This is a genomic window from Elusimicrobiota bacterium (genome assembly GCA_016722575.1).
GTDB lineage: Bacteria > Elusimicrobiota > Elusimicrobia > FEN-1173 > FEN-1173 > JADKIY01.
This window is the reverse complement of record JADKIY010000006.1, coordinates 1-115,343: the sequence shown is the minus strand read 5'-3', so window position 1 is coordinate 115,343 and position 115,343 is coordinate 1. Positions and strand designations below refer to the sequence as shown.

The window sequence follows — 115,343 nt, the reverse complement described above, 5'->3', positions numbered from 1 at the left end:
ATTGAATTGGTACGGGGAGGATTTTGAGCCCCTGGGCGGGGCGGCGGCGTATTTGTCCGGTTTGTTGGAGAAGGTTCCCCGCCCCGACGCGGCGGCGATTCGTTCCAAGCTGAAGGGGGGGTTTGACGGGGCCGCGTTTCGTTACGACTGGTCGGTGAACGACGAGAAACCGCGTTAGTCGGGCTTCGCCCGGGCCGACCATCGATCGATGGCCGCGGGCCGGCCGTCGGCGTCCAATCGGCCGAAGGACAACACGCCGGTGGGGCAGTCGGCCACGCAGGCCGAGCACCGGACGCATTCCGGGTCGGCCATGGGCAGGCCTTTGTTGGCGAAGTTCATGACGTCGATGCCTTGGTGGCACACCGAGGTGCACACGTTGCAGGAAATGCACTTCTTTTTATCGGCCAGGATGCGGAATCGCCCGAACCGGGCGTACACGTGCATGAGGGCCGCCAGGGGACAGGCGAAACGGCACCAGACCCGGCCGGAATATTTGAAGTAAAGCCCCACCCCGATCACCCCCCCCGCCAGAATGTCCACCGTCCACTTGTAACTGAAGGGGTTCACCAGCCGGTGGGCGGCGTTTTTCCCCTCGAAGAACAAACCGAAGATATGTTCCAGGGCCCCGCCGGGCCAAACCCAGCCAAAAACACGCAGGACCAACAACGCGCCCGCCCCCGCCAAAAACACCTGGCCGACCATGTTCCACTTGTTGGCGGCCGGCCCGTGTGGCATTTTCGTCCGCTGGGCGTCGCCCAGGGTCTCGGCCAGCCCGCCGCAGGAGCACACCCAGCCGCAGTACCCTCCCTTCCCGAAATAATAAATCGCCCAGGGGATCAGCACGAAGGTCTGAAGGAAGCAAATCCCGAGCCACACCGCGTTGGGGTGCTCGGTGAACACGTTGTAGACGTTGAGCGGGAAGGCGAGGATGAAACCGTAGGCCCGCCAATAGGCCCGGGGGTGGCCCCAGGCGGGCCAGAGCCCCGCGGCGTAGTCGGCGGAGGAGATGTATTTCTCGAACAGCCGGTCCCCCAGGGCTTCCCGCCAGCCGCCGGTGAAAAACCCGTTGTAGCCCAGCCACGGAAGAATGATTTCCGGGAGAAGAAAAAGCGGGATCAATTGAACGAGGAAGAGCGTGAGGGTTTGGCGTTGAACATACGGCGAGGGACGGCGACGAACCCGCCGCCAACCGAAAAAACCCACCAGGGCCGTGTAGACCAGCGTGTAATAGAACGACCGGCTTTTCATGGAAACGGCCACCGTTCCGAAAAGGGTTCGCCGATCCGCGACCCAGGCCGCGACAGCGCCCCCGGCCCGCGACAAGGCCTCCGGCACGCCGCCCGGATAGGTCCAACGGGCCCAGAGAAACTCCAAAAATCCCCCGGCCTTCCAGTCGTAGAGACCCGCCAGGAAAACCATGAACAGCGCCGCGGCCGCCCACCCGGCGGCGCGATGATCCCCGATCAGCGGAAGACCGGATCGCCGGAAAAATTCCACCGGCGCTTCCCGCCCGATGAGGACGAACACCGCGTCGTTGGGCACTTTTTCCCGAAGGCCGCCGTCGCTTTCGAGCGTCACGTCCGCTTCGCCGATGTCCACCACGCGGGTGCCCAGGGCCAGGCGCAGGGTTCCACGGGACGGATCGTCTTCTCCGCGCGGCGGATTCTTTTCCAAAAAGTCGTTCAGTCGGTCGAGGTTGTCGGACTTTGGCCGGGACCACTCTTTTTTTCGGTAACTTAAGAGAACGCGCGCCCCGCCTTCCGCCAGGGCGACGGCGGCCTCCAGGGCCGAATCGCCCCCGCCCACCACCAGGACTCGGCGGCCCGCGTGGTCCCGGGGATCGTGGAGGCGGTTCGTCACCCGGTCCCGATCCTCCCCCGGGACGCCCAACCGGCGGGAATTCCCGCTGCGACCCAAGGCGACGACCGCCCGCCGCGCCGATAGAATTCGGCCATCGGTCAAAAGAACGTCCCAACCGGCCCCCCCGCGTCCAAGACGCTCCGCCCGGCCCGCCACGGGGACGATGCCGGAGGCGGCCCACCGGGATCGAAGATCCTCCAGGAGCGCCTCCTTCACGTTGGCGGTCAGTGGAAGGTCCCCGGCCGGAGTCATTTCCGTGGGGTAGGTGAAGATGGGTTTGGCTTTGGGGAAATTGGCGATGGTGAAGAAGGGTTCGGCGGCTTCGATCACGGCGAATCGAAGCCCGGCTTTTTGGGCCTCGAGGGCCGCGGCGGCGCCGGCCACGCCGACCCCGAGGATCAAAAGGTCGAGGCCCTCCTCCGGCGTCCGCGGGGGAGCCCCCCGACGCTCCGCCGCGATTCGCTGAACCGCCCGGGCGCCGGAATCCGCCGCGAATTTCAGGAGGGGAACGCCCTTCAAATCGCCCACGACGTACACCCCGGAAAGAGCGGTCTCCCCCTGGGCGTCCGTCGACGGCAACGGCTCCACCCGCCCCGCCGGCCAACGGCCGTGAAGCCAGCGGTAATAACGGGCGACGACGTTCAGAGGATTTTTTCGGGCCGGGCCACCAGGTTGGCCACGCCGTTGATCATGAGACTGATGAGGACGATGAACCCCACCCGGGCGAGCGTTTCGGCCCAGAGGACGAACCGGTGGTCCCCCCGCAGAACGTGGACGGTGAGGAGAATCGCCACCGAGGTGGCGGCGGCCACGCCCGTTTTGCGCCGGGATCCGTAAATGGCCGTGGCGAAGGGCGACAAGGCGAGGATGAGCCAGATGGACGGGAAATCCACACCCAAGAGATAGACCAACAGGGCGTTGACCAGCACGTTCAAGGACATCCGGACCCGGACGTTGGGGCCTTTTTTATCCGCGCTCTGGCTTTCCAGAAATTTCGGGAAAACCAGATTCAGAAATCCGCTGAACCCGAGCAGCCCCAGGCACAACGCGCGGACGGTGTCGCCCGCGCCCGAAACGACGATCCCCAACCCCCCGACGATCAGCGCAAAAGGCGTCGCGAAATACCCCACCAGTTTGACCAGACGTTGGCTGTCGGCAATGCTCACGTTTTCATTCATGATGTTCCCCTTGTCAGCGATTTTGTTGGGACGCCTGGCTCGCTTGGCGGGCCGCGTCGATGGCCTGCTGCGTTTGGCGTTGCGTCTGAATCATGTTTTGAATGGCCTGTTGGTTCGCCCGCTCGTTTTGAAGCTGTTGCAGAATCATTTGATTTTGGCGGATGGAATCCTGGAGGCTCCGGTTCATCTGCTCCTGGATCTGCCGCTGCTGTTCCGCCAATTTCTTGTCCTGTTCCTTCTGCTTATCGGTTTTGGCCGCGGCCGCTTCTTTCGACGGCGTGGTGGCCGCCGGGTCCTTGGACGAGGCCGCGGACGATTCCGCCCCCGGGTTTCCCGCTGCCTTCCCCGCGTCGGGTTTGCCGGCGCCGGATTTCCCGCTTTCCCCCGCTTCCGACGACCCGCCGCCCGTTCCCGTGCCGCCGCCGGCGGACGCCGAGCCGCCGGGGCCCCCGCCTTTGCCCGTACCGCCGTCGCCTTCCCCGCCGCCGATTCCCGGGCCGCCTTTTCCGCCGCCGGTCGACGCGCCGCTTCCCGCGGCGCCCGCCCCGGGGCCACCCGGGGCGCCTTTCTTTTTGCACGCCCCGAGAACCACCGCCAACACCGTCAACATCAAAAATATTTTTTTCATGGCTCACCCCATGCGCGCTTCAAGTTGGCCCCGCCAATCCCCTTCGGTCGGCGACGATCGAACGTATTGATCGACGGCGTCCCGAAAATCCGCGGCGTAATCCCAAAACGCCGACACCGGCTGGTGGTCGTCCACCGGCAAACCGATGGTTTCTTTTTCGATGAGCGCGGCGTTGGGGCACGCCCGTTCCGACCCGAAAACAGGCGAAATGTCGGGATAGGCCACGCGGCGAAAGGACCACCCGTGTTCTTCGGCGAACTTCAAAAACCCTTCGGCGGCGAAGCCCGGCAGCCGCACCGGAAAAGCGAACAGGCTGGACCCGCTCCGGTCCATCAAGACCAGGGCCGGATGATTTAACGACGTCTCATACACTTCGGCCCGGGTCCGGCGGGCCCGCACCCCGTCGTCCAATTTATCCAACTCGTCCAAAACGATGGAATCGGTCCAATCGCCCTCGGGCACCGACGCCAGGAGGAGCCGGCGGAATTCTTCGGCGAAAGGGGCGAGCAAGTCCCGGCGGGTCCAGCCGCCGGCCGCCACGAAAGCCGTGAGGGCGTGAAAGGCTTTCATGGCCGCGCTCACTTCCCCCCGGCGTTTTTTGTTTTCCGGGGGGAGGGCGGCCACGAAGGCCCGCGCCCGGGCGGCCAAGACCGGCTCGTCGGTCACCACCGCGCCGCCCATCTCCAGGGGCAGCATTTTCCGAACGAAACTCAAGGTCGCGAGGCGCCCGAATCCCCCCGCGGGGGTTTCGCCCCGTCGCGCCCCGAGCGACAGGGCCGCGTCCTCCACCAGGTCCGCCCCGTGGGCGCGGCACAGGTCGCGCAGCGCGTGGACGTCGTCCATTTTTCCGAACATGTGAATCGGGACCACGGCGCCGACCCGGCCTTTGGATTCGACCAAGGCCCGCTCCACGTCGGACAAATCAAAATTGGCGTCGGACAAATTGACATCGGCGAAGGCCGGCGCCCAACCGGCGTATCCGGCGGCGAAAACGGGGATCGAGCACATGGCCGCCGGAAAGAGCGCCCGCGTTCCCGGGGCCCGGTCCAGGGCGTGGAACGCCGCGGCCAGGGCGGTGGTGCCCCGGTTGGTCAACACGCAGTGGCGGCGGCCCAAACGCCGGGCCAGCGTCTCTTCGATTTCGGCGACCGAAGTCTTGGCCGGGGACACGGCGGTCATCGATCGGGGAACAAACGGTCCAGGTCGAATCCGGCGTCCGTCAAAGCGCTGCGTTCCGTCCGGGAAAATCCGTAGCCGTGGCGTATTTTCTGCAGCACCCGAACGAGGTCGTCGGGCGTCAGGCGGATTTTTTCGTGCACGCGCAGGGGTTCGTTCCGGCGGGAAAATCCGATCAAGGTCGACATCAACTCTTCCCGTTGGGCGGCGTACACGTCGACCGGGGATTCGGTGTCGCGGTTCATGGACGCCATTGTACGATAATCCTCCCGGGCCTCACGGTACCACCTTTTTCAGAAGAAAAACGCATCCCGCCCCGGCCGTCAAAAATCCCAAGGCCCCCGCCACGCTCCACCACCGGTAAAGCGAAACCGCGCCGTCCTCGCCTTTGCCGGAAACGATGAACGGCAAGGAACCGTCAAAGGGCAACATCATGGTGTGCACGGCGGGCTCCACGGGACGGCGGGCGTTGGCCTCGAGCAGTTCGCCCCGCAGTTTGGCCCGCAGGAAGTCCCATTCCTCGATGCTGATTTGCCCGTCCCCGTCGCGGTCGGCCAGGGCCCGCAATTTCGCGGGATCGGCTTTGAGGGACCGAAGTTTTTCGTTCAATTCTTTTTCCGTGTCCCGGGAGGGTTGAATGGTTTCAAACCAGCCCGCCACGTGGACCGGAAAGCTTTCGGCCAACAGTTCCTCGTGGTACCGGTAATGGCCGAACCCGGAAAAAAACGTCGACCCCGTCGGCACGAACTCCGAAGCCGGGTTCGGTGTGTTCCCGGACCAGGACCGATTGACCGCCGGGGTGATGTCGGCCCCGGCGGGAAGCACCAAGGCCTCCCCGGTGCCGTCTTTGACCAGGAAACTGGTGGCGCTTTCGCCGGAATCGATGGTCACCCACCGCTGATTTTTGCCGCTTCCCCGTTTTTCTTCAACCGAATAACGGAACCACACGCAGGGCTGAAGGGACAAGGGGGATTTCAAGGACTTGCCGGGGAGGTTTTCGGCCAGGCCGTCGATTTCGACGTATCCCTGGGGGGCCGAGGCGATTTTGGCGGTCGGCGTGTCTTCCAACAAGCGGTACCGGCGGAAACTTTCCAAAAACCACAGGAAGGAAAAAACGCCCAGGGCGGCCAGGAACGTCCCCCAGCCCCAACAGGCGGCCCCGCCCGACAGCTCCGCCTTGAGGAGCAAATACCCCCAAATCGGGAATACCGCCGCGGCCGCGGCGGCGAGTTTTTTCATGCCGAGAAGAGATTTTTAACGTTGACGTCTTGGGTTTCGGCGGCGTCGAATTTCAGGAATTCAAACGCCTTGAAGGACCCGAACCGGGCCACGAGGGAGTCCGGAAATTGCTCGAGCCGCGTGTTGTTCAAGTTGACGCTTTCGTTGTAGAGTTCGCGACGGTCGGAGATCGTGTTTTCCAGGGAGGAGACCCGGGACTGAAGGCCCATAAAGGTTTGGTTCGTTTTCAGGTCGGGATAGTTCTCGGCCACGGCGAACAGTCCGCCCAACCCCCCCCGCAATTGCCCCTCGGCCTGGCCGAGAGCGGCCACGTTGCCCGCCTCCCGGGCGGAAAACACGGCGGCGCGGGCTTTCATGACTTTTTCCAGGGTGTCCTGCTCGAATTTCATGTATTGCTTGCAGGTTTCAATGAGCTTGGGCAGTTCGTCGTGGCGCTGCTTGAGCACGATGTCGATGTTGGACCACGCCTTGCCGACGTTGTTTTTCAGGCGGACCAACCCGTTGTAAATGCCGACGCAAAACACCATCACCAACACCAACCCCGCCAACGCCACGAACGCCACGATCATAGGTCTTCCTCCTGAACGAATGACCCCCTAAGGGTAATGGAAGTTCTCCCCGCGCGCAACGGGAAAAGTCAATGCACCAAGGAGTGAAAAAAAGCGGCGGACCCGGTGAAAAACAACGCCGCGGCGAGGCCGAGGGCGAAGACCAGCGTGCCCACGGCCAGGGCCGGAAGAAGCATCAACATCAAAGCGCCCACCCGGGACCAACCGTAAACGCGCTGAAGCCCCCACCACCAGAGCGCGTAGGCCGCGCAACGAAAAAGCAATCGGGGCGGCGACGCCAACAGCGCGACGTCCGGCGCGGCGGCCGCCAGGAGTCGAAAGGGCAGTTCGCCCCAAAGCGCCAACCCCGCCCAGCCGGCCACGGCGAGGAAGGAATCAAACCGGCCTTTTTTTCCCGCCAGGCGCGACAACCCGTGTCCGAGAGAAGCCAGGAGGAACCACAGGACCAAACTTCCGGCCACCGTGGACCCGAACCGTCGCAGAAGGACCACGGGGCCGTCGTCCCAGGGAAGGGGATCGGCCAGGGCCCGACCGGCCACGGCCAGGGCCATCACGATCAGACCCGACCCGACGCGGGGGTGGGCGGCCACCTCTTCGAAGGCGCCCGCCGGATCGGCCGTCATTCGACCCAGCAAATCCAGTGCATCGCCGGCGGACCGCCCCGTCGTGTCGTTACTCCCAGACATAAAGGAGAGACCCGCGCACGCCCAGGAGCCGCCGCCACTCGCCCAGAGGCCCTTCGAACACGCTCCCGAAGGCGTCCAACCACCGGTCCCAGGACCGGGAGGGGCCGATGATTTTGGGGTGGGCCGATTTGATTCCCGCCAGGGCCGCGGCTTCTTTGACCGCGTCGTCGTAACTTCCCAGAACGTCCACCAAGCCCGCCGCCCGGGCCTGCTCCCCGGTGAACACCCGCCCGTCGGCCAGGGGGCGCAGCTTGTCCAGGGGCATTTTGCGGCCCCGGGCCACGGCGTCCAAAAATTGCCCGTAGGCGCTGGCGACCAGCCCCTCAAACACGCGCCGTTCCTCGGGATTTAAAGGGCGGTAGGGCGACCCCATGTCTTTCATCGCCCCCGATTTAATGACCGTGGCCTGCACGCCGATTTTTTTGGTGAGCTCTTCAAAATTCATCAGGTGAAAGACCACCCCGATGGATCCCACGAGGGATCCGGGGTTGGCCACCACCCGGTCGGCGGCCGCCGCGACGTAATAGCCGCCGGAGGCGGCAATGTCGCCCAGGGACGCCACCACTTTTTTACCTTCCCCTTTCAGGGCCAGCACGGCCCCGTGGATTTCCTGAACGGCGGCCACGGAGCCGCCGGGCGTGTTGATTCGCAAAACGACGGCCTTGACCTCCGATTGGTCCCGCAATTCCCGAAGGCGGCGAAGAACGCCGTCGGCCGTTCCGTCCCGCAGGCCGCCGCCCATGCCCAGGGCGATGGGGCCCCGGAGGTCGACCACGGCGATGGCGCCGTCCGCCGCGAAGGCGGGCGTGGCCGCGGACTTGCCGGCCCGGACCGCCGTCGACGAACGCGACGGCTTTTGGCCCGAGCGCGCCAACGCCAACGCCAAACAAACGGCGTAAAGCCCCACCACCAACCAACCCCGAACACGCCAGGAACGCCAATTCATGCGACCTCCCAAAAACCCGGACCCCGGTTAAATCCGGCGGCCCGCCGAATCCCCTTCGGCGGGCGACAACGGATCGCCGGAAATCGCGAAGAGCCCGCCCCCCCCGCGAATCGAAAGCGCCCGGCCGCGATGGATCAAGAAATCGGCCATCAGCCGATCGGCGCGGTCGTAATAGGAGCGATCGCCCCGGGTGGGCTCGATGAACGGATTGTACACAATGTGGGTGAAACCCAACCTTTTCAGCTCCCGGCCCAAAGCCTCCGGGGAATTCAAGACGCGGAAGTCCAACACCCCCGGGTTCAACGGGTCGCCCCAGGCGTAGGAACGGTCCAGGAAATAGCCTCGAACGTCTTTGTACATTAAGACGCGCGCTCCCGACGGGAGTTGGGCGTTGGCCTCCCGCGCCAAGGCGAAGGGATCGCCCAGGGTCAGCTCGCAATAGCGGTCCCGGGAGGAAAGGTCCGGCGCGGCCAGGGAGCGCAGGCCCCAAAAAGGGAAAGACTCCGCGTTCACCGAAAGACTTTTCAAAGGGATCAACGGGAAAACGGCCACGGGAACCCAAGCCCACCGGGCCCGAGACCGATCGATCGATTCCTCAAAAAAACCCGCGGTGAAGACCGCCAGGCCGGCGGCCACGGGAAGGGCGTAGCGCCAGGCCGGATAGACGGCCAGCCAGACCAGGGCGAAGAGCCCCAGGGCTCCCAAGAACGCTTTGGGCGCGGCGGACAGGGAGGGACGACGCAACAACCGAAGGAAAAACAGGAAAAAGAAAGGCGTCGTCAAGAAATACGGCTGGTATTTAAAGAGGTCGGCGGCGGACCAGAATTTCCAGGGCAACGACACCAGCGTGCCCAGGGTGAACGGCACGCGCTCCGTGACCGAGGCGGCGATGCGGGCCCAGGCGGCCGCGGCGGCCGGGCCGCCGCCCAGGATCGACGCGGCGTAGGGCCAGAGAGGGTTGCCGGTCGTCCAAAGGTTTCGAAGATACCAGGGGAACCCCGCCCCGGCCGCGCCCAGCAGGAACGCCCCCGCTTCTCCCGCCAAGCGGCGGGCCGCGCCCGGACGATGGGGACCGCCCAAAAGTGCCCGGGCCGAAAGAAGTCCCAGGAGCGCCGGGACCATCCACAAACCGGTCAATTTAACCGAAGCCGCGAGACCGGTCAGGACGCCCGCCATCCCCCAGTTTCGGCGGGCGTCCGCGACGGAAGGGCCGGCCTCCGCGGCCCGGGCCGCCGCAAGAACCAGAGGGAGCGCCGCGGCCAAGTCGGTGGAAGCGTTTCCGATCACCCGTTGAAACACGGGCTGAAGAACCAACACCGCCGCGGCGGCCCCTCCCGCCCGCCGGGAAAAATAACGCGCCCCCAGGGCGGCCACGACCGCGGCCAGGGCGATACCGTGGGCGAAATTGAGCCAATGACAAAAGACATCGCCTTGAACCGCCAGGCCGAGGGTGTAAAGCATTTCGGCGTTCAACGGGTAATGCGAGTTGATGGACCAGGGCAGGCGAAGCAAACGCCCTTCGGTCAGAAAGATCTTCGGAAAAGCCAAGTGGTATGCCAACGAATCCCAGTCCGTGGGCGGCGCGGCGGTGGCGATCAACGCCCGCCAAAATCCGAGGAGAAGGAGGAAGAGGAAGAAAAACTCGACGGGTCGAAGCGGCCGGGCCGCGGCGGACCACAGGGCGGAAAAGCCGTGGGCCTTTTTCCGAAACCGCCAAAGCCCCCCGGCGGAAATCAGGACAAAAACGCCGATCAACAGCGGCCGGGAAAACCCACCGCCCCACCCCAGGGCCATCAGGAAGAAGGCGACGATCCCCTCCCCCAGAACCAACGAAGCGGCCACGCGCTCGATCCTGGAGCCGGAACGCCAGAACCGAGTCAACACCGACTTGCCCAAAGCCACGGCTCCCAATAAAAAAAGACCGGTGAGGATTCCCACTCCCGCAAACCGAAGGGGTTCCAGGACGGCGGCCCCGGACAAAGACCCGGGATGGGCAAAGAGGTATTTCAAAAAAAGAGGGGACTGGATTTGGAGAAAGAGGAACGACAGGGGAAGGGCGACGACGGGACGAAAGAAGCGGGAAGCGGTGGTGGAACTCAAGCCCCCCCCGCGCTCATCGGGGACCGGCCCCCGGGAGGAGGAGGGCGTCCTCGATCCGGCGCCGACTTTCCCGGGCCGCGCGGAAAGCCGCCAGGTAATCCGCGCCGCATTGGCGGGACAAGGTTTCAAGCGTCGCGCCCCCGTCCCGGGCCGCGCCCAAAGCGTCGAAGGTCCACGTGGACCGGCGAACCATCTCGCCAAGGATCAGCACTTCGGTTTTTCCAAAACCTTTTGCCCGCCAGCGGCCGATCGTGGTCGTGCTCACGCCGATGGCCTCGGCCGCGGCGAGGTCAAAAGCGTCTCCGGGAAGGACGGTCGGCGCCTCCCGCTTTTGAGGGAAGTCGGGATCGGCGGCCGACCGGGCTCCAACGGAGACCGACAAAATCAAGGCCGCGGCGCAGAACCCGGTTCTCACTTTTTCTCGACCGATGAAACGGGCGGGACCCCGGGCACGGGATTCGGCTCCGGGGGACCGGCGGGACCGGAATTCGAAGCGCCTTGAATGTACTTCATATGGATTTGGGCGCGTTCGAACTTAAACGCCGGGCGAACCGCCCGGGCCGCCAGGAACGTGCGTCGTCCCCGGGCCGCGGAATGATCGTTGGGACGCCAGCGAAGGACCAGGGCCGCCGACGATTTCTGGGGCGAAAGGTCCACGACCCCGGGCGAGACTTCCAGGTCCGGACCCGACAACAGCTCCACCCGGACCGGGGCGGTCGATGGACGTTCGCCGAAGGCGATCACCGCCGAAAGCGTCCCGCCCGCGCGGGCTTCGTCGGGGGCGGTCAACGTCAAATCGTAGGGCAACGCCTTGTTCAATTCCCGCACCCGGGTCATGGCGGCCCCGCCGGCCAGGAACCATTCCTTGGACGAATAGGGGCCGAGCTGCCGGGGCCCGCTCAAAGCCCGGTTCAAATCGTGGGTGAAGATTCCCCGCACGGGCTTGTCTTTATGAAACCCCGTCACGGCCAGGATCATCCGGTTGTAAAAATCCTCCGGGCCCGCGGGGTTCGTGGTTTTTTGATGCAATCGCCAATCGTAGGTATCGCCCACCACGAGATTCAACTGATCGCGAAGGGCGTAATTCCCCCAGTGTCCGACGAGATTACGGAATTGCTCCCCGGTCGCTTCGTAGAGCATGATGGCGTCGATGTCCAACCCGGCGTCGCGGAACATGACGGGGTCCTGGGCGTGTTCCCAGCCCTTTTGCCAGGAGAGGGTGAAGCCCCAGAGCGGCGTTTTGCCGCCGTATTCCTGGGCGATCTGCCGCAGCACCCGGGCGGAACAGTGGGCTCGGTACCAAAACCATTGATCCGCCAGTTTCCAGCGGGCCGGGTCTTTGGTCTTGAGCAAGGGGGCGACGTAGCGGCCAGGCGCGATCCACTTCATCCGCTCCACTTTCGTCATCTTCGCGTACCGGGCCGGAGGCGTCACGCCGGGCATTTCCCGGACGAAATCCTCCACCAATTCGTTGCCGCCGAAAACGGGGCGGATGTAGTCCAAACCGACGAAATCAACCCCGGGAACGTCCGCCCAGCGGTTCAACATCTTGACGATGTCGTGGGGGCGGCGCGGGTCCAAAATCGAAATGCCCCGGCGGGTCGGGCGATCCAATCCGTAGACGGGACGGCCGTTTTCGTAGTACCAGCCGTATTGGTAATCGGGTGAAAACTGCGGCGGGCCCCCCACCATAAAGGACAGCAGGTAGACCCCCAACTTAAGGCCCCGTTCCCGGCAGGCTTTGCCCAGTTCGATGACGCCTTTCTCGTTGCGCGTCAGCCAGGGGGACGACGTGGAGAGTTTGACGGTGAACCCGCTGGTCTCCGCCCCCTGAACGACCAGGGCGTCGGCGCCCATGAATTCGGCCCATTCGGCCATGGCGGAGGCGCGCTTTTGCCCATCGGGCGCCCGAAACACGTGGAACGACGCGTGGCCCTCGAGGGTCAAGACGCCGAAACCCTTGGGCACGGGTTTGAATTCCCGGGATTGAATTTTAAACGCGGGGGAGGCGGGCGTTTTTTCCCCGGCGGGCCAGGCCCGGGTGTCCAAACGAACGCTGTAAGAACCGTCCGGGGCGTTCCAGGGAACCGGCCAACGGGCCGACCAAGAACGGGTGGCCGTGCTGAATACAAGCGGGGCCTCCCGCAACATGCCGATGGTCGTGACCGGCGTCCCGTCTTTTTCCACCCAGGTGACCCACGGCGAGGTGGACGCGGACAGCTTGTCGAAGAGATTGGAACCGGTGGGAACGCTGAGGGACCATTCCACAAAGGCGTCGTGGAAATAGGCGTCCTGGGTCGTTTTTAGGGTAGGGCCGTCGGATTCGGCGGCGGGGGACAATAGATCGGGGAGACGGGGCATCTTGCCCTGGGCGCAACCGAGCCAGGGCAGGAAGAGGAGAAAGAGAACGAAAAAGACGTTCATCAACCAAAGACCTCAAAACACGGGTTGTTTTTCAAAGGAATTAAATCAACATCCGAACCATTCATCAAAAAAAGCGTGCCCGGGGGGAGTTGAACCCTCAGCCTTTGGCTCCGGAGGCCAACGCTCTATCCAATTGAGCTACGGGCACAAAATTAAAAAGCTCGTCTTTTCGATCCGCTTAATTCGGGAACGAATTTTTATTTTAGGTCATTCCGGCGGAGGCCGTATTCCAGGATCTGGAGCCGATTTTGGAGGATGCGTTAAACCCTGGACCCCGGCTTTCGCCGGGGAGACAAAAAAATAACCCCATGAAAAACCGGGGAAAGCGATTTTACTACTTGCGAAGCAATTCGGGGAGGTCGCCGAAAAGCTGGTCCAGGGCCAAGGACGCTTTGCCGCCGCCCTGGGCGAAATCGGGGCGGCCGCCGCCTTTGCCGCCGATCTTGGCGGCCACCGCCTGGGCGATTTTCCCCGCGTGCCAGCCGGCCTGGGTCAAGGTCGCGGGCAGAGCCACGACGAATGAAATTTTTTCTTCGTTCCCCGTGGCCACCAGCACCCCGGCCCCGTCGGCCTTTTCCTTCAGGCGGTCGGAGAGGGAGCGCAGGGATTTTTCGTCCAGGCCCGGCGCGGCCTGAACGAGCCACCGGGCTCCGCCGACTTCCCGGGCTTCGACGGCCGCCGCGCCCCCGCCCCCCTGGGCGGCCTTCACGCGGAGCTCCTCCATCTCCCGCTCCAGCTGACGTTGCCGTTGAAGAGAGCGGTCGATCCGTTGAACCAGTTCCGACGGCGAGGCCTTCAGCTTCTCCGCGGCCTCCGCCACGGTGCTTTCCATTTGCTGTAAATATTCCAGGGCTTTGATGCCCGCCACGGCCTCCATGCGCCGGACGCCCGCCCCGATGGAGGATTCGGCGACGATTTTGATCAAACCGATTTCCCCCGTGCGCAGAACGTGGATGCCGCCGCACACTTCCGTCGTGGCCTCGCCGAACTTCACGACCCGGACTTTGTCGCCGTATTTGTCCCCGAAAAAAGCCATGGCGCCGACCTTCTGGGCTTCGGCCAGGGACATCTCCGGCGTCGTCTCCGGCCGGGCGATGTCCCGAAGGACGTTGCGGTTGGCGTCGTCCTCAATGCGCCGGAGTTCCGCCAAACTCGGTGTGGCGGTGTGGGTGTAGTCGAACCGGAGCTTGTCCGGGGTGACGATGGACCCGGCCTGGGTGACGTGCGTGCCCAGGACCCGGCGGAGCGCCGCGTGGAGCAAATGGGTGGCCGTGTGGTGCCGGCGAATGGCTTCCCGGCGATCGCCGTCCACGGTGGCCGTCACGGCGTCTCCTTTTGAAATTTTTCCCGAAAGGATCTTAACGCGGTGGACGATGAATCCGTCCACGGGGCGCTGGGTGTCCAACACCTGGGCCTTGCCGGCGGAGCCGGTCACCAAGCCGATGTCGCCCACGGGACCGCCGCCTTCGGGATAGAAGGGCGTTTCCTTCAAAGCGATTTCCCCCTCCTCCCCCTCGGACAGGGTCGAAACGGGTTTGCCCTCTTTCAGGAGAGCCGTGACGGAAACATTCTTCACTTCCGAAACCTCGTAGCCCCGGAACAGGACGTCGCCCAAATCCCGGTGCAACTGGGCGTACAATCCGGTGTCTTCCTGGCCCGAACCTTTCCAGGCGCCCCGGGCGGTGTCCTGGGCTTCCCGGCGGGCGGCTTCCAACTCCTTTTCGTCGAAGGAAAGGCCCCGCTCCGCCAGGATTTCCCGGGTCATGTCCGGCGGGAATCCGTAGGTGTCGTAAAGTTTGAACACCTCGACGCCCCCGAGGGTTTTCCGCCCCTGGGATTTGGCCGAGGAAACCAATTCTTCCAGGCGGGCCGTGCCGCTTTCCAGGGTTTCCAAGAAACGTTCTTCCTCCTGCTTGATCATGGAAACGATGCTTTCCCGCTTCGCCGTCAAGTCGGGGTAAGCGCCGCCCATTTGGTCCACGACGGATTGGGCCAACTGGAACAAAAAGGGTTTTTCCCGCCCGACCAGTCGGCCGTGGCGCACGGCCCGGCGGATCAGCCGGCGCAAAACGTAACCCCGCCCTTCGTTGGAGGGAAGGATGCCGTCGGCGATCATGAAGGTGGAGGCCCGGGCGTGGTCCGGGATGAGCCGGAAGGGAGCGATGGCCGCCCCCGTCAGCCCTTTGGAAGTTTTTCCAGGATCTCCTCGGTTTGGCGGATCAACGGGACGAAGAGGTCCGTTTCGAAATTGGTGAAAACCCCCTGGACCACGGCGGTCAGTCGCTCTAGGCCCATGCCCGTGTCGATGTTCTTTTTGGGGAGGGGCTTGAGCGAACCGTCGGCCTGGCGGTCGAATTGGGTGAAGACGTTGTTCCACACTTCCATCCAGCGGTCGCAGTCGTTTTCCGGGCGGCAGGCCGCGCCCGCGCCGCAGGTGCAGAGGGCCGGGCCCTTGTCGAAGAGGATTTCCGAGCAGGGGCCGCAGGGGCCCGTGGGGCCCATGTTCCAGAAATTGGTGTCCGCGCCCATGCGGACGATGCGGCTTTCCGGCTGAAACTTCTTCCAGAGATCGAAGGCCTCGTCGTCCTCGTTGTAGACCGTGGAGTAAAGGCGGTTTTTGTCGAGGCCCATTTCCTTGGTCAGGAATTCCCAGGCCCAGGCCACGGCTTCGGTTTTGAAGTAATCGCCGAAAGAGAAGTTTCCCAACATTTCGAAAAACGTCAAATGCCGGGCGGTGTAACCCACCCGCTCGATGTCGGTGGTGCGGAGGCATTTCTGGGAGGAGCAGGCCCGGCCGCCCTTCAGCACCTTCTGCCCGAGGAAGTAGGGCTTGAACTGCACCATGCCGGCGGAGGTGAACAGGAGCGTCGGGTCCGAGGACGGGATCAGGCTGTCCGACGGCACGCGGGCGTGCCGTCGTTCGCCCGACTCGAAGTAGCGGAGAAACTTTTCCCGAATCTCGTTGCCGGTGGGCATGGGTTTAATGCTTGAAGTGGCGGACCGAGGTGAAGAGCATGGCGATGCCGTGCTCGTTGGCGGCGGCGATGCTTTCCTCGTCCCGGACGCTGCCGCCCGGCTGGATGATGGCCGCCACGCCCATCTTGGCCGCTTCGTCCACGGTGTCCCGGAAGGGGAAGAAACCGTCGGAGGCCATGACCAGGGGCAGGGGCTTTTTCACGTCGATGCCGGGGGCCGCCATTTTCATGTGGGCCACCTTCATGGAATCGATGCGGCTCATCTGGCCGGCGCCGATGCCGCAGGTCGTGCGGCCCCGCACCAACACGATGGCGTTGGACTTGACCTGCTTGACCACCTGCCAGGCGAAGGCCAGGGACATCTGCTCTTCCGGCGAGGGGGCCCGGCGGGCCACCGACTTGGTTTCCACCGGCCGGGGCAGGTCCTGTTCCTGCATGAGGAACCCGCCGGAAATTTTGCGGATGTCCCACTCGTAGGGGTCGGAGAGAAGCGTGGCCTGCTCCAAAAGGCGGAGGTTGGCTTTCTTGGCGAGGATTTCCCGGGCTTCGGGGTGATACCCGGGGCGATCACGCATTCCAAAAAGAGTTTCGACAGTTCTTGGGCGGTCTCGCCGTCCACGGCGCGGTTGAAACCCACGATGCCGCCGAAGGCGGACACGGAATCCGCCGCCAAAGCCCGACGGAAGGCGTCGACCTGGACCTCGGCTTCGGACACGCCGCAGGGGTTGTTGTGCTTGATCACCACGCTGGCGGGATTGGCGAAGGAGCAGACCAACCGCCAGGCGGCGTCGCAGTCCAAATAGTTGTTGTAGGAGACCTGCTTGCCCTGAAGGACTTTGGCCCCCACGACGCCCCAGGCTTTGTTGCCCGATTCCATGTAGAGGGCGGCTTTCTGGTGGGGGTTCTCGCCGTAGCGGAGGTCCTGCTTTTTCCGAAGGCCCGCCGCGATTTCCACCGGGAAATTCGTGGATTGGGTTTTGTGGCGGAAGTAGTTGGCGATGACGGCGTCGTAATGGGCCGTGTGGCTGAAGGCCTTGGCGGCCAGGCGCTGGCGCGTCTCCGGGGAGAGCTTGCCCCGCTCGTTCAACTCCTCCAGCACCAGGGCGTAATCGTCGGGGTCGCAGAGGGGCGCCACGTGACTGTAGTTCTTGGCCGCGGCGCGGATCAGGGCCGAGCCGCCGATGTCGATGTACTCCAGCATTTCGTCGGGCGGAATGTTGGTGTCGTTGCAGACGGTTTCAAAGGGGTAGAGGTTCACGACCACCAGGTCGATGGGCGGAATGCCGTGTTTTTCCATGTCCTGGCTGTGGGCCGCCTTGTCCCGCAGGGCCAACAAACCGCCGAAGACCTTGGGGTGCAGGGTTTTGACCCGGCCGTCCAGGATTTCGGGAAAGCCCGTGAGGTCCGACACTTCCCGGACGTTGATCTCGGCCTGGCGGAGGGACTTGGCGGTGCCCCCCGTGGACAGGATTTCCACCCCCAGGTTGGACAACCCGTGGGCCAGTTCCACGATCTGATTTTTGCTGGAAACGGAAATAAGCGCTCGCCGAATTTCGACGGTTTTCATTCGTCTTCTCCTTGGTTCGAAAAAAATCGTCGGAGGGCCGAACGGACGTCGTCCGCGTCGAACCCCTGACGGAAAAGGTAGCCTTCCAATCGTCGCCGCGCGACCCGGGGGTCGAGGGCTTTCATCCGGCCCGCCCGGCGTTGCAACGCCGCCCAGGCCCGGTCCGCGTCGGACCCCTTGGCCGTTTCTTCCACGGCCAGGGCGTTTTCCACAGCGTCCGACCCCAGGCCGCGTTTGCGGAGTTCGCGCCGAATGCGGTGATCCCCCTGGTTGGCCCGGCGGCGGCTTCCCACCGCTTGACGGGCCAATTCGGCGTCGTCCACCAATTTCAATTCGGTCAAACGGTCCAAAACGCGGACGACCAGCGCGGCTTCCACGTCTTTGCGTTTCAGGCGATCGGCCAATTCCGACCGGCTCCGGGCCCGGAACTTCAAAAGCCGGAGGGCCAAATCCATGGCGTGGCGAAAGTCGTCGTCGGCCGTCAAGGGAGATGGAGGGGTCGGGGCGGATTCATTTTAACAAATTCGTCAAAGACCGGCCCGGCGGCGAAATTCCGCTTCGTCGATCACCTCGACCCCGAGCTTCTGGGCCTGGCGGAGCTTGGACCCGGCCTCGGCCCCCGCCACGACGAAGGAGGTGGCGGTGGAGACGGACCCCGTCGCCTTCCCCCCCTGGGACCGGACGACCCCTTCGGCCTCCGCCCGGGTGGATTGAGTGAGCGTCCCCGTGAAAACCACGGTTTTCCCCGCCAGGGGCCCGCCGGCCACCGCCGCTTCTTCCCCGGGCTCCAGGCCCAACCGTTTAAACTTGTCCAACAACCGCCGGACGGAAGTCTGGACGAAAAAGGACGTCACGGACTCGGCCATGACCGGCCCCACGTCCGGAAGGGCCTGCAGATCCTCCGCCGTGGCGGCGCGCAGGCGGTCCAGGGTTCGAAAATGACGGGCCAGGGTGAGGGCGCCCTTTTCCCCCACGTCGCGAATGCCCAAACCGTTCAAAAACCGCCCGAGGGAACCCCGTCGGGATTTTTCAATGGCCGCCAACAGATTGTCGGCTTTCTTGTCCTTAAATCCCTCTAGTTCCAACAGATGGTCCTTGGTCAGGGTGTAGATGTCGGCCAGGTCCTTCACCCGGCCCCGGGCCAGGAGCGCCTGAACCACCGCTTCCCCCATCCCCTGAATGTCCATGGCGTCCCGGCTCGCGAAATGGAGCAGGTTTTTCTCGACCTGGGCCGGGCAGGCCGGGTTCGCGCAACGGAAAATCACCTCGCCCTCCTTGGTCTTGACGACGGGCCCCCCGCAGGCCGGGCACGCCTTGGGAATCGGGATGGCTTTTTCCTCCCCCGTCCGGCGGCCCGGGATCACCGATAAAACCTTGGGAATCACTTCCCCCGCCCGCTCGACCAACACCCAGTCGCCGATCCGAAGGCCCAGGCGCTCGATCTCGTCGAAATTGTGAAGGGAAGCGTTGGAGAGGGTCACGCCGCCGCATTCCACCGGCTCCAATTTGGCCACGGGCGTGACGGCCCCGGTCCGGCCCACGGAAAACTCCACGTCCCGCACCCGGGTCGTGGCCTGGGCGGCGGGAAACTTGTAGGCCACCGCCCACCGGGGCGATTTGAAGGTCATCCCGAGGCGGCGTTGAAAAGGGATGCGGTCCACCTTGACCACCGCCCCGTCGGCTTCAAAGGGCAGGTCGGCCCGGGAGTCCCGAAAGCGGGAACAGGCCGCGAGAACCTCTTCAAAGGTCCCGCATCGCGTCGTGTGCGCGTCCACGGGTAGGCCCCAGGCCCGGCAATCTTTTAAGAAATCGTGGTGGTATTCGTGGTCCACGCCGTCGACCACGCCGTAGGAGTGGACGTAATACCGGAGGGGCCGATCGGCGGTGATTCGGGCGTCTTTCTGGCGGAGGCTGCCGGCGGCGAAATTCCGGGGATTGGCGAAACCGGCGGCGGGGTCCTCCGCGGCGATCCGGCGGTTGTAGGTTTCAAAATCCTTTTTGGTCACGAACACTTCGCCCCGCACTTCCAGTCGGGCCGGGGCGCGGCCTTCCAGGCGGAGCGGAATGGCCCGGATGGAGCGGGCGTTGGCGGTGACGTCCTCCCCCGTTTCCCCGTCGCCCCGGGTGGCGGCGCGCACCAAGCGGCCTTTCTCATACAGCAGGGCGAGGCCCAAGCCGTCCACCTTCAGTTCCACCACGTAGCCCGGTTTCTCCTCGGCGCCCAGCAATTTCGCGACCCGGTCCCGCCACTCGATCAACTCCTCCGGGTTGTAGGTGTTGTCCAGGGACAGCATGGGCACCGCGTGGCGCACGGGCTTGAAATCGGTCGTGGCGGCTCCGGACACCCGCTGGGTCGGGGAATCGGCGGTTCGAAGGGCGGGGTGGGCGTCCTCCAGGTCCCGGAGGCGGCGCATCAAACGGTCGTATTCCACGTCCGAAATCTCGGGACGGGCGTCCAGGTAGTAAAGGCGGTCGTGGCGCCGGAGGTCCCGGCGGAGGTCCTCGATTTCTTTTTTAACGGCGGCGGAGGTCATCGGCGCGCGGGGGCGGCGGAGGAATTAAAAAAGTTCGCGCTGTCCTTCGGGGGTTTCCCGCTCCGGGGGCGGGGCGGGGCGTTCGGTTTTGATCTTGTCCAAAATGCCGTTGACGAATTTCCCGGAATCCTGGGTGGAATAGGTTTTGGCGATCTCCACGGCTTCGTCGATCACGACGGACACCGGGGTTTCCAGGCTGTGCATCAGTTCGAAGGCCGCCAGGCGGAGGATGTTCCGGTCGATGGCGGCCATGCGGCTGATTTCCCAATTCTCGGCCACCTTGGCGATGACGGCGTCCAGGGCCGGACGGTGGGCCAGGGCGCCCCGGGCCAATTCGTCGGCGAAATTCTTGGATTTGGGCGGCGCTTCGGAGCCCGCCCAAATAATTTTGGCGGCCTTGTCGCCGGGCAGATTGGCGATGTCCGCCAGATACAAAATTTGAAGGGCGGCCTCCCGGGCCTGTCGGCGCAAACCCATCAGAGGGCTCCCCGGAGGGCCGCGAGGTCCAAGGCGGCGCGCGCCACTTCGGCGCCTTTGTTGCCGGGACCCCGGCCCGAACGGGCCCGGGCCTGCCGGAGGTTCAAAGGGGTCAGCACGCCGAAGAGCACGGGCACGCCGGTGTCCAGGGACACGCGCATCAACCCCTGGGCCGTGGCCTGGGCGATGTAACGGTCGTGGGGCGTTTCGCCCCGGATGACGCACCCCAGGGCGATCACGGCGTCGAATTTTTTGGTTCGGGCGAGGCGCTGGCAGGCCCAGGGAAGTTCAAAGGTCCCCGGGACGTAAAGCTCGACGATGTTCCCGCCCGTCACGCCGCCCGCCCGGAGCGTCGCCCCGCAGGCGGTCCGCAGGGATTCGGTGATGTCGGCGTTGAACCGGGCGGTGACCACGGCGAAACGGCGGCCTCGGCCCGAGGCGGTCGCTGAAGGGAAGGCGGCGCGTCGTCGACTCACGTCAAAGACCCTTCAGCCAATGGCCGAGTTTTTCCGCTTGGCGGCCAAATAGCGGGCGTTGTGGCGGTTGGACGGAATTTCCAGGGAACCCGCTGGGTCACCGTCAATCCGTAGCCCTCGATGCCGACGATTTTTTTGGGGTTGTTGGTGAGGAGCCGCACGCTGGAAAGTCCCAAGTCGGAAAGGATCTGGGCGCCGATGCCGTATTCCCGAAGGTCCGGCGCGAACCCCAATTTCTTGTTGGCCTGCACGGTGTCCAGGCCGGCTTCCTGAAGCGCGTAGGCGTGCAGTTTGTTCGCCAAACCGATGCCGCGCCCCTCCTGGTGCATGTACAGCAGAACGCCCCGGCCCTCTTTCTCGATCCGCTCCAGGGCGCGCTCCAACTGCTCGCCGCAATCGCACCGGTAGGAATGGAGGACGTCTCCGGTGAAACAGGAGGAATGCACGCGCACGAGGACTTTCTTGTGGCCCGACACGTCGCCTTTGACCATGGCCACGTGGTGCTCCCCGGTGGGAATGTCTTCGTAAAGGTGGAGTTTGAAATCCCCGTGCCGGGTGGGAAGCGCCACCGACGCCAGGCGGCGGATGAGCTTCTCGTGCCGCCGGCGGTAGGCGATCAAGTCTTCGATGGTGACCATGGCCAGGCGATGGCGGCGGGAAAATTTCTGGAGGGCGGGCAGGCGGCTCATGGTGCCGTCCTCGTTCATGATCTCGCAGATCACGGCCGCGGGGTACAGCCCGGCCAGCCGCGCCAAATCCACCGCCGCCTCGGTGTGGCCGGAGCGGACCAGGACGCCGCCTTCTTTGTAGCGGAGCGGGAAAATGTGGCCGGGGCGGGACAGGTCCTCGGGGCCGGTGGAGGGATGGATCAACGCCGCCACGGTCCGGGCCCGGTCGTGGGCGGAGATGCCCGTGGTCACGTTTTTCTTGGCGTCGACCGACACGGTGAAGGCGGCTTCCCGGGGAGCCCCGTGCTCCACCATGGCGTTCAGTTTCAGCGCGTCCAGCCGGTCCCCCAGCATGGGAACACAGATCAGGCCCCGGGCTTCCCGGGCCATGAAATTGATGACGGCCGGGGTGGCCTTGGAAGCGGCGACCACCACGTCGCCTTCGTTTTCCCGGCTGGGGTCGTCGACCACCACCAGGGGTTTTCCCCGGCGGTAATCCCGCAGGGCTTCGGCCACGGTCGCGAAGGTCACGGCCGCCGCCAGGCCGAGGTCAATTGGGCCATGTGTTTGGCCATCATGTCCGCCTCGATGTTCACGGGATCTCCGATTTTGAGGGAGCCCAAATTGGTGACGCGTTCGGTGTGCGGGATCACCGCCACGTCGAAACGGCCCTTCCGCGGGCGGACGACCGTCAAGCTGATGCCGTCGACGGCCACCGACCCCTTTGAAACCAAGTAACGGGCCAAGGCCTTCGGCGCTTGGAATCCATAGACCGCCCCTCCCTTGTTGGGGCGGCGGGACACCAGCGTTCCGACGCCGTCCACGTGGCCTTGAACGAAGTGCCCGCCCAGGGGATCCCCCGCCCGGAGGGCGGTTTCCAAATTCACGATTCGCCCCGCCTTCCAATCGCCGAGACTGGTGCGTTGAAGGGTTTCCGGCGATAAATCAAAAACCATTCGGCGTCGACGGGCGGAGCCCACGGATTGGACGACCGTGAGGCACACGCCGTTGACCGCCACGGAATCCCCCAGACGGATTTTGGCCAGGGGGCCTTCGACTTCCAACTTCAACCCGCCCAAACGAAGCACCCGCCCCCGGGCCGCGATGATTCCGGTGAACATCAGAAATACCCGTGGATCAAAACGTCGTCGCCCAGCCGGGTGACCCCGACGTCTTTTAAACGGGGACCCGCGGAGGGACGGGGCCATCCCCGGCCGGCCACGCCCGTGGGCGAACCGCCGCCGCCCAAAAAGGACGGCGCCACAAACACGTAGGCCTCGTCGGCCAGTTTTTCTTCCAAAACGGCCGCCGCCGTGCGACCGCCGCCTTCCACCAGAATCCGGGAAACGCCCCGCCGGGCCAGGGCCCGAAAGGCGTCTTTGAGACGGATCCGGCCGCCGGGGAACGGAAAGACAGAATCTGGGCGCCCCGCCGCTCCAGGGATTTTTTGGAAGCGGCCGGGGACGATTCTCCCGTCAACACCCAGGTGGGGGCGCCTTCGGAGAACACCGCGGCCCGGGGCGAAAGCTTAAGGGAGGACGACAACACCACGCGCAAAGGGTTGGGGCCCCGGCCGTGGCTCGAGAGACCGGGGTTGTCCCGCCGGACGGTCTCGCCGCCGACCAACACCGCGTCCGATTGGGCCCGCAGGCGGTGGCCCAGGGAACGGGCCCTGGGGCCCGAAATCCACCGGGAGGCCCCGGTGCGGGTGGCGGTTTTCCCATCCAGCGTCTGGGCCATTTTGACCACGACGTAGGGCAAGCCGGTCGTCGTCTTCTTAAAGAAAGCGGCGTTTTGTCGACGGACATCGCGTTGAAAAAGCCCGGCGTCCACCCGGATCCCGGCGCGTTTCAGAACGGCCACCCCGCCGCCCCGAAGGCTCGGGTCCCGGGCGCCGATCACGACCCGTCGAACTCCCGCGGCTTTCACGGCGTCCGTGCAGGGCGGGGTTTTGCCCCAGCGAGAGCAGGGTTCCAACGTGACATACAGGGTGGCTCCCCGGGCGCGGGGACCCGCCCGGCGGAGAGCGGCCACCTCGGCGTGGTCGCCGCCGAAGCGGTCGTGCCAGCCTTCGCCCAAAACGCGCGGGCCCCGGGCGACGACGCAACCGACCAGGGGGTTGGGGTGGGCGTTCAATCGGCCGCGTTCGGCCAAATTGAGCGCGCGAATCATGTGGGAGGAATCTTCGGGACGAAACACGGCCGGGGTCTAACGGGAAAGCGAAAAAGAAAGGATCGACGTCGCATAAAACACCCGGCCTCCGGCGAGGGAGGGGTTTTTATTGGAATTCGCGTATATTAGCTTTTCCGAGGGAAGGAAATCAACAAACCAGCGCAAACATTGCTAGGGGCGGACACCGATGGAGACGTTCCTGGCTTGCCCCGCCGAGGACGACCGGATGGTGCGATGGAGACCATTTAAAAATAATCTTTCCATAGGCGAACCTCCAATAACCCCTCAATATCGGCCCACCCAATTACTACGTCCTTTTTTGTATCCACAAATACGAATAGCGCCTCCACATATATCGGATTGGCGAATCTCCGCTCCTCTTTAATTAAATAGGAGTAAGCTTTCACACTTCCATCAATTGGCAATTGAGTTTCAATGAGACTTTTAGGTTCAACGGAATTCGTTCTCATTAAACTCCTCAAATAAGCTCGCGTTTCCTCCGCCGTGCACCCTGGCCAAGGCTTAACTATCTGTTCTTTTATAAACTTCTCGCCATGAAAAACATTATCCATTTCTGCTTTATTCATCCCAACCCGAAGTTAGGCTGTCACGGAACCAACGTTCATGCGATGACAACCCACCACCGCCGTTATTGCAATAGCAAAAAGAATTCTATTTGCTTCCATTCTCATTGCTTTTCCCCGATCACTGCTAAAACCTTTTTCATTGCCATGGCATGCCTACTTTTCGAACCATCTGAGTGTCCAACTTTAGAGCCTTTTGCTCCTCAACATTAACCCGGGGGTTCCCTTTCCCTAGGGGTATCCGGAATTCTGTGAATTCTTTGTTGCGAACAGAATCAGAATATTTCGTCCCAAAGACGAACTTCGGCTAAATTTCCGATATCCGCCCATCCAATCACTTCGCCCTTCTTGGCATCGACAAATACAAATATAGCTTCGACATAAATCGGGTTGGCGAATGGCCGTCTCTCTTTGATCAAATATGAATATGCTCTTACGCTTCCGTTAAAAGGCATTTGTTCTCTAATAAGATTCGGTGGATTGACAAACAAATACTTCCGATGGTTCACAACCACTGCGCGTTCCTCAGCCTCGCTACTGCCTGGACGTGCTTTTACAACTTGTTCTTTTAAAAACTTTTCACCCTTCATCACTTGGTCTAGTTCTGCTTTATTCATTCCTAAACGCAACTTGGCCATCACCGCGCCAACATCCATACGGTGACAACCAAACAACCCAAACAAAATTACAACAAAAAGATTTCCGCTAATTATTCTTCTCATTGCTTTTCCCCCGAACCCAACTGTTGAATCAGCATTTCCACCGTTGCCGACCCATAGATATCGCCATGCTTTTTAATCTGCATGCGATATGGGTTTCGCCAGGCATCCGTAGCGTCTATCGCCCTGAAATCGGGATGACGAACTGGACCTGACGGGCCTACCGATCCCAAAGCCTGGTTAAATTCAGTGCAACGATATAACAATCCAAAAACTAATTCCTGCCTCCTAGAATACACGACGGTTAGGTGGTCAATATTTTGAATGGCCTTCTCGTATTTCCCCCCAACTGAGAGATCCTCGTTGTTAACGGCAGGGACGATCAATACAACGTTGTGGAATTTCACTCCATTTGCAGCGGCGTCCAAAAGCAGGCGAGCTCCCAAACTGTGTGTCACAGCATTTATTTTAATATCTGCCCGAATATTTTTTACGAACCTATCCAATTTCTGAAGGCCTTGCCAAGACATATCGGCTGACTGTTTAGCCCGATCGAAAAAAGCTAATTTTGAAAGCTTATTATCTCCCAAATCGCCAGACCAAGAAACCGTCAAATTGATGTTTTGATACCCCTTTTTGTGCAACTCAGTTGAAAACAAATCTCCGATATTGGGCGAATCCTCACTTGGCACATTGTAACCATGAATGAAGAGATCAATTGCTTTGCTTGTCTTTAGAACAGCCACATAGTCTTTTGGGGCTCTATTGAACTTGACTCCTATTTCCGCCCCCCTTACGTCATTCTCCATTTTAATCTGCGGGGAAATGGGCGTCATTCCGAAACCAGGAATCACTCGATAGCTGTGGCGCATTTCAAACACACCAGATGGCGAAAAATTCGGATCTTCCGGTTCAAGTGCTTTATAGAACTCCAGCCCTTCTTGCCGGCCTTCAAACTCACTATCGGTTTTTTCATAACCCGGAATAGGTTCTTCCTTTACCCGGGCACCATATTTCATAATCACCGCGTCGTAGAGGTTGGATGTTTTTTCATTTAAAAAGTCATCCACGGTTTTGGCTGATTCGGGATAGTTGTGCATGTAGTCGGCCGTGTTTTGACCGGCGCTGCGAGTCACATTCGCCGTCCAGGATCCTGCTTCGTTAGCGGTCTCGGTAACGACCGCTCTTGCCACGTCGGCCGCGCCCGCGGTCTTAGCCGCCGCGCTTTGGGTCACCGTCATTGTCCAGGCCGCCGTTTCATTCGCGGCGTCGGCAACCAGCGCCTTTGCGGCGGTGGCCGCTACGGCGGCTTTTGCGGCTGTTTCTTGGCAACGATTGGCGACACCTGTCTTTAGATCGCTGGCCTTCTGCAACATTCGGTCAAAGAAACCCTGCTTTTCGTGGGCCGCTGTCTCCTCGGGCTTTATCGTGGCGGACGGTGCGACGCCTCTCACTTGGTTCCGCAGGGCGGTGATTTGGCTTCCCAATTGGGCGCCTTGGTCGGGGGTTATGGCGCCTTGGCCCACCAACACCTTGGCGGCGGCGATGGCTATTTGGGCGGAGGCTTCAATGTTTTCGCTCTCCTGGGCAGCCACTTGGCCTTCGGCTTTTTGGGACAACGCCTTGGCCCCAAGCTCCATTCCTCGATAGCCCTTTTGCAATTCCTTTATCGCCGCGGCCTGGCCGGCCAGGGCCTCGGTTTTTATCGTTAGGGCCTCCTGGCGGTGGGCCAGGTCTTTGGTCGCTGTGTCCAGCCCGGCGTAGTCGCCGGCCTTTAGGGCCTGGCCTATTCGGTTGGCTTCTGCCCGCACCGCCAGGGCTTCTTTTTCCAAATCAGTTGGGCGGTCATTCATGTTGATCGTGACCGCGCCGCCCTGCCCTGTCCTTTCCGCTAGGGCCTTGGCGGACGCCCCCAGGGCCTCCGTCCGGTGGGCCATGTCCTGCTTTGTGGTTTCAATGGCGCGCAGGCTCGCTTCGCTTCCCTTGTCCAACTCCCCGGCGGTTTTTTCCAACCGACTTATGTCCACGGGGCTTTCCTCTTGGCTCACAAAATATTTGCCCGCACCCTTCTCCACCACCGCGCTGTTTAGCCTCATCAGCCCCGCCTGCAGGGCAAAGGTCGCTTGGCGGAGCGCCACGGGGTTGTTCATGTCCATCCCCTGGGCCAGGTCTTTGTTCAGGTCCAAGAGCGTGTTTTCAAATTTGAAGCGCCCCCCCGTCGTCTGCCCGTCCGGGGATTTCCATGCCCCCTGGTAGGTCATCTCCCCCGCCTTGAGCTCCCCAAACCCCTCAATGGTCATGGGCGACTTGATCGCAAAAGCCGTGTTGGGGGCCAGGCGGTCAAAGTCCAGGCCCGTTGGTTGAATGACACCGTTCACTTCCGCCATCTTGAGCGGCATCAGCCCGCCGTCTTTCCGCTCCATCCCGCTGAAGGCCTTTTCAAAGCTGGTGCCCTGGATCAACCGCAGTTGATCCCCCTCCACCTTAAAAGTCGCCCCCTCCTCCCAGGTCCGCCCAAAAGCCACGGTCTGCCCCGCCGCCTTAAAGGTCCCGTCCCCGGCGGGCTGTATGTTGCGATAGGCGCTCAAGGTCACCCGTTGGCTGTCGGTCAGGGTCGTCGCCCGGTTGCCAGATCCAAAGGCCCGCTGTATCAAGCCCGCAATCCCCTGCCCAATCTTTTGGAAAGGGTAGGCCATGGCGTGCCCCACCGCTTTTAAGGCATTGCCGATGGTGTTTAAGAGGCCCGGCTTGATAGGCGCCGTCAATGCCTCCGGCTGGGGCGTCGCCCGCAGGGCGTTGGGAACTTTGGGGGCGTTGTTCCCCAGGAAGTCGAATTTGATCGTGGGGGTTTGAAACGTGGGCTTTGGCGCATCCATCCGCCCCAGGGACGTCGCCGTCGGCGCCTGGAACCGCAACGCCAGGGCCGTGTTCTGCATTCTGATTTGCCGGTCCAGTTGGGAGGAGGCGGAGTAGTTCTTCTCCGGCTTGTATTGGTTTTGGTAATCCTGGTAGCGGTTGTTGGCGAGGTAGGAAGTGCGCTCATCCTCCCGGGCAAAGGCCATGGCCATGGGAAGAACCCCGAGAGCGACGCTCAGGGACAGGGAGAGGCTTTTTCGGACGAGGTGCGCGGACAAGGTGTCAAAACCACATACCCGGCGCATAGAAACCTTTTGGTGCGGAATTTGCAATGGAAGTATTTATATTTTAACAGGTTTCAGAGGGAAGTCAATGGACGACCCGGGCAGGAGTGAAATCAACGACCGGCGAAAGGAAACTTCAGCGGGGCGCGGCGAGGACGGTTCGGAGGGTGGTCTGGAAGGAGGTCATGTCGATGGGCTTGTGGAGGATGTGCACGCCTTTTTCTCCATTTCCTGGGCCAAGGAGGTGTTGACCACGTCGCCCGTCATGAAAACGAAGGCGGGGCGGGGTTTGCCCGACCACAAAGTCCAATTCTCGTAAAGCGACAGGCCGGTGCCTTCCCCCAGGCGTATGTCGGTCACCACCAAATCGAAGGGGCCCTGGGAGGCCCGGGCGATGGCGTCTTTGAGGGTGCCCGCGAATTCCACTTTGTTGCCTTCGGATTGAACCACCTTGGCGAGGAACCCCAGGACGTCCGGCTCGTCGTCGACGATCAACACCCGTTTGTTTTTCACGGGCGGCAGGCGCGGCGCGGTGGCCGGCGCCAGGGCGGCCTCCTCGGTCGCGGCGGGAATTTGGAAGTGAAAGACCGTCCCGTGGCCCAGTTCCGTGGTGAAATGAATCCGTCCGCCGTGGTCTTCCACGATCTGGCGGCAAACCGGGAGCCCCAGGCCCGTCCCGCGGCCTTCGGCTTTGGTGGTGAAAAACGGCTCGAACAGCCGGTCCCGCACGGCGTCGGGAACCCCGGGGCCGGTGTCGGCCACATCCACGCACACGGCGCCGCCCTCGGCCCGGGCGGTGATCCGAATGTGCTTTTCCCCCTCCGTGGTCGACATGGCGTCGCAGGCGTTGTTGATCAAATTGACGAAGACTTGTTGCAATTGCTGGAAGTTGCCTTTAACCCGGGGCAGGTCGGCCGGCAATTCGGCCTCCACCCGGACGTTGGCGGCCTTTTTTAGTTTGTACTGGAGAAGGTCCCGGGAGGCCTGGACCACGCGGGTGAGCTCCACCGGTTTCTTTTCGATTTCGCCCTGGCGGACGAAGAGGAGGAGGTTTTCGATGATTTTTTGACAGCGCATGGCGTTTTCCGTGATGATCCGCAGGTCGTCCACGATTTCCTGGGGCTGGACGGCCACGGGCTTGCCGGAGGCTTCGTCGATTTTTTGGCGCATGTCGTCGGTCAAGATGTCGGAATACCCGACCACGGCCTGCAGGGGGTTGTTCAGTTCGTGGGCGATACCGGAAATGAGCTGGCCAACGGCGGACAATTTTTCGGAGCGGATCAACTGCTGCTGCAAACGGCGCGCTTCGGTGATGTCGCGGATCACGAGGGTCCATTCTTTGTTCATCCAGAAATCGGCGTGGGCACCGCCCCAGGACACGGAGAGGTCGAGCAGGCGTCCGTCTTTGGTTTGACCGGGCATGAGGAAGTCCTTCACCGCGCCCCGTTCCATGACCTGGTTGAGCAGGTTTTTGAATTCAGCGCCCCCGCCCTTGGGGAAGAGCACGGTCATGGGCTTGCCCAGCACCTCCGCCGAAGACAAGCCGAATATTTTTTCCGCGCCGCGGTTCCAGGTGTTGATCCAATGCTCCCGGGACAACCCGATGATGGCTTCGGGCGAGTTCTCGAGCACGGTGCGCAGGCGGGATTCCGACTCCGCCAGGTTCTGGAAGAGCATGGCGTTTTCGAGCGCCAGCCCCACGGCGTTCGCGTAGAGCATCAGGCCTTCCCGGTCGGCGTCGGTCAAGGGGCGGCCCGTGAAGAAATTGTCGGCGTTCAGAATGCCCAGCACGCGGTCCTTGCCGCAGATCGGCGCCAGGACGAATTCCCGGGTTTTGGCTTCGGAAACGAAGGAGGGGTTCGTGCGCGCGTCCCGGACCGGGTTTTTGACCACGATGGCCGAGCGGCTCCGGACCACTTCGTTCAAAATGTCCGCGCCGCCCAGGGGCACCCGGCGCTTCCGGAAGGCCGCTTCGGAAAAACCGGCGGCGTCGGAACCGAACAAATACCGGCCCACGATTTCCTTGTGGGCGTGGTCCACCCAGTACATGCCCGTCCGGTCGAAACCAAACCCCCGGGCCACGGCTTCCAGGCAGGTCCGCAAAACGGTTTCCTCGTCCTGACGTTGAATGACGGACTCTTCCATGTCCCGCAAGGCGGTCAATTGGCGGAGGCGGCTCTCCAATTCCTTGTTCCGGATTTCGAGGGTCTCGGCCATCTTGTTGAAGGAAGCGGCCAGGGTGGACAATTCCTCGCTGTTCAAGGTCGGGAACCGAAACGTCAAATCGCCGGAGGCGAACCGGCGGGTGCCTTCGACCATGCTTTGAATGGGGTTCATGAGATCCGACACGCGGAAGACGATCATGGCCATGAGCAACAGGCAGATGCCGACGGAAAAGAGGATCGTCAAATAGGAAATCTGCTTCAAGGGCTGGTCCAAGAATTCGCTGGCGGGGGCGGTGACCGCGACTTTCCAGCGCCAGTTGGTTTCGGACTCCAAAATCGGAGCTTCGCCGCGCAGGGGGTGGGTGAAGCGGGCGTTGGGCACGTCCAACACCGCTTTGCCGTCCGCGTCCTCCAGAAACGCACTGCCCAATTTGCCCACGCGGATGACCCGCAGAATGTCCTCCACGGCCTTCATGTCGCAGTCCGTGACGATGGCGCCCAGGAAGGTGCCGTTGTCGTCAAAGATGGGTTTGGCGTAGCGCTTGACCAGGGGGCCGTATTCCACGATGCGCTGAAGGGGCGGGTCGTAGCGTTTCCCCCGGCGGAGAAAGTCCAGGAACCCAATGGGGAAAGACGCCTGGTAGGTATCGGCCGAAATACCCTGACGGAGGGAGCACACCCGCCGGCCTTCGGGGCTCACGTAGGAGATGTCGTAATAGACTTTGGAGCGTTCGGAAAAGTTCGCGAAGTATTTCTCCAGCTCCCGCCGGTAGACCTCGGCCTCTTGGACGAGGCCGAACCCCCGGTTTTTGTTGTAGTCGGCGATCAACGGCGTTTCGGAGAGGGATTCGAGGTCGCTCAGCCGTTGCTGGAAAAAGGCTTCCAAGGTTCGGGCGGCGTTCAAGGCGTCGCTGTTCATGGTCTGCCGGACGCTGTCGACGATCTGCCTCTTCACGAGGTGGTAGTTGAACACCCCCATGCAGCCGATCAAAAACAACACCGCCGGCAAAACGGGCAGCAAAATGCGGCGACTGAGGCTCCGCCCGCGAAAAAGGCCGACCCAACGCCCCAGGATGGGGAGGAAACGCTTTACATTCCACTTCGCCATAAAAGACTTATTCCCCATTCGCGTTCCGCGGGTTTCCGGAAATAATCTCATTTATCAATACGAAACGATCGAATGGAGGCACCTTGCAAATATAGTGCCGCAAACCGAGAAGCACAATAACGGCGATCATATAAAAGGAAAATTGTTACAACTCATTTATTTACATCAAAATCATATTTTTTATCGAACAAATTCAACACCGGGACAGAGCGGTCGGGAAATTCCCCTCCACCCCTAAAATTGGAATTCGATGGATATTTACTTGGAACCGATGGAAGGGGCTTCTTCGAGCGTGGTGTCGACGAAATGCGCCATGCCGGTGACCGAGGGAACAAAGTGGACTCGGCGATTGACCCCGTAGGTTTTAATCCGTTGGTAGGTAAAGATCCCCAGCGCTTCGTCGTGGACGTAACGGACGAGGGCGCAAAATTTCTTTTCCTGCTCTACCGGGTCCAGGGCCGTCACCGCGTCCAAAAACATCCGGTCGAATTCCGGACTTTTATGGAGGCTGTAGGGCGACTGGGAAAAGAACATGAGCGTGAGCGGGAAAGCAATGTGGGCGATGGGGCTCGGTAGGACGGCCACGCCGATATCCCAGGTGTGGTTTTGAAACGCCTGAAAGATCTCGGCGTCCGGATAGACGCTGAGATCGACTTTGAGTCCGATCACCTCCAGCTGTTTGGCGATGATTTTGGCCGTCCGTTCACCGAAAGGGACCGTCACCATGGTCAAACGAACCGGTGTTTGAACCCCGGCCTCTTTGAGAAGATGTTTGGCTTTGGGGACGTCGAATTTGTAGGGCGTCAGCGAAGGGTCGTAGCCCACCTGGCCGGGGAAGGACAGGCTGGCCATCGGCACGCCGTTCGCGAGCAAATCGTAACGGATCAACTCCTTAACGTTGATGGCGTGATCGATGGCCCGGCGAACGCGCACATCGGCGAGAATTCCCTTGGAGGTATTGAAGTGGCCCGTCACCGTGTACATCGATTCCTTCTTAATGACCTGCGTGGAAGGATTTTCCATCACGCGGAGGGTCATGGTCCCCGGCAAATCGGTCAGGACGTCGGTTTTTCCATCGATCAACGCCTGGACTTGGCTTTCCATGGCGATGAACCGAAAAATCAGTTGATCGAATTTGGGCCATCCGACCCGCCAATAACGCTTGTTGGCGGCCAGGACGATTTCCCGTCCGGGGACATGCCGGAGAAACTTAAAAGGCCCGGTCCCCACGGGACGCTCGGAGAATCCGCGGCTCCCGACTCGTTTGTAATAGTCGGGCGGGACCATAAAGATCAAACCCGCGAACCGGCGCAATAATATTCCGTCGGGAAATCGGGTGACGATGTCGACGGTCGAGGGATCCACGACCTCCACGCGGTCGATGGAGGAAACGAACCCTTTGCCGGGATACACCCCGTTGGGATCGGAAAACGTTTGGGCGCTGAAGCGAACCACCTCGGCGTTGAAGGGTTCCCCGTTGTGAAACTCAACGTCCTTTCGCAAATGAAATCGCAGGCGAAGGGGATCCACCTGCTCCCAGGATTCGGCCAAACAGGGGATCACTTTCCCCTCGGGATCGAACCGCACGAGACCCTCCATCATTTGCTGAAGCAGAACGTGGTTTTTTTCGGTTAACTCGAGGAAGGGGTCCATGGTGCGGGGGTCCTGGGTGTCGTTGCACACGACCACCGTCGCGGGGCCCTCTTTGGCCCGGCCGAGGGCGACCAGGACGAACAGGACCGCCGCGCCGGCAAAGAACCAGCGCACTGGGGATTTAATGAAACGACGGGCTTGGTCGTCCCTGGAGTTCACACGATTCCTCCTCAGCATTACACAAAAAAAACCGGGGCGCCGCCCCGCGGAAAACCGCGCCGGCGGCGCCCCGGAGGGTTCGCGTCGACGTTAGAAACGGTGAATCAATTGCAGGGTCGTTCGAGATCCCTGATAGCGATTTCGGACGGCGAACTCGATGGGGTGGCTCACCACGAGAGTCCACCCGGGAACCCCGTAGTGGACCGCCGGCCCCACGGAGAGGACGCGCTCCTTCGACTTCGTTTGTTTGACGCCGTTCAGTTCGTCCTCCCGCAACTGCTGAAGAACATAACCGGCGGCGCCGACGCGCCATTTTTCCGCCACCTGGCGGGAGAGGGCGAAGTTGGCGTGAACCACCGATCCTGGTTTAAGCCGTCCGAACAAATGGTCCTTGTTCTCCGAGTGCTGCGCATAGAACAGCCGCCAGCTGGTTTCCCATTTTGGGGGAAGGATCAACACGATGGAATAATAGGCTTCCACGGTTCGGAGGTTCGAACCGGGATTGAACATCTGGTCCTTGCTGTATTTGCCCGTCGGGAAGGTGAAGTCCAACTCCACCCGATGGAACACCGGCTTTCCGAACAACGTCCGGCCGTCCCAGTGAAGGGCGGGACCGACGACCAAATCGCCCAATCCGGCGGTGTTGGAATTCAGGGCGAAGGGCCCCGCGGTGCCGCCGCGGGCGGTCAAGGCGGCCACGGGCATCACCACGTCCAGGGCCGGATGCGCCCCCAAGACGTTGATGTCCGCGATGTAATAAAACTGATGCAGTTGGGAGTAGGTGTTCAGCTTTCCCATGCTCGCGACCTTGTTGCCGTCCCCGTCACGGAAATTCTTGCCCTCCGTGAAGATGGCGTAGTTTAAATAGTAAAAGCCCGGGGGCGGGCCTCCGTCCAAGAGGGTGGTGGCGCACATGTTCAACGGCGGTTGCGCCGCCCGCGCCGAAATCCCCATCGCGCCCACCAGCAACGCGCCAATCAACCAACGACCCTTCGCCCACAACGATGTCTGGATCAATCGCCCTCCTTAGTTAACAAACCAGGGAAAGGAAAACCCCGGCGTAAATCAAAAACTGAAGAACCAAGGTGGCGTAAAGCACGGCGCGGGCACCGCGATTCCCCGCGTGATCCATCCGTTTGCCCATTCCGAACCACTGCAAACCCAGGCGGTACCCGGCGAATAACGCGAGAAGGCCGCAAAGAGACACCGCCAAACCGCCACCCGTGGCGATTCGCCCCGCGTTGAATATCACCAAAAGACCGGTGCCGACCACCATAAAAATAAGCCCGCTGCGAAGCGCCCGGAACAAGACCCCCGGGCCCTCCGGCAGGGGATTGCGTTGAGCCCAATCGTACGCGTACCAATGCATGGCGCCGATTTGAGCGAAGTGCGTGCCCCCGGCCAACACCAACAGCGCCGGAATCCCCAAACTCATTTTTTATTGGCCTCTTCCGCCACGAGCGACACGGCGTCCACAAAATGCGGCATGCCCGTCAAATAGGGTGAAAAGCGGACCCGCTTGCTGACCGCGTAGGTTTTGATCCGGCGGTAGAGAAAAATGCCGAGCGCGTCATCGTACACCTTCCGTTCCAATTCCTGGAACGCCTTTTCGCTTTCCGCCGGATCCATGATCGACGTGGCCTTTTCGTACATTCGATCAAACACCGGATCGTGATGCATGCTGAAAAACGAATTGGAATAAAAGAACAACCCCAGGGGAAACGCCACGTGGGCGATGGGGGAGGGAAGCGTCGTCAAGCCCAGGTTCCACGGGCGGCTTTTGAACGCCGAAATGGCTTCCCCCTCCGGAAAAACGTGAATTTCGACGTCAATCCCGATGGCTTCCAATTGCTTTTTAATGATCCGGGCCGGCCGTTCCACAAAAGGAACAAGGAAGATGCCCATGTGGACGGGGGTTTTCACCCCCGCGGCCGCCATCAGGGCCTTGGCCTTCGACAAATCGTATGGATACGGCTGCAAATTGGCATCGTGGCCGATTTGGCCCGGGGCGCAGACCGTGGCCACGATTTCACCGTTCCCCAAGAGGTCGTAACGAATGAATTCCTCTTTATTGAGGGCCAAATTGATGGCCCGGCGCACTCGGACATCGTCGAAGGGCGGCAAGGAGGTGTTGAAATGGCCGCCGACAGTGTAGAGCGCCTCCCGCTTGATCACGCGCGTTTTCGCGTTTTCCTGGACGCGCAGGGTGTAGGTGCCGGGCAATTCCGTCATTAAATCCACGTTGCCCTTCAGCAATTCCCGCATCTGCTCCTCGGCGGTGGGCAAAAACCGCATGACGAGCTCGTCAAAATTCGGCTTTTGGGGCGACCAATAATCCCGATTGGTTTCCAAAACGATTTCCTCGTTCGGCTTCCATTCCTTCATCCGGAAGGGGCCCGTGCCCACGGGGTTCTTCGCGAAGGCCTCCGGCCCCCGGGCCGCGTAGTCTTTGGCGGGAACGAACACCACCAGGCCCGCCAAACGCCGCAACAACAACCCGTCCGGCTGGCGGGTCACGATGTCCACCGTATGATCGTCCAAAACCCGGACTCCTTCAATGCTGCTCAACAATCCGCTGACCGGAGAATGGGTGGCCGGATCGATGAAGTGTTGGAGGGTAAAGCGAACGCTTTCGGCGTCGAAGGGCTCGCCGTTGTGGAATTTCACGTTTTTCCGCAGGAAAAACCGAAGGTGCCTCGGATCCACCTGCTCCCACCGTTCGGCGAGCACGGGAACGACTTGCGCGTTGGCGTCGAACCGAACCAGCCCTTCCATGATTTGTTGGATCAGAGTGTGCTTTTTTTCCGACAACTCGTAAAAAGGATCGAGCGTGAGGGGGTCCCGATTGTCATCGCAAACAACGACGCGTTGAATTTTCCGGGGTTCGCCTCCGGCAAAAACGTTTTGCCCCCCCGTCAACATTAAACCGGCCAGGCCCATTGACACCATCCCGCGAAGTTTCTTCACCAGTGATTCCCCCTTTCCCGCGAAAAAAAAGCCGCGCCCAAGGGGCGCGGCTCGAAAGCCAAAACCAAATCGTGATCGTCGAACGGAGACGGGGGAAGAAGATGGGGTCCCACCACCCAAGACGGTCGGTTTCGGCGAGGACTCATGGTGCTTCCGGGTCCGCCCTCAACCGTTATCCCCGGCCCTGGAAAAAACGTTCCAGCGTCGCCAAACGAATGCCGGTGGGCGGCATCGCTTCCGGATCGGTGCGAACATCGATAACGCAGGGGCGTCCCGAAGCCAGGGCCTGGCGAAGGGCTTTTTCGGTATCGCCCGCGCGATCCACCACAAAAGACAGAGCCCCCACCGCGTCGGCGATTTTCGCCACGTCCAAACGTTGATTGAACTGGGCCGTGTTGAACTTGCCTTTGAATTGAAGCGTTTCGCCGACGTGGACCATGCCGTGCCCGCCGTTGTTCATGACCAGCCAAACGACGGGGATATCGTTTTCCACGGCGGTGTGAACTTCCATGCCGTTCATGGCAAAGGCCCCGTCGCCCACGAGGGCCACCACGGGGCGGTCTTTGGCGGCCACTTTCCCGCCGATGGCCCCGGCCACCGCGTGGCCCATGGAGCCGAAGCCCATGTTGATGAAGAAGGTTCCGGGTTCCCGGACGGGGAAATAGTGGAGGGCCCAGGCCATGACATTGCCGATGTCGCAGAAAACGATGGCGTTGTCGGGGAGGGCCCGGCGCATTTCGGCGATCACGCGTTGAGGCCGAAGGGGCAGGGATTCGTCCTCCATGCTCTTGGCGTCCATGATGCGGGGGTGCATGGCCTTCAGGGCCCGCACCGCGGCCAGGCGGTAGCCGAAATCCATGGTGGTGTCCAACCAACGGGAGTCGCGCTCAATTTGATAGTTCAATTCCAGAAGGACTTGTTTGGCGTCGCCCACCAAGCCGACCTTCACGGGGAAATTTTTTCCGATTTCCCGGGGGTCCACGTCGATGTGCATCAGTTCCTTCCCGTTCATAAAGCGGGGGTCCCAGGCGTGGGAGCCCGCTTCGCTGAAGCTGGTGCCGATGGCCAAGACCAAGTCCGTTTCGTCGGAGAGGAGAACCGCGTCCGCCTGGGGCGAGCCGGCCAATCCGAAAATGCCCAGGGACAAAATGTGGTCTTCGGGAAACACCCCTTTGGCTTTGGGCGTCGTGGCCACCGGGATTTTGAGGCGTTCGGCCAACACTTTAAGTTCATCGTAGGCCCGAGAGAGATGCACGCCGTACCCCGCCAAAATGGCGGGACGATGGGCGCGGAGCAAAAGTTTGGCGGCTTCCTTCACCGACCGGCGGTCGAACACCTCGGCCTGGGGCCGATACTGGGACGGCGTCCGAAGGTCCACCGGAACCGGACGTTTCACCATGTCGGCGGGGAGGCTTAAATGGATGGGGCCCGGGCGGCCGGACAGGCCCGTGCGAAGCAAGTGCCGGGTCAATTCGGCGATTTTCTCCGGGGCCATGAGCATCACGCTGGCCTTGGTCAGGTCCTTATACATGTCGACGATGTCGATGCCCAAAGGCGAGCTTTCCTGGGCCGCGCCCTTGCCGAAGGCGGCCAAGGCGATTTGGGCGGTTAAAATTAGGATGGGAACGGAATCGCGAAAGGCGCAGGCCACGCCCGTCATGGCGTTGGTGGCGCCGGGGCCGGTGGTGGTGCAACAGACCCCCAGGCGCCCGGACACCCGGGCGTAACCGTCGGCCATGAAGGCGGCGCCTTCTTCGTGCTTGGTGATGATGGGGCGCATTTTCCCGCGGTCGAAAATGCCCTCATACAAGGGCATCAGGGGACCGCCGGGAATGCCGAAAATCGTGTCCACGCCCTCCTGCTCCAAATAGGCCAGCAACATTTGGACGGCGGGCAGGGTTTCGGGCGCCGCCCCCGGCAGAACGGTCGGCAAGACGGCCGGCACGGGGACCGAAGCCGCGGCGGTGGCGATTTCTTTGATCGTCGAACGATGGGGTTGGGACTTGGGAACGGGATTTTTGGATCGATCGCGGGTGGACATGTCAGTGCGCCCCCACCGTTTTAAGTTTGGCGGCCGGGAGGAGGCCCAGCAGGTCCATGGCCGACGTCAGCACATCGGCCATTTTAAAGGGTTTGAGGAAAAAAGCGTGGCTGTTCTTTTTAAAGGCTTCGAGCCGTTCGTTGGTCAGACGCTGGCCCGTCATGCCGATGACCTTGACGCCCTGGGTTTTGGGATCCGACCGGAGAGTGGCCAAAACGCGGGTTCCGTCCACCAAGGGCATGGCGACGTCCAACAAAACAAGATCGGGGGGGGTTTTGCCGATGTCCAAGAGGGCTTCGACGCCGTCGCGGGTCCAGCGGACGTCCAAATCCTTGGAGGCGCGTTGAAGGGAGCGGACCAGCAATTGGCCCAAATCCGTTTCGTCTTCCACCACCAACACCCGGCGGCGGCCCGCGCCCAGTTCCATGGGGATGGGAAGGTTGTATTTCTTGAGAAACTCGAGGAAGTCCGATTCCAGCACTCGCCGATGCCCCCCTGGGGTGGTGTAGGCTTTGATCCGTTGCTGATTGGCCCACTTAATGACCGTCGTGGGGCGGACGCTGCACATCTCGGCGATTTGAAAAGTGGTGAACACCCGCTCCCGCTTCTCCCGCATCGGAAGCCCCCAAAAATCCGTAGTGTAATTAGTGTAACTTGTACAACTTAAGCTTCCCCTCGAAAAATAAGTATAGTCCGGCCTCCCCCCCCTGTCAAGGCGGGTCGGCCAAAGTGTTGCAAGATCGTTTCAGTGGATTTTAAAGAACCGCGTTAGTGACCGGCGAGTCCCGCGGAACCCCGGCCCACGCTGTGGTAAAGGAAGCCCAAGGCCGCGGCGGCGGCGGGATCGAAGAGGTTTCGTCCGTCGACGAGAACCGGCGTGCGCAAAAGGGCTTTGACGCGGGAAAGTTCGATGGCCTTGTACTCTTTCCACTCGGTGGCGACCAGAAGGGCGTCGGCCTCCCGAACGGCGTCCAGAGGGGATTTGACGAAGCGGACCCCCGGCAGGAGCGGGCCGGCCTTTTCCATGGCCACGGGATCGTGGGCGTTCACCTTGCACCCTTCGGCCTGGAGGGCGTGGATGATGTCCAGGGCGGGGGCGTTTCGCAAATCGTCGGTGTCGGGCTTAAAGGCCAGCCCCCAGACGGCCACGGTTTTCCCCCGCAAATTCCAAAGGGCTTGCCGAAGGCGCTCCACCGCCCAATGGCGCTGGTGTTCGTTGATCTCCCGCACCGCCTTGAGAAGTTTAAAATCCACCCCCACCCCTTCGGCCATTTTAATGAAAGCGCTCACGTCCTTGGGAAAGCAGGACCCGCCGTAGCCCAACCCCGCCCGAAGGAAGGAGGCCCCGATCCGGGCGTCGTAGCCCATCCCCTTGGCCACCAGGGACACGTCGGCCCCGACCCGTTCGCAGAGGGCGGCCACGGCGTTGATGAAGGAAATTTTGGTCGCCAGGAAGGAATTGGAGGCGTGCTTGATTAGCTCCGCGCTTTTGATGTCGGTCACGACGAAGGGCGCCTTGATGGGGGCGTAGAGCTCCCGCATCACTTTTTCGGCCCGTTCGGATTCGACCCCCACCACGATGCGGTCGGGTTTTGAAAAGTCCTGGACGGCGGTGCCTTCCCGCAGAAATTCGGGGTTCGAAACCACGTCGAACTCCACGCCTTTTTTACCGTGCAGGCGGAGGGTCTGGCGGACCTTGGCGCCGGTGTTGACCGGCACCGTGGACTTCTCGACGATGACGGTGTAGCGGTGGAGGTTTTGCGCCACCTGGCGCGCGACGGTCTCCACGAAGGACAAATCGGCTTCGCCGTTGGGGAGCGGCGGGGTGTTCACGGCGATGAAGACCAATTCCGCCGACTTCATGGCCTCTTTCAAATCGCCCGTGAAGGAGAGCCGGCCTTTTTTGCGGTTGGCGGCCACCACCGCGTCCAAACCCGGTTCGTAGATGGGCAAGCCGCCCTTTTTCAAGGTCGCCACTTTGGCCTTGTCCGCGTCGACGCAGACGACCCGATGTCCGATGTCCGCCAGGCAGGCCCCGGTGACCAGGCCCACGTATCCCGTGCCGACGACCGCTACGTGTTTGGGTTTCATGACTTCTCCTTGTTCTTGGGGAGGCGGCCGCCGTATTGTTTTTGGTAATAGGCGCCGAAGGATCGATCCTTCACCCGCCGCCACCAGGGTTCCTGGGACCGGTACCATTCGATCAAACCGGGCAATTCCCGCTCAAAGGGCCGACGGATCCGCCAACCCAGTTCCCGCCGTATTTTTCCGGCGTCGGGGGCGTAGCGGCGGTCGTGGCCGGCCCGGTCCTTCACAAAGGCCAACAGGGTCGCGGGAGCGCCCAGGGCCTTTAAAATCGCCCGGGCCACGTCGATGTTGCGGAATTCCCGGTCGGCCGCGATGTTGTAAATCCCCCCCGGCCGGCCCCGTCGGAGAACCCGTTCCAGGGCCTCGCAGTGGTCCCGCACGTGAATCCAGTTCCGCACGTTGTCGCCCTTCCCGTAGAGGGGCAGGGGGCGCCGGTCCAGGGCGTTGGTGATGAAGAGCGGCAGAAACTTTTCCGGGTGCTGGCGCGGACCGAAATTGTTGGTGCACCGGGTCACGATCGTCGGGAACCCGTGGGTGAGCCACTGGGCCAAAACGAGATGGTCCGAGGCGGCCTTGGAGGCGGCGTAGGGGCTCGTGGGATTCAACACCGCCGTTTCGGGGCTCCGCCCCTTTTCCACGGAACCATAGACCTCGTCGGTCGACACGTGAAGGAACCGCCGCACCCCCGCCAACCGGGCGGCGTTCACCAGCACGTGGGTGCCCTCGACGTTGGTGCGCAAAAAGGGCGCGGCGTCCAGGAGGGAGCGGTCCACGTGGGTTTCGGCGGCGAAATGGACCACCGCCTCCGCCCCCACCAAGGCCCGGTCCACGTCGGCCCGGCGGCCGATGTCCCCCTTCAAAAACCGGTGCCGCGGGGACTTCAGGGCGTCGCCCAAATTGGCCCGGTCGCCCGCGTAGGTCAACTTGTCCAGGGTGACGACCCGGTCGTTCCGGTGGTTTTCCAGCCAATGATTGACGAAATGGGACCCGATGAAGCCCGCGCCGCCCGTCACTAAAATTTTCATGCGCCCTATCAGTACGCGTCCCGGGTGTCCCGGGCGGGATGGAATTGCTGTTCGTCGGGCAGGGCGGTCCGTTGCTTCAATTCCAGATTCGTTTTCAGGTCGACGCGCAAAAAGACCTCGTTGACGCCGGGGCGCTCGCGATAGGTCACGCGAACCACCCAGCAGTGAAGGTCCCGGCGAACGATGAGGTTTTTTTCACGGAAATCAATTTTATTGTAACGGAAATGCCCCCGGCCCGTGGCGGTGTATTGCACGTCGCCCGACAGCCACCAGCCCCGCGTCAAATTAAAGGCGGCGCCCTGGGAAATATCCAGCTCTCCGGGACGGCCGACATTGTAGCTAATTCCGTTGGAAAAATAGGTTTTGTCGTCGGAACCGAAGCGCAGGGTGGCCGCGGTGGTTTGGGGCTGGCGCACGGGATAGAGCCGAACGGTTTCGCGCAGGAACGCCTTGACCCAGGGGCGGGGCTGGGCGCTCACTTCCAAAGCCGGCGGCGTGAAACGTTGGCGGGGCGATTGGTAGTTCAGGTTCGGCGTGTCCCGAAGGTCGTAGGCGGTCGTGGCCCGGGCCCAAAAAGACGATCCGGCCCGGTAGGAGCCGAAAAACGCCAGGTCGTTTTGTTCCAAACCCCGGTCGGCCGCCAGGGTGTCCCGGTGGAAGGTGTTGGGGCTCCAGCGGACTTTGTAGCGGTGGGTCAAGTCGTAATCCAGGGAGCGCGTCACCCGGTGGCGCCAATTGAGGTTGGTGAACCCCCGCCCCCGGGTGACGTCCGCCGGGTCCAGGACGGTTCCCGAATCGGTGTGGGACTGCCATTGCTCCGTCACCCCGGCCGAGGGTTCCAGGGTGAGGGATTTCGTGAGGGGCAGGCGCCATTTGAGACCCAGCGTGCCGTCGCCGTATTGGCGGTAGGTGTCTTTATCGGGGTTGATGGGGTTGGGGGTCAACCCCGACAAGGACGGCCGAAGGTATTCGTTCCGGAAATTGGCCGAGGTGTTGAAATAAAAGTTGCTGCGGCCGAGGCGAATCGGGCTGGACTGGACGCTCACCTGGGGCAGGACGGTCCGCTGGGTCACGAACCGCTTCTGGTCCGCGTCGAAGGAGCGATCGTGCTCCAGCGAAATCCGCGACGTGAATATGGAGCCGCTCCGGGTGAGGGCCAGGCTGGATTCCCCCAACTGGCGCACCCGGTCGTAATCGTCCCGCACGAAGGTGTTGTTCACGTCCCGGTCGCTTTGAAAGGCCACGTTGGATTGGACGGACCAGCGTTGGGCGATTTGCTGCCAGTGCCCCACCCGGACGTTCCACCGGCGGCCGTTGGTCAACCGGTCTTCGATGGTGTAGCCGGAGACGGACCCCCGAACCTTCGGGTGGTTGTAGGCGAACTCCCCGCCGTAGCCGTTGCCGGACTTGGAGTAATAATCCCAGAGGACGCTGGCCCGGGTTTCGTCCGAAATCGGATAGGTGAATACCGACTTGGCGAAATAGCCGTTCCGGGCGCTGTTGCCCGGATCCACCGTCAACGTCCAGCGGTTGTCTTTCAGGGATTTGCTGTAGTAGGGCCAGTAGAACACCGGGTCGTGGCCCGCCGCGAAACGGGCGTTGGAGACGGACAGGCGCTTTTTCGTCCAGTATTTGGCCCGGCGGGCGCGGAAGTGGTAGTGGGGCGGGTCCAGGTCGCAACTGGTGAAGGCCGCGCGCTCCAGGCGGTAAAGGTCCGGGCCCAATCGCTTGACCCGACGGGCCCAGACGCGCCAGGGGCCCTGTTGAACGAAAATGTTGGAAAGCACCCCGGTCGAAGCGCCCCAGTCGTAGTCGATATCGTCGGCCAACACCCGGGCGCCGCCTTCTTCCAAATAGACGTGCCCCCGGGCCTGGGCCACCCGGCTGGAGAGGTAAAGAGTCAAGTCGTCGGCTTCCAGGCGGGTGGTGCTCGAGAGCAAAACGGCGTTCCCCCGGGCGATCACGGCGTTATCGGTGGACCGGAATTCCAGGTAATCGCAGGTGAGAGTGGCGGTGGTCAGGGCGACCGTGGATTCTGGAACGACGAAGGATTCTTCGGCCCGTCCCCGGGCCGTCCCCCCCAGGACAAGAAGGCCGAGCACCGCGCCGCGCCCAAACCCTTTTCGCGTCATGGATTAAGGAACGAGGAGCGCCGCGCCGGCCACGCCCAGATCGGCGCTCCGACTCGAAACGGATATTTTGACCGCCCGGGCGGGGGTGGCGAAGGCCCGCGCCGCCATGGCCCGGCGGGCGGCGGGAAGGAAAAGCGGCGCGCCCCGGGCCACGCCCCCCGCGAGCAAGATCGCCTCGGGATTGAAAATATTGAGCACGTTGGCCAAAGCGACGCCCAGCGCCCGGGAGGCCCGCTGCCAGGCGGCCCGGGCGATCCGGTCCCCGGCCCGGGCGCGGTCTTCCAAAATTTTGGGGTCCAGTTCTCCCGCCGCGCGGCCGGCCCGTCGGTACTCGCGCCGGGCCCAGGCCACCATCGCCGCCCCGCCCAAATAGGCCTCCAGGCAGCCGCGGTTGCCGCAGGCGCAGGGGGCGCCGTCGGCTTCGATCACCATGTGGCCCAGTTCCCCGGCGGTGCCGGAGGCGCCGCGGTAAAGGCGTCCGTCCAAAATGAGCCCGCCCCCCACGCCGGTCCCCAGGGTGAAGGCCACCAAATTTTTGACGCGCCCCCGAAATTCCAAATGATAGGCGCCCCAGGCGGCGGCGTTGGCGTCGTTTTCGATGAAGAGCGGCTTGGGAAATCGGTTCTTTCGGAACAGGGCGGCCAGGGGAACGTTGTTCCATCGGAGGTTCGGGGCGAAACGGACGACGCCCTTGACGGGGTCCACGTCGCCCGCCACGCCGACGCCGGTGCCCCGCAGGGGGCGGTTCAACCACGGGGCCACGGCCTTCTTCAAGGCCGCGACCAGGGCCGCCGGGCGGCGGTCGGTCTCGACGCGTTGAAGTTTCCGAATCGCTCCCCGTTCGTCGACCAGGGCCAATTTGACCTGGGTGCCGCCCAGGTCAATCCCCAGTCTCAATCCGTTTCGCATGGTGTCTCTCTTACGCCGCTTTCCGGGCGGGCGTTTTTTTTGAAAAGCGTTTCATCATTTCGCCCACCAAATACAGGGACCCCGTGACCAGCACGGGACCGGCCCCGAAGATCGCGCCGACTTCCCGGCGGTCGTTTAAATTATTCACCGTCGCGGTCGGGCGCCGCCGGGCCCACAGCCGCCGAAGCTCCTCCGCCGTTCGGGACCGGGGCGTGGGCAGGGCGGTCACGAACACCCGCCGGGCGAGGGGGGCCAGGTGTTTCGCCATGGCGGCGGCGTCTTTGTCTTTCAAGCAACCGAAAAGAAGCGTCGCTTTTTCCCGGCCCCAGGCGGAGGTCCGCCAGGCCCGGGCCAGGGCCCGGGCGGCGTCGGCGTTGTGGGCGCCGTCCAGGACCACGGGGCCCCGGCGGTCCACCACGTCGAAACGGCCCGGCCAACGGGCCCCGGCGATTCCCCGACGGAGCGCCGCCTCCGGGATTTTCCACCCCCGGGCGATCAAGGCCGCCGACACCGCCACGGCCAGGGCGGCGTTTTGAACTTGATGGGGGCCGCGAAAAGGAACGACCAAATTCGAAAATTGAAACCCCGGCCCTTGAACGGACATTCTCCCGTCGCCGTCTTTTCGACCGGGCGCTGAACGAACCCGAAGTTCCCGGCCCAGGGTCCAGAGCGGGACGCCGGTCTCTTCCGCCCAGCGATCGCTCTCCTTCCAAAATCCCCTGGGAAGGTGTTGAACCATCACTGTGCCCGCGCGCCCCACTTCGCGCTTCTCCCGGTAAATGTGCCGGCGGGTGGGCCCGAGCCACTCCCGGTGGTCCAGCCCGATGGAGGTCACGACGGTCACTTCCGGCGCGGGATGGGCGTTGGTGGCGTCCCATCGGCCGCCCAGGCCCACTTCCAACACCGCGAGGTCCACGCCGGCTTCGGCGAAGGCCAAAAAGGCCAGAGCCGTTTGGGCTTCAAATTCGGAAAGGCCCGTCCCCCGGGCGGCCCGACGCACACGGGCTTCGAGCCGCCGCCACCGGGCATTGGAAATGGGAACGCCGTCCAGACGGACGCGTTCCCGCAGATCCATCAAATGGGGCGAGGTGTAAAGACCGGTGCGGTGACCCGCCGCGCGGAGGGTCGACTCGACCATCGCCGCGACGGACCCTTTGCCGTTGGTCCCGGCGACGATCACCGCGGCAAAAGAGTCCTCGGGGTGGCCCAAACGGGAGAGGACCTTCCGGATCCGCTCCAGGCCGGGCCGAATCAAGGGAGGGGAGGCGTCAGACGGCCGCCGCGGCGGCTTTGCGCGCGGCCATGAAAAAGGCCGCCAATTCCGACAGGCGCCCTTTGAGATGGGCGCGGTCCACGACCACGTCCACCATGCCGTGCTTGAGCAGGAATTCCGACTGTTGAAAGCCCTGGGGCAGGGTCTGGCGGATGGTTTGCTCGATGACCCGGGGGCCCGCAAAAGCGACCAAGGCCTTGGGTTCGGCCACGATCACGTCGCCCAGCATGGCGAAGCTCGCGGTCACGCCGCCCGTGGTGGGGTCGGTCACGACGGAAATAAACGGCAGGCGCGCCTTATCCAACCGGGCCAGGGCCGCGCTGGTTTTGGCCATTTGGAACAAAGAGAGGATGCCCTCCTGCATGCGGGCGCCGCCCGAGGCCGAGACGACGATCACCGGCAGTTGGTCTTTCAGGCCGCGCTCGATGGCGAGGGTGACTTTTTCCCCCACGACGCTGCCCATGCTGCCGCCCATGAAGCCGAAATCCAAGACCGCCAGGGCCACGGGCTGTCCGTTGATTTGGGCGACGCCGGCCAAAATGGCCTCGCGTTCGCCGGTTTTCTTTTTGCTTTCCTTCAGGCGCTGAACGTAGGGCGCGGTGTCCACGAAGCCCAGGGGGTCCACGCCGGACAAGTCCGGGGCGATTTCCTGGAAGGTGCCCTCGTCCACCAACTGGGCCACGCGTTCCCGGGCCGTGGTGCGCAGGGGCGTGCCGCACTTGGAGCAGACCTTGAGGTTCTTCTCCAGTTCCTTGTTGTAAATGATTTGCTCGCACTTGGGACACTTGGTCCACAAGCCGTGCGGGACGGATTTCTTTTTTCCGGATTCGTCGACGGGCATGATTCTCTCCTAACGGCAATGTCGTTTACTTAAGGTTCGTCACCCCGGCGCAGGCCGGGGTCCAGGGTTTTAATCGGTTCTGAAATAACGCCTTTGAGACTGGATACCGGCTTTCGCCGGTATGACGGCCTATGTGAACCGCATTTCTCCTAACAATCCATGGACTGGCGCAGAGCGCGGGCCAAACCGGCCACCGATTCTTTGTTTCTTAAGCGTTGAATAAAAGCCGAACCCACGATGACGCCGTCGGCCAAGGGCGCCAGGCGCCGGGCGTCCGCCGGGGTCGCCACCCCGAACCCCACGGCCACGGGCACGGGCGATCCCCGGCGAAGGTCTTTTAAGAAAGCCGGAAGGTCCGAAGAAAAACCTTTGCGGGCCCCGGTCACGCCGGTCACGGACACCGCGTAGAGAAACCCGCCGCTTTGGCGGGCGATCCATCGCCGCCGGGCCGGCGGCGTGGTGGGGGCCACCAAATGAATCAAGTGAATTCCCACCTTCGTCAGAGCCGCCCGCAGGGGGCCGGCCTCTTCGGGAATCAAATCGGGAACGATGAGCCCGTCCACCCCCGACGCCCGGGCCTCCCGGGCGAACCGGGCGAACCCCCGATGGGCCACGGGGTTCATATAGGTCATGAGCACCAGGGGCACGTTGTGTTTCCGTTGAAATCCCCGGGCCCAACTCAAAATCTTATCCGGGGTCGCGCCGCCCTCCAGGGCCTTCTGGGAGGCGAACTGAATGGTGGGCCCGTCGGCGATGGGGTCCGAAAAGGGAACCCCGATTTCCAGAATATCCACGCCGGCGCGCACCAAATCCTTGGCGGCGCGGTCCATCCCGGACAGGGTGGGAAACCCCCCGGTCAAATAGGCGATGAAAGCGGGGCGCTTTTCTTTCTTTAAATCCGCAAACACGCCGTCAATTCGATTTAAAATACGCTGCGACAAAAGAAATCCTTCCCCCAAGAAAGAGGCACGGACACTATTTTAATATGAAACCGCTTATAAAGGAAGGAGGAAAGAAAAACAGGCTGATTTTTAAATACGTTTTAAGAAGGCGGATTCGGCGTCTTGGCCGCTCGAAACCTTTTTATAAGGTCGTCCACGATCAGGGCGTCCATCATGGCCGGCCCCGGGTCCTTCTCGTCGTTCAGCAACATTTCCCGGTAGCGACGCAGAGCCACCAGGAGGTGGGAGATCTGCAGGTCCGTGAAGGAGAAGTCCGCCATCGCCCTATCGGAATTGGAAAGACAGGTTCAAGAGGTGGGTGTAACCCAAATCCCCGTCCGGGAGAAAGGCGTAATCCAATCCGATTTTCCGAAAAAGGACTCCCGCGCCCGCCGAGAAACCCGCCGCGGTGCCCTGGTCTTTGGTTCGGGTCGTGTAACCGCCGCGCAGAAACGCGCGGCCGCCGCGAAAATCCCGGTGATATTCCAACCCGCCGCCGTAGGTCGGGTCGGCCTTTTGAACCCGCTCGGTGTCGAAGACGGCTTCCCAGCCGGGGCGGGGAACGTAGGCCACCCCCGCGCGGAGCAAGGCCGGAAGGGATTCGCCGCGAGCGGCGTATTTGAGTTTTCCTCCCCAGTTGTCGGCGGCGACGCCCACCCGCAACGTGCCTTCCCAAAGCGCCGGGGACAGATACCCCACGCCGCCCGCGAGCGTCGAGGCTGTGTGTTGAATTTTGCTTCGGATGTATTTGAGCGAAACGCCGATCCCGTGGCCTTGAACGGTTCGGGCCAGGGCCACGGTTCCGGCGGTGTCCGCGGGCGAAAAACTTCCCGTTTCTTGGGCCGCGGCGTCCAACCGGGACAGGGAACCCACGGAGGCGTGTTGGAGAAGAACGCCCAGGGCCCAGGCCCCGGAAAGCCGCCGACCGACGGCGGCCGCGTCGTAGGACAATTCATTGTTGAGGAAACTGCCGTGGGAGAGGAGGGCGTTGCCCCCGTTCAGGCGAGAGAGGGCCCCGGGATTCCAGTAGACGGCGGAGGCGTCGTCCACCAAGGCCACGGAGGCTTGGCCCAAGGCCGCCGCCCGGGCCCCGACCCCGAGCCGGAGAATAGCGGCGGGGCGTGTTCCCGCGCCGGCCGCGGAAAGCGTCGACGGCGCCAGGGGAAGGACAAGCGATAGGAGCGCGAAGCGCGAAAAGCCTGCGGAAAAAGGCACGGGCGGCTAAAAAGCGAATCCGACGGCGACGGCCGGGCCGATGAAGTTGCCCTTTTCTTCCCGCCAACGGGGCGATTTTTCCCACTTCTTCTTAATACGGGAATATTTGAGGCCCACTTCCAAATTCCATCGGGATTGCCACTGCCATTGGTAGCCGCCGGAAACCCCGGCTTCCCGATGGGTGTAGCGATCGTAATCGATGCCGTCGATGGTTTCGTTGTGGTCCAGCCGGTATTTTGAAAAAAACGGCCCCACGTAGGGGGAGGAACCACTCTTCCAAAAATAGTATTTCACCCCCACGGTTGAATAGCCCGCGCCGAGGCCGAGGTGTTCCCATCGGAATTCCGCGCCCAACACCCCGGTGAAGGGCGAAAACCCGATCTTGGGCGAGAGGGTCCAGGTTTTGTTTTCCCCCAGGAGGGCGGCCGACGACGGAAACGGACAAAGGACCGTTCCGACCAGCAACGCGCCCAGGGCCCGGTAATTTTTCCTCATTTCAATGGTTCAGGAATTGCTGAAGCTGAACCATGTCCTTGTCTCCCCGGCCGGAAAGGCCGACCACGACGGACTGGTTTTTTTTCATTCGGCGGCAAAGCTTCGGCAAATACCCCACGGCGTGGACGGACTCCAGGGCGCCGGAGAGGCCTTCGGTTTCGTTCAACAATTTAAACCCCGCCAGGGCCTCCTTGTCCGTGGCGGCCACGTAGGTGGCGCGGCCGGTGTCCTTGTAGAAGGAGTGTTCCGGGCCCACCGCCGGGTAATCGAGCCCGGCCGAAATGGAGTGGGTGCCCAGGACCTGGCCGTTCTCGTCCTGCATCAAATACGTCCGGGCGCCGTGAAGCACGCCGGGCGTTCCCGTGCACAGGGTGGCCGCGTGGCGGCCCGTGCGAAGGCCGTCGCCGCCGGCTTCGACGCCGTAAAACTTCACCTTGGGGTGGTCGTAAAAAGGCGCGAAAAGGCCGATGGCGTTGGACCCGCCGCCGACGCAGGCCACCAGGGCGTCGGGGTCCCGCCCCTCGGCTTTTTTCATCTGCCACCGGACCTCCCGGCCGATGACGCTTTGAAACTCCCGGACCAGCCAGGGGTAGGGGTGGGGCCCCACGACGGAACCCAGACAGTAAAACGTGGTGCGGACGTTCGTGACCCAGTCCCGCATGGCTTCGTTGATGGCGTCTTTGAGCGTGCGGGACCCGGTGGTTACGGGAATGACCTTGGCCCCCATGCTTCGCATGCGGAACACGTTGAGCGATTGGCGTTCGATGTCCTCGGCGCCCATGTAGACTTCGCAGGCCAGGCCCAGCCGCGCGCAGGCCGTGGCGGTGCCGACCCCGTGCTGGCCGGCGCCGGTTTCGGCGATGACGCGCTTTTTCCCCAGCCGCTTGGCGAGCAGGACCTGCCCGAGCGTGTTGTTGATCTTGTGGGCGCCGGTGTGGCAGAGGTCTTCGCGCTTTAAGTAGACCCGGGGTCCGTCGAGGCGCCCGGTCAAATTTTTGGCAAAAAGGAGCGGGGTCGGCCGTCCGGCGAATTTTGACAGGAGGTCGTTCAACTCTTTTTTGAACGCCGGGTCCCGGTGCAGGCGGCGAAAAGCCGCTTCCAGCTCTTCCAAGGGCGCCACCAGGGTTTCGGGCACGAATCGCCCGCCGTAGTCGCCGAAGTAACCGCGGCGGTCGGGAAGATCGGCCAGGAGCATCGAAGGCCGTGTTAAGGGATGTTTTGTTTTCATTGAAGGTCTCCGAAAAAAATTCCACCGACCCACCGTTGAAGCCCGACCGCCCAGCCGCGAACCGACGTTTTACGCCCTGGGCCCCGGCCTTCGCCGGGGCGACGAACCTTAGTGGACGATGGAATCATACAAATCGAGCCATCGGGGATTGGTTTTTTCTATCAAATTCAATTTCCATTTCCGCTTCCATTCCTTCATGGCCTTTTCCCGTCGGATCGCCGACTCCATGGTCGGATGCATTTCATACCAAACCAAATAGTGCACGGCGTATTTCTTTGTGAAACCAGGGACCAAATTGTTCTTGTGCTCCCCGACGCGCTTCACAGGATCGGAGGTTACTCCAACATAGAGGGTCCCATTTCGACCGCTGGCCAAAAGGTACACGCAGGGGGTCTTGGGCATGGGATCCGCTCATCCTTTGCCTTAAATGCCTTATATTCGCGAATGGCCCGGATGTTTCGTGAGGACGGCGGTCTCAAAGGCTCGTCGCCCCGGCGAAGGCCGGGGCCCAGTCCTTGAAACAGAATTCAAGCGGACAACTTACCCCAGGGTTCCGAGCCATTTTTAATTGGTTCCCAAGGGCGTGGGTTTTCAAGAAAATTTCACCACTTCCAGGAATTTTTTCATTTTGTCGTAATCCTTCCGCTTCGGGGATTTTTCGACCCCGCTGGCCACGTCCACGGCGAAGGGCTGGGCGGCTTCGACGGCGGCCTCCACGTTCTCCGGGGTGAGCCCGCCGGCCAGGAAGATCGGAACGCCGAAGGATTTCGCCCGGGCCGCCAGCTCCCAGGGAAAGGTTTGGCCGGTGCCGCCGGGCTGGCCCTCCACCCGGGCGTCCAAGAGGACGTATTTGCACACCTCTTGAAAGGCGGCCAGGGGCTCCAGGTCGGCTTCGCCGCCGATGCGGAAGGCCCGCATCACAAAACTTTCCAGCTGCCCGGCGATGGCCCGGCAATCGTCCGGCGTCTGGTCCCCGTGGAGTTGAATTCCGCCCAGACCGACTTTTTGGGCGATCTTCACGATCTCCGCCGGGGTTTGATTGACGAACACCCCCACCAGGGGAACGAAGGGCGGCACTTTTTTGGCGATCCGGGCCGCCAGGTCCACGGACACTTTCCGGGGACTTTCCGAATGGAAATTGAGCCCGATGAAGTGGGCGCCCAGGTTCACCGCCCAGGTCGCGTCCTCCTCGTTGGTGATGCCGCAGATCTTTGCCTTCATCATTGTCCCGCCTCCACGAGAACCCGCGTCGCGGATTCCAAATCGCTTTGCCGGAGCAGGGATTCCCCCACCAGCACGGCCCGGGCCCCCAGGGCCCGAATTTTTTTGATGTCCTCCGCCGTTTTGATCCCGCTTTCGGCCACGGCCGTCACGCCCGGAGGCACCCGGGGGAGCAACGTCTCAAACGCCCCGGGGTTCATCGTTAAATCCTTCAAATTCCGACTGTTGATGCCGACCAGCATCGCGCCGACGTCCAGGGCCCGCCGCAATTCCAGGGCGTCGTGGGCCTCCACCAGGGGCGTCATGCCCCATTCCTTGACGATGGAGAGAAGCGCCCGCAGGGTTTTGTCCTCCAACAGGGCGACGATCAAAAGAACGGCGTCGGCGCCGAAGGCCCGGGCCTCGTGAATTTGATAGGGGTCGACGACGAAATCTTTTCTCAAAACAGGCAGTCCCGAGGCCGCCTTGGCTTTTCCGAGGTGGTCCGGTTCGCCGAGAAAATAATTTTCCTCCGTCAAGATCGAGAGGGCCCGGGCCCCGGCGGCGGCGTAGGATTTGGCCCCCGCGGCCACGTCGTAGTCGGGACGGAGAAGGCCCCCGGAGGGGCTCGCTTTTTTGAGTTCCGCGATGACCGACACGCGGTTCGGTTGGCGGACGGCCGAAAGGAAGTCAAGCGGGCGCGGTTTTTCCCGGGCCCGTTTCTCGAGGACCGCCAGGGGCACCGCCCGCTGTTTGTCCGGGAGGGCGGCCCGCACCCGGGCGACGATTCGGTCCAACCCCTTGGTTTCGCTCACGGGGTATTGGAAAGAACGGCCAGCCGCTCCAGTTTTTCCCGGGCGGCGCCGGTGTCGATGGAGGCCTCGGCCGCGCGGCGGCCGTGCATCAGGGTCTTTAAATCGGCCCGGCCCGCGGCGCGACCCGCCACCCAAACGGCGGCCGCGGCGTTGGCCACCACGGCGTCCCGCTGGGGGCCGGATTCGCCCTTCAACACGCGGCGAATGATGTCGGCGTTGGTTTCCTTGTCCCCGCCCACCAACACCGACGCCGGGACCCGCTTGAACCCGAAATCCTTGGGCGTCAACGTGCGGTGGGTGATGCGTCCCCCGCGAATGTCCGCCACCTTCGTGTTGCCGGAAAGCGTGATTTCGTCGTGCCCCGCGCCGTGGACCACCAGGGATTCCCGGGTGCCCAATCGAACCAGGACCTTGGCCAACACCTCCACCATGCGCGGGGAGAAAACGCCCACCACCTGGGCGTTGGCCCCGGCGGGGTTCGTGAGGGGGCCCAGCACGTTGAAAACGGTTCGAACGCCCAACTCCCGGCGAACGGGGCCGGCGAACTTCATGGCGGGGTGGAAGGCGGGGGCGAACAGAAAACCGATGCCGATCTCTTTCAAACACCGTTCCACCACCGAGGGCGCCGGGTCCACCCGCACCCCCAGGACCTCCAGGACGTCGGCGCTCCCGCACTGGGAGGAGATGGAGCGGTTGCCGTGCTTGGCCACGGTGAAACCGGCCCCGGCCACCACAAAAGCCGCGGCGGTCGAAATGTTGAAACTGCCCTGCTTATCCCCGCCGGTGCCGCAGGTATCGGCGATGACCGAAACCTCGGGCAGGTGGATGCGGGTGGCGGCCGACCGCATGGCCTCCGCCGCCCCGGCGATTTCCTCCACGGTCTCGCCCTTCATGCGGAGGGCCACCAAGAAACCCGCGATCTGGCTCGGAGGGACGTGACCCCCGAAAATCTCGGCCACGGATTCCCGGGCTTCGTCGAAAGTCAGGTCGTGGCGATCGACCAATTTGGCGATGGCGGTTTGAATCATCGGTTTGCGTCCTATTCTTTTATCTTTGTTCGTTTGTTTTCGCTCGTCATTCCCGAATGGTCTTGTCGGGAATCCAGTTTCAAGGCTGGATTCCGGCCAACCCCTTGCCGGAATGAGAAAGGGGAAGTCCCGGAATATTTACCGGTAAATTCCGATTCGGGACATTCATCGAGTCTTAAAGTTGTATCTCGTCACTCAAATCTTTCCAAAGGGGGTTGAATTGTTCAATGAGGCGCAATTTCCACTTCCGATTCCATTTTTTGAGGGCCTTTTCACGCTGAATCGCCAAAGTCATGGAGGATTGAAGTTCGTACCAAACAAGGCGGTGGACACCGTATTTTTTGCTGAAACCATCCACCACGTCGTGTTTGTGCTCCCATACTCGCTTGGCCAATTGCGAGGTCACTCCCAGGTACAAGGTCCCCTGCGGGCGACTGGCCAGGAGGTATACACAGGGATATTTCTCCATCGCCACATTTTACCGAATAAGGCTGGATTCCCGACAAAGTCATTCGGGAATGACGGAACTTCTTGTCAATCGCCGATACGCATGCCGATAAAATTTTTAAGAAGGGCCCGTCCCCCTTCGGTGAGCACGCTCTCCGGGTGAAACTGAACGCCTTCCAACGCGGGCAGTTTTCGATGGCGGACGCCCATGATTTCGCCGTCCTCGGAGGTCGCCGTCACGATCAAATCTCGGGGGCGGGATTTCTTTTCGATGACCAGGGAGTGGTAGCGGGTGGCCGTGAAGGGGTTCTTCAACCCCTTGAACACGCCCTTCCCGTCGTGGCGGATTTGCGAAGTCTTCCCGTGCATCAATTTTTTGGCCCGGACGATTTTGCCGCCGAAGGCGTAGCCCAGGGATTGGTGGCCGAGGCACACACCCAAAATGGGGATTTTTCCGGCGTATTCGCGGATGACGTCAACGGAAATGCCGGCTTCCTTGGGGGTGCAGGGGCCCGGGGAGATCAAAATCCGTTCGGGCGCCATCCGCGCGATGTCGGCGACTTCGATTTCGTCGTTCCGGACCACCCGGACGTCCTGCTTCAACTCGCCCAAATATTGGACGAGGTTGTAAGTGAAGGAATCGTAGTTATCGATCACCAAGATCATCTTTTTTCCTCAACTATAAAAACTCACGAAATTTTTATTTCAACTGGAAAATCACCGTCGTGGGCCTCCCCGGCCCACACCCGGCACCAACATCCCAGGCGCTTCGCCCTGGACCCGAGAAATCCAAGTCGTGGGCCTCCCCGGCCCACACCCGGGATACTTTTCTTTGGACGCCCAAAGAAAAGTATCCAAAAGAAAGTCGCCCCCGACGGCTTCCGCGCGCTTTTTTGAAGGAGCCCGGACCAACTCCCGGCCCTCAACTTCCCACGGGCCGGATCGGACAGGCCCGGGCCCGCGATCTTCAAAAAAGCGTGCTCAGAACGCCTCAAGGGGGGGCCCAAATTCAAAACCAGAACCGTCAACTTCAAATTTCGGCACTTATAAGGTTTAGGCTTTTGCCTCTAAGCCCCCCTTAAGGCGATTCGAGCACGACGTTTTGACGGCAGCGGCGCGGCCCGTTGTGCCGCCGATAGGCCGTTGAGGCGTGCCGGTCCCGGTTTGGCGGCGGCAGCCGACAGGGAACCGGGGCCGACGTTTGGCCCACGTGAGGGCCGCCCGTCAAAACGGCGCGCGCAGGCCGACCGGGGCACGTTTTCTTTCCCCCATTTCTTTTGCGTGCCCAAAAGAAATGGGGCGGGGTGCGGGGCGCGCAGCCCCGCGACGTTGAATCAATATTTCCCCTAAAAGGGATAATGCAAAATCAAAAACTAAATTTTTGTTCCCGCCAACCTCAACGCGGCGACCAAGGCCGCCATCTTGTTTTGCGTCTCTTCAAATTCCGTGGCGGGCACCGAATCGGCCACGATGCCGGCGCCGGCCTGCAGGTGGGCCATGCCCTTTTGGAGCAAAATGGTGCGGATGGCGATGGCCACGTCCATGTTCCCCGTGTAGGAGAAATACCCCACGGCCCCGCCGTACAGGCCCCGGCGCGTGGGTTCCAATTCCTCGATGATCTCCATGGCGCGGATTTTGGGCGCGCCGGAGAGCGTGCCCGCGGGAAAGGTCGCCCGGAAAAGGTCGAAAGCATCCCGCCCGGCCGCCAGTTCCGAGGTCACCTTGGAGACGATGTGCATGACGTGGCTGTAACGCTCCACGGTCATGAAATCCGGAACCTTCACCGACCCGGGCTTGGACACCCGGCCCAGGTCGTTTCGGGCCAAATCCACCAGCATCAAATGTTCCGCCCGTTCCTTGGGGTCCCGGAGAAGTTCCCGGGCCAGGCGCTCGTCCTCCGCCGGGGTGGCGCCCCGGGGGCGCGTGCCGGCGATGGGGCGCGTTTCGGCCCGGCCGTCCTCCAGCCGCACCAGCATCTCGGGGCTGGAGCCGATGACGTGGGTGTCGCCGTCCCGGAAAAAATACATGTAAGGCGAGGGGTTGATCCGGCGGAGAGCCCGGTAAATTTCCAGGGGGTGGGCCGGGGTTTTAACGCTCACCCGGCGGGACGGCACCACTTGAATGATGTCGCCCGCGGCGATGTAGGCCTTGGCCCGGACGACGCTTTCCAGAAAACGTTTCCGTTCCGCGGGGTTGACCGGCAGGGGGCGGCGGTCCGCGGGGGCCACCGGGGTCAGGGGCGGGGCGGCGGGGCGGATCCGCTCCACCCGGGCCCGCAGTTCCCGAACCGTGCGTTGGTAAAGGGAATCCAAGGACACGCCCTTGGGAATTCGCACCGTGCGCACCAGCCGCACCGTGTGGGCCACGTGGTCAAAAATAAAAAGGTCCCCGGTCAAAAAGAAAACGAAGTCGGGCAGGCCGAGGGCGTCGGCGGCCCGAAGGGGCAGGCGTTCGAAATGGCGGACGATGTCGTAGCCGATGAACCCCACGGCCCCGCCGTAAAAACGCGGCAGGCCCGGCACCTCGGGCGACCGGCGGTGTCGCACGGCCTCCCGCAGGGCGGCCAGGGGACCCACGCCGCCGTCGGGGCTCGGGGCGCCGGCGGCCCTGGAACGGAGGACGACCTGGGGTTCGAAAGCGGCGAAGGAATAGCGGCCCAAATGTTCGCCCCCTTCCACGCTTTCCAAAAGGAAACACTGGGGGCTTTTCGCATAAAGGCCGTGGAACAGGCCCAGGGGCGTCACTTCGTCGGCCAGGCACTCCACCGCCACGGGCACGGCGTTGTACCGCCGGGCCAGGCGTTTGAATTCCGACAGGCTCGGGGTGATCACGCGGGGCCCATCACTTTGCCCTTCACCGCCGACACGGGGATGAAATAGCGGTGTTTCCCCTGGGCGTCCTTCCAGTCCCGGCTGTCGCCGGATTCGTCCCGGTTGTCGCCGAGGAGCACGAGATGTCCCGGGGGAACCGTGCCCATGTCCAGGTCGTCCCCGTCCAACAACTCGCCGGCCCGGGTGTGCCGGACGTAGGGTTCCTCCAGGGGTTTTCCATTCAGGATCACCTGTTTTTTCTCAATGCGCAGGGTGTCGCCGCCGACCGCGATCACCCGCTTGACCAATTCTTTTTGTTCAACGGGCGACGGGAAGAGAACGATTTCTCCGCGCTGGGGCCCGCGCACGCGGTAGACCACCTTGTTGACGAACACGTGCAGGCCGACGTGGAGCGTGGGCTCCATGGAGCCGGTGGCGATGTAAATGCCTTCCACGGCGTAGGCCCGAAGGACCCACGCGCCCAGGGCGCCCAAAAACACCAGGTACAAAATCCGCTTCATTTATTTTTTATAGACCTTGGCGGGGTCGAAGAGGATCTCGCCCCGGACGTCGATTTCGTTTTTGTCCGTCACGTGGTGGAAAAAGCAGGACTTCCGCCCCGTGTGGCAGGCCGCGCCGCCGATTTGGTTCACGCGGATCAGGACGCAATCCTTGTCGCAATCCAGGGCGATGGATTTCACTTCCTGGAAGTTGCCGCTCTCCTCGCCCTTCCGCCACATCTTGTTGCGGGACCGGCTGAAAAAAACGCCCCGGCGGCGCTCCACGGTTTCCCGCAGGGCCTCCTTGTTCATGTAGGCCACCATGAGCAAGGTGCCGTCCTTGTCGTCCTGCACCACGGCGGGCACGAGGCCCTTGTCGTCAAATTTAACGCTTTCGATCCATTCCAAGCTCACGGGATTCTCCTGATGGGAATTTTCCGCCCGGCCAGGTAGCGCCGAAGGCGGTTGATGGACAACTCACGAAAATGAAACAGCGACGCGGCCAGGGCCGCGTCGGCGCCGGCGCGGAAGGCGTCGGCGAAATGGCTCGGCCGTCCCGCCCCGCCGGAAGCGATGACGGGAACCCGGACGGCCCGGCAGACGGCGCGGAGCAAGTCCGTGTCGTAGCCGGCCTTGGTGCCGTCGGCGTCCATGCTGGTCAACAAAATTTCCCCGGCGCCCCGACGCACGGTTTCCCGGGCCCAGGCCACGGCGTTTTTGCCGGTGGCGGTTCGGCCGCCGTGGATGAAAACCTCCCAGCGGCCCCGGCCCGTGCGCTTGGCGTCGATGGCGGCCACCACGCATTGGGAACCCACCGCGCCCGCGGCTTCCTTAAAGAGCGCCGGGCGTTGCACCCCCGCGGTGTTGATGGACACTTTATCGGCCCCGGCGGACAGGAGCGTGCGGACGTCGGCCACCGTGCGCACCCCGCCCCCGACGGTCAGGGGGATGAACACCTGTTCGGCGGTGCGGGTCACCACGTCCAACAGGATGGGCCGCTTTTGGGAGGACGCGGTGATGTCCAAAAACACCAACTCGTCGGCCCCCTCGGCGTTGTAGCGGCGGGCCACCTCCACCGGGTCGCCCGCGTCCCGGAGGTTCAGGAACTTGGTGCCTTTCACCACCCGGCCCCCGTCGACGTCCAGACAGGGAATGAGGCGCCGGGTAAGGCCCGAAATCATTTTGCGATCGCCAGGGCGTCGGGCAGATTGATTTTCCCGGCGTAGAGCGATTTCCCGAGGATGGCGCCCTTGAGACCCTTGACCTCCAGGGCCTTCAACGCCCGAAGGTCGTCCAAGGACGAAATCCCTCCGGAGGCGTAGACGCCCATGTGGGTCATGGCCAGCACTTCGGCGATGGATTTCACGTTGGGCCCTTTGAGCGTGCCGTCCTGCTTGATGTCCGTGTAGACGATTTCCCGGAACCCCAGGTTGTCGATGGTCTTGATGACGTCGGCCAGGGTGTGTCCGGAATCGGCCTGCCAGCCTTCGATCATCACTTCGCCGTTCACGGCGTCCAGGGAAGCCATGAGGCGGCCGGGGTATTCGGCCAGGGTCGTCTTGATCCATTGGGGGTATTTCAAGATGGCGGTCCCCACGATGGCGCGGCCGATGCCGCGGTCCAAAACTTTTTTCACGGTGTCCGGGTCCCGCAGGCCGCCGCCGAACTCCACGACGACGTTCACCGCGTCCTTGATTCGGTACACCAGGTCCAGGTTGGCCGGATGGCCCGTAAAAGCGCCGTCCAGGTCCACCACGTGCAGGCGCTGGGCGCCCTGGGCCACCCACCGCTTGGCCATCTCCACCGGATCCGAGGAATACACCGTTTCTTGTTTCGGGTCCCCGTGCGTCAAACGGACGACGGAACCCGCTTTGATGTCAATGGCAGGAATAATGAGCATCGGTCACCTCCGGGCCCACGACTGGATCAATTTTTTAAGGCACAACAACCCGGCCGTGCCGCTCTTCTCCGGGTGAAATTGGGTGGCCACCGCCGCGCCCCGCACGATGGCCGAACAAAAATCCGTTCCGTAGGGCGTCCGAGCGCCCTCCCACTCCCGCTCGGCGGGAACCGGGTAATAGGAGTGGACGAAGTAATAGTAGCCGTCGGCGCCGAATAGTTTTTTGGCCCGTTCGCCCCGGGGGCGCGCTTGGTTCCACCCCATGTGGGGAATCTTAAGGCCGCTCCCGGGAGCGAAGCGCCGGACCCGGCCGGGGATCCACCCCAACCCGGGAACCCCGGGGGCTTCGTCGCTTCGATCAAACAAAATCTGCAGGCCCAGACAAACACCCAAAAAGGGACGGTCTTCCTTGAGCCAGCCCTTCAAAAACGAGACCAACCCCCGGGCCTTAAGCGTCGCCATGGCCCGGTCGAAGCGGCCCTGTCCCGGCACCACCAGCACGTCGGCCTTGTCCAACACCGACCGCCGGTCGGACACGACCACCCGGCCACCCGAGGCTTCCAGGGACTTGGCCACGGAATGGATGTTGCCCATGCCGTAATCCACCACGGCCAAACGCGGAACGGTCACGGGGCGGGGGGCCCCTTTTTCAGGTTCTCCAAAATTTCTTTCAGCAATCGGTTCGTTTCCTCCAGGAGGGCCCGCTGTTTGGGCACGGCTTCCTCCTGCAGGGCCACGCTGCGCCGGGAAAGCTGGATCGATTCCTCGATTTGCTTGAAATTCCGGCGGACGCGTTTTCCCGACACGAACAGGACCCCCATGAAATAAAGCAGCAGGAAGATCCAGAGATAATTCAAATACGTCGACAGGCCGGACCAGAGGGACCGTCGGGCCGGAACGGTGGCGTTCCGCACGGATTTAAAATACTCCACCGTCGGAAGCCAGCGGTGGCCCTTGGCGTCGTGATAAAGCGTGTGGGTCTGGGTCCACAGGGCGTAGCTTTGGGCGTAGCGCATCAAGTCGTCCTTGGACCAGCCCACCAGCTCCACTTCCGCGAAACCGTATTTCCCCACCGTCGGCAAATCCTCGTCGTCCCCGAAGCCCTCGTTGACGGTGACGTTCAACACCTTGAGTTCCCCATCGAAAGGAAACCGCGTGGTCTTAAAATGGTAGCGACCCGGGGCCTTTTTCTCGAACACCACGGTTTTGGGGTCGCTCTTCTGGGTCCCCTCCCAGGCTTGAAGGAACGCCTCTTCCACCGTGGCGGTGGAGGCGGCCCGGGCCCGAAGGACCAGGGCCCCGGCGGCCAACAACCCGATCAACAAGCCCCGAAGCAATTTCACAGAGCGCCTTTGGTGGACGGAACGGCGGAGCCGCGGCGCGGATCGATCCGCACCGCCATGGCGAGGGCCCGGCCAAACCCCTTGAAGATGGATTCGGCGATGTGGTGGTTGTTCCGTCCCTGGAGCAGTTTGATGTGCAGGTTCATCTTCGCGTTCATGGCCACGGCTTGGAAGAAATCGTCGAAAAGCTCGAAGGAGATGGGCGGCTTGTTTTGAAGGTGGAACTTCACCTTGAAATCAAAATAAGGGCGGCCGGACAAATCCAGCGCCACGTAGGACAGGGTCTCGTCCATGGTCGTGAGGGCTTTGCCCTTCAAGTCGGGCCGAAAATCCTGGCCGTAACGCACGAGGCCCCGTTTGTCGCCCAGGGCTTCGACCAGAACGTCCCCCAGAGTCAAACCGATGTCCTCCACCAGGTGGTGGTCGTCGATGTGGGTGTCGCCCGTGGCTTGGACGGTCAAATCAATATTGCCGTGCTTGGCGAAAAGCTCCAGCATGTGGTCCAGGAACGGGAGGGTCGTGGACACCTTGTAGCGACCGGACCCGTCCAAATTCAAACGAAGGCGGACCTGGGTTTCTTTCGTGACGCGGTTTTTTTCGGACACGCGGTCTTTCATTTCACTCTCGCTTTGAGGGACGCGGCGTGATAAACCAGCCCCTCGGCTTCGGCCAGGAGGGCGACGCGCGGCGCGGCCTTTTTCATGGCCGCCCGGGACACCCCGATGACGCTGGAGCGTTTCAAAAAGGTTTGAACCGACAGCCCCGAGGAAAACCGGGCCGACCGACCCGTGGGAAGCACGTGGGAGGGGCCCGCCCAATAATCCCCGGCCGCCACGGGCGACCAGGGGCCCAGGAACACGGCGCCCGCGTTGCCGATTTTTTTCAAGAGTCCTTCGGGGTTTTTAACCGCCAAGGACAGGTGTTCCGGGGCCGCGTCTTCGGCCAAACGCGCCGCGGCCGCCCAATCGGCGGCTTTTTTAAATCGGCATTGATTTCGGAATTTCGGCTCCACCGCCGCCTTCACGGCGGAAAGGACCCGGGAATCCGTGGAGATCACGACCGCCCGGGCGGCGGGGTCGTGCTCCGCTTGGGCCATCATGTCCGCGGCCACCAGCGCCGCCGGAACCGACGCGTCGGCCAGAAGGACGATTTCGCTGGGACCCGCCAGCATGTCGATGCCGACCACGCCGAACACCTGCCGCTTGGCTTCCGTCACCCAGGCGCCGCCCGGCCCGGCGATGATGTCCACGGGGCGGATGGTTTCGGTGCCGAAGGCCAGGGCGCCGATGGCGGCCACGCCGCCGATGCTTAAAATTTCATCCACGCCCGCCAGGGCGCAGGCGCCCAACACCTCGTCGGTCAAATGGCGCGGGGGCGTGACCACCACCACGCGTTTCACCCCCGCCGCTTTGGCGGGAACCGCGGTCATCAACACGGTGGAGGGGTAGGCGAACCGGCCGCCGGGGACGTAAAGGCCCGCCGAGGCCACCGGGCGGACTTCCTGTCCCACCACCAGGCCCCCGCCCTTCAACCGCCAGGACCGGGACGCAAAGCGTCGTTCCGCGGCGTGAAAACGGGCGATGTTCCCCTGGGCCATTTCCAGAACCCCGCGTCGCTGGGCGGGGAGTCGCCGAAGGGCCCGGCGCGCTTCCTCCAAGGGAATCCGCCATTGCCGGGGCGTCAGGAACGCGCCGTCGAACCGCCGGAGCAGGGACGCCACCCCTTTGTCCCCCCGGCGGCGAACCTCTTCCAGGAGTCGAGCCACGGTGTTTTTCATGAAGGAGGAATTATACAAAAAGTGTTTGAAATCCGTCGGAAAAGACGGGGCGAATCGAGGGGCCTGGCCCCGGGGGAAGGCCGGCCGACTCGGGGGACTTAGGGTCGGCGGGCGAGGCTCGTTCCGGAACGGCGAATGTGGATCAGCCGGGAATCTTCAACGAAAACGTTGCGGAGGTTCCCGTCCGCGTCCTCAAACCAAAGAGCGGAGCCGGCATCCCCGGAAGTGACCCCCACCAAACGGCCGTAATCCTTGGGAATGGAGGCCGCCGTCCGGTAATGACTGAAATGGGAATTGTCCCCGGCTTCGTTGAATTCCACTTTTTCCTCGACCGTGTCGGGGTAATAGTAAACGCCGTTTCGAAAGGAACGGAGGGACGCGCCCGCCGCCAACCCCACCCCCAAACCCAACACCGCCGCCACCGCCGTGACTTTCTTCATTTCGGCCTCCCGAAGGAATTCCAAGAACCGACCAACCGCTGAAAAACCCTTCCGTTCGTCGTTCCGGAATAATTTTATCCGAAATTCGGATTTTTTCTCCAACGGAAGAGAACGCCGGGATTCCGGCCAAAGGCATGCCGGAAAGACGGTCGGGGGGGGCCGCGGGCCGCTAAATATCCGCCCGCTCCAAATTGGCTTTGCCGAGCATCAGCGGCCCCGCCACGGCCACCACGTTCACGACCAGAAGGGCCGCCCCCACCAGGACCACCGGCTCCCAGGACCAGAGGGAACGGCCGGCCACCCGGGAAAAATAATAGAGGCGCATTATCACGGCCTCCAGCGAGAGCGTGAGGCCCACGTAGAAAAGGGCGGCCACCATGTAGATCATCCCGCCGGCCGAGGTTTGGATTTGGGCGACGTTTTCCAGATTGAAGCGGGGGAAAAGGGCGCCGAAGCCGACGCCCATGCCCGCCAAGGCCCCGGCCATGACGAACACCGTGCCGTTGGAAAGCCAAACGATGAAGGGGTCGACGTTCAAGAATTTATTGGACACCCACACCAACAGGACGCCCGCCACGCTCAAGGGCAGAAACCCCGAAAGGAATTTCCCCCCCAGGACGGACCAGAGGCTCATGGGCGCCGACCGTATGGCCCACCAGGCGCGTCCCTCGAGGCTGATTTCGGGGAACACGAAGCGGAGGGCGACCGACGCCAGGACGAACCCCACCATGCCGATGTTCAAGAAGGAAACGAGCCCCCGCAGATAGGGCGTGTCCAGGGGCAATTTGCGGATGCTGATCAAATAGACCGCCACGATGGACATCAGCATCAAAAGCTGGGACCACTGGTTGGAGTCCCGTCGGAAAATGGCGAAATCTTTTCCGAGGAGCGCCCGAACCCGGGGGCCGAAAAAACCCGGAACCCAGCGCCACTCCGCGCCCAGGGGCGTCACGGTGCGCCGGCGCCCGCCCTCCTGGGCGGCGGCCCAGCCGGAATAATAGGCCCGTTCCCCGAAGGCCACGAGCAAGGCGCCCGCGGCCACGGCCACGGCCGCCAACAGCGCGCCGTAGCTCAAAACCTCGCCCAACCGACCGGCGGCGTAGCTCGACACCGCCAGGGACATCCACCAGGAGGGCAGATACGGCGCCGTGGGCGCCTCCAATTGGGCGATGTATTGGATGATCACTTCCAGGTTGTCGGCCCGGACGAACCGCGCCGGCGCGGCCCACCGGGCCCAGAGGAATAGCCCCGTGCCGATCACGATGGCCAAGGTCAGCATGACCTCCCGCACCCGCCGGGCGGGAAAGACGCTCATGAGCGTCATCGAAAGCCCGATCCCCAGGGCGCTCGCCGTCCAGGCGAAAGGCACGGCGAGCCCCATCAATAGAAAGTAAAAACCGGCGCCTTGACCGGTGACCCGGCCGTAGGCGCCCAGAAAGGGAACCAGAGCCACCATCACCATCCACGACGAAAAAACCGCCGTTTCCAGGGATTTGAAAAAAAAGAGCGTCCGGTGGGGAAGGGGCGTGTGAATCAACATGGACAGGTCCCGGGCGAAAAAAAGCGTGGTGAAGGCCGCCAGGGCGCTGGAAAAGACAATCATGAAAAACGTCGTGAGGAAGGCCATGGACAATACTTTCAGGAGGAGCAGGGTCCCGATGATTTCCACCGACCGCAGGGCCGTCAACACCCGGACGAAACCGAAATACAGCAGGACCAGGAAGAGAAGGCCCAGCAGGGCGAACCCGCCGGTCTTGAGGGTTTCGCCCGAGGTGGAGCGGGTGAGCCAATTCTTGAGTTTGAGAAACTGGATTCGAAAGAGGAAGATCACTCGGAGAGGTATTTGAGGAGCGAACGGTATTCGTCGCCGCCGGTCAGTCGGAGGAAGACGTCCTCCAGGGACCCCGCGCGCTGGGACTGGGACCGCAGTTCCTCCACGGTGCCGATGCGGGTCATCCGGCCCTTTTCGACGATGCCGATCCGGTGGCAGAGTTTTTCGGCGATTTCCAGCACGTGGGTGCACATGAAAATCGTCACCCCGCCTTTGGACAATTCCTGGAAAATGTCTTTGACCAGGCGGGCGCTTTTGGGGTCCAGGCCGACCATGGGTTCGTCCAGAAAGAGAACTTTGGGTTCGTGGAGGAGAACCCCGGCCAGGACCAACTTCTGCCGCATGCCGTGGGAATAAGACTCCACCAATTCGTCGCCCATGTCCTCCAGTTCAAACATCCGGAGCAGTTCGGGGATCCGTTTGATTTGGCGGCGCGGGTCCACTTCGTAAAGATCGCCGATGAAGCGGAGAAACTCTTTTCCCGTGAGGTGGGGATAGACGTAGGGCTGGTCCGGAACGAGCCCCATGATTTTCTTGGCTCCCCGAGGGTCCCGCTGCACGTCGATGCCGCCGATCCAGGACCGGCCCGCCGTGGGCTTCAGCAGGCCCGTGAGCAGTTTGACCGTCGTGGTTTTCCCCGCGCCGTTGGGCCCCAGGAACCCGAAAATTTCCCCCGCCGGGACCTCGAGGTCGAGCCGGTCCACGGCCACGACGTCCTGGAATTTTTTAAGAAGCCCCTCGGTTTTGATCAAAGGAAAGCCCGGGCCGCCCAGAGGCCCAAACCGGAAAGCAAGGGGAGGGTGAAATTATCGTCGGGCGGAAGATCCAGCGCTTCGAGGGCGGTGGCCCCCAGGGCCCCCCAGAGGACTTCGGCGCGGCCGAAGGGCGAATTGAGGGTCAGCGCGCCCACGGCCCAGCAACCCAGGAAAGCGGCCAAACTGCCCTCGAGGCTCTTGGCCCCGATGCGAAACCGCCCCCAATTTCGTCCCACGAAGCCGGCCAGGCCGTCGCCCACCGTCAAATAAAGCATGGACGCCAAGACGATGTCCCGGGCCGGAACCAGGGCCACGACCCCGACGCACCCCCCCAAGGTCCAAAAAATGCCCGACGGTTTGTCGATTTCTTTTTCCCGATGAATGCCGCCGAAGCGGCTCAAAAGGAATTCGTTGACCCGGGGGTTTCGCAGGCGCACGGCCTCCACGACGGCCGAAACGCCCAAAGCGGCGCCCAACACCCACAAGGTCGTGGTCCGCCCGGACCAGGCGTAGAGGAGCGCGTAGCCGGCGCTCAAGGAATGAAAGAGTTTCCGGGCGCCCTCGTTCTGGAAAACGTTCATTGGACCTCCCGGGCCCATGCCATCAACCGGCGGCCGCCAGCGACGGACAGGGCCCCCAGGCCCTCGGCCAGCCCCCGGGTGCGGCGGGCGCTTTCCAGGGCGAACTCCATCCATCGAACGGAAGATGGAAAAAGCAGGGACAACAGTACGGCCACCGTGAGGGTATTGCAAAAAAGGATGGCCACCAGCGAGAAATACACTCCCGCGTGGTGAAGGTCCGGCTGGTGTTGGCGCAGGGCATAGACGGTCAAGGCAAAATGGAAAGCCAGGGTGGCGCCCACCCCGACGCCGAACCACACGGGCGGCGTCGGGAAACCCGCGTAGCGATTAACGAAAAGGTAGAGGCCGACCACGAGCATCGTGTAAAGCGGCAGGCAGTAGGGCGCCAGGGCGACCACGACGTTGGTGTTGGAGAGTTGCACCTCCCCGCCTTTTTCCGAGACATAAAGGGATTTCACCTTGTAGCCGGAGACCATGGCCGCCAGGGCGTGGGTCAACTCGTGGCCGAAAACGTAGAGGGAAATGGGGCGGCGGAAGGCGAAATGGATCAGCCCGTATCCGAGGACGCCGCCCGCCAGCGGCGCCCAGGCCGTCCACTCCCGGGGCAAACGGAGAAAAACGGGGGCCAAGGCCATCCACAATCCCGCGGTGGGCAGGGCCAGAGCCGTGCCCAAGACGGGGTAAAAGACGCCGGAGAGGACGGGGAGGGGACCGGAGGACTTTTTTCGGAAACGCTGGCGCAACGCCGTGGTCAGCCGGCGGCCGCGCCGGGTTTTTCCCGAAGGTACTTCACGAAGCGGTTTTGACCGTCGACCAAAACGATTTTCGTTTTGGGGGCCCGCCGGGCGTGCTCGAAGGTCATCAGGATGACCTGGTGGCCTTTCTGGATGAGGTGGCTGGCCGCGCCGTTGGCGCAGATTTCGCCGGACCCCCGGGCGCCTTTGATCAAGTAGGTTTCCAGGCGGGCCCCGTTGGTGTTGTCGACCACCAGGATCCGCTCGTGTTCGGCCATGTCCGCCTTTTCCAGCAGGGCGACGTCGACCGTCATGGACCCGACGTAATTTAAATTGGCGTCGGTGACCGTGGCGTTGTGGATTTTGGAGCGAAGGAAAACGCGCATGAAAGCGTCATTGTATCACAATCGTCGGAACGCTCAACGCCAATCCGTCCCGGAGCGCCGCGTGGGCGTCGGCGAAACGGGCGGCCGGAACGACGACCCAGACCCCGTCGCCCGCGCCGGCGGGCCGGGGGTCGGCCCCGACGCGGGCCGGAATGCCCCGAAATTCCAGAATCGCCCGGGCCCGGTCGGCTTCCTTCCACCGGCGGGCGCTGTAGACCACCCGCTCCCCGGCCGCCAGGCCCGGTTCCTCGTCCCAATGGGTGGGCCGGGTGGGGAGTTTCCGGGCGGCCACGTCCCGGCGCCATCGCTCTTTGAGCGCGGGGGCCATCAGCCGGGCGGCCCGGGTCCAACGGTTTTCCGGCGGGGCGAAAAGACGGTAAGTGTCCTGGTACCATTGGGCGGCCAGCCCGGAGGGCGGGCGGCTTAAGGTCAGCGCGTGGCGCTCCCGCAACAGGTCCATTTCCAGGGTGAAGTCCCCGGGCGAAAGGCGCCCGGCGTTTTTTTCCCGGGCCAGTCGCGCCTGGCCGCTGCGGAAATCCTCGTCGGCGTCCCGGCGCTCTTTGGCGGGGTCCGCGGCCCAGGCCGTGTACCGCTCGGCCTCCCGGTAGGCTTCCCGGGCCCGGGCGCCGGTGTCCAACCACAAAACGGCGTAGACGCCGGCGGCGCCGAAGAGCACCGTCCAAAGGGCGGCGGCCCACCGGCGGCGGAACAGGGATTGGGAAAGTTGGGCGGGGACGGGGAGGACCGTCAAGGGATGGCCTCGCGCGTCCAAGCTCGGCCTCCATTCGCACGGAACATCTTCCCGTGCGAATACGGGAGGGTCTTTTTAGCCAGGGGGGCCCTCCGCGTCAAGGGATGGCCTCGCGCGTCCAAGCTCGGCCTCCATTCGCACGGAACATCTTCCCCGTAGTCTTCCAGGGGCCCTCCGCGTCAAGGGATGGCCTCGTATCCCCGGACTCGGCCCCCATTCGCACGGAACATCTTCCCGTGCGAATACGGGAGGGTCTTTTTAGCCAGGGGGGCCCTCCGCGTCAAGGGATGGCCTCGTATCCCCGGACTCGGCCCCCATTCGCACGGAACATCTTCCCGTGCGAATACGGGAGGGTCTTTTTAGCCAGGGGGGCCCTCCGCGTCAAATCAACGGCTGTCCAGCATGGCTTTCACCTGCCGGAGGAGTTCGTCGGAACGAACGGGCTTGGTGAAAACTTTTTGAACGTTTTTGGCTTTGGCCAGGAGCTCCCGGGCGGGGCCGGCGTCGGCGTAGGCGCTCACGACGGTCACGGGAATTTTGGCGGTGTCGTTCCGCTCCGCCATTTTTTCCAACACCCCGAAGCCGTCCAAGCCGGGCATCATCAAATCCAGGAGGACCGCGCCCGGGTGGTGCTGGACGATCATGTCGAGGCCTTTTTGACCGTCGGTGGCGGAGTAAACCTCGTACCCCTCCATCTCCAGGGTCGTGGCCAGGAATTCCAAAATGGCTTCGTCGTCCTCCACCACGAGGACGACGGACTTCTTATCGGGCGCGTCGGGCATGGGCCGTCAATCCTTCCGGAACAGGAGGGCCCGCTTGACGTCGGCGATGGCGCCCGTGATGTCGATGTCCCGGGGGCAGGCTTCGACGCAGTTGAACACGGTGCGGCATTTCCACACCCCGTCCCGCCCGTCCAACAGCTCCAGGCGTTCGGCGGCGGCCCGGTCGCGGTCGTCGAAAATAAATCGGTGGGCGTTCACGATGGCGGCGGGGCCCACGTAGGCCGGGTCCGCCCAGAAGGACGGGCAACTGGTCGTGCAGGCGCCGCAAAGGATGCACTTGGTGGTGTCGTCGAAGCGGGCCCGGGCGTCGGGCGACTGGAGGCGTTCGCCTTCGGTGACCGGTTCCTCGTTGATCAAAAAGGGTTTCAACGAGCGGAACTTGGCCAGAAAGGGTTCCATGTCCACGATCAAATCTTTGATGACCCGGAACCCCTTCATGGGTTCCAAGGTAATGACCGGGGCCACGTCCTGGACCAACACTTTGCAGGCCAGGCGGTTTCGGCCGTTGATGCGCATGGCGTCGGAACCGCAGATGCCGTGGGCGCAGGAGCGCCGATAGGCCAGGGGCCCTTCCTGGGTCCATTTGACTTCGTTCAAGGCGTCCAACACCCGATCCGTGGGGGCCACGTCGACCGTGTAGGTTTCCCAACGCTCGGGCAGGCCTTTTTCCGGGTCCACGCGCCGTATTTTGAGGGTGACCTTCATTAGTATTTCCGTTCCTGGGGTTGAAATTTCGTGATCACCACGGGCTTGTAGTCCAAGGCGACCCCCGAGGCTGTTTTGGTGGCGAGGGTGTGCTTTAAAAATTGGACGTCGTCCCGCTTGGGGAAATCCTCCCGGGCGTGGGCGCCCCGGGATTCCTTCCGGGCGATGGCGCTGGCCACCGTGCATTCGGCCAGATCGATGAGGTTTTCCAATTCCAGGGCCTCGAGCAGTTCGGTGTTGAATTGTTTCCCCTTGTCCGACACGCCGACGCCCGCGTAACGCGTTCGGCATTCGGCGATTTTGGCCTGGACTTTTTTGAGGCCCGCTTCCGAGCGGTAGACGCCGCAATCGTCCATCATGGCCGCCTGAAGCTCGGCCCGGAGAGACGCCGCCGATTGCTTGGCGGGGTTGGCCAGGAGGCGGGCCACCCGTTCGCGGATGTCCGCGGCGGGATCCGCCGGGAGGGGCGGGAAATCGTTTTTGGCCGCGAAATCGGCCATGGCCATGCCGGACCGGCGGCCGAAGACCAAAATGTCCACCAGGGAGTTGGTCCCGAGGCGGTTGGCGCCGTGGACCGAAACGCAGGCCACTTCGCCGGCGGCGTAGAAACCGGGGAGAACGGTGTTTTTGGCGTCGACGATGACTTCGCCGTCCACCGTCGTGGGAATCCCCCCCATGGCGTAGTGGGCGGTGGCTTGAATGGGGATCAAATCCGTCACCGGGTCCAGGCCCATGTAGGTGCGGACGAAATCGGTGATGTCGGGCAGTTTTTCCTCGATGACCTGGGCGCCCAGGTGGCGCAGGTCCAAATGGACGTAGTCTTTCCCGTCGACGCCGCGCCCTTCGCGGATTTCCTGGTGGATGAAGCGGGAAATCATGTCCCGGGGCGCCAGGTCGAGCATGGTGGGGGCGTAACGCTCCATAAAGCGCTCGCCTTTCCCGTTCAACAGCTTTCCCCCCTCGCCGCGGCAGGCCTCGGAGAGCAAAATGCCCATTTTGTAGATGCCGGTGGGGTGGAACTGGAAAAATTCCATGTCCTCCAGGGGCAGGCCCCGGCGGTAGGCGATGGCCATGCCGTCGCCCGTCAGGGCGTGGGCGTTGGAGGTGATCTTGAACATGCGGCCCGAGCCGCCCGTGGCGAAGAGCACCGACTTGGCGTGGAACACGTGCAGTTCGCCGGTGGAGATTTGATAGGCCACGACGCCGGCGCAACGGCCGCCGACGACAATCAAATCCACGACGTGGTATTCGTCGAAAAAAGTGACGTTGTTCTTAATGCACTGCTGGTAAAGGGTCTGGAGGATCATGTGGCCGGTGCGGTCGGCGGCGTAGCAGGCCCGGCGGACGGGTCCTTTGCCGAAGTCCCGGGTGTGGCCGCCGAAACGACGCTGGTCGATGCGACCGTCTTCGGTTCGATTAAAGGGAAGGCCCAAATGTTCCAGTTCGATGACCGTGCTGACGGCGTCCCGGCAGAGGATTTCGGCGGCGTCCTGGTCCACGAGGTAGTCCCCGCCCTTGACCGTGTCGAACATGTGCCAATCGGGCGAGTCCTCTTCGGTGTTGCCCAAGGCCGCGCTCACGCCGCCCTGGGCCGCGCCCGTGTGGGAGCGGGTGGGGTAGAGTTTGCTTAAGACCGCCACGGAAGAGCCTTTGCGTTGAGCCAACGCCAGGGCCGCGTAAAGCCCCGCGCCGCCGGCGCCGACGATCAGGCAATCAAAGCGATGATGAGAGGTCCGTGTCATTGGGAAGCACCGTGTCCTGGGGGTGATCGGGTTGGAAAGCGAAAACCACGTAAAGGCCGAGGATCAAAAGGACCAGGGTCAGGAGCCCCATGAACCAGGTGGCGGCGGTCCGCCAGCCGCTCTTAAGGTAGTCGTTTAAGACCACCCGCAGGCCGTTGTAACCGTGCAAAAGGGCCAGGACCAGCATCAGCCCGTCGTAGGTCCGCCAGAAGGGCGTGGCGTACCGGGCCGCGACGAAGGCGTAGTCCACCGTGTCGATGCTGTTGATCAAATGCATGATGGCCAGGTGGCCCAGGGCGAGAACCAGGAGCACGAGGCCCGAGGCGCGCATGAAGAACCAGGCGAAGCGCTCGAACCCGCCGGAGGGGACCGGACGACCGGCGTTGGGAGAGAGGGCCGTCATCGGGGGTTCGCTTCCAGGTAATGGTGGGCCATGATGATCACGACCGGGATCATGAGGAGGACGAACAGAATCCAGGTGCCGCGGACCAGGGCCCGGTGGTGCCGGGTGGCCCGGGGCCAAAAATCAACCACGATCAAGCGAACGCCGTTCAACGTGTGGAAGAGGACGGACGCCACGAGAAACACTTCGCTCAGGCGGAAAAGGGGATGGCGGTAGATGGCCATGACGCGGTTGAAGACCTCGGGGCCCCAACCGAGGAGCGCCGTGTCCACGATGTGGGCCAGGAGGAAGACCAAGACGCCCAAACCCGTCAGGCGGTGGAAAAGGAACGTCCAGTGGCCGAACCCGCCGCGGTAACGGACGAGGTCGGAAGTTTCTACGAGAAGTCGTTTCATGGGAAAGTCAAAGTTTATCAAGGGGCCGACACGCTGTCAAGAAAACGACCCCGAGGGGTCGACGGAAATTACGCTTGAATTTGAAGGAAGGCCAAACGCCGGAGCGCGGCGTCGAGGTCCGCGCTGACCAACCCGGCCAGCGGCACCAGGGACACGAGCCAGTCCGCCAGGAACCTCCGCTCGGCCGGAACGATTCGATCGAGCGAAACGCCCACGAGGGTCAAGGGGAGCGCGACGTCCCCGTCAAAGCGCCGCAAGGAGCGCACGGAAAGACCGTCGGTCCGGAAAACTTTCTGGGCGGCGGAAGTGCCCCGGACCCACACCCGAAAGACGACGCGATGGCCGGGACGAATCAATCCCGGGAACTCTCGATTCAACCGGGCCTCGGCTTTGGAGAGGATCGCGCCGTCGGATTCCTCCGGCGAGGACCGGAGCCCCTCCCAGTCGACCAGCAAATGGGTGGTGCCGCCGGCGGGGGCCCCCCGGGAAAGTTCCAAAGCGCGGACGGTCGCGGCCCGTTCGGCGGCCCGGGCGTCGTCGAAAAGGGGCGAGAGGTCAATGGCCTTGACGGACCGGCGGTTCAGCTCGGCGGCCTGGAATCGAAGCGACCAGAGAGCTCGACGGAACGCGTTGTAAGCGCCGACAAAGGCCGCCGGATCGCCGCCGGAGCCGGAGTTCCGCAAAAGGTCCAACCCGGCCGCCGCCGCGGAGGTGTTGTTTTCCCCCCAGGGGTGGTTGAGCTCGTCCAACACCGCCGCCAAACGGGCGGCGTCCCGCGCGGAAGCGCCCGATGACGGGACCGCTCCGGCGCGAACGTCCGCGTCCGCCCACCGGGCCAGCCAACGGGCCAACTCCCCGGTTTCCTCCGACGTCGGCCCGGCGATCGGCGCGTACGCCCCGCCCGCCCAATCGGCGAGGGTCAGCGTTTGGAGCACCGGCATTCCCTCGAAAGGAGCGGGCGAAAGCCGTTCCAGGGCGTCCCGAAAGGAACGCCGCTGACCCTCGGTCAAATCGGCATCGATGGCGGCGGACCGGCCTTCCGAAGCGGAGCGGGCCAAGGGCTCCCGCACCCGAACGCGCCAACCGTAGCCGAACCCCTCGGTCAAACGGTCCCGAAGTCTCTGAAACGACTCCCCCGGGTATTTGAATTCCAGGACGGCGTTTTCCAGGGCCTCCGGAACGGGCCATTCCCGGGACCGCAGGGGGAATTGGGCGTGCCGGTCGGCCCGGGCGCCCGGACCGGGGCGGTTTTGAAGGAAATCCGTGACGTCGTCGGTGACGTAGACGCCGTTGGCCCGGCGCAGGGTTTCCAGACGGGTCAAATAATTTTCCGCTTGGGCGTAGGCTTCGGGCATCGTCATCGGGGCCCGTTGGTAATAAACGTCCCAGGCTTCGTCCACCCCATCGCGCTTTTCCACCAGGTCGCTCTCGCGGAAAACCACGGTCCGCGTTCGCGCGCCGGGGCGGCCGGGGTGGGACCACGGGAATTCCAACAGGACGTCGTTGCCGTTCCGGCCGACCGCCACCGCCGCCGGGTCGATCCCGAGGGAGGAAAGTTCCCGCCACAGCGCCTCGGCCATTCGTTCGCCGGGAACCAGCCGGGTGAATCCGGCGAACCCGGCCTTGTGCTTGGCTTCCGCGTAGGAGGCCGTGGCGCGGTCCAAATATTTTTTGTCCTTGCCGAAGACGGCCCGCAGGAGTTCCGGGGAAAAACCGTATTTCCGGTCGATCATCCACACCCGTTCGCCGTCGGTGGACAATAGAACGTTGGACAGATCGACCCCGGCGCCGCCGTACACCACGCGGCGCCCCTCCGCGGCCAGACCCGATTGGTCCCGCAAAATCCCCCACACGCCCAAATCGTGGGCGACGAAGGACGGGTGCAACAAGCCGCCGGCGTCCCCCCCGCGGGGGGCCCCCGGGACCACGAAGGGGGTGAGCACCATGGCCAGGGAGCCGATCCACGGGTTGTCCCACAGGGACGCGAGTCCGCGCCCGGTGAGGAATTCCACCCCGGGCCAGAGACCGCCGGGGATCGCCGCCGCCAACCAGGCGATGGGAGCCAAGAGCGCGAGAAACAGCGCCGTGTTTCGCACGGCGTCCCGGCCGCGCGCTTCGCCCTTCGCCGATTCGCGGGCGAGGTCGAACATGGCCTCCAGGAAATGGTCGTGGCGGGGAAGCGTCGCCGCGTCCGTCAAACCGGCGGAGAAAACCAGGTTCGCCATTCTTTTCACCAGAGCGGTCCGCCGTTTTTCAAACGCCCCTTCCCGGCTCAACAACAAAGACAAGAGGGCGGCGTCGGCGTTCACCAGCGATCCGTAGAGAGTCGCCGCGTCCGCCGGGAATTTGTCGTTAAAAAGGATTTCGGCGGCCAGCAGGGCGTCCCGGGTCCGGGCCAATCCCGTGGCGGAACGGTCTTCGCCGCCCAAGACCCGCTGGAGAAGCCGGGCCACCTCGACCGGCGCCGAGCGGCGCTCCTCGGGCGACCAGGTTCCCCAATGGGCCGCCCAATAGGCCACCGCCCCGCGGGCCCGGGCGCGGACCTCCGCCGCGGTCGGGAGCGCCGGGGCGAAGGCGACCGCTTCGGCGCGGGGCGCCGCCACGGTTCGGCCCAACGCGTCGGTCAAGGCCGTCGCGGCCGCCGCCAAGCTCGCGCCCCGGTCGCCGCGCCAAACGGACGACTCGGGACGGTCCAGCGGGTCGCCGAAGACCATGGGTCCATAGGCTTTAAAAGGCTCGCGCACTTTGGCCTGAACCGCCCGCGCCAGGAGCACGGGACCCGCGGCGGACAAAAGGATGGAAAGCGTCCAGACGCTGTTTTGATGGGACTGGGTTCGAATCCGGCGGACGGCCCCGGTGAAGGGGCTTTCCAGATAAATGCCCTGACCGTCGTTGAGAGTGGCCTTGACCGTTCGCTGTTGCAAATTGAAAGCGGCCGCGCGGGCTTCCAAATCCGGCGCTTGACCGGCCGACCACTCGCCGGCCCGGGCCGCGGCCTCCTCCAAAAGCGCCAGGGGGTCCAGAACGGCGGCCCCTTCGATCTGGGACGGGGTTTGAAATACGCCGAGCGGAGTCAACCCGCCCATTTTCTTGCCGTCTTCCGCCTGGCGAAGTCCGCCCAGGGCGAAGGCGTGGAGCTTCAGCGGATCCGCGGCGTCTTGAAGGACCAACACGGGACCCCGGCGTGCCACGAACTGGAAGCGGGGGCGGTAGGCGCCGCCGGGACGAAATCCCGCGACGGTCAAATGCGCCCGTTCGCTCCGGCGAAGGCGTCGGGCGGTTTCCGCGGGGAGCAACAGACTGAGCACGCCCGAACCGTCAACCAGGATCTCCTCGGCCTCGCGGTTGAAAGATCCCAAGTCCCGAACCAGGGCGGCGGAGGGCGCGCCCGCCGGTTCCGCCACCAAATCGCCGATCCGGCGCGCCAACCTCTTTCGCGTGGCCAGGTCCCCCTCCTTCGCCCGGGCGTGGGCGAGGGATTCCCGGGGGCTGCGTTCCAGTTTTCCGCCCCATTGACGGACGACGTCGTCCAATTCGAAAAAGACCGTGCGGTCCCCTTGGGTCACCCGAAGCGCCTCCCCCGCGACGTCCAGACGGGCCTTGCCGGGAGTGAACGCGCGGCTTTCCAGTCGGATCAAGCGATTGCCCGTGGCCGGATCGACCAAGGCCCCGCCGCTTCGGGCTTCGCCGCCGAGAACGAGATTCACCGACAGGCCGCCCGGCGCGGGGACCGCCCGGCCGTTCCGCCGGTCGTTCAGCCATCGGGCCAGACGCACCCGCTCGGGGGCTTCCCGGGCGGCGTCGGAATAGCTCTCAAAAGGGTCCGCCAGGAGGGCGGCCGAACCGCCGCCGTTCCGGGCCCGGCCGGAACGGAAGGGTTCCAGGGAAAAAGCCCAGGTGCGATCGGTGGCCGGATCCGACAAATAAAGGAGGGGCGGCCAAAATTCGTCGCTCGAGAAACGAACCCGGTGCACGCCCGGCGGCGGCCCGGCCAGCGACAGGGAAAAAGGCCGCCCCCCGACGCTGGTTTTGAAATAAGCCATGCGGGTCCGTTCCCGGGGACCGGCGGTCGGTTTGTACGCCAATCGAATCTCGTGGGCCCGGGGCTGCCCCGCGGCCCAACGACCCGGACCCGTCCGGTCGGGGGAGGCGGTCCGGCCCGGATCGGTGGCGAGGTCCAGCAACAGGCGAAATTCGTCGGTCACGACCGGTTGGAGAGAACCCAAAAAGACGCCCCCCGCCAGGGCCAGGCCCTGGGACAAATCGCCGAACCCCCAATGGGCCGCGGCCAGCGCCGCCGCGCCGGCCAGGAAGAAGGCCAACGGGGGGCCCCACCCTTTTCGGGCGGGGGCCGTTGAAACGGGAGCCGCTTGGGGCGGATACGTCCGGGGCCGGCGAACGCGGACATCCCAACCGTAGCCCTCGCTGATCCCTCGATCGCTGTCGGAAGGCCGGGCGGGGGTTCCGGCATGGCGGACCGCCAGGTAATGAGGCCGGTCGGGGTCTTCGGGCAAAGGGAGCTCTTCGCTGTCGAGCGGAAAATCCTTCCGATGATCGCGCACGGAGCCGAAAACAGTGTCCGAAAAATCATCCGTGGCAAAAAGCCCGCCGGGCCGCATCCCCGCGGACAAAGCCACGAGGAAATTCGGACGATCCCGGTAGCGGGCGGGCAAATCCAATCCGGCGCGTTGGTAGTAGACGTCAAAGGGCCAATCCAAGCGGTCGGCAATTTTCAAGAGATCGTTGTCCCGAAACACGAACCGCCGGGGCCGCGCCGCGCCGCCCGTCGGATGGCGCCAAGGAAATTCCAACACCAGGTCCTTCCCCTCCTGGTCGAAATGGACGGCGTCGGGATCCACCCTCAGAGCGGTCAGTTCCGCCCAAAGGTGAGCGGCGATGGCGTTCGCGTGGGTCAACCGATCGACCCGGCCAAAGCCGCTGGAATATTTAAACCGTCGGTAAAAATCCGATTTTTCGGCCAAAACCGCGGCGCCCAATCCCCGAGCGCCCTGGACGGCCGATCGATCCAAACCGCGATGATGGGACACCATCAAAAATTCGTCGCCGTCGGTGGACAGAAGCGCGTTGGAAACGTCCACCCCGGAACCGCCGTAGAGGACCCGGCGGCCGTCGGCGGGGCGCGGGGGCATGAGGGAATGAACGGCCAGATCGTGGCGGACGTAGGCGTCGTGCAACAGGTCCGTGGCAAAAGACGTTTCTCCCTCCCGGGATTCCGGGCCCCGCCACCGGCCGCGCACCGCGAAACCGTTCAGGACCGCCCCGCTTAAAAAGGGAATCTTTTCCCGGGCGAGCCATTGGTAAAACCCCGGAGAATTCCATATCGGCGGAGCCGTCCAATCCGACGCCGGATCGGACAGGCGCCGGACCCGCAAAGTCGACGAATCAAACAGACGGACCCAGGGCGGACGCAGGAAATCCATTTGAAGAGTCCTCAGTTCGAGTTCGCCTCCCGGGACGCGGGCGGCGATCGCTCCCAGGGCGGCCGCGTCCCATTCGGGACGGTCGAAAGAATCCTCCATATGAAGACCCCGAACCACCGCCCCCCCGTCTTCCGTCAAAGACACCGCGGCCTCGCCGATGAATCTTCCACCGTGTTTCAACACCCACGGGCCCCCGTCGGTCGAAGGCTCTACGTCCACCGACGGCAACGGCCGCGCGGACTCCGCGGCGGCCTCCTTCGGCTGGAGCGTCGGCGCCGGGAGACCGCCGTCCCCCTCCAAGGTCCGGGCCCGCAGGCGGGTGCCGTAGGCGTCGTCCGTCGAAAGCCACGACAAATCGTCCCCCGTTCGGGAGACGCCGTAAAGGGCCGCCAACAGCGCGGATTCCCCGGGGATTTCCGCCGGGCGGGCCGTGAGCGGGAATTGCCCGGCCCGGTCCCGGGCGAGGGCGGCCGGCGCCTTGCCCTGATCGTCGGTCAGGAGATTGGCCTTCCCCGGCGCCGGGGCTTTTTTCGCCAGGGCGCGGCCGACCAAGCCCCAGAAGGGTTCCTTGGACGGGTAATTCAAGGGGATCGTCATGGCGGCCTTGTGGAAATAGCCGTCCAGACCGTCCTCCAAAAGGTCGGCGTAGGCCTCCGTATCCTGGGCCTTGGCTTCCACCAAAAAGACGACCCGGTTCTTCCCTTCCCACTGGAAAAAGAGAACCAGGCGGCCCTTGGCGTCGGAGGAAACGATCACGCTTTTCGGATCCACCCCCAATTCGTGCCATTCGGCTTCCAGGGCGAGAAGCGCGTTGGCCGGCATCGTCATGTCGGAGCCCAGGGCGTAACCGTGTTGGCGCTTTTGACGGCTGTACGGCGTCTCCGCCGGGGGCAAGGCCTCGGCGAAAGCGGCGCGCACCGCCTCGGCCCGGGGGAGCCGGGTGGTGGAAACGAGGATCAATTTGGACGGCGCCCAAATCCGGAAGGCGCTGGAGAGGTCCACGCCGCCCGCGGCGTAAAGGACGGTGCCGCCGGTGTTCACGACTTGACGGAGCCGATCGAAGTAGGCTTCCCGGGCCGGCGACAGAAGGCGGACCTTCTCTTCCCCCGCGGGCCCGCCGAGGGCGCCCAATAAAAACGGCGAAACGGCCAAGGACACGGCGCCCGTCCAAGCGTTGTCCCACAGGAGCGAAGCGGGGATCGCCGCGACCAGGTCCCCCGCGGCGGTGTCCCGAAGAAAATAGGCCGCCAAACCGGTCCCGACCGCGGCCAACAGCTTCAAAACGGTGGAAGGGGGCGTTCGCGGAATGACCCGGGCGCGGGGCGGGTGCTCCGGAAATCGGCGCAACCGGAGGTGCCAACCGTACCCCTCGGCGGATCGAAAGTCGCCCCGGAATTCGGGGTGGGCGTTTTGGGGTTCGCGGGCCCGCCGAACCGAAAGGTAATACGGTTCGCCGGCGGAGGAGGGCACCGCCACTTCCTCGGCGACCAGGGGGAAGTAACCCGATCGGTTGTGCCGTCCCCCGAGGAACCCGTGATCGGAAATGTCGTCGGTGAGGAACACCCCCCCGGGGCGCAGGCGACGGGACAACACCACCGGGTAACTGTCGGGTTTCCAATAATGATCCGGCAGCCGCATGGGCGCGCGCTGGTAATAAACATCGAAATCCCAATCGATTTTTCCGGCGTCCAGCAGCAGATCCATATTTTGCAGAACCACCCGGCGATGGCGGGCCGAAGGTTCCCGGGGGTGGCGCCAGGTGAAATCAAGGACCAAGTCGTTCCCGACGGTTTGCCGGCCGACGGTGGCCGGATCGATCCCCAGGGAAACGAACTCCCGCCACAAATGCCGGGCCACCACCGCCGGGGTTTCCAGATACTCGTAGCGGCCCCACCCCTGTTCGTATTTAAAAATCCGGTAGGGCGTGGTGAGCGCGCGCAATTCCTCGGGGTCCCGGGCCCACTCGGCGTCCAGGAGCGCCCGGGTCAGGCCGCGATAATCGGCCAGCATGTGAATTTCATCTCCGTCGGTGGAAAGCAATGCGTTGGAGACGTCGACGCCGGCGCCGCCGTAAAGCACCCGGCGTTCCGTCCCGCGCGGGGGCAGGAGCGCGTGAAGGGCCAGATCGTAACGGACGTAGACCGTGTGAAGGAGATTGCCCGCGGGGTATTCCAGGGAAGCCGACCGATCGCCGCCCGTGTCCCGCGGGATTTTGCGGATCACGTACCACCGGGGCAGGGACCGGGAAGGTTCGCCGGAAGGCGCCGAGTCCGGGGAAAGGGGCAGGGCTTTGGCTTGGTATGTGAACCGGGGGTCGGTGCGGGACAAGCGCGCCAGGAACGCCGGCGCCCGGCGTTGAAGGTCGGTGTCGTTGTCCATAAAGGACAGGACCAGGGCGCCCTCGTCCTTGAGCATGTCGAGCGCGGGGGCCAAAAGGGCCAGATCGTTGATGCGGTGGATGAAAACCAGGTCCTGGGAACCGTCGGCGAGCCCCGCCCGCAAACGGTCTTCGATTTCGATGACGTCCCCTTCGATCACCCCGTGCCGCCGGCCTTCGGCGGAGACGCGGCGGTCGATGCTCGTGAGGCTTTCGAACGGGAATCCCAGGCCGATGAGCTCCTCGGCCACCGCGAGGCCGAAGGAGCCGTCGCCGGCGCCGAGATCCGCGATCCGGAGGGGCACTTCCTCGGGGACGGTGCGGCTCAACCAGTCGCGGAGGGAGACCGGCGCGGGACCGGCGCCGGGAAGCGTCCCGATCGGGCCGACCGCCATGGCGACGGCCGCTCCGGGAAGGAGGGTCCCACCGAGACTCACGGCGTCGAGGGCCCGGGTCCAGGCCTCGGCCGCCGGGGACGTCCAATCCGCGGGAACGCCCAACGCCAGGGCGGCCAAACCGACGGCGGCCACGGCCAGCAACAGGGGAACGCTCGCGCCGCCCCGCTGATCCTTCGGCCCCGGGGCGGGGCCCGGGGAACCCGGCGTTTCCGGCGCGGCCACGGCGATGACCGCCGCGCCCAGGGCGGTGGCGTCCTCCAGATATCGCACGCGAACCGCCGGACCCGACGCCCCGAGGGCGGCCCGCAGGGACCGCTCAAATTCCTCGGCGTAGCCCGGGGATTTTGCGTAAAAACGGCCATCCACGCCCAGGGACCGGGGGCGACCGGACGAATCGGCCGACAACAGCGCCCCGGCCACCGCGGCCGCCACCCAGCGCGCCGAACGGGCCACTCCCTCCCGCACCGTGGCTTGAAGCCGTTGGAGGCGCTCCGGGGTCGCCGCGGCCTCCGGCATTCCAAGGGTCTTGACCGCGAAAGCGCGAACGACCTTCAACTCCCGGGAGGCGTCGGCGGCCACGGCCGACAGGGACTCGGCTCGGAGAAGGAAGGGGTGTTCCAGGGCCGTTCCGGCCGACCAACCTTCGGTCCGGGCGTCGCCGAGAATTTGCCGTCGGAGGGTTTCCCCGAGGTAAAGGGAGGCGGCTTCCTTTTCCAGGGTGGGGCTCAAGGACAAGACCCGGCTCCAAATCGCCGCGCCGTCGGGGTCCGCCGATCGGAGGGCCGCGCCCAGGTCCCATTGGCCCAGCTCCAGGTTGTGCGCGTCGCCGTCCCAACGGACGGCCGCGTTGACCCCGGTTCCCAGAATGAGGCCCGCGTCCGCCGTCGCAAAAGCGCCGCCGCCCGAGGCGTCGGCGTAGGAAACCCCGGCCAAGGCGCCCACGGCGTCGTTGACCAGGGCGTTCACCGACAGGGCGGAACCCCGTCGGGCCAGGGCCTCCCGCAACAGCGCCGCCACGTCCCGGCCCTCCACCCCGGCGGCCGTGATTTCCTTGGTCCACCGGGTCAATCGTCCGGCGTCCAGGGCGGTGGGCTCCACGGGGAAGGAAAAAACAAAGGCGACCCGGTCGAGGCCCGGCGCTTCGGCGGCGATCTTTTGGGCCGCCTCGGCCACCCGGTCGAAGAGGCGGTCCCCCGGTCCCCGTTTTTCCGCGGCGGTGAAGGTGAATTCCGCCGCGTCGCCCAGGCGGTAGCCGCCCCCGCCTTCCAAATCCACGACCCGGAACTTGACGCGCGTCCCGCCCCAGTCGATCACCAACACCCGGCCTTTTTCATTGCCGGTGAGCGCGGGGAGGTGCGCCGGCCAACGGGAGGCCGACGAAGGCTCCCCCCGGCGGGCGGCGTCGATGTCGCCGCGCGCCCGCTGGGCCAAACGGACCAACACGTCGTCCCGATCCAGGGGCCAGGCCGGGCCGTAAGCCCCGCGGTTGGTCGACGCGGCGTAGCGGCGTTCAAATTCGGACTTCCCGGAATCCCGCTCGACCCGCTCCAGCCCTTGAACCAAATGGGACAGTTTGAAAAGCGCCGAGTTGAAATATTTTCCGGTCACCTGCCGCCAGGCGCCTTGCGGTCGTCCCACCGTCAAAGGACCCAGGGCCGTCACGAGGACGTTGACCCGGCGGCCGAAATAGTAGGCCGCGGAACGCAGCGTTTTGAGGGCGTCGACCATGGGCCCATGCCATTCGTCCAGCCGGCCGTGGCCGGCCGCGGCCATGACGGATCGGCGCGTTTCCCGAACCTCCGAAAGCCGATCCCCGAAGAACCGGCAGGCGAAATCAAAAAAGCGGTCGCTCGTGAGATGCACGTCGCACCGGTAGGGCGCGTCCCCGGGCTCCAGCGGCCGGGCCGTCAGGATCAGACGTTCGTTACGAACTTCCACGGTCCATCGTCGGCTCCGACCCAGGATTTTCCCGAGGACCGCCCGAAACGCGTCCCGGCCCTGGGACCCGGACGACGCCGACAGTCGAACATAAAAATGATCGGGGCTTTCGGCGATTCGCGGAGTCAGCCGAGGGCTCCAAAGAGCCAGGACGTCCGGAACGTTCGTCGTTCCCCCCAAAGCCGACGCCCACGCCGCGGCCACCCAACGAAGGAACCGGCCGGCGTCGGGGCCGTTGGGCTCCGTTCCGCGGCCAAAGACCGGATCCGCCACGAATTCGTCCACGGCCCGGGACACCACGGACCGCGACGCTTCCAACGTTTCGGCCCGGGCCTTTTTCAACGGCCAGAGGTCCACGCGCTCGGACCCGTTGGACCAGGATCGGGAACGGAAAAGATCGAGATAGGCTTTGACCCGGCCGAAATGAAGCCGGCGCGGTCCGTCGTAGAGGAAATAGACCACGGGGCCCACGCCCGGCCGCCACTCGATGTGTCGGCGGTGGGTCAGGTCGGCGTCGCCCAGCCGGCGGAACACCCAGCGGGCGCCGTCGAAAGGATCGTCCAGGAAGGCGTGTCCGCTGGCGTCGTTCTTTCGCGGCGCTTCGGCCGCGTTGAATTGATCCGCCCGGCGGCGAAAATCCTCCAGCGCGGCGCCCGTGGGATGCAGGCGGAGACGCTCGGCCTGGCGGATCAAAAGCGCCGGCGTCCGTTCCGCGGCGGCCAACGCCGCCCGGGCGCTCGTCCCGTCGGCGACCCAATCCAGCGCGACGGTCTTTTGGCCCGACCCCCACAGTCGCCGCCAACGGCCGAAGGCCAGAACGCGCGCCTGGCCGCGGCGGGACAGGACCAGAACCGGACCGGCCCCCCAGAGCCACTCCACCGAGAGGCGATAGGTCGCCCCCGCGGACAAAACCCCGTCCGGCGCGGTCGCCTTGCGGGGGGCCGGAACGGCTTCCGAAAAACTGAACGGCAGGCGCCCCGTTTCGTCCGTCGTCACCGTGAACGCCCGGGCGTTGAACGCCCGGCGCTCCCGTTGGCGATCGGCGGGTTCCTCGTCCTCCGCCAGGGCGTCCGGGGAAAGAGCCCATTGAACGAAAGGCTCCAACGCCTCGGTGAGCATGGATTTCTCCACCCGCACCACGCCGGATTCCCCGGCGCTGTAAAAGTTTTGAACGTCGCCCTCGACCGGAAACGGGGGAACCCGGTAGGGGATGGACGGTCCGTCCGGGTCCGCGTTGACAAACACGATTTTAAGGCCCAGGGAATCCCGCTCCACCCGGGGCCGGTAGGTCCCGGGCGGCAATCCGTTGAATTTCAGGAGCCGCCGCGTGCGGGGACCGTGGACGTCGTACGCCTCCCCGGAGGACCCGATGCGGACGACGGGGGCGTCGGCGTTTTGGGCGGCAACGGCCTCCTCCGACAAACCCTCCGCGAGATCGGCCGGCGACCGGGACCCCCATCGAAGAAGAAAAGCCGAGAAGCCCAGATGGGCGGCCAATTCTGCCCGCGCCCGGTCCAACGAGTCGAAGACCCAGAGGCCCTCGGCGTTGATCTCGGATTTCGCCAACGGGGCGCCCACGGCCGGCCCCACCGAAAAAGTCAACGTGCGGCCCCCGGGGAGGGTGAGCGCCAGCACGGCGTCGTGCCCCGGGAACGCCAGGGGCGTCGCCCGCACGCGGTCCGACTGGAATTCCACGCTCTGAAAATTCAGCCGTTGCCCCTTTCGCAGGGTCACGTAGAAAAAGCGGTTGTCGCCCCGGTCGGTTTTCCGGCGAACGTAAATTTTGCCTTCGTAGCCGGCGGCGGCGAATTCGTCGAAGGCCCGGCGGCGTTCCTCGTCGAAAGGACGGGTCGGGTCCGCGGCGTCCCGGAGGAGGACGGAGAGGCGCTCCCGCCATTTCTCTTCCGCGGCCCGCGCGCGGAGCCCGTCGAAATCCGCCGTCGGAAGGGGCGAAAGAACGACGGTTCCTTGGGGGCCCGCCAGGGTTTCGGCGTACCGCCGGACGGCGAAAACGACGGGGTCGCCCCCGGGCCGCTCGCCGTAAAGGAGCAGGCCTTCGCCCGGGTGCCAGGCCCAGCGAAGGGCGAAGCGCGGGGCGCCGGTCAAGCGGACAAATCGGAAATACCGCCCCCGCTCGCCCGACCACAGGTCCACCCGTCCGGAGGAGGAAGGGACGAAGAACCAGCCCCGGGCGTTGAATCGATCGAGGGCGTCCCGGAACGCGTCGGGCAATTCCTCCGGGGCGAGGGCGACGTCCAGCGGCAGCGCGTCGAAGACAAGGTTGAGGAAATCCCGCCGCCCGTCCTTGTCGGCCCGCAAATTGCCGGAGAAATCGGCGGGCGCCGGGGGCGGCTCGACGGGCCGGAGATCGCCGGCGGCGGCCCGAAGAATCTCTTCCAACCGGGCGGCCTCTTCCCGGGACAGCCGCGCGGGATGGGCCAGCCAATCCTTCGCCCGGGCCGTCCATTGCCGGCGGCGGGATTGGACCTCGGGGTTTTCCTTAAAGAAACGCCCGGCCCGGTTTAACCGCACCGCTTGAACGTATTTTTCCATCCAATCGCCGTGAACCGAGCGATCGCCGAAGGCCCGTTCCAACCGGAGCAGGGCGCGCACCGACCCCCAGAAATCCGTCCCGGCCTCGGGGCGAAGCTCCGCCAAATAGGCCCGGGCGGGCCGCTCGCCGGTCACGTGGACTTTCAGCCGGACGGTTTTGTATTCCCGTCCGCCCCGGGACCGTAAATGAATCTGCGCCTCCACCCCGTCCGGGAGGAAGGTGGTCTCGCCGAGGACCGACTCGCCCGCGACCGAAAGGGATTGGCCCACCCGGCCGAGGAACGCCGCGACGGCTTCCCGGGGCAAAGCCTGAGGCGCCGCCTCGGCCGAGGAAAAATCGTAGGCCAGCAGAAGGCGAAGATCCACGGGGCACCCCCGGCCGTCCCAGTCGCCGGGAACAAGGAAAGGCGTTCCGGATTCCGAATGGCCGTTCACGGGCACTTCCGTCGCGCGGGCGGCCGCTTCCACCGCCGCCCAGAACCGCTCCCAATTAAAGCGGTCTTTCTTGAAATCGTAGAGGGGCGAAGCGGGCGGCTCCGACCCCCGGCCCCCGGCGACGGCGGCCAAAGCGGGCGCCATGGCCCATAAACTGTTGATCCCGTCCCCGCCGCCGGCCGCCGCGGCCCAGAGGTCCGGCGACCAAAGAAGGCCGCCGGCGGCCGCCAGGAGCGCCCCAAAGCCCAACGAGGGAAAACGCGTTGATTTTCCCCGCCCGGAACGCCCCGCCAGACGGGCGGTCGCCGCCGCCAAGGCGGCCGGAGCGGCGGCCAACGCCCCCAGAAGAGAGCCCGCGGTCCACAACGCCGACCCGCCTTCGCGGACGTTTCCCGGAAGGAATCGAACGCGCTTCAGCGCGCCGTAGGAATGCGCGTCGTTGAGCCGGCCGGGCCGGACGCCGTCCGAAGTCGCCTCTTCCGATCCGTGGCGGGTCTTGAGGATTTCCCCCATCCAGCGGGATTCGTCGGGGACGTAGCGACGCTCCGCCCGGGCCACGGGAAAGTCTCTGGCGTGGTCCATCACCCCGTGCACTTTGGAATTGACGATATCGTCGGTGACGAAAAACAGCCCGTGGGGTCCGGCCCGGTCCGCGATGCCGCGCGCCAGGAAAGAGTTTTCGCCGGCGAGGTACGCCCGGGGGATTTCGAGACCGGCGTTTTGGAAATAGGCGTCCAGGGCGAACCCGGGGCGTCCAAGACGTCGGCGTAGGTCTCGGGCCGGGTCACGTCGGCGTTCACGAGGACCAGCCGGCGCCGCCGGGCCGCCGAATCGGACGGGTGGCGCCAGGGGAACATCAACACCGGGCGGCCGGCGGCCGTTTCCCCCACGCGGACTTTGTCGGCGGGAACCCCCAGGCCTTCCAACTCGTCCATCAGCGCGAGCAGGATTCGGTTCTGGTTTTCCAGCCAATCGGCCCGGGAAAAACCGTAACGGCGTTTGGCCTGTTGGTAATCCGCGAGCGTTTCCCGATCCTCGGCGTCCAACCCGGCGGCGAATTTACGCCGCACCGCGTCCGGCGTGAGCCAATCGGGGTAGAAGGAAACGAAGTAGGCGTTGACGGGGTTCAGGGCCGGAAAGACGTTGGACACGTCGGCGCCCGCCCCGCCGTAGAGGGCGGTGAAGGGGTCCCGGTTCCGGGGGTTGACGACGCCGTGGATGGCCAGGGCGTATTCCACGTACGGGGGGGCCAGGACGGGGGTCGCCAGCGCCGGGGAGACCCCCGCGGGGATCGACATCATCGGGCCCCGACCGAAGACCAGGACGGCGGCGTTCCAAAAGGCGTGGAGGAAGGTGTTGTATTCCTCGCCGGGAGCCGCGACGAAGGCGGCGGTGAAAAGCAGGGCGGGAAGAACGCGGGTCAGGGTGTCGGGCCAGGATTCCTTGTTGAAGGCGCGGTGGGCCACGACGAATACGGGGACGGCGATGAACCACTGAAAAAGCGGCAACCAGGACGCGTGGTCCCACCCCGTCAAAGACAGGGCGGCGCCCAACAAGGGGGAATCAAATACGGCCCGTCGAAAGATCCACTCCTCCACCCAGGGGACGAAGAAGACCGTGAGGAAAGCGTACGCCCCCTGCCCCCAGAACCCCCGCCCGGCGAGGCCCACCAGCGCGTCGTTGAGCAACGACGAAGGCCGGCCCGCGCCCCGATCGATTTTTTCCAGGAAAGCGGCGTTCGCCTTGGCGTCGTCCGACCCCATGAAACCCCGGAGCCGCAGGGTCAGCCGTTCCACATACATTCGAAACGCTTCGCTCCGGAGGACCACGGGGAAGGCGTTCGGCGCCACGCGGCCTTTCGCCTCGCCGAACAACAAAACCCGATGGAATTCGTCCAAGGGGCCGTTGGTGTAGCGGTCCACCCGGAGGGCGTCCAACACGAGGGAGCGCGCCTCCGCCGTCGTCTCGACTTCCCGGCCGCGTCGCGCGTCGGCGGCTTTTTCGCGGACGCGGTCCAACGATTCCCGGGCCCAGCGGAGGAATCCCCCCCAGGGGGTCCCCCCGCCGATCCACACGCGCACGGAGGAGGAGCGGCCGCGCCCCCGGCCGAGCACGAGAAAAGATCCGTCCCGCCCCACGCGGTAGCCGTAGCGGCCGTTCAGGCGTTGGCGGAAAACGTTGTAGGCCTCGTCGCGCAACCACCCGTCCCCGCCCGCCGGAACGCCGTCGAAGAAGACCAGGAGATCGGCGGCCGCCTCCGCGCCGCCCAGAATGTTCGCGCCGTCGGTCAGAACCACCGCGCGAACCCGCCCCCGGGGGGCGCTCCCCCGGGCCTCGCCCACGGCGTTTTCAATAAAACGCCTCAACGCCGGGCCGACCGGCAGGTCCTCCGGCGGACGACGGCCGTACACCGGATCGACGACGATTTCCGCCGCGCGGCGGGCCAACACCCCCGGCAACCCCCGAACGGTTTCCAACCGGGCGCCGGGGAACAATTCGACCGCGCGGCCCCCGCGGCGGTGGGAACGCCCGAGGGCGTCGGGAATGTCCCACAACACGCGGACGGGCGCCGTGGAGCGGCGCGGCGCCCGCCGGAGAACGAAAACGGCCACGGGCCCCAGGCGGCGATGGTTCACGAGGCGGATTTCATACACCGTGCCGGTCTCGCCCATCCATTTGGCGTGGACCGTTCCGCCGTCGAAGGGGTCGTTGAGGATCAGGACGTTGTTGACGCCGACGGTCGCCTCCCGCTCCGCGGCCGGAAGGCGGTTGAAAGCCTCGAACAACCGGTCGACGCCCGCGCCCCCCTCCGCCTCTCCCCCGGTCAAGGTCATGGCCCGACGAAGGACCAACACCGCGTTTTTCTCCAGGGCCGATCGAGCGGCGTCCGCGGTGGGGTAGGTTCCCTCGCCCACCCGGGACATCCGCGGCCGCGTGACCCCCGCCCAGGGCGCGCGACGAACGCCCCCGAAACCGAAAACGGAAACGGGGCCGCCGTCGGCGGGCTCCACGAACAGGAGGAGGCCCGCTCCCCACACCCATTCCAGGGACACCCGGTGGTCGGCGTTCGGCGCCAAGGCGGCGTTGGACGTGTGAATTTCAAGGATTCCCCCCAACCCCGCCGGGAAATCAAGAGACAGCTCCCCGTCGCCGTTGGTGCGGAGCACCGCGCCGAACCCGTTGAAGGTTTTCCGCTTTTCGGCGACGTCGGCCGGCTCTTCGGTCCGCCAGAGGAATTGCGGGGAGAGGGCGTCGGCCGCGAGGGCCCGCCACCGTTCGACCACGGCGCGGCGGCGGCGCCATTCCATCCCTTTTTCGGTGGTGGGCCGGAGATACGCCATACGGCGGCCGTCGCGCAAAACGTCCGGGGCGTACCACACGGGGTCTCCCCCGGCCACCGGCGTGAGCGAAAAACGAACCCCGGCCGACCCGTCGAATTCGAAGGTCGCCCGATTGGGCCCCGGGGTCGCCCGTTCCAAATACAAAGTGTATTTTTGGGCGACGGCCTCGCCGGCCGCCGCCCGGGGGGACCGGAGGGGCAAAAGGCCCGACGGAGGAACGTTCAAAACGAGCGGGGCCGCGTGGAAGGCCCGGACCGCCGCCGCGGCCTCTTCCGCGGGGACCGACGCGGGATCCCGGCGGGAGAACTCGAACACGGCCCGGGCAAAGGCCAAACGCCGGGGAAGTTCCCGATCGGCCTCCGCCACCGACGCGAAGGCCTCCAAGAAATCGGCGTTGGTCCGCCCTTTCTTTTCGGGGGCGGTGCGGTAGCGTTCGAGGCCGTAGGCCAGAACCCCTTGATCGCCTTCGACCAACATCACCGGCCCCCACCCGTCCACCCACCGGGGACGAACCGTTTGGACATCGCCGGTCAAGGCGTCCGACTGGAAAATCAGCGGTCGTCCCGACCGGGGCGTGGTGTAGAGCATCCGGTCTTCGCCCATGGTCGTCACGGGAAGGGGAACCCCCGTTTTGGAAAGCGCTTCGACCTCGACCAAAAGCTGTTTCTCGGGGCGGTCGGTGTTCAAGAGCGCCGCCAAAAGGGCGTTCAACCTCTGTCGTTTGGCCTGAACGGCCCGATCGTCGGCCAGGGACGAAAGGGTTTCGGCCGACCGGGGCGAATAGGAACCGAGCTCGCCGGCCGCCACGCGCTCCCGGTGGCGGTGCAGATCAAAAAACAGCTCGTCCCCGGCCCACATCACCAAGCCCAGGCCCGGGCGCCATTCCACCCGGACGGGCAAGGAAACCCCGGCCGGCAACGGACCGAAACGAAAAAGGCGGACTTTTTGACGCACGAATTCGACGTTCCCGGACCGGGGGGGCCGAAGGCTCTCGCCCCGGGCGTTCCATCGGTCCAGATCCGCCAGGAACGGGGCCGGCAAATTCTCCATCGACGCCGCGGGGTCGAGGCGCAAACCCGCCCGAACCAAAGCGAGGAGATCGTCCAACACCTCGGGGCGTTCCCGCAGATCCCCCCCCGTGGCGGCCACCGGGGCCGGTTCGTGGACGGGGCGCTCCAAGCGGTCCATCGCCCGGGCGGCGGAGTCCTCGCTCAACGGTCTTTCGGGATCCCCCAGCGGCGGCATTTGCCCCTCGGCCCGGGTCAAAGCCTCCGACAATTCCCGGCCCTTGCGTCCGAGGCGGACCACCCGTCGGTATTCCTCGAAGAGCCGGGACCATTCCGGTTCGGAACCGAAATAGCGAAGGCGTTGCAATCGCCGTCCCAAATCGTCGGATTCCCGGGGAGACCCCAGCAAAGCGCGAAGACCTTCGGCGGGGGGCCGCGCGGTGGCGTAAAAACGGATCGGCACCCGAACCTCCCGGCCCCGTTGCCCGCCGCGGATCACCAAGGTTCCCCGGCGAATCCCATCGCTTCCCAGAAGGTCCGTGATCACCCCCCCGGTCGATTCGGTCAAGCGGGGCAGGGCGGCGCGAAGAAATTGGAAGAGGGGCGCGGCCGGACCGCGGCCGGGGGTTTCGGGAACGGACACCAACACGTCCAGGCACGGCGGAGCGCCGCGCTCGTCCGGCCAATCGCCGTCCAACACGAAGGCCCGGGCGCCCACGCTTTCGGCCGCGCGGCCGAACGCCGTCCGAAGCGGCGAACGGCGAAACACCCGGTGGTAAAAATCGTAGAGGCGCTCCACGGGAGGCGAGGTTTCGCCGAGCGTGGACATGAGCGGGACCGCGTCGGTCCACCGCCCGCCCGGCCGGACGCCATCGCGCCGCCGATAGAGCGCCGCCGCGTTCCACGCCGCGTGCACAAAAACGTGAAGGAAGGAGGTCGGGGCCAGGAAATAAAATCCCGTAAAAAGCAGGGCGGGAATCGCCCGGGACAACGTCGCGGGCCAGGACTCCCGGTTGAAAAGACGGTGGGCCAAAACGAAGCCCGGCACGGCGACGAAAAGCTGGGCGGCCGAAATCCACGCCCCGCCGTTTAATCCGAGGAGGGCGAACACGGCTCCCAAAAATTGACCGGCCCCGGCGCTGAAAACACCGTTTCGAAAGAGCGTTTCCTCCAGAAAAGGCACGACGCCGACCGTCAACAGGCCGTGGGCCCAGGTGCCCCGGGGAAGGCCCCACACGCTCGGGCCGCGGCCCCGCCATTTTTCCAAGCCCGAACCGGCCAGGGATTGGGCGGCGACCGAACCCGCGGGAGCGGCCCGGGGCTTGACCGCGGTGACGACGAAGCGGCCGGGCGCCAGCGCGCGGGGTTCGATGTCGACGAAACCGGCGAAACGCAGCAATTCGCCCGCGTCGCGCCCGAGCAAGGGGGCGGTCCGGCCGTCCTCCGGCGTTTGTGCCGCGGTCCAGGTGATCAAGATTCGACCGCCCGGGCGGAGGGTTTCCCGGGCTTCCCTCATGGACCGGTCCAGGAGGTCCTGGCGGAGGGTGAACCCGTCGTCGCCTTCCCAGGCGCCGGGATTTTCCTTGACGTAGGCGGCGTTGTGCCAATAGTGGGGATCGACGATATACTGCAGGGAATCGTTGTACACCAGAAGGTCCAGGTTCCCCCGGCCGAATTCCGGGGTGGCGCTCAAGTCCGTGGCGTCGCCGTGAATCGACCAAACGCCGTCTTCAATTTGTTTCGGAGCGCCGTTCAGGAAATCCACGGCGTAGACCGTGGAGAGGCCTCCGGCCCGGAGGCCGATCGCCGGTTCGAAGTGGGACGAGGTGGCGATGTCCGCCCCCCGGCCGCCTTTCAATCCGTGGGTTTCAACGAATTCCCGATAGAACCCCGCTTCGGTTTGGTGGGCCCCTTGGAGACGGCGGGCGATGTCCTTCACCACCTCCCGCACCGAACGGTTCGCGTCCACCCGCATCGAGGAAAGAAATTCCTTCTCGAGCCCGACGACGCCGGACGCCCGGTCCCGCTCGGCGAGGCGGCGGGGGGCGACGCCCGTGCGTTCGGCCCGAAGGGCGTCGTCCGCCTCGAGGAAAAAGGGAACCACCCCTTCGGGGGAACGGTCCGCGAGCGCGGGCCGGGTGACCACCAGCACCGCCCCGTTGTAACGATTGGCGGACCGGGCCTGGTCCAACGTGGCGCCGATCTTTTCCACCAACGCTTCCTGGACGCCCGGGTAGCCGGCGATGCGATCGAGCCAAAGCGTGTTTTCCGCCGATCGGTCGATCAACGCCCGCACCCGGTCCCGGTAGGTCGCCCCCTCTCCGTCGGGCTCGGCGGTGCTCGCGCCCCCCACGCGCAGGGGCTCCCGGGTCAAATCCACTTCCGCCAAAATGGACCGGGCGTAGCGGGACACCCGTTCGGGGTCGGTCAAATTCGTCCCCCGATAGCGCGTGAGCATCTCGTAGAGAACGACCCGCATCAAAAATCCCGCCCGCAGGTAGCGGAGCCCGAGGCGGCTGGCCAGGGACCGGGCCACCGCCTCCTTGCGGGTTCCGGCCAAGCCGCCCAGAACGATGACCAGACGGTTTTTCCAAGACAGGTCGGGAACGGGGGCGTTCAACACCGGCAGGGTGAACCAGGCCTCCGCGTTCGGATCGCCGTCCCGGGGGCCCCAGTCGCCGCCCACGGATTCCAACGCCGATTGAAAACGCGCGTCCGCCGTCCACGCCCCTTCCCGGCGGAGGGTGGTGCGCACGCCGACCCGAAGTTCGTTGGCGCGGGTCAGGGAAAGGCTCAAGGTGACCCAATCCACTTCGCTCGTCGCGCGGCGGCCCGCCACCTCGACGGCCTCCTCCACGAAATGCCGCAGGCCCGTCAAAAGGAGGCCGTCGTAGGCGAAGACCTTCCCCATTTTTTCGATCTCGGGAGAGACCCGGAGGCGCACCGCCACGTACCCCCCGGCGGTCTCCTCCTCCAAAATCAAACGCTCGCTCTCCACCAGCGCCGGCAAATCCACGAAATCCATGGACCGGTCCGTCCAATCGACCGCCTCCCGGACGCGGGCGAAGGCGTCGTCCAAAATCCGGGCGGCGGGCGCGAGGTCGAAACCCTCCCGGGGCCGGGCCATCAGCGCCCGGGCCAGGCGAAGCCGGAGGTATTGCCGGTGCAAAACGTCCAAGCGCTCCGCCGGAGAACGGCGACGGTCCGCTCCCGCGCTCAATTGATGGGCGGCTTCCCGGAAGATCAAGAGAGCCTTCAGGGCCTCCAGGAATTCGTCGTTGCCCAAGAACCCCAGCTTTCCCCGCACCCGATGGTCCGAAAAATTCACCGCCGGGTCGCCGCTCATCCATCGGCGGCCCCGGGGGAACAGGTCCGAGAAATCGTGGGGACGGGGATGGTCGGCGTTGTAGCGGGACAAATAGTCCAGCACGAGGGGTTCGAGGGCGGTCCGCGCTTCGGGGGTCAAGGGGGCGTTTCGAACGAGGTCCAAAACGGCGGATTGCGCCTCCCGGGCCCAGCCGGCGCTGTCCCGGGCGAGGGGATCGACGGATTCGGCGGACACGCCGTCCATGGCCACGTCGGAATCGAAGAGGTCCCACGCGGCGGAGGGGGCGCGCTCCTCGGCCAAGAGGTCCCGCTCCGGCGCGGCTTCCCGGAGGGCCATGCGGAAACCGTACGGGTTGTCCAGGGGGAACGTGTCGTCCAGGAGGTCCAAGGGCCCGGCCGCCTGAAGCTGTCGCTCCGTCACCCGGGCGGCCGCTCGCTCCTCGTCGGGGATGGGCACCTCGAGCAGGGGAAAGGGAAAAACGGTTTTTCGATCGATGGGGTGGCGCGAGCCCCAGTTGCGGGCGTAGGGGTTGATCGCGAACCGGCCCCCGGGCGCCATCCGACGATTCAAAACCGCGACCAAGCGGGGATCCGATTCAAGCATCAACGGGATCAATTCCCCGGCCCGCTGGTAAACGATGTCCAGCGCCGGCAGGGTTTGCAGCGTCCGCTCCAGATCCGCCGGCGCGGTGGCCGTCCCGTCGATGAACACCACGGTCCGCTCCCGGGGCGCCTCGCCCGCGTGGCCCCACACGAATCGCGCGCCGAGGTGGCCGTCGGGAGTTTCGAAGGCCGTCACCGAACGGGGATCCACGCCCAGGGCTTTCCATTCGACGGCCAAGGCGGCCAGGAAACGACCCGGGGTGGACACGTGGGGGCCGTAGGCGTATCCCCAAAGGCGTTTAAAATCCGAATAACTTTTTTTAAACCCCGGCCCGGCCCACCAGCGGGGGTGCGTGAGGAGGAAGCGCGTCGAGTTTTGAAGAAAGCGGCGAAAGACGTCCCCGGTCAAGCGTTGGCGTTCGCCCACGCTCCGATAATTTTGGGCGAGGAAGTAGGCCCGGTCCACGTTGGTCGAAAGGAAAAAGTTGGAGAGGTCCGCTCCGGCGCCCAGGTAAAGGCCCACCGAGCGTCGACCCTCGGGGTCCAGGGCCTGGCGGACCGCTTCGTCGTAGGCCACGTGGGCGGCGTCCAACAACCCGGCGCGCACCGGCCGGTCGTCCCGCGGGGCCGGCCCGCGGGGCGCCGTCCCGCCGGGGCCCCGCCGACGCAAAACGCCGAGGCCGAAGAATGGTCCGACGGCCATGGCGAAGGCCGCCGGTTCGGACGCCCCGCCCAGGGCCCCCAGGGCGTCGGAAACGCCGCGGGCCAGGGCCGTGTATTCCGGCGAGAGCAAACCGGCGAACAGCGCGCCCGCCGTCGCGACCAAGGCCAAAACCCCCAACACGTTGCCCGGCGTCGATCGGCCCCGGAGCCATCCGGGCACCGCCGCCAGAGGCTGGGGCAATTTCTCGTAGACCCACAGGGCCCCGCCCAAAGCGATGTTCAAATGAAGATCGAGGGACATCTGAAGAGGGACGTCTTTTCCCGTCGCGTCGTTGACGCGGTCCAACACCGCCCGCTCCCCGGGCAAAAGGCGCGAATCCATGGACGGCCGGAACCCGTTCCGGGCGAAGGCCCGGTGGGCGCGCTCCAACCAGGTGGAGGTCCGCAACCCGCCTTCGATCAACACCACCGGAACGCCGGCCGGGATTTTCCGAATGAAGGATTCAAACCAGCCTTCCAGGCGGCCCCCCTCCCGGCGGTTCCATTCCAGGAGAAAGTAAAAAGGGAAACGAAGGAAGACGGCGTCGCCGGGCCGCATCAGGGCGATCCAATCGTCCAGCACGGTGGTGGCCATCAGATCGGCCCGGGTGTGTTCGATCGAGTCGGGGGACAAAACCCCGGGCCACGGAGGGGTTCCGGAATCCTCGGCGATACTGCGGGAAACGGTGCGGGCCCGTTGGTAATTGTTCAAAACCATCGGGAGTCCCAGTCGGAAATCGCCGGTCCAAATTTGGCGGACGTAGGCGCCGGGGAGGAGGTCGGCCCCGGTCAGGGGGTAGAAAAGCCGGGCGTCCCGATGCAGAACCCCCGTGGCCACGAGCAGTCGAACCTGATTGTGATAAAGGGAAAACCAATCCGCGGCCTCGAGCGTTGAAACGAGGCCGTCCAACAGGCGCGTCACCGATTCGCCGCCCAGGTCGGGGCCCGGGCGGCCCCGCACGTCGACGGGGACGGCCATTGGAAGGCTCGTCAATCCGCCGCGGGAATCGAAACTCACCAGGTCGTCGAAGGCCTCCCCGTCGGCGGGAGTGAGGGCTCCGGTCCAGGGGTCCACCCCCCGGGACAGATTGTTTTGGTAGCGGGCGCTGGGAATCACCTCCAGGGAACCCAACCAGTCCTTGAGCGCCACCCAGACCCAGCCGTCGGTCACCTGGGAGACTTCGACCCGCCGGTCCCGGCCGTTGGCCCAGGCCCATTGAAGGACGGCTTTCAACAGGGCTTGTTCGTAGGCCCGGTGGGGCAAGTGGGGATACACGTGGTGATGAAGGAGCCGGGCCCGTCCGTCCTCGACGGCCAGGTAGACGTAACCGATGGGTTGGCCGTTTCGACGGTCCGTCACCTCCCGGATCATGGACGGCCCCTCGGCGATCGCCAAATCGGTTTCCCGGGGCGGCGTGGCGGGCACCGCCAGTCGCGGGGCCGCCCGAGGTTCCAATTCCCGGACCAATTCGTTCGCGGCGACGAGGCCCTTTTCGGCCCGGGCGTGCAAATCCAGAGCGGTTTTATTTTCGGCGTCCCCCCAGCCGACGATTTCCTTCAGCCCCGCGGGCGCGGTGTCGGTCCCCGCCAGGGCGGACTGAAAGCCGGCGGCGGCCCGCTGGGCGGCGAGGAACCCCGGAACCACGTCGTCCATGTCGCGGTAACGCTCGGCCAGGAAAAGTTGGTGCTCCGCCGCTTGAACGGCCGCCCGGGGGGCCGACAAAACCGAGGCCGCGCCGACCGAGGCCCCTGTCCCTCCCTCGGGCCTTGTTCCGCCGATCGGCGGCGCCCGAGGTAAAAGGAGAGGCAGGTCCGCGCGGATTTTCCCGCGGAGGTGAAAGGCCTCGACGAACCACTCCTCGACTTCCCCCGCCCGGGTGGAGCGCCCCTGGCGGTTCGGGGAGCCGGTCAGCCGGTCGAATTCCGGATCGCCGGGCCGCCGGGCGCCGGACCAGGAGAGGTCGTCCGGACGCGGCCACTTTTGCCGCGGGTCGGCGGGCATCGCCTCCAACGAGCCGGGCTCGCAAAGGAACCCGAAGAGATCATAGAGGTGAGGGTTGACCACCGTGTAAACGTGGAAGGGGAAGGGGTTGTCGGGATGGATTTCCCGGGCCTCCGAGGCCAGCTGGAGGAGGACGGATCGAGCGGCGTTGCTCCCCCTCGCCGGCACGACGATGTGGGTCAAGACCAGGGCGTCTTTTCCCCGGAGGAGCCGGAGGTTCCCCAGGAGCTCGCCGTTGGCCGAACGGATGGCGTGGGTCCAGAAAAAGGGCGGGTCCTTCGAGGGGGAAGCCGCGGCCTCGACCGACGGTCGGATCGGCAGGATCTTCACCGGCCGTCGAGCGGCCGAAACCCAAAGGCGGGGGAAGGGCGCCCCGGCGGCGTCGAGGCTCGCCGGCCCGTTAACGCCGCCGGGCGCGGCCGCGCCGAAGGTTCCCCGCGCGTGAAAAAGGTTGATGTAGTCGCCCCGGATCCCCAACCGCGGCCAGCGGCTCTCGAGGATGTTCGCCGGGCCCGTCAGGAAGTCGAAGAGCGGGTGGCCGGGAGTCCGGGCATCGTCCCAGTCCAAGGTGTCGGGATTCAGCGGCAAATCCTTCCGGTCGTAGGGCGCGATCTCCATGGATCCGGGGTCGAAAACATATTGGAGCGCCGCGAACATCCAGGGATTCGAAACGCTGAAAACCTGGAACGGAGTGGGGTTCTCGGGGTGGGACTCCCGCGCCCACCGGGCCAATTCCAAAAGGGCGGCGTAGCCGGCGTTCCGGCCCTTCACGCGCGTCAGAATTTGGGCCAGGGCCAGGGCCCGCCTCCCCGGCCGAACCCACAACAAACCCAACTCCTCGCCCGAGGCGGAAACGATGGCGTGGGTCCAATAGGACCGGTGGGTCACCGGACGGAGGGACACGGTCGGAAGGGCGGCGCCCGCGCGCGCCAGGGCCGCCGCCCGCTTGGCCGCCGCTTCCCAGGGCTTGTCGCCGGACGGCGGTGGGAGCCGAACCAGCCGACCCCCATCGGCCGGGGAGGCGGATTCCGGGGCGAGATCGACCGCCCCGTCGGGCGCGGCCCGCCGGCAACCCCCCCCCCCCCTCCCCCCCCCTCCCCTCCCCCCCCCCCCCCCCCCCCCCCCCCCCCCCCCCCGGGCCCCCCCCCCCCCCCCCCCGCGGCCCCCCCCCCCCCCCCCCCGGCCGCCCCCCCCCCCCCCCCCCGCCCCCCCCCCCCCCCCCCCCCCCCCGCCCCCCCACCCCCCGCCCGCCCCCCCCCCGCCCCCCGCCCCCCCCCCCCCCCCCCCCCCCCCCCCCCCGGGCCCCCCCCCCCCCCCCCCCCCCCCCCGGCCCCGCCGGGGGGGGGGGGCGAAAAAAACACCGGCCGCGGGGGGGGCCGCCCCCCCCCCCCCCCCCCCCCCCCCCCCCCCCCCCCCCCCCCCCCCCCCCCCGGCCCCCCCGCCCCCCCCCCCCCCCCCCCCCCCCCCCCCCCCCCCCCCCCCCCCCCCCCCCCCCCCCCCCCCCCCCCCCCCCCCCCCCCCACCCCCCGGCCTCCCCCCCCCGCCCGGGCCGCCCCCCGGGAACGGGGGGCCCGGGGCCCCCCCCCCCCCGTCCCCCCCCCCCCCCCCCCCCTCCCCCCCCCCCGACAAACCCCGCAAGGCCCCCCCGCCCCCCCCCCCCCCCCCGGCCCCCCGGCCCGAACCCCCCCCCCCCCCCCGCCCCGGCGCCCCGGCCCCCCGCCCCCCCCCCCCCCCCCCCCCCCCCCGCCCCCCCCGCCCCCCCCCCCCCCCCCCCCGCCCTGGCCCCCCCCCCCCCCCCAGCCCACCACCGCCCGGCACCCCCCCCCCCCCCCCCCCCCCCCCCCCCCCCCCCCCGGCCGCAAAGGCCCCCGGGCGGAACGGAAAAAACCTCCCCCCGGGGGGAGGCACCCGCCCCCCCGCCCCCCCCCCCGCCGCGCGCCCCCCCCCCGGGCCCCGGGGGCGCCCCCGCCCCCCCCCCCCGCCCCCCCCCCCCCCCCCCGCGCCCCCCCGGGGGCCCCGGCGCCCCGGCCCGCCCCACCCCGCCCCCCCCGAACACCCCCAAACCCCCCAAAAAACCACAACCCCCCCCCCCGCCCCCCCCCCCCCCCCCCCCCCCCCCCCCCCCCCCCGCCCCGGCCCCCCCCCCCCCCCCCCCCCCCCCCCCCCCCCCCCCGAAGAACCCCCCCCCCGCGCCCCGGCCCCCCCCCCCCCCCCCCCCCCCCCCCCCCCCCCCCCCCCCCCCCCCCCCCCCCCCCCCCCCCCCCCCCCCCCCCCCCCCCCCCCCCCGACCCCCCCCCCGGCCCCCCCCCCCCCCCCCCACCCCCCCCCCCCCCCCCCGGCCCCCCCGCCCCCCCCACCCACCCCGGCCCCACAAAAAAAACCGCCGGGGGCCCGGCCCCCCGGCCGGCGGCCGCCCGCCCCCCCGGCCGGCGAGGACCCCCCCCCCGCCGGGGCCCCCCCGCGACCCCACCGCCCCCCCCCCCCCCGCCCCCCCCCCCCCCGGCGCCCGGCCCCCCCCCCCCCCCCCCCCCCCCCCCCTCCCCCCCCCCGCCCCCCAACGGCCCACCCCCCCGCCCCCCCCCCCCCCCCCCGCCCCCCCCCCCCCCCCCCCCCCCCCCCCCCCCCCCGGCCGGGCGCCCCGCCCCCGCTCCCCCCCCGCGGGCGGCCCGCCCCCCCCCCGCCGGGCGGCGGACCCGGGGGGGGCGGGCCCCCGGGGGGGGGGGGAAAAGGGGGGGGGGGGGGGGGGGGGGGCCGCCCCGGCGGGGGAACCCCAACAACCGGGGGGGGGGGGGGCGGGGCCCCCGGGGGGGGGCGGAAACCCCCCGGGGGCCCGGGGGGGGGGGGGAAAACGGGGGGGGCCGCCGTCGCCCCCGGCGGGGTCGCGGTCGCCTCGACCCTCCGGGAACCGCCTTCCCGGCGGACCGTCATCCGATCGACGCCGACGCCGTCGGCCCGGCGTTCGCCGGACTCCTCGACGATTTCAAGCCCGGCGGCCCCCAGCGCCTGGGACCATTCGTGAATCCCCGCGGGGTCCGCGCCGTCGCGGAGGGCCACGGCGTTGGCCCCGGCGGCCAATCCGGTTTTCAGGGCTTCCGCCCGGGCCCGTTGATCGGGCGAAAGGGCGTCGGGATCGGAGAATAGTTTTTCGGGCGCCAGACCGATCCGGGTGCCGGCGAAAAGTTTTTCCAGGGGCAGGGGGTCCCGGGCAAAGACGTCCAGGGGTTTGCCGTCGATTTTTTCCACCCGGGGGGTGAGGACCACGGTGGCGCACCCCTGGGCGTGAAGGGCGTCCCGAAGGCCCGGGGTGTGAAACCCGCCCGCGACCAACGCCACGGTACCCGCGTTACGTCGGCGGCCTTCGGCCAAGGCGTTGCGCGCCAGAGCGGCGTTTCGTCCCAGGGCGACGCGGCAAAAAGTTTCCATGGGAACCAGGAGTTTACGTAGATCCTCGGAGGACGCGGCCGGAATTCGGGCGCCGGCGGCGGCCAGGCGTTCGGGCAATTGAAGGACGGCCGGGCGCCGGGGCTCGTAGGCGCCCCACTCTTCGGGCGACAGGGCGCCCTCCAACAGCCGCGAGGCGCGTTCCACGTCGGCGGCCATGGCCCAGATCGTCCGCTCCCGATCGGTGGTCGACCAAAGGCGAACCAAGGCCTCTTCGGCCCCGTCCAAGTCGTTCAGGAGTTCGATCCGGTGAATGCCTTCCACGGCGCCGACGTAATCCAGGTAGTCGCGGAAGGCGGGATAGGCGGCGAGGTCGATGGCCGCCCGGGAACACAGCGCCCGGAGGGCGGTGAAAAATTGCGCGTTGGTCAAGCGGCCGGCCCGGTAGGCCACGCCCTGGTTCACCAGGGATTCCAAGGCGGCGGCGTCCAGGGTGCGGGCCAATTTATCCAGGAGCGCCCGCCGGTCCCCCTCGATGCGCGGCTCGTCGAGTCGCTTCTCCCACTCCAGGGCGCGGACGAATTGTTTCAACCGGGGAGGGGTTTCGCCTTTCAACCCGTCAGCGAGGAATCGAGCGTGGTCGGCCAGGCCCCGGGCGCCGGCGCGATACGCCGCCGCGTCCTCGTCGAGCGACTGAAGGCGCGGGGAATAGGCGGCTTTCTTCAGCGCCGCGAGGCTCCCCCGCAAATCCTCCAAAAGGGCCCGGACGGCGGGACGCTGGGAAACGGACGCCCGGGCGGCGTTGACGTTGGCGCGATAGAGCTCGGCGGTCTCCACCCCGACCATCGTCAACGCCCCGGGCGACGTGAGGCCGGCCCATTCGGGGCCGCTCAAATACCCGACGGCGCGAAAATGCTCCGCCGCCGCGGCCAGGGCCGCGGGCGACGGGTGCCGGCGATAAATTGAAAAATCCAAGGGCCCGGAGGCGCCTTCCACCGCGGCCAGGGCCACCCCATGGTCCGAAAGGGCGGACAACAGGCCCCCGATGTTTTTTTGAGCCGCGTCGTCGGTGTGGAGGTCCTGCACCAGGAGGACCAGGGGGGCGCCCGGCCGGCCTTCCGACGCTTCCCGAACGGTGGCGAAGGGAATCACGGCGGAAACGAGGTCGAAGGTCAACGGCAATTTCCGAAGGTCGGCGGCGACGGCGTCGGCGGGAGCCAGGGCGCTTCCCACCGGCGGCAGGGCGGGGAAGGACAAGGGCGCCTGGGCGAGAAGGGCCGCCGGCTTTGGAGCCCGGGCCGAACGGCGGTCCTGCCAGAAACTTTTTTCGGCGGCGTGAACGGCGAAAACGTTGGTGAAAGCGTAAACGGCCGCCAGGAAGGCGGACGCGCATTTCCGCGCGGGAAATCGTCGGGGACGGGGATTTTGCATGGGACGTCTTTAGTATAATGGCGATGACGAAACAGGCGATTAATTTAATGTAAATTAGATGTAACACAAAGGACCCATGAAAACCCGCGAGATTTCGATTCAAGGACAGGTGGTGACCGGCTACGAAATCGACCTGCCCGGAGCGCCCCTGGTGTTGGTGCAGGCCCCCAAGGGCTTTGTGATGTGCGGTTACCTGGACGTGAAATCCGCGGACAAATTCAACACGGCGGCGGCCGTGGTGCGGGGCGTAAAAACCGTCGACGATCTGCTGGCCAAACCCGTGACCGACGTGAGCGCCGCGGGCCAAACCCTGGGCATCGCCCCCGGCGTCACCGGCCGCGACGCCCTTTTAAAGCTCCTCTAACCCCGGCGCACCGGCCCCATGACCTCCCCCTCCGAATTGACCCTGGACCGCCTCGCCCTGGGCGGCGACGCCGTCGGGCGCCGTCCGACCCCCGGCGCCCCGACCCCCGAAGTCGTTTTCGTTCCCTTCGGCGCGCCGGGCGACCGGGTGGTGGTGGGACGGGAGGAAAAACAAAAAACCTTTTCCCGGGCCTGGATTTCGCAGCTCGTCGCGCCGTCGCCGGACCGGACGGAGCCCCGATGCCCGATTTTCTACAAACCGGGGCAAACCCCCTCCACCGCCTGCGGCGGGTGCGACTGGCAACACCTGGCGTACGAAAAGCAAACCGCCGCCAAGCGGAAGCTGTTGGTGGAATCCTTTCAACGGCTGGCCCGCATCGCCCACCCGCCCGTTGAGGAAACGATCGGCGTGGCCGGGGCCGAAGGCCCCTGGCGCTACCGGAACAAAGTGCAAATCCCCTTCGCGCTCGGCCCCGACGGTAAAGTCACCGGCGGGTTCTACGCGCCGGGGTCCCACACCGTGGTCCCCTTCGACGACTGCCTCGTGCAATCGGAGCTGTCCGTCCGGCTGTTCAAAAAAGTCCGGGATTACTTTCGCCACCACCGGGTGTCGGTCTTTAACCCATCGACGGGCGAAGGCTGGCTGCGGCATCTGCTCGTGCGAACCACGGCCACCGGGGAAGCCCTCCTGGCCCTGGTCACCCAATCGGACCCCGTGCCGAGGGACCTGGTGGACATCCTGCGGGACCCGCACCTGGGCCTGACCAGCCTCTACCAAAACATCAACACCCGGCCGGGGAACGCCGTGCTCTCGGGCCGCTGGAACCACCTGGGCGGAAAACCCTATTTGGAAGAGGCGCTCCTGGGCCTGCGCCTGCGGTTGTCGCCGGGAGCTTTTTTCCAGGTGCACCACGCCATGGCGGAACGGCTCTACACCCTGGCGGTTGAAATGGCGGCCCCGACGGCGGAAGACGTTGTTTGGGAGCTCTACGCCGGGATCGGCGCCATGGGCCTTCTGATGGCCCGCAAGGCCAAAACCGTCGTCGCGGTGGAGGAAAACCCCCACGCGGTCCGGGACGGCATCGAAAGCGCCCGGTGGAACGGACTGGACAACATCCATTTCCGCATCGGCCCCTGCGAACAGGTGGTGGCCGGCCTGCGGGAAAACCCCGCGGCCGTGATTTTGGACCCGCCCCGGGCCGGCTGCGACACCCGGGTGCTCAAGGCCGTCATGGCCCGGCGGCCCCGGCGCATCGTCTACGTCTCCTGCGACCCGGCCACCCTGGCCCGGGACGCGCGCTATTTGTCGACAGGCGGCTATCTGCTGAAGCGCTCCGTCCCCGTGGACCTCTTCCCCCAGACCTCCCACATCGAGAGCGTTTCCCTTTTCGAAACCGCCCTGCCGCCCCTGCCGGTCAAAACCGCGCCGGCGGCCGAGGAGCGCCCCCGCTTCGAAGCCGCCCCGCCCAAGAAAAAATTCGGGGGCGGCAAATACGACGGAAAGAAATTCGGCCGGAAAAAGTTCGGCAACAAAAAATTCGGCCCCACCCGCCCCGGCTTCGACGCTCCGGCGGGGGGCGGCGCCCCCCGGAAAAAGTTTTTCAAAAAGCGCTTCGGAAAATAAATCTTCTTTCTTTTTTACTTAAAGCCACGGCAGCGTCGCCGGGGGTTGCCCGCATCAGCACCTCTGGTGCCCCCGGTGTCGGGAGCTCTGCGACCGACCGGCGGCAACCTACTTTTCTTTGGCCGCCCAAAGAAAAGTAGGCAAAAGAAAACCGCCCCCGGCGGCTTCCGCGCGCTTTTTTGAAGGAGCCCGGCGCCGACCGGATCAAAACGGTGGTCGGCACTATCCAGACTTTTATGACCGGGGACTGGATTGCCACCTCCCGGCCCTCTAAGTCCCACGGGCCGGATCAAACAGCACCGTCCGACGGTCTCGTTATTCGGTGCAGTCCCGACTTCGGATTTCATAGTCGGACGGGACAGGCCCGGGCCCGCGATCTTCAAAAAAGCGTGCTCAAAACGCCTCAAGGGGGATTTCAGCTACATTGGCATAGGCAAAATCAGAGGATCACTTCCTTTGGATTTTGGTTATGCCTATGCTGTAGCCTCTGGGTCCCCATAAGGCGATTCGAGCACGACGTTTTGGCCGCAGCGGCGTGGCCCGTTGTGCCGCCGATGGGCCTTTGAGGCGTGGGCGGCAGCCGACAGGGACCGCGCCCGACTAGTTCCGAGTGGGACAGCACCGACGTATCAAAGGCGGGCCGGCCCTTGGCCCCTGAGGGCCACCGGCCAAAACGGCGCGCAGGCCGACCGGGGCGCGTTTTTATCCAGGGCCTTTTTTGCGCGCCAAAAATGGCCCTGGCGGGGTGCGGGGCGCGGAGCCCCGCGACTTTTTTTAAAAAAAGAGAACTCAACAACACCCCCATCCTTACCTTCCCCCTCAAGGGGGGAAGGAAAAATGAGAATAAAATTACGTCGATCATGGAAAAAACGTTGACCGAAAATACCCCCCCTCTCCCCGGTGGTTCCGAAGCCTGGTGGCTCTTGACCCGCGCCCCGGACCTCGGCCGGACGCTCGTCGTCTGCGCCACGGACGAGGCGGCGCAAAACCTCTTTGACGACCACGGGGCCCTGGCCCGCTGGAAATCCCCGGAGGCCCCCTCGGCGGCGCGCCTTTTTTCCGAGGAGGAAGAGGAACGGCTGGCCGCCTTGTCGGCGTGGTCCGGCCCCGACGCCGCCGCGACCCTGTTAATCGCTTCCCGGGAGGGCCTGGCCGTCTCCCTGCCCGCGCCCGCGACCTTCGTCGAAGCCCATCAAAAAGTGTCCCTCGGGGACCGGACCAACCGGGACGAATTTTTCGGCAAGCTGATGGACCAGGGCTACGAACGCGTGGACACCGTTGAAAAAATCGGCGAGGTGGCGGTGCGGGGCGAAGTGATGGATCTCTGGTCCCCCGGGTGGGAGGGGCCCCTGCGGCTCCTGTGGCCCTTCGACCAAATCGAATCCCTCCGGAAAATCGACCTCAACACCCAGCGGTCCACCGACGAAATTCTGGAAGAGTGGGTGCGGCCGGCGCGGATCAAAGACGAGGGGCACACCCTGCTGGATTACCTGAAAGACGGAACGCTCTTTGAATCCCGTCTGCCGCCGGGCGCCTCCCCCGCCCGCTCCGGACGGCGCGTCGTTCACGCGCCCCTGGGATCGACCTCCACCGCCCCCGGGTTCGAACCCGTCCCCCCCTTCGCCGGCCGGACCGACCTGTTGGCCCAAACCGTCGGGACGTGGCTCGCCGACGGGTGGCGCGTTTTGATCTTTTGCCACAACGCCGGCGAACAGGAGCGGGTGGAGGAACTGCTGTTGGAGCAAAACCGCGCCCTGGCCGAGGCCTTTGAAACCCGCCGCGTCGACCTGCCCCTGGGAAACCTGGTCCACGGATTTCTGGACCCGGCCGAAAAGCGGGCGATCCTATCCAACGGGGAAATTTTCGGCCGGACCCGGCGGCGATTGCGACTGCCCAAATTTGTGGGCGGGGCCTCCCTGGGCCAGATCGCGGAGCTTAAAAAAGACGACTACGTGGTTCACGGGGAGTTCGGCATCGGCCGCTACGTGGGCTTGGAACGGAAGAACGCCGGCGGGGTGGAGATGGATTACCTGCGCTTGGAGTACCGAGGCGGCGACCGGGTGTTCGTGCCCCTCTTTGAATTCCGCCAGGTCAAGAAATACGTCGGGGTGGAGGGCAAGCGGCCCAAGCTCTCTTCCCTGGACACGGCCACCTGGGACCGCACCAAAGCCGAGGTGGAAGAAGCCGTGGCCCAACTGGCCAAGGACTTGCTGGCCCGGGCGGCGGCCCGCACCTCCCAACCCGGTTACGCTTTCCCCCCCGACAGCCATATGGAAAAGGAATTCGCGGCGTCCTTTATGTACGAGCTCACCCCCGACCAGGCCCGGGCCATCGAGGAAACCAAGCGCGACATGATGCGGCCCACCCCCATGGACCGGCTGGTCTGCGGCGACGTGGGCTACGGGAAAACGGAAGTGGCCATGCGCGCGGCCTTGAAAGCCGTCTCCGCTGGAAAACAGGTGGCGCTCCTGGTCCCGACCACCATTTTGGCGGAACAGCACGGGCGGAACTTCCGCGACCGCTTCGCCGACTACCCGGTGAGCGTCGCGGTGCTTTCCCGTTTTTCCGCCCCGGCGGACCGCAAGCGCGTGATCCAGGACGTGCGGCGGGGGGTGATCGACATCATCGTGGGCACCCACGCGCTCCTGTCGCCCGAGGTGGTCTTCAAAGATCTCGGACTCCTCATCATCGACGAGGAACACCGCTTCGGCGTGAAACAGAAGGAACGCTTCCTGGCCTTCCGGGACGTGGTGGACGTGCTGGCGCTCTCGGCCACGCCGATTCCCCGGACCATGGGGTCGGCCTTGGGGGGTCTCAAGGCCCTGTCGGTGATCGAGACGCCGCCCGAGGGCCGCCTGCCCATTCAAACCCACGTGGGGCCCTTCAACCGGGAGGTGGTCCTTCCCGCCGTGGAGCAGGAACTGCGCCGGGGCGGGCAAGTGTATTACGTCCACAACCGGGTGGGGTCCATCGAAAAACGCCGGGAATGGCTGGAGAAGACGCTCTCGGAGCACGGGCTCCCGGCCAAAATCGTCATCGCCCATGGGCAAATGACGGGCCCGGCCCTGGAAAAAGTCATGTGGGATTTCCTGCACCGGAAATTCGACATCCTGCTGGCCACCAGCATCATCGAGTCCGGCTTGGACATCCCGACGGTCAACACCCTGATCGTCGAAGAAGCCGAGGATTTCGGGCTGGCCCAGCTCTACCAACTGCGGGGCCGGGTGGGCCGGGAACGCCAACGGGCCTACTGCTACCTGTTCTACTCCTCCGAGGCCACCCTGACCGAGGACGCCCAAAAGAGGTTGTCGGCCTTGAAAGAATTCGCCTCCCTGGGGGCGGGCTTCCGCCTGGCCATGCGGGATTTGGAAATCCGGGGGGCCGGCAATTTGCTGGGGGCCGAGCAGAGCGGGCACTTAAACGCCATCGGCGTCGACCTCTACGGGCAACTGCTGTCGGAGGAGATCGACCGGCAAAAACACGGCGGCGGTCCGTCCAAGGACGGGGCCGTGGAAACCGCCTTGGAGTTGCCCGTGTCGGCCTATCTCTCGGCGGAAGTGCTCCCCTCCGAAGCGGATCGCGTGGTTTTTTACAAACGCCTGCTGGACGCCCGGCCCGGGGACTTGGAAGGCCTGCGGGCGGAGCTGGAAGACCGCTGCGGCCGATTGCCCCCCGAAGCCGACCGGCTTTTCGCCGTCACCCGCCTGCGGCAAAACGCCCAGGCCAAAAACGTGGTGCACATCGGCCTGGTGAACGACGGGCTGGAATTCCGGTTCAAGGAAGGAACGACCCTGGCCGCGGCGAATTTAAGCCGGTTGGTGTCGGCCCACGGGGACCGGTTCCGCTTTTTGCCCCCCACCCGGGACACCCCGCCGGGCATGCGGTTCGAAGCGCCCCTTCCGCCGGATTTGGTGGATTGGTCCACGGCGTTCCTCGACCAACTTTCCCTGGACACCGCGGGGCAAAAAAGTTAGTTTGCCGAAATGCGAAAGCCTCCGTTTTTCTTCGCGGCCGCCGTAATGATCGCCGGAACGGCCTGCCAAAAGAAGGACCCGGTTTTGGCCCGGGTCGGAACCCAGGCGGTCCGGGCGTCCTCCTTTCAGGAGGAGGTGAACGGCGTTCCCTTTTCCAGCCGGGCCTATTTGGGCTCCCCGGCCGGTCGGCGGGAACTGTTGGACCTTTTGATTCGCCGGAAAATCATCCTCCAGGCCGCCCAGGAAAACCCGACGCCGGGGCCGGCCCTCCGCGAACGCCTGGCGGAACTGGAGGAAAGCTACCGGCAGAGCCGGGCGCGTTTGCGCCAAAAATACCTGGAGGAACGGGAACGCCTCTGGGTCTCCCATTACATGGACGGGTTGAAAAATTCCCGGTTGTCGGTCACCGACGACGACGTCCGCCGGTTTTGGGACGCGGAAAGCGAAGTGCGCGCCAGCCACATTTTGGTGAGCGACCGAATTCTGGCGGCCGAATTGAGAAAAAAAATCGCCGCGGGGGAAAAATTCGAGGATTTGGCCCGCGCCCGGTCCGAAGACCCCGGCACGGGTCAAAAGGACGGGGACCTGGGATATCTGATCCGGGGCTCCCTGGTGCCCGAATTTGAAAACGCCCTTTTTCAAATGAAAGCCGGCGAGGTCTCGGACCCCGTCGCCTCCCCCTACGGTTTCCACCTCATTAAACGGATCGGCGACCGGAAATTGTCCGCCGGGCCCCTGGACGACGCCGCCAAAAAGCGGATTCGCGCCGCCCTGGAAAGCCAAAAGTTTCAGCAATGGTTCGACCGCACCCGGGCGCTCTACGCGGTGTCGGTGAACGACGACGCCTTGGACGATCTGGTGGTGTCCACGAAGTCGGCCCGGCCTTAAAAACGGGCCCCCGATCCAAAATGATATAGTTGAAGCATCACTCCCGAGGAGGTTTTCCCTTGAAACGTTTGTCCCTCTGCCTTTTCACGCTGATCGGCCTGACCGGCTTGGCCTTCGCGGCCAAACTCACCAACCGCCCCATCGCCACGGTCAACGGCGAAGCCATTTTGTTGTCCGAATACGAAAAGAACTGGGCCTCCCTCCTGGAGCAGGCGAAAGAAGGCATGCCCGCCGACAAGTTGGACGACGCCTGGAAAAAAAACAACCGGGAGAAGCTGTTGGACCAAATGATCGCGGACCGCGTCCTCCTCCAGGAGGCGAAGAAAAACAAGGTGCGGGTCAATCAACGGGAATTTGAAAACGGCGTCGCCCAGGTCCGGGCCCGGTTTCTGCCCGAGAGAGCCCAAAAGGAACTCCAAGGAATTCTGCGCCGGCAATACGCCGCCCTGGGCGCCGAAGCCAACGAAAGCGCCCTGGATTTCCCCGCCGCCCTCAAAGAGTTGGAAAAGAGCAATCCCGCCGCCGTCAAGGAAGCCAACGCCACCTTCGCCGCCGAGCTGGCCAAAGAGGGCATCGACCAGAAAAAATTTGAAGATCGGATCCGCGACCAGCTTTCCGTCATGGAGCTGTCCAAGGAGGCCGTGCGCGCCCGGGCCAAGCCCCCCACGGAGGAGGAGGCCAAAAAGCTCTTCGATCGAATTCAACTGAAGCTCCAGGGGAAACCCGTGCCCGGTCTGGCGGGCGAAGACGAAAAAGACCTGGACTCCATGGCCAAGTTCTACACCCAGCAAACCGGCGAGCGCGTGCGGGCCCGGCACATCTTGATCAGCGTCCCCAGCGAGAACGGCGCCCCGACGGGATGGGCCACCGCCACCCTGGAGCAGAAATCGGCCGCCCGGAAAAAGATTTTGGACCTTAAAAACCAAATCAAAAAAGGGGCCGATTTCGCGGACCTCGCCACGAAGAACTCCGTTGACAAAGGTTCCGCGGCCAACGGCGGCGACCTGGGCTTTTTCACCCGGGGGCAAATGGTTCCGCCCTTTGAAAAAGCCGCCTTCGCCCTGGGCGTGGGGCAGGTGTCGGACGTGGTGGAATCCCCCTTCGGGCTCCACTTGATCCAGGTGGAGGAAAAAAAGGCGGCCTCCAAGCTTCGATTTGAAGACGCCGAAGACGACATCAAGGAATACTTGTTCCGAGCCGGCCAGCAAAAAGCCCTTCAGGACTACGTGACCGAAATGCGCCAGGGCGCCCAGGTCAAGATCACGCTTCCCACCGCCGACTGATCCCGATGCCGCGGCCATTTTTGGCCATCACGCTCGGCGACCCGGCGGGCATCGGCCCCTTGGTGGGCACCCGGGCGGCCCTGGACCCCGCCCTTCGGCGCCGGTCCCGTCCTCTGCTGGTGGGGGACGCTTGGATTCTTCACCGCCTCCTTCCCCGGGGGGGCCTCACGGTCAACCCCCTCCCCTCCATCGACGATTATCTAGACCGGCCCGGAGTGGCCAACGTGTTGCATGTCCCCCATCCGGAGATTCGAACCCTTCGCCGTGGCGCACCCCAGCGAGTGGGCGGCGAATCCGCCGCCCTTTCCGTTCGGGCCGCGGTGGGATTGGCCCTGGCCGGTCGCGTGGCCGCCGTGGTGACCGGCCCGGCCTCCAAGGAATCCTTTCGATTGGCCGGCCTGCCCCACCCCGGGCACACCGAGATGCTGGCGGCCCTGTGCGGCGTCAAGAAGGTGGAAATGGTCATGGCCGCCGGCCGGCGACGCACGGTGCTCATCACCCGTCACCTCCCATTGAAAAACGTTCCGGCGGCTTTGACGACGAAAAAAATCATCGACGCGGTCCTCCGGGTGGACGCCTGGGGACGAACGTTTCTGGGCCTTCGGGGCGGACCCCGGTGGCTTCTGTGCGGGTTGAACCCCCACGCGGGCGACGGCGGCCTATTGGGCAACGAGGAAATCCGAATCGTGGCGCCCGCCGCCGCGGCCCTTCGGAAAAAAGGCCTACGAATCCTGGGCCCCTGGCCCGCGGACGTGGCCTGGGCCCGGCACGCGGCCGGCGAAAGCGACTTTGTGGCGAGCCTCTATCACGATCAAGGCATGATCCCTTTAAAAACCCTCGACGGCCGGCGGTTGGTCAACATCACGGTCGGCCTCCCTTTTGTGCGGACCTCGCCGGGGCACGGCACCGCTTTCGACGTGGCGGCCGGCCCCCGGGCCGAGGAACGGGCCGACCCCGCGCCGACGTTGGAAGCCGCCCGGGTGGCCCTGGACCTCGCGCGGCGGGGCCTTCGGTGAGAAAGGCCCTGGGGATTTCCCTCCTGGCGCTTTGGGCCGGAACCGCGGCCCGGGCCGAGGACCGCTCCCCCATTTCCGTCGGGCTCTTCGGCCTCACCGCCGTCCCTCTTTCCCCCAGCGAGATCACCGACGGCTACGAAACAGGGTCTTCCTACGGCGCGCGCCTGCGGCACGAAGTGAACGACCGCTGGACCCTGGGCGGCCAGTTCGCCAACCACTCCTTCCGATCGAAAGCCGACGGGCAACGCTCCGTCACCCTCCAATCCGTCGTTTTTGTCGCCCAGCGGCGGTTCTTCGATTCCCGCACCTGGATGCCCTACACCAACGCCACGATCGGCATCAGCCGGAACCGCCGGGACTATTTCTCGAACGTGCGCATCAACAACGGCTTGACCGCCGGTCTGGGCGTGGGCACCCAATGGAATTTCGCCGATTTGGCCGCCGTCAGCTTTGAACTGAGCCTCCGCCACGTGGACAAGGCCTCTCCTTCGGGCAAGGCGGCCAAAATCGCCGACGGCGGCATCCTGGTTTCGTTCTATCTTCCCGAAGGCTGGGTGCCCCTGATTCCCAAGGAGGAACTCTCCCTGGAAGACCTGGAAACCCCCCTGGACACCGCGCCGGGGCAGGTGGACGAGGCCCTCCAAATGCAGGGCGAAATCAACCGGGTCCTCCAGCAAATCGAGGACGGCCAAACGCCGCCCGTCACCTTTGAAGCCGGCAATTCCATCATGCTGACCACCTCCTACGAGGCGTTGGACAACATCGGCGCCATCCTGCGCCGACACCCCGAGATGAAAGTCCGCGTCTACGGGTTCGTCGAGGAAGAATTCGTGGGCGGCGTGGTGCGGGGCGAAACCCTGGCCCTGGCCCGGGCCGAAACCGTGCGCACCTACCTAAACCAGAACTTCCGCCTGTCGGAAGGCACCCTCATCAGCGCGGGCCTGCCGCCCTTGCCGGCCGTCCTTGACGGCCAGGAGCCGCCGCCCCCGCCGCGACACATTTCCTTCGAGGTCCTGCCTTGATCCGCCGCTGAAAAAATCGGATAATCAACTCGTCCTTTTACCCCCCTTTCCAAATCCCAAGGAGGAAGTTATGCGAATCGTCACCCGTGCAACGACATTTTTGAGCGCCGTCCTTTTGGCCCTGGCCTTCGGCTGCGCGAAACCGCCGACCATTGAAATCACCGACGCCGAAAACGCGGTCAATTCCGCCGAACAAGCGGGCGCCCTGGAATACGCCACCGACAATTTCCAAGCCGCCAAAGACGCCCTGAGCGACGCCAAAACCAAAGTCGAAGCCAAAGATTATAAGAACGCCCTGGCCTCCGCCCTGGACGCGAAAGCCAAGGCCGAAGCCGCCCAGGCCGCCGTGGAATCCGGAAAAGCCGCCGCCAAAGCCGAAGCGCAGGCCGGGATCGACGCCATCGGAAAAGAAATTTCCGCCCTGGGCGCGACGGTCAAAAAAGTCAAAGGCGCCGTCGCCAAAGAATTGGCCAGCGCCCAAAGCGCCCTGGAAGCCGATTGGACCAAGGTCCAAGAGGATTTCCTGGCCGCCAACTTCACCCGCGTGAACTCGTCCCTGAAAGCCGTCACGGCCCGGGTGGCCGACCTGAAAGCCAAAGCCGAAGCGGCCGCCAAACCGGCCCCCAAAACCAAAGGCTCCAAAAAGAAATAAGGTTTTCTTAACGCGACAGGCCGGGGCGGGAAACCGCCCCGGCCTGTTTCGTTTTGACACCCCTCGAACCTTAATGGTATAGTCCGTTTCCGTCGTGAAGATCGCCGCGCTGTCCCGCCGTACGCGTCTGACCCTCCCCTTGGCCCTGATGGCCCTGGGGGCGGCTCCCCTGTGGGCGGGTTCAACGGCGGCCGACGCCGCGGAAAATTCCTCGATTTCGGCCCCCCTCGGGCGTTCCGCCGCCATTGAAACCGATTTGGCAGCGGGGCACGCCGTCGCCGCACGGCTGAAATCCCTGGAGTGGGCCCACGCGGAGCCCCGATCGGCCGATGCCTGGACCTGGGTCGGCCGGGCCTATTTGGCCGAGGGCAGGAATCGACGGGCCGTTCGGGCCTTCAACCGGGCGCTCAAATGGTCGCCCCACAACGCCCGGGCCTTCTGGGGCCGGGGACAAGCCTTTGAAAAGCGCGGCCGTTTGGACGAAGCCGCCAACGAATACCGGGCCGCCGTGTTGGCCGATCCCCATCTGGCCGACGCCCAAAGCGCCCTGTCCCGGCTCAAAGACCAAGCGTCGTTGCCGGAATAGCATCGGTTTCGTGCCGTCGCGCGGGGATGTTCGCGACGAAGACTCATTTAAGACCCAAGGTCCGGACGCTGCGCGGGTGGTGGAACTGCCTGAGAGTCTCCGGTGATGTACAGTCTCGATGGCTTACCCACCGCGTGACGCGTGGGCGCGATCGAATGAAAATTTTAAGACCCATGGTCCGGACGCTGCGCGGGTGGTGGAACTGCCTGAGAGTCTCCGGTGATGTACAGTCTCGATGGCTTACCCACCGCCATGAAACGTGGGCGCGATTAAGACCCATTTTAAGACCCATGGTCCGGACGCTGCGCGGGTGGTGGAACTGCCTGAGAGTCTCCGGTGATGTACAGTCTCGATGGCTTACCCACCGCGTGACGCGTGGGCGCGATCGAATTAAAATTTTAAGACCCATGGTCCGGACGCTGCGCGGGTGGTGGAACTGGCAGACACGTAGGTCTCAGAAGCCTATGGCCGAAAGGCTGTGCAGGTTCAAGTCCTGTCCCGCGCAGCGTCCGGATCTGGTTAACCTATGACTCGAATCGCTGAAAACCGCCGGGCCCATCACAAATACGCCATCCTGGACACCTACGACGGCGGGCTGGCCCTCACCGGGCCGGAGGTCAAATCCCTTCGCGCCGGCCAGGTCAATTTATCGGACGGCTTCGGCCGCGTTGAAAACGGCGAAGTGTTCCTTTGGAACGTGCACATTTCCCCCTACAAGCAGGGCTCCCTGCACGTCACCCAGGAACCCACCCGAAAGCGTAAAATCCTCCTTCACCGGGACGAGATTCGCCGTTTGATCGGGAAGATGGCCATCAAAGGCCTCACCCTTGTGCCCCTGGAGCTCTATTTCTCCAAGTCGGGCTTCGCCAAGGTCAAATTGGGCCTGGCCAAGGGCAAAACCGCGCCGGACCAGCGGGAAGACAAAAAACGCAAGGATTTGCAGCGGGAAATGCGTCGGGATTTTTCGGGGCGGCACAGGGTATAATAGCCCGTAAGAATTTCCGGTCCGGCGGCTGTCGGTTGGATTTTCAGCGCCGCTTTAACAATTTACGGAGGGATGGGAGAGCGGTTGAATCCGCCGCACTCGAAATGCGGTAGAGGCGCAAGCTTCTCGTGAGTTCAAATCTCACTCCCTCCGCCATTTTCTTGGCAAAGACAGGCTCCAACTGCGTAGTGCGGTTGGGGTCTTTCTTTTGGGGGGCGGCTCCGCCGCTCTGGCCCGAGTAAACCGCCCCGACCACCGGTCCCGCCGAATCTCCGTCGACAGCGAAGTCCACACCGATGCTCTTTTTGGAATAGCGGACGGTCCCGATCCACTTCCGAACCAAAAGGACTTTCTCGATTCCGGTTTTGCGCGCACATGCTTTTATAAATGCATTTAGGTTTTTTTGCAGTTTTTCAGGCGTCAGATTGTAAACATCTTGTGGCAGTTCGACCTTTTCTGCCCTGGGGTGAGTGGTACGATTCTGGAGGGCAAAAACTAGATTTCTTAAATAGTCGGTGTCCATAGAAATGCGGAGGAGATTGTTATAAACCGACTCGTGCAGCCGCTCGGCGCTGATCTGGCGAGTCGAGCAAGTTCCCCTCCCTCGTTGTTCACCTTCGTGCACCGATAGTAGTAATACCTTCTTCTTCCAGATTTCCCCTCTTTGTTGGTGAAAGTGACGCACATGGTCGAATCGCATTCACCGCATCGGACAATCCCAGCAAACGGCAGATGAGAATGAGTGGCGACATGGAAGCGAGGGCCTTGCTTGATTAGCGCCTGGACGTGCTGGAAAAGTTCCTCTGAAATGATGGGAGCGTGTTGCCCGGGTAGGCCTTTCCCTTGTGGACAACCTTTCCGGTGTAGACCTCCTTCTGAAGGGTGTACCAGATGGCGGAGTCGCAGAATGGCTTTCCTTTCCGAGATAAGATGTTTTCCTTCTTCAGATACTTCATAGCGGCCTGCAAAGACCGGGTCTCCGAATAGGTTTCAAAGATGCGTTTGACCACCACGTCTCGAGGCGGGTCGAGAACAAGAGCTCCGTTTTCCGCCCTATATCCGAAGGGCGGGTGGCCGCCATGATAAAGGCCGCGATGGACACGTTGTATGACCTTATCCTTCACGCGCTCGGAAGCCAACTCGCGCTCGAATTGGGCGAAGGTCAGCATGATGTTGCGCAGGAGGCGGCCGGAAGGCGTCGACGTGTCGAAGCGTTCTGTGACTGAAATGAAAGAGGCTTGGTGGCCCTCAAGGAATTCAATCAACTGGTAAAAGTCCCGGGGGGACCGGGTAAGGCGGTCTATTTTGTAAGTGATAACCAGGTCGATTTCCCCCGCCCGGACATCGCCGACCAGTTGCTGGAGAGCAGGCCGGTTGTATGGCCCCGGATATCCCGGATCCGAGTAGACCTTGAAGACCTCAAAGCCTTCCTGACTGGCCATGAAAGCCCGGATGCGGTCCTCTTGGGCCTCGCAGGAGTTGTATTCCACCTCCGCTTGCATGTCGGTCGAGACGCGGGTATAGATGGCGCAACGTGTCTTTGTGCCTTCATCTGGCTTCATTGTTCCTCCATTGGATAGGGCTATATTTTTTCCGCAGGGCCGGAGGGCGGCCCGAGGAGAGCGCTTAGGCGGGCCTTTGGTTTCCGGGCGCGAAAGTGGTTACAGTATTTGACTGGGTATTTCCCCCTTTCCCCGTCGGGGAGAGGTTGGGAGAGGGGTTCCGGCTGTCCCGCCCCCGTTGGGGGAGGGAGGTAGGGAGGGGGCACCTTCAAAGGTGTGCGCGCGGGGTTGGAATCGAGCAAGTCCTTTTGGTTCGGAAGTGGATCGGGACCGTCCGCTATTCCAAAAAGAGTATCGGTGTGGACTTCGCTTTCGACGGAGATTCTTCAACCACGTTATCGGTCTGCGGGCTCTCGCTTCGGCGTTCATCCGTTCGGGCACAAAGTTGTGCTCCGCCATGCGGAAATACCGCGCGGTCGCGGACACGCACCACCACCGGGTATAGCGGTGACTACTACTTCCCGCGCCTGCTGATCGGACCTGCCGGCAGAGAACCCCAGCGGCTTCGCCGCCGGAACGGAGCTGAACGCTGCGGCTGAATCGCTGACCGGGAAAACCAAAGCTTGGTGCTGCGGTGGGAACGGAGACCGGGGCGGTCGCCGGCCCGCCACAAAAAGCGCGGCGGGCCGCCCCTCCTTGGCTGGTTGCTAGCGGCTGAATCGGCTAGGGTTGGAACGGAAGGGAAACGCTGCGGTTGGCCGCGGCCACAGACCGGCCGCGCTGAGGAACCGCCCTGGCCGCCTTCGGCGGCCACGCTGTCCGGCCGCCGTGTTTATATGCCACGGCCTGGCCGTGGCGGTCCTGGCGCGCGCGGGGTGCCTTTGAATTT

General features: G+C 64.6%; 83 protein-coding genes, 3 tRNA genes and 1 pseudogene (1 of these 87 running past the window's edge). 13 read left to right on the top strand and 74 right to left on the bottom strand.

Annotation, left to right across the window (positions count from 1 at the left end; translation table 11 throughout):
• Window positions 1–178, top strand: the final stretch of a protein-coding gene (locus IPP68_10380) for a DUF547 domain-containing protein (protein MBL0350759.1). 617 nt of this gene lie to the left of the window's left edge; only the last 178 of its 795 coding nucleotides appear in the window; its start codon lies off the left edge, out of view; its stop codon occupies window positions 176–178.
• On the opposite strand, the gene IPP68_10375 is transcribed toward IPP68_10380, so the two are convergent.
• From IPP68_10375 to IPP68_10020, 72 genes and pseudogenes are all read right to left on the bottom strand, one after another.
• Complete coding sequence (locus IPP68_10375; protein MBL0350758.1) at window positions 175–2,505, bottom strand: NAD(P)-binding domain-containing protein; 2,331 nt, start codon at window positions 2,503–2,505, stop codon at window positions 175–177. The genes IPP68_10380 and IPP68_10375 overlap by 4 nt on opposite strands.
• Window positions 2,502–3,038, bottom strand: a complete 537-nt coding sequence (locus tag IPP68_10370; GenBank protein MBL0350757.1) for a hypothetical protein — start codon at window positions 3,036–3,038, stop codon at window positions 2,502–2,504. Before IPP68_10370 ends, IPP68_10375 begins: the two co-directional genes overlap by 4 nt.
• 13 nt (window positions 3,039–3,051) lie before the next feature.
• Window positions 3,052–3,666, bottom strand: a complete 615-nt coding sequence (locus IPP68_10365) for a hypothetical protein (protein MBL0350756.1) — start codon at window positions 3,664–3,666, stop codon at window positions 3,052–3,054.
• A gap of 3 nt (window positions 3,667–3,669) precedes the next feature.
• On the bottom strand, window positions 3,670–4,845 hold the full coding sequence (locus IPP68_10360; protein MBL0350755.1) for a DegT/DnrJ/EryC1/StrS family aminotransferase: 1,176 nt from the start codon (window positions 4,843–4,845) through the stop codon (window positions 3,670–3,672).
• On the bottom strand, window positions 4,842–5,096 hold the full coding sequence (locus IPP68_10355; GenBank protein MBL0350754.1) for a hypothetical protein: 255 nt from the start codon (window positions 5,094–5,096) through the stop codon (window positions 4,842–4,844). The genes IPP68_10360 and IPP68_10355 overlap by 4 nt, the downstream gene beginning before the upstream one ends.
• Window positions 5,097–5,118: 22 nt before the next feature.
• Window positions 5,119–6,081, bottom strand: a complete 963-nt coding sequence (locus IPP68_10350; protein ID MBL0350753.1) for a hypothetical protein — start codon at window positions 6,079–6,081, stop codon at window positions 5,119–5,121.
• Window positions 6,078–6,650 (bottom strand): LemA family protein, encoded by a 573-nt coding sequence (locus IPP68_10345; GenBank protein MBL0350752.1) that lies wholly within the window; start codon window positions 6,648–6,650, stop codon window positions 6,078–6,080. Before IPP68_10345 ends, IPP68_10350 begins: the two co-directional genes overlap by 4 nt.
• Window positions 6,651–6,718: 68 nt before the next feature.
• Entirely contained in the window at window positions 6,719–7,273 is a 555-nt protein-coding gene (locus IPP68_10340; protein ID MBL0350751.1) for a hypothetical protein, read from the bottom strand.
• Window positions 7,274–7,322: 49 nt separating this feature from the next.
• A complete protein-coding gene (sppA, locus tag IPP68_10335) occupies window positions 7,323–8,282 on the bottom strand; it encodes a signal peptide peptidase SppA (protein MBL0350750.1) in 960 nt (319 codons plus the stop codon).
• A 27-nt stretch (window positions 8,283–8,309) separates the two neighbouring features.
• Window positions 8,310–10,382 carry a hypothetical protein gene (locus tag IPP68_10330; protein ID MBL0350749.1) on the bottom strand — a complete coding sequence of 691 codons (2,073 nt, stop codon included), beginning with the start codon at window positions 10,380–10,382 and terminating at the stop codon, window positions 8,310–8,312.
• Between the two features lie 13 nt (window positions 10,383–10,395).
• Window positions 10,396–10,797: a hypothetical protein gene (locus IPP68_10325; protein ID MBL0350748.1), complete on the bottom strand. Its 402-nt coding sequence runs from the start codon at window positions 10,795–10,797 to the stop codon at window positions 10,396–10,398.
• Window positions 10,794–12,806, bottom strand: coding sequence for a hypothetical protein (locus IPP68_10320; GenBank protein MBL0350747.1), 2,013 nt, complete (start codon window positions 12,804–12,806; stop codon window positions 10,794–10,796). Before IPP68_10320 ends, IPP68_10325 begins: the two co-directional genes overlap by 4 nt.
• A 74-nt stretch (window positions 12,807–12,880) precedes the next feature.
• Window positions 12,881–12,954, bottom strand: a tRNA-Arg gene (locus IPP68_10315).
• A gap of 186 nt (window positions 12,955–13,140) precedes the next feature.
• Window positions 13,141–14,922 (bottom strand): alanine--tRNA ligase, encoded by a 1,782-nt coding sequence (gene alaS, locus IPP68_10310; protein ID MBL0350746.1) that lies wholly within the window; start codon window positions 14,920–14,922, stop codon window positions 13,141–13,143.
• Window positions 14,923–14,981: 59 nt separating this feature from the next.
• Complete coding sequence (locus tag IPP68_10305) at window positions 14,982–15,782, bottom strand: hypothetical protein (GenBank protein MBL0350745.1); 801 nt, start codon at window positions 15,780–15,782, stop codon at window positions 14,982–14,984.
• A 4-nt stretch (window positions 15,783–15,786) separates the two neighbouring features.
• Window positions 15,787–17,348, bottom strand: a pseudogene (purH, locus tag IPP68_10300) (bifunctional phosphoribosylaminoimidazolecarboxamide formyltransferase/IMP cyclohydrolase).
• Window positions 17,345–17,833, bottom strand: a complete 489-nt coding sequence (locus tag IPP68_10295; protein ID MBL0350744.1) for a regulatory protein RecX — start codon at window positions 17,831–17,833, stop codon at window positions 17,345–17,347. The pseudogene purH and the gene IPP68_10295 overlap by 4 nt, the downstream one beginning before the upstream one ends.
• A gap of 42 nt (window positions 17,834–17,875) precedes the next feature.
• Complete coding sequence (ligA, locus tag IPP68_10290) at window positions 17,876–19,882, bottom strand: NAD-dependent DNA ligase LigA (GenBank protein MBL0350743.1); 2,007 nt, start codon at window positions 19,880–19,882, stop codon at window positions 17,876–17,878.
• A gap of 24 nt (window positions 19,883–19,906) precedes the next feature.
• Window positions 19,907–20,359, bottom strand: coding sequence for a transcription antitermination factor NusB (gene nusB / locus IPP68_10285; GenBank protein MBL0350742.1), 453 nt, complete (start codon window positions 20,357–20,359; stop codon window positions 19,907–19,909).
• Entirely contained in the window at window positions 20,359–20,835 is a 477-nt protein-coding gene (locus IPP68_10280) for a 6,7-dimethyl-8-ribityllumazine synthase (GenBank protein ID MBL0350741.1), read from the bottom strand. Before IPP68_10280 ends, nusB begins: the two co-directional genes overlap by 1 nt.
• Window positions 20,832–22,046: a bifunctional 3,4-dihydroxy-2-butanone-4-phosphate synthase/GTP cyclohydrolase II gene (locus IPP68_10275; GenBank protein MBL0350740.1), complete on the bottom strand. Its 1,215-nt coding sequence runs from the start codon at window positions 22,044–22,046 to the stop codon at window positions 20,832–20,834. Before IPP68_10275 ends, IPP68_10280 begins: the two co-directional genes overlap by 4 nt.
• Entirely contained in the window at window positions 22,031–22,624 is a 594-nt protein-coding gene (locus tag IPP68_10270; protein MBL0350739.1) for a riboflavin synthase, read from the bottom strand. The genes IPP68_10275 and IPP68_10270 overlap by 16 nt, the downstream gene beginning before the upstream one ends.
• 55 nt (window positions 22,625–22,679) lie before the next feature.
• Entirely contained in the window at window positions 22,680–23,675 is a 996-nt protein-coding gene (ribD, locus tag IPP68_10265; protein MBL0350738.1) for a bifunctional diaminohydroxyphosphoribosylaminopyrimidine deaminase/5-amino-6-(5-phosphoribosylamino)uracil reductase RibD, read from the bottom strand.
• Between the two features lie 245 nt (window positions 23,676–23,920).
• On the bottom strand, window positions 23,921–24,262 hold the full coding sequence (locus IPP68_10260) for a hypothetical protein (GenBank protein MBL0350737.1): 342 nt from the start codon (window positions 24,260–24,262) through the stop codon (window positions 23,921–23,923).
• A gap of 272 nt (window positions 24,263–24,534) precedes the next feature.
• Window positions 24,535–24,981: a hypothetical protein gene (locus IPP68_10255; GenBank protein ID MBL0350736.1), complete on the bottom strand. Its 447-nt coding sequence runs from the start codon at window positions 24,979–24,981 to the stop codon at window positions 24,535–24,537.
• Window positions 24,978–27,986: an alpha/beta hydrolase gene (locus IPP68_10250; GenBank protein MBL0350735.1), complete on the bottom strand. Its 3,009-nt coding sequence runs from the start codon at window positions 27,984–27,986 to the stop codon at window positions 24,978–24,980. Before IPP68_10250 ends, IPP68_10255 begins: the two co-directional genes overlap by 4 nt.
• Before the next feature lie 255 nt (window positions 27,987–28,241).
• Window positions 28,242–31,331 carry a PAS domain S-box protein gene (locus IPP68_10245; protein MBL0350734.1) on the bottom strand — a complete coding sequence of 1,030 codons (3,090 nt, stop codon included), beginning with the start codon at window positions 31,329–31,331 and terminating at the stop codon, window positions 28,242–28,244.
• Window positions 31,332–31,589: 258 nt separating this feature from the next.
• The gene (locus IPP68_10240) at window positions 31,590–33,143 is read right to left on the bottom strand and encodes an ABC transporter substrate-binding protein (GenBank protein MBL0350733.1); all 1,554 of its coding nucleotides are present in this window, start codon (window positions 33,141–33,143) and stop codon (window positions 31,590–31,592) included.
• 90 nt (window positions 33,144–33,233) lie between these two features.
• Window positions 33,234–34,160, bottom strand: coding sequence for a transporter (locus tag IPP68_10235; GenBank protein MBL0350732.1), 927 nt, complete (start codon window positions 34,158–34,160; stop codon window positions 33,234–33,236).
• A gap of 13 nt (window positions 34,161–34,173) precedes the next feature.
• The gene (locus tag IPP68_10230) at window positions 34,174–34,578 is read right to left on the bottom strand and encodes a hypothetical protein (GenBank protein MBL0350731.1); all 405 of its coding nucleotides are present in this window, start codon (window positions 34,576–34,578) and stop codon (window positions 34,174–34,176) included.
• Window positions 34,575–36,110, bottom strand: coding sequence for an ABC transporter substrate-binding protein (locus tag IPP68_10225; GenBank protein MBL0350730.1), 1,536 nt, complete (start codon window positions 36,108–36,110; stop codon window positions 34,575–34,577). Before IPP68_10225 ends, IPP68_10230 begins: the two co-directional genes overlap by 4 nt.
• 172 nt (window positions 36,111–36,282) lie before the next feature.
• The gene (locus IPP68_10220; protein MBL0350729.1) at window positions 36,283–38,151 is read right to left on the bottom strand and encodes a thiamine pyrophosphate-binding protein; all 1,869 of its coding nucleotides are present in this window, start codon (window positions 38,149–38,151) and stop codon (window positions 36,283–36,285) included.
• Window position 38,152: 1 nt separating this feature from the next.
• The gene (locus IPP68_10215) at window positions 38,153–38,767 is read right to left on the bottom strand and encodes a response regulator (GenBank protein MBL0350728.1); all 615 of its coding nucleotides are present in this window, start codon (window positions 38,765–38,767) and stop codon (window positions 38,153–38,155) included.
• Between the two features lie 152 nt (window positions 38,768–38,919).
• Window positions 38,920–40,242, bottom strand: a complete 1,323-nt coding sequence (locus tag IPP68_10210; GenBank protein MBL0350727.1) for a UDP-glucose/GDP-mannose dehydrogenase family protein — start codon at window positions 40,240–40,242, stop codon at window positions 38,920–38,922.
• Complete coding sequence (gene rfbB, locus IPP68_10205; protein MBL0350726.1) at window positions 40,239–41,264, bottom strand: dTDP-glucose 4,6-dehydratase; 1,026 nt, start codon at window positions 41,262–41,264, stop codon at window positions 40,239–40,241. The genes IPP68_10210 and rfbB overlap by 4 nt, the downstream gene beginning before the upstream one ends.
• A gap of 8 nt (window positions 41,265–41,272) precedes the next feature.
• Window positions 41,273–43,366 carry an LPS-assembly protein LptD gene (locus IPP68_10200; protein ID MBL0350725.1) on the bottom strand — a complete coding sequence of 698 codons (2,094 nt, stop codon included), beginning with the start codon at window positions 43,364–43,366 and terminating at the stop codon, window positions 41,273–41,275.
• A gap of 33 nt (window positions 43,367–43,399) precedes the next feature.
• The gene (locus IPP68_10195; GenBank protein ID MBL0350724.1) at window positions 43,400–44,305 is read right to left on the bottom strand and encodes an ROK family protein; all 906 of its coding nucleotides are present in this window, start codon (window positions 44,303–44,305) and stop codon (window positions 43,400–43,402) included.
• Window positions 44,306–44,315: 10 nt separating this feature from the next.
• On the bottom strand, window positions 44,316–45,560 hold the full coding sequence (locus IPP68_10190; GenBank protein MBL0350723.1) for a bifunctional folylpolyglutamate synthase/dihydrofolate synthase: 1,245 nt from the start codon (window positions 45,558–45,560) through the stop codon (window positions 44,316–44,318).
• Between the two features lie 13 nt (window positions 45,561–45,573).
• Complete coding sequence (locus IPP68_10185) at window positions 45,574–46,419, bottom strand: acetyl-CoA carboxylase carboxyltransferase subunit beta (GenBank protein ID MBL0350722.1); 846 nt, start codon at window positions 46,417–46,419, stop codon at window positions 45,574–45,576.
• A 149-nt stretch (window positions 46,420–46,568) separates the two neighbouring features.
• Window positions 46,569–47,360, bottom strand: a complete 792-nt coding sequence (locus IPP68_10180) for a tryptophan synthase subunit alpha (protein ID MBL0350721.1) — start codon at window positions 47,358–47,360, stop codon at window positions 46,569–46,571.
• A 101-nt stretch (window positions 47,361–47,461) separates the two neighbouring features.
• Window positions 47,462–47,641 (bottom strand): hypothetical protein, encoded by a 180-nt coding sequence (locus IPP68_10175; protein MBL0350720.1) that lies wholly within the window; start codon window positions 47,639–47,641, stop codon window positions 47,462–47,464.
• A 4-nt stretch (window positions 47,642–47,645) separates the two neighbouring features.
• On the bottom strand, window positions 47,646–48,575 hold the full coding sequence (locus IPP68_10170) for a PorV/PorQ family protein (GenBank protein ID MBL0350719.1): 930 nt from the start codon (window positions 48,573–48,575) through the stop codon (window positions 47,646–47,648).
• 6 nt (window positions 48,576–48,581) lie between these two features.
• Window positions 48,582–49,070: a TonB-dependent receptor gene (locus IPP68_10165; protein ID MBL0350718.1), complete on the bottom strand. Its 489-nt coding sequence runs from the start codon at window positions 49,068–49,070 to the stop codon at window positions 48,582–48,584.
• 1 nt (window position 49,071) lies between these two features.
• The gene (gene trpB / locus IPP68_10160; protein ID MBL0350717.1) at window positions 49,072–50,265 is read right to left on the bottom strand and encodes a tryptophan synthase subunit beta; all 1,194 of its coding nucleotides are present in this window, start codon (window positions 50,263–50,265) and stop codon (window positions 49,072–49,074) included.
• Between the two features lie 141 nt (window positions 50,266–50,406).
• Window positions 50,407–50,700 carry a GIY-YIG nuclease family protein gene (locus IPP68_10155; protein ID MBL0350716.1) on the bottom strand — a complete coding sequence of 98 codons (294 nt, stop codon included), beginning with the start codon at window positions 50,698–50,700 and terminating at the stop codon, window positions 50,407–50,409.
• A gap of 189 nt (window positions 50,701–50,889) precedes the next feature.
• Entirely contained in the window at window positions 50,890–51,522 is a 633-nt protein-coding gene (locus IPP68_10150) for a phosphoribosylanthranilate isomerase (GenBank protein MBL0350715.1), read from the bottom strand.
• Window positions 51,519–52,313, bottom strand: a complete 795-nt coding sequence (gene trpC / locus IPP68_10145) for an indole-3-glycerol phosphate synthase TrpC (GenBank protein ID MBL0350714.1) — start codon at window positions 52,311–52,313, stop codon at window positions 51,519–51,521. Before trpC ends, IPP68_10150 begins: the two co-directional genes overlap by 4 nt.
• Window positions 52,310–53,341, bottom strand: a complete 1,032-nt coding sequence (gene trpD / locus IPP68_10140; protein ID MBL0350713.1) for an anthranilate phosphoribosyltransferase — start codon at window positions 53,339–53,341, stop codon at window positions 52,310–52,312. The genes trpC and trpD overlap by 4 nt, the downstream gene beginning before the upstream one ends.
• 175 nt (window positions 53,342–53,516) lie before the next feature.
• Window positions 53,517–53,810 (bottom strand): GIY-YIG nuclease family protein, encoded by a 294-nt coding sequence (locus IPP68_10135; GenBank protein MBL0350712.1) that lies wholly within the window; start codon window positions 53,808–53,810, stop codon window positions 53,517–53,519.
• A 65-nt stretch (window positions 53,811–53,875) separates the two neighbouring features.
• Window positions 53,876–54,454 carry an aminodeoxychorismate/anthranilate synthase component II gene (locus tag IPP68_10130; protein ID MBL0350711.1) on the bottom strand — a complete coding sequence of 193 codons (579 nt, stop codon included), beginning with the start codon at window positions 54,452–54,454 and terminating at the stop codon, window positions 53,876–53,878.
• A gap of 707 nt (window positions 54,455–55,161) precedes the next feature.
• Window positions 55,162–56,619 carry an anthranilate synthase component I gene (gene trpE, locus IPP68_10125; GenBank protein ID MBL0350710.1) on the bottom strand — a complete coding sequence of 486 codons (1,458 nt, stop codon included), beginning with the start codon at window positions 56,617–56,619 and terminating at the stop codon, window positions 55,162–55,164.
• Complete coding sequence (gene lepB, locus IPP68_10120; protein MBL0350709.1) at window positions 56,616–57,119, bottom strand: signal peptidase I; 504 nt, start codon at window positions 57,117–57,119, stop codon at window positions 56,616–56,618. The genes trpE and lepB overlap by 4 nt, the downstream gene beginning before the upstream one ends.
• The gene (gene hisI, locus IPP68_10115; GenBank protein ID MBL0350708.1) at window positions 57,120–57,512 is read right to left on the bottom strand and encodes a phosphoribosyl-AMP cyclohydrolase; all 393 of its coding nucleotides are present in this window, start codon (window positions 57,510–57,512) and stop codon (window positions 57,120–57,122) included. It abuts the gene before it with no gap.
• Complete coding sequence (hisF, locus tag IPP68_10110; protein ID MBL0350707.1) at window positions 57,509–58,666, bottom strand: imidazole glycerol phosphate synthase subunit HisF; 1,158 nt, start codon at window positions 58,664–58,666, stop codon at window positions 57,509–57,511. Before hisF ends, hisI begins: the two co-directional genes overlap by 4 nt.
• A gap of 335 nt (window positions 58,667–59,001) precedes the next feature.
• Window positions 59,002–59,628 (bottom strand): imidazole glycerol phosphate synthase subunit HisH, encoded by a 627-nt coding sequence (gene hisH, locus IPP68_10105; protein MBL0350706.1) that lies wholly within the window; start codon window positions 59,626–59,628, stop codon window positions 59,002–59,004.
• Window positions 59,625–60,341, bottom strand: a complete 717-nt coding sequence (locus IPP68_10100; protein ID MBL0350705.1) for a hypothetical protein — start codon at window positions 60,339–60,341, stop codon at window positions 59,625–59,627. The genes hisH and IPP68_10100 overlap by 4 nt, the downstream gene beginning before the upstream one ends.
• Entirely contained in the window at window positions 60,338–60,958 is a 621-nt protein-coding gene (hisB, locus tag IPP68_10095) for an imidazoleglycerol-phosphate dehydratase HisB (protein ID MBL0350704.1), read from the bottom strand. The genes IPP68_10100 and hisB overlap by 4 nt, the downstream gene beginning before the upstream one ends.
• Window positions 60,955–62,118, bottom strand: a complete 1,164-nt coding sequence (hisD, locus tag IPP68_10090) for a histidinol dehydrogenase (GenBank protein MBL0350703.1) — start codon at window positions 62,116–62,118, stop codon at window positions 60,955–60,957. The genes hisB and hisD overlap by 4 nt, the downstream gene beginning before the upstream one ends.
• 98 nt (window positions 62,119–62,216) lie before the next feature.
• Window positions 62,217–62,558 (bottom strand): hypothetical protein, encoded by a 342-nt coding sequence (locus IPP68_10085; protein MBL0350702.1) that lies wholly within the window; start codon window positions 62,556–62,558, stop codon window positions 62,217–62,219.
• 169 nt (window positions 62,559–62,727) lie between these two features.
• A complete protein-coding gene (locus tag IPP68_10080; GenBank protein ID MBL0350701.1) occupies window positions 62,728–64,389 on the bottom strand; it encodes a hypothetical protein in 1,662 nt (553 codons plus the stop codon).
• Window positions 64,386–65,162 carry an ABC transporter ATP-binding protein gene (locus tag IPP68_10075; GenBank protein MBL0350700.1) on the bottom strand — a complete coding sequence of 259 codons (777 nt, stop codon included), beginning with the start codon at window positions 65,160–65,162 and terminating at the stop codon, window positions 64,386–64,388. The genes IPP68_10080 and IPP68_10075 overlap by 4 nt, the downstream gene beginning before the upstream one ends.
• Window positions 65,138–65,725: a hypothetical protein gene (locus tag IPP68_10070; GenBank protein MBL0350699.1), complete on the bottom strand. Its 588-nt coding sequence runs from the start codon at window positions 65,723–65,725 to the stop codon at window positions 65,138–65,140. The genes IPP68_10075 and IPP68_10070 overlap by 25 nt, the downstream gene beginning before the upstream one ends.
• A complete protein-coding gene (locus IPP68_10065) occupies window positions 65,722–66,468 on the bottom strand; it encodes a hypothetical protein (GenBank protein ID MBL0350698.1) in 747 nt (248 codons plus the stop codon). Before IPP68_10065 ends, IPP68_10070 begins: the two co-directional genes overlap by 4 nt.
• An 8-nt stretch (window positions 66,469–66,476) precedes the next feature.
• Window positions 66,477–66,845 carry an aspartate 1-decarboxylase gene (locus IPP68_10060; protein ID MBL0350697.1) on the bottom strand — a complete coding sequence of 123 codons (369 nt, stop codon included), beginning with the start codon at window positions 66,843–66,845 and terminating at the stop codon, window positions 66,477–66,479.
• Window positions 66,846–66,852: 7 nt separating this feature from the next.
• Complete coding sequence (locus IPP68_10055) at window positions 66,853–67,617, bottom strand: hypothetical protein (GenBank protein MBL0350696.1); 765 nt, start codon at window positions 67,615–67,617, stop codon at window positions 66,853–66,855.
• A 365-nt stretch (window positions 67,618–67,982) separates the two neighbouring features.
• Window positions 67,983–68,378, bottom strand: coding sequence for a response regulator (locus tag IPP68_10050; protein MBL0350695.1), 396 nt, complete (start codon window positions 68,376–68,378; stop codon window positions 67,983–67,985).
• A 6-nt stretch (window positions 68,379–68,384) separates the two neighbouring features.
• Window positions 68,385–69,083: a succinate dehydrogenase iron-sulfur subunit gene (locus IPP68_10045; GenBank protein ID MBL0350694.1), complete on the bottom strand. Its 699-nt coding sequence runs from the start codon at window positions 69,081–69,083 to the stop codon at window positions 68,385–68,387.
• Complete coding sequence (locus IPP68_10040) at window positions 69,083–70,825, bottom strand: succinate dehydrogenase flavoprotein subunit (GenBank protein MBL0350693.1); 1,743 nt, start codon at window positions 70,823–70,825, stop codon at window positions 69,083–69,085. The genes IPP68_10045 and IPP68_10040 overlap by 1 nt, the downstream gene beginning before the upstream one ends.
• Complete coding sequence (locus IPP68_10035; protein MBL0350692.1) at window positions 70,797–71,228, bottom strand: succinate dehydrogenase; 432 nt, start codon at window positions 71,226–71,228, stop codon at window positions 70,797–70,799. The genes IPP68_10040 and IPP68_10035 overlap by 29 nt, the downstream gene beginning before the upstream one ends.
• A complete protein-coding gene (gene sdhC / locus IPP68_10030) occupies window positions 71,225–71,623 on the bottom strand; it encodes a succinate dehydrogenase, cytochrome b556 subunit (GenBank protein MBL0350691.1) in 399 nt (132 codons plus the stop codon). Before sdhC ends, IPP68_10035 begins: the two co-directional genes overlap by 4 nt.
• Before the next feature lie 68 nt (window positions 71,624–71,691).
• Window positions 71,692–85,347 carry a hypothetical protein gene (locus IPP68_10025; GenBank protein MBL0350690.1) on the bottom strand — a complete coding sequence of 4,552 codons (13,656 nt, stop codon included), beginning with the start codon at window positions 85,345–85,347 and terminating at the stop codon, window positions 71,692–71,694.
• A complete protein-coding gene (locus IPP68_10020) occupies window positions 85,347–100,559 on the bottom strand; it encodes a hypothetical protein (protein ID MBL0350689.1) in 15,213 nt (5,070 codons plus the stop codon). The genes IPP68_10025 and IPP68_10020 overlap by 1 nt, the downstream gene beginning before the upstream one ends.
• 76 nt (window positions 100,560–100,635) lie before the next feature.
• On the opposite strand from IPP68_10020, the gene IPP68_10015 reads away from it, so the two are divergent.
• The 12 genes from IPP68_10015 (at window position 100,636) to IPP68_09960 (ending at window position 113,108) form a co-directional block, all read left to right on the top strand.
• Entirely contained in the window at window positions 100,636–100,923 is a 288-nt protein-coding gene (locus IPP68_10015) for a DUF1805 domain-containing protein (GenBank protein ID MBL0350688.1), read from the top strand.
• Window positions 100,924–100,941: 18 nt separating this feature from the next.
• Window positions 100,942–102,546, top strand: coding sequence for a 23S rRNA (uracil(1939)-C(5))-methyltransferase RlmD (rlmD, locus tag IPP68_10010; protein ID MBL0350687.1), 1,605 nt, complete (start codon window positions 100,942–100,944; stop codon window positions 102,544–102,546).
• A gap of 860 nt (window positions 102,547–103,406) precedes the next feature.
• Window positions 103,407–106,520: a transcription-repair coupling factor gene (gene mfd, locus IPP68_10005; protein ID MBL0350686.1), complete on the top strand. Its 3,114-nt coding sequence runs from the start codon at window positions 103,407–103,409 to the stop codon at window positions 106,518–106,520.
• A gap of 9 nt (window positions 106,521–106,529) precedes the next feature.
• On the top strand, window positions 106,530–107,408 hold the full coding sequence (locus tag IPP68_10000) for a peptidylprolyl isomerase (protein MBL0350685.1): 879 nt from the start codon (window positions 106,530–106,532) through the stop codon (window positions 107,406–107,408).
• A gap of 59 nt (window positions 107,409–107,467) precedes the next feature.
• On the top strand, window positions 107,468–108,691 hold the full coding sequence (locus IPP68_09995) for a peptidylprolyl isomerase (protein MBL0350684.1): 1,224 nt from the start codon (window positions 107,468–107,470) through the stop codon (window positions 108,689–108,691).
• Window positions 108,692–108,696: 5 nt separating this feature from the next.
• Window positions 108,697–109,707, top strand: coding sequence for a 4-hydroxythreonine-4-phosphate dehydrogenase PdxA (locus IPP68_09990; GenBank protein ID MBL0350683.1), 1,011 nt, complete (start codon window positions 108,697–108,699; stop codon window positions 109,705–109,707).
• On the top strand, window positions 109,704–110,729 hold the full coding sequence (locus tag IPP68_09985; GenBank protein MBL0350682.1) for an outer membrane beta-barrel protein: 1,026 nt from the start codon (window positions 109,704–109,706) through the stop codon (window positions 110,727–110,729). The genes IPP68_09990 and IPP68_09985 overlap by 4 nt, the downstream gene beginning before the upstream one ends.
• A 70-nt stretch (window positions 110,730–110,799) precedes the next feature.
• Window positions 110,800–111,381 (top strand): DUF4398 domain-containing protein, encoded by a 582-nt coding sequence (locus IPP68_09980; GenBank protein ID MBL0350681.1) that lies wholly within the window; start codon window positions 110,800–110,802, stop codon window positions 111,379–111,381.
• 94 nt (window positions 111,382–111,475) lie between these two features.
• Window positions 111,476–111,967, top strand: coding sequence for a tetratricopeptide repeat protein (locus IPP68_09975; protein MBL0350680.1), 492 nt, complete (start codon window positions 111,476–111,478; stop codon window positions 111,965–111,967).
• Window positions 111,968–112,388: 421 nt separating this feature from the next.
• Window positions 112,389–112,472, top strand: a tRNA-Leu gene (locus tag IPP68_09970).
• A 21-nt stretch (window positions 112,473–112,493) separates the two neighbouring features.
• Window positions 112,494–112,952: an SsrA-binding protein SmpB gene (smpB, locus tag IPP68_09965; protein MBL0350679.1), complete on the top strand. Its 459-nt coding sequence runs from the start codon at window positions 112,494–112,496 to the stop codon at window positions 112,950–112,952.
• Window positions 112,953–113,018: 66 nt separating this feature from the next.
• Window positions 113,019–113,108: transfer RNA gene (locus IPP68_09960), tRNA-Ser, on the top strand.
• A 348-nt stretch (window positions 113,109–113,456) separates the two neighbouring features.
• Here IPP68_09960 and IPP68_09955 read toward each other — a convergent pair.
• Window positions 113,457–113,639 carry a hypothetical protein gene (locus tag IPP68_09955; protein MBL0350678.1) on the bottom strand — a complete coding sequence of 61 codons (183 nt, stop codon included), beginning with the start codon at window positions 113,637–113,639 and terminating at the stop codon, window positions 113,457–113,459.
• Between the two features lie 86 nt (window positions 113,640–113,725).
• Entirely contained in the window at window positions 113,726–114,514 is a 789-nt protein-coding gene (locus tag IPP68_09950; protein MBL0350677.1) for a recombinase family protein, read from the bottom strand.
• Window positions 114,515–115,343: the final 829 nt, after the last annotated feature.

Coding starts and splice junctions, on each gene's coding strand:
- IPP68_10050 (MBL0350695.1), bottom strand. CDS start 68,378: ATGCCCGACGCGCCCGATAAGAAGTCCGTCGTCCTCGTGGTGGAGGAC.
- IPP68_10020 (MBL0350689.1), bottom strand. CDS start 100,559: ATGCAAAATCCCCGTCCCCGACGATTTCCCGCGCGGAAATGCGCGTCC.
- smpB (MBL0350679.1), top strand. CDS start 112,494: ATGACTCGAATCGCTGAAAACCGCCGGGCCCATCACAAATACGCCATC.
- IPP68_10070 (MBL0350699.1), bottom strand. CDS start 65,725: ATGAACGTTTTCCAGAACGAGGGCGCCCGGAAACTCTTTCATTCCTTG.
- IPP68_10165 (MBL0350718.1), bottom strand. CDS start 49,070: ATGAGGAAAAATTACCGGGCCCTGGGCGCGTTGCTGGTCGGAACGGTC.
- sppA (MBL0350750.1), bottom strand. CDS start 8,282: ATGAATTGGCGTTCCTGGCGTGTTCGGGGTTGGTTGGTGGTGGGGCTT.
- IPP68_10175 (MBL0350720.1), bottom strand. CDS start 47,641: ATGGCGGACTTCTCCTTCACGGACCTGCAGATCTCCCACCTCCTGGTG.
- trpB (MBL0350717.1), bottom strand. CDS start 50,265: ATGCTCCTGGCCGATCTTCCCGACCGCCGCGGTTACTTCGGCGACTAC.
- hisD (MBL0350703.1), bottom strand. CDS start 62,118: ATGAAAAACACCGTGGCTCGACTCCTGGAAGAGGTTCGCCGCCGGGGG.
- IPP68_10260 (MBL0350737.1), bottom strand. CDS start 24,262: ATGAATAAAGCAGAAATGGATAATGTTTTTCATGGCGAGAAGTTTATA.
- IPP68_10355 (MBL0350754.1), bottom strand. CDS start 5,096: ATGGCGTCCATGAACCGCGACACCGAATCCCCGGTCGACGTGTACGCC.
- IPP68_10270 (MBL0350739.1), bottom strand. CDS start 22,624: ATGTTCACCGGAATCATCGCGGCCCGGGGGCGGGTGCTTCGTTTGGGC.
- mfd (MBL0350686.1), top strand. CDS start 103,407: ATGGAAAAAACGTTGACCGAAAATACCCCCCCTCTCCCCGGTGGTTCC.
- IPP68_10130 (MBL0350711.1), bottom strand. CDS start 54,454: ATGATCTTGGTGATCGATAACTACGATTCCTTCACTTACAACCTCGTC.
- hisB (MBL0350704.1), bottom strand. CDS start 60,958: ATGAAAGACCGCGTGTCCGAAAAAAACCGCGTCACGAAAGAAACCCAG.
- rlmD (MBL0350687.1), top strand. CDS start 100,942: ATGACCTCCCCCTCCGAATTGACCCTGGACCGCCTCGCCCTGGGCGGC.
- IPP68_10015 (MBL0350688.1), top strand. CDS start 100,636: ATGAAAACCCGCGAGATTTCGATTCAAGGACAGGTGGTGACCGGCTAC.
- alaS (MBL0350746.1), bottom strand. CDS start 14,922: ATGATCGCCGACGGCATCCTTCCCTCCAACGAAGGGCGGGGTTACGTT.
- IPP68_10035 (MBL0350692.1), bottom strand. CDS start 71,228: ATGACGGCCCTCTCTCCCAACGCCGGTCGTCCGGTCCCCTCCGGCGGG.
- sdhC (MBL0350691.1), bottom strand. CDS start 71,623: ATGAAACGACTTCTCGTAGAAACTTCCGACCTCGTCCGTTACCGCGGC.
- IPP68_10195 (MBL0350724.1), bottom strand. CDS start 44,305: ATGCGAAACGGATTGAGACTGGGGATTGACCTGGGCGGCACCCAGGTC.
- IPP68_09955 (MBL0350678.1), bottom strand. CDS start 113,639: ATGTGCGTCACTTTCACCAACAAAGAGGGGAAATCTGGAAGAAGAAGG.
- IPP68_10215 (MBL0350728.1), bottom strand. CDS start 38,767: ATGCGGGAGAAGCGGGAGCGGGTGTTCACCACTTTTCAAATCGCCGAG.
- IPP68_09950 (MBL0350677.1), bottom strand. CDS start 114,514: ATGAAGCCAGATGAAGGCACAAAGACACGTTGCGCCATCTATACCCGC.
- IPP68_10210 (MBL0350727.1), bottom strand. CDS start 40,242: ATGAAACCCAAACACGTAGCGGTCGTCGGCACGGGATACGTGGGCCTG.
- IPP68_09980 (MBL0350681.1), top strand. CDS start 110,800: ATGCGAATCGTCACCCGTGCAACGACATTTTTGAGCGCCGTCCTTTTG.
- IPP68_10230 (MBL0350731.1), bottom strand. CDS start 34,578: ATGAGTTTGGGGATTCCGGCGCTGTTGGTGTTGGCCGGGGGCACGCAC.
- hisF (MBL0350707.1), bottom strand. CDS start 58,666: ATGGATCAAGACGACCCTGGCCGAATACCCCGGCCGCCTCATGGCTTC.
- IPP68_10135 (MBL0350712.1), bottom strand. CDS start 53,810: ATGGAGAAATATCCCTGTGTATACCTCCTGGCCAGTCGCCCGCAGGGG.
- ligA (MBL0350743.1), bottom strand. CDS start 19,882: ATGACCTCCGCCGCCGTTAAAAAAGAAATCGAGGACCTCCGCCGGGAC.
- IPP68_10040 (MBL0350693.1), bottom strand. CDS start 70,825: ATGACACGGACCTCTCATCATCGCTTTGATTGCCTGATCGTCGGCGCC.
- IPP68_10150 (MBL0350715.1), bottom strand. CDS start 51,522: ATGATGAAGGCAAAGATCTGCGGCATCACCAACGAGGAGGACGCGACC.
- lepB (MBL0350709.1), bottom strand. CDS start 57,119: ATGAAGCGGATTTTGTACCTGGTGTTTTTGGGCGCCCTGGGCGCGTGG.
- trpD (MBL0350713.1), bottom strand. CDS start 53,341: ATGATTCAAACCGCCATCGCCAAATTGGTCGATCGCCACGACCTGACT.
- IPP68_10340 (MBL0350751.1), bottom strand. CDS start 7,273: ATGACGGCCGATCCGGCGGGCGCCTTCGAAGAGGTGGCCGCCCACCCC.
- IPP68_09990 (MBL0350683.1), top strand. CDS start 108,697: ATGCCGCGGCCATTTTTGGCCATCACGCTCGGCGACCCGGCGGGCATC.
- IPP68_10245 (MBL0350734.1), bottom strand. CDS start 31,331: ATGGCGAAGTGGAATGTAAAGCGTTTCCTCCCCATCCTGGGGCGTTGG.
- IPP68_10320 (MBL0350747.1), bottom strand. CDS start 12,806: ATGAACGTCTTTTTCGTTCTCTTTCTCCTCTTCCTGCCCTGGCTCGGT.
- IPP68_10000 (MBL0350685.1), top strand. CDS start 106,530: ATGCGAAAGCCTCCGTTTTTCTTCGCGGCCGCCGTAATGATCGCCGGA.
- IPP68_10305 (MBL0350745.1), bottom strand. CDS start 15,782: ATGCCCACCGGCAACGAGATTCGGGAAAAGTTTCTCCGCTACTTCGAG.
- IPP68_10025 (MBL0350690.1), bottom strand. CDS start 85,347: ATGGACCACGCCAGAGACTTTCCCGTGGCCCGGGCGGAGCGTCGCTAC.
- IPP68_10255 (MBL0350736.1), bottom strand. CDS start 24,981: ATGAGAAGAATAATTAGCGGAAATCTTTTTGTTGTAATTTTGTTTGGG.
- IPP68_10350 (MBL0350753.1), bottom strand. CDS start 6,081: ATGAAAAAACTCGCCGCCGCGGCCGCGGCGGTATTCCCGATTTGGGGG.
- IPP68_10365 (MBL0350756.1), bottom strand. CDS start 3,666: ATGAAAAAAATATTTTTGATGTTGACGGTGTTGGCGGTGGTTCTCGGG.
- IPP68_10085 (MBL0350702.1), bottom strand. CDS start 62,558: ATGAAGAAAGTCACGGCGGTGGCGGCGGTGTTGGGTTTGGGGGTGGGG.
- rfbB (MBL0350726.1), bottom strand. CDS start 41,264: ATGAAAATTTTAGTGACGGGCGGCGCGGGCTTCATCGGGTCCCATTTC.
- IPP68_10045 (MBL0350694.1), bottom strand. CDS start 69,083: ATGAAGGTCACCCTCAAAATACGGCGCGTGGACCCGGAAAAAGGCCTG.
- IPP68_10370 (MBL0350757.1), bottom strand. CDS start 3,038: ATGAATGAAAACGTGAGCATTGCCGACAGCCAACGTCTGGTCAAACTG.
- IPP68_10360 (MBL0350755.1), bottom strand. CDS start 4,845: ATGACCGCCGTGTCCCCGGCCAAGACTTCGGTCGCCGAAATCGAAGAG.
- IPP68_10060 (MBL0350697.1), bottom strand. CDS start 66,845: ATGCGCGTTTTCCTTCGCTCCAAAATCCACAACGCCACGGTCACCGAC.
- ribD (MBL0350738.1), bottom strand. CDS start 23,675: ATGATTCGCGCGCTCAATTTGGCCGAACGCGGCCGATTGAACGCCCAC.
- IPP68_10250 (MBL0350735.1), bottom strand. CDS start 27,986: ATGGCCATGGCCTTTGCCCGGGAGGATGAGCGCACTTCCTACCTCGCC.
- IPP68_10185 (MBL0350722.1), bottom strand. CDS start 46,419: ATGCCCGTCGACGAATCCGGAAAAAAGAAATCCGTCCCGCACGGCTTG.
- IPP68_10345 (MBL0350752.1), bottom strand. CDS start 6,650: ATGATCGTGGCGTTCGTGGCGTTGGCGGGGTTGGTGTTGGTGATGGTG.
- IPP68_10155 (MBL0350716.1), bottom strand. CDS start 50,700: ATGCCCAAGACCCCCTGCGTGTACCTTTTGGCCAGCGGTCGAAATGGG.
- nusB (MBL0350742.1), bottom strand. CDS start 20,359: ATGGGTTTGCGCCGACAGGCCCGGGAGGCCGCCCTTCAAATTTTGTAT.
- IPP68_10220 (MBL0350729.1), bottom strand. CDS start 38,151: ATGTCCACCCGCGATCGATCCAAAAATCCCGTTCCCAAGTCCCAACCC.